Source organism: Brevibacterium ammoniilyticum, from assembly GCF_038429965.1.
In the GTDB taxonomy this organism is placed as follows: Bacteria; Actinomycetota; Actinomycetes; order Actinomycetales; family Brevibacteriaceae; genus Brevibacterium; species Brevibacterium ammoniilyticum.
Genome location: NZ_BAABNP010000008.1, coordinates 55,847 through 171,189, shown reverse-complemented (window position 1 = coordinate 171,189; position 115,343 = coordinate 55,847). Strand labels below are relative to the sequence as shown.

General features: G+C 68.6%; 94 protein-coding genes, 4 tRNA genes and 1 pseudogene (2 of these 99 running past the window's edge). 55 read left to right on the top strand and 44 right to left on the bottom strand.

Annotated elements, in window-relative coordinates:
• The 3 genes from AAHA49_RS11335 to AAHA49_RS11325 form a co-directional block, all read left to right on the top strand.
• Positions 1 to 1,243: the 3' portion of a hypothetical protein gene (locus tag AAHA49_RS11335; protein WP_342038352.1), read on the top strand. The gene continues 341 nt to the left of window position 1, outside the view; the window shows 1,243 of its 1,584 coding nt (coding positions 342-1,584); its start codon lies beyond the left edge, outside the window; its stop codon occupies positions 1,241 to 1,243.
• A 268-nt stretch (positions 1,244 to 1,511) separates the two neighbouring features.
• The gene (locus AAHA49_RS11330) at positions 1,512 to 2,699 is read left to right on the top strand and encodes an MFS transporter (protein WP_342038351.1); all 1,188 of its coding nucleotides are present in this window, start codon (positions 1,512 to 1,514) and stop codon (positions 2,697 to 2,699) included.
• A 20-nt stretch (positions 2,700 to 2,719) separates the two neighbouring features.
• Entirely contained in the window at positions 2,720 to 3,565 is an 846-nt protein-coding gene (locus AAHA49_RS11325) for a DNA-formamidopyrimidine glycosylase family protein (protein ID WP_342038350.1), read from the top strand.
• Here AAHA49_RS11325 and AAHA49_RS11320 read toward each other — a convergent pair.
• Both AAHA49_RS11320 and AAHA49_RS11315 read right to left on the bottom strand, forming a co-directional pair.
• The gene (locus AAHA49_RS11320) at positions 3,558 to 4,805 is read right to left on the bottom strand and encodes an MFS transporter (RefSeq protein WP_342038349.1); all 1,248 of its coding nucleotides are present in this window, start codon (positions 4,803 to 4,805) and stop codon (positions 3,558 to 3,560) included. The two genes, AAHA49_RS11325 and AAHA49_RS11320, sit on opposite strands and share 8 nt — an antisense overlap.
• Positions 4,806 to 4,914: 109 nt before the next feature.
• On the bottom strand, positions 4,915 to 6,846 hold the full coding sequence (locus AAHA49_RS11315) for a primary-amine oxidase (RefSeq protein WP_342038348.1): 1,932 nt from the start codon (positions 6,844 to 6,846) through the stop codon (positions 4,915 to 4,917).
• A 105-nt stretch (positions 6,847 to 6,951) separates the two neighbouring features.
• Between AAHA49_RS11315 and AAHA49_RS11310 the strand changes: the two genes are divergently transcribed.
• From AAHA49_RS11310 to AAHA49_RS11285, 6 genes are all read left to right on the top strand, one after another.
• Positions 6,952 to 7,557: a TetR/AcrR family transcriptional regulator gene (locus AAHA49_RS11310; protein ID WP_342038347.1), complete on the top strand. Its 606-nt coding sequence runs from the start codon at positions 6,952 to 6,954 to the stop codon at positions 7,555 to 7,557.
• A gap of 44 nt (positions 7,558 to 7,601) precedes the next feature.
• Positions 7,602 to 8,561: an AraC-like ligand-binding domain-containing protein gene (locus AAHA49_RS11305; protein WP_425286516.1), complete on the top strand. Its 960-nt coding sequence runs from the start codon at positions 7,602 to 7,604 to the stop codon at positions 8,559 to 8,561.
• 113 nt (positions 8,562 to 8,674) lie between these two features.
• On the top strand, positions 8,675 to 10,156 hold the full coding sequence (locus AAHA49_RS11300; RefSeq protein ID WP_342038345.1) for an APC family permease: 1,482 nt from the start codon (positions 8,675 to 8,677) through the stop codon (positions 10,154 to 10,156).
• Between the two features lie 109 nt (positions 10,157 to 10,265).
• Positions 10,266 to 11,720 carry an aldehyde dehydrogenase family protein gene (locus tag AAHA49_RS11295; RefSeq protein ID WP_342038344.1) on the top strand — a complete coding sequence of 485 codons (1,455 nt, stop codon included), beginning with the start codon at positions 10,266 to 10,268 and terminating at the stop codon, positions 11,718 to 11,720.
• Positions 11,721 to 11,811: 91 nt separating this feature from the next.
• The gene (locus AAHA49_RS11290; RefSeq protein WP_342038343.1) at positions 11,812 to 13,671 is read left to right on the top strand and encodes an ABC transporter transmembrane domain-containing protein; all 1,860 of its coding nucleotides are present in this window, start codon (positions 11,812 to 11,814) and stop codon (positions 13,669 to 13,671) included.
• Positions 13,668 to 15,560, top strand: coding sequence for an ABC transporter ATP-binding protein (locus AAHA49_RS11285; protein ID WP_342038342.1), 1,893 nt, complete (start codon positions 13,668 to 13,670; stop codon positions 15,558 to 15,560). The genes AAHA49_RS11290 and AAHA49_RS11285 overlap by 4 nt, the downstream gene beginning before the upstream one ends.
• A gap of 86 nt (positions 15,561 to 15,646) precedes the next feature.
• Here AAHA49_RS11285 and AAHA49_RS11280 read toward each other — a convergent pair whose 3' ends face one another.
• The 7 genes from AAHA49_RS11280 to AAHA49_RS11250 form a co-directional block, all read right to left on the bottom strand.
• Positions 15,647 to 17,896 carry an HNH endonuclease signature motif containing protein gene (locus AAHA49_RS11280; protein ID WP_342038341.1) on the bottom strand — a complete coding sequence of 750 codons (2,250 nt, stop codon included), beginning with the start codon at positions 17,894 to 17,896 and terminating at the stop codon, positions 15,647 to 15,649.
• A 330-nt stretch (positions 17,897 to 18,226) separates the two neighbouring features.
• Positions 18,227 to 18,772, bottom strand: a complete 546-nt coding sequence (locus AAHA49_RS11275) for a hypothetical protein (protein WP_342038340.1) — start codon at positions 18,770 to 18,772, stop codon at positions 18,227 to 18,229.
• Entirely contained in the window at positions 18,769 to 19,413 is a 645-nt protein-coding gene (locus tag AAHA49_RS11270) for a VanZ family protein (RefSeq protein WP_342038339.1), read from the bottom strand. The genes AAHA49_RS11275 and AAHA49_RS11270 overlap by 4 nt, the downstream gene beginning before the upstream one ends.
• A gap of 44 nt (positions 19,414 to 19,457) precedes the next feature.
• Complete coding sequence (locus tag AAHA49_RS11265) at positions 19,458 to 19,940, bottom strand: GNAT family N-acetyltransferase (RefSeq protein WP_342038338.1); 483 nt, start codon at positions 19,938 to 19,940, stop codon at positions 19,458 to 19,460.
• Between the two features lie 333 nt (positions 19,941 to 20,273).
• A tRNA-Phe gene (locus AAHA49_RS11260) sits at positions 20,274 to 20,349 on the bottom strand.
• 69 nt (positions 20,350 to 20,418) lie between these two features.
• Positions 20,419 to 20,492: transfer RNA gene (locus tag AAHA49_RS11255), tRNA-Asp, on the bottom strand.
• A 37-nt stretch (positions 20,493 to 20,529) separates the two neighbouring features.
• A tRNA-Glu gene (locus tag AAHA49_RS11250) sits at positions 20,530 to 20,602 on the bottom strand.
• Positions 20,603 to 20,825: 223 nt separating this feature from the next.
• Between AAHA49_RS11250 and AAHA49_RS11245 the strand changes: the two genes are divergently transcribed.
• Positions 20,826 to 21,173, top strand: coding sequence for a metallopeptidase family protein (locus AAHA49_RS11245; protein ID WP_339393154.1), 348 nt, complete (start codon positions 20,826 to 20,828; stop codon positions 21,171 to 21,173).
• 274 nt (positions 21,174 to 21,447) lie between these two features.
• Positions 21,448 to 21,948 carry a Cys-tRNA(Pro) deacylase gene (gene ybaK, locus AAHA49_RS11240; RefSeq protein ID WP_339393153.1) on the top strand — a complete coding sequence of 167 codons (501 nt, stop codon included), beginning with the start codon at positions 21,448 to 21,450 and terminating at the stop codon, positions 21,946 to 21,948.
• A gap of 69 nt (positions 21,949 to 22,017) precedes the next feature.
• Here ybaK and AAHA49_RS11235 read toward each other — a convergent pair whose 3' ends face one another.
• Positions 22,018 to 22,629: an IMPACT family protein gene (locus AAHA49_RS11235; protein ID WP_342038337.1), complete on the bottom strand. Its 612-nt coding sequence runs from the start codon at positions 22,627 to 22,629 to the stop codon at positions 22,018 to 22,020.
• A gap of 159 nt (positions 22,630 to 22,788) precedes the next feature.
• Between AAHA49_RS11235 and AAHA49_RS11230 the strand changes: the two genes are divergently transcribed.
• The gene (locus tag AAHA49_RS11230) at positions 22,789 to 24,150 is read left to right on the top strand and encodes an aspartate aminotransferase family protein (protein WP_342038336.1); all 1,362 of its coding nucleotides are present in this window, start codon (positions 22,789 to 22,791) and stop codon (positions 24,148 to 24,150) included.
• Positions 24,151 to 24,230: 80 nt separating this feature from the next.
• Here AAHA49_RS11230 and AAHA49_RS11225 read toward each other — a convergent pair whose 3' ends face one another.
• Both AAHA49_RS11225 and AAHA49_RS11220 read right to left on the bottom strand, forming a co-directional pair.
• A complete protein-coding gene (locus tag AAHA49_RS11225; protein WP_342038335.1) occupies positions 24,231 to 25,862 on the bottom strand; it encodes an amidohydrolase in 1,632 nt (543 codons plus the stop codon).
• A 42-nt stretch (positions 25,863 to 25,904) separates the two neighbouring features.
• On the bottom strand, positions 25,905 to 27,704 hold the full coding sequence (locus tag AAHA49_RS11220; RefSeq protein ID WP_342038334.1) for a thiamine pyrophosphate-dependent enzyme: 1,800 nt from the start codon (positions 27,702 to 27,704) through the stop codon (positions 25,905 to 25,907).
• 126 nt (positions 27,705 to 27,830) lie between these two features.
• Between AAHA49_RS11220 and AAHA49_RS11215 the strand changes: the two genes are divergently transcribed.
• The 4 genes from AAHA49_RS11215 to AAHA49_RS11200 are packed head-to-tail and all read left to right on the top strand — an operon-like array spanning position 27,831 to position 33,281.
• Positions 27,831 to 30,677, top strand: a complete 2,847-nt coding sequence (locus AAHA49_RS11215; RefSeq protein WP_342038333.1) for an aminotransferase class I/II-fold pyridoxal phosphate-dependent enzyme — start codon at positions 27,831 to 27,833, stop codon at positions 30,675 to 30,677.
• Positions 30,678 to 30,712: 35 nt separating this feature from the next.
• Entirely contained in the window at positions 30,713 to 31,072 is a 360-nt protein-coding gene (locus AAHA49_RS11210; protein WP_339393146.1) for a UBP-type zinc finger domain-containing protein, read from the top strand.
• Positions 31,073 to 31,119: 47 nt separating this feature from the next.
• Complete coding sequence (locus AAHA49_RS11205) at positions 31,120 to 31,368, top strand: DUF2630 family protein (RefSeq protein ID WP_342038332.1); 249 nt, start codon at positions 31,120 to 31,122, stop codon at positions 31,366 to 31,368.
• The gene (locus AAHA49_RS11200) at positions 31,365 to 33,281 is read left to right on the top strand and encodes a GMC family oxidoreductase (RefSeq protein WP_342038331.1); all 1,917 of its coding nucleotides are present in this window, start codon (positions 31,365 to 31,367) and stop codon (positions 33,279 to 33,281) included. Before AAHA49_RS11205 ends, AAHA49_RS11200 begins: the two co-directional genes overlap by 4 nt.
• 16 nt (positions 33,282 to 33,297) lie before the next feature.
• On the opposite strand, the gene AAHA49_RS11195 is transcribed toward AAHA49_RS11200, so the two are convergent.
• The 7 genes from AAHA49_RS11195 to AAHA49_RS11165 all read right to left on the bottom strand — a co-directional run bounded on the left by AAHA49_RS11195 (position 33,298) and on the right by AAHA49_RS11165 (position 40,178).
• Positions 33,298 to 33,819, bottom strand: coding sequence for a protein-tyrosine phosphatase family protein (locus AAHA49_RS11195; protein WP_342038330.1), 522 nt, complete (start codon positions 33,817 to 33,819; stop codon positions 33,298 to 33,300).
• A 20-nt stretch (positions 33,820 to 33,839) separates the two neighbouring features.
• The gene (locus AAHA49_RS11190) at positions 33,840 to 34,622 is read right to left on the bottom strand and encodes an amino acid ABC transporter ATP-binding protein (protein ID WP_339393142.1); all 783 of its coding nucleotides are present in this window, start codon (positions 34,620 to 34,622) and stop codon (positions 33,840 to 33,842) included.
• Between the two features lie 6 nt (positions 34,623 to 34,628).
• Positions 34,629 to 35,420, bottom strand: a complete 792-nt coding sequence (locus tag AAHA49_RS11185) for an amino acid ABC transporter permease (RefSeq protein WP_339393141.1) — start codon at positions 35,418 to 35,420, stop codon at positions 34,629 to 34,631.
• A gap of 131 nt (positions 35,421 to 35,551) precedes the next feature.
• Positions 35,552 to 36,385, bottom strand: coding sequence for an ABC transporter substrate-binding protein (locus AAHA49_RS11180; RefSeq protein ID WP_342038329.1), 834 nt, complete (start codon positions 36,383 to 36,385; stop codon positions 35,552 to 35,554).
• A gap of 255 nt (positions 36,386 to 36,640) precedes the next feature.
• On the bottom strand, positions 36,641 to 38,065 hold the full coding sequence (locus tag AAHA49_RS11175) for an MFS transporter (protein WP_342038328.1): 1,425 nt from the start codon (positions 38,063 to 38,065) through the stop codon (positions 36,641 to 36,643).
• 178 nt (positions 38,066 to 38,243) lie between these two features.
• A complete protein-coding gene (locus AAHA49_RS11170) occupies positions 38,244 to 38,933 on the bottom strand; it encodes a peptidylprolyl isomerase (RefSeq protein ID WP_342038327.1) in 690 nt (229 codons plus the stop codon).
• Positions 38,934 to 38,966: 33 nt separating this feature from the next.
• Positions 38,967 to 40,178, bottom strand: a complete 1,212-nt coding sequence (locus AAHA49_RS11165) for an MFS transporter (RefSeq protein ID WP_342038326.1) — start codon at positions 40,176 to 40,178, stop codon at positions 38,967 to 38,969.
• 218 nt (positions 40,179 to 40,396) lie between these two features.
• On the opposite strand from AAHA49_RS11165, the gene AAHA49_RS11160 reads away from it, so the two are divergent.
• Positions 40,397 to 41,839, top strand: coding sequence for an MFS transporter (locus AAHA49_RS11160; protein ID WP_342038325.1), 1,443 nt, complete (start codon positions 40,397 to 40,399; stop codon positions 41,837 to 41,839).
• Positions 41,840 to 41,857: 18 nt separating this feature from the next.
• Here AAHA49_RS11160 and pcaDC read toward each other — a convergent pair whose 3' ends face one another.
• The 6 genes from pcaDC to AAHA49_RS11125 form a co-directional block, all read right to left on the bottom strand.
• Positions 41,858 to 43,159 (bottom strand): bifunctional 3-oxoadipate enol-lactonase/4-carboxymuconolactone decarboxylase PcaDC, encoded by a 1,302-nt coding sequence (pcaDC, locus tag AAHA49_RS17850; protein WP_425286515.1) that lies wholly within the window; start codon positions 43,157 to 43,159, stop codon positions 41,858 to 41,860.
• A gap of 25 nt (positions 43,160 to 43,184) precedes the next feature.
• Positions 43,185 to 44,552, bottom strand: coding sequence for a lyase family protein (locus AAHA49_RS11145; RefSeq protein WP_342038324.1), 1,368 nt, complete (start codon positions 44,550 to 44,552; stop codon positions 43,185 to 43,187).
• Between the two features lie 45 nt (positions 44,553 to 44,597).
• Positions 44,598 to 45,173, bottom strand: a complete 576-nt coding sequence (gene pcaG, locus AAHA49_RS11140; protein WP_342038323.1) for a protocatechuate 3,4-dioxygenase subunit alpha — start codon at positions 45,171 to 45,173, stop codon at positions 44,598 to 44,600.
• Complete coding sequence (pcaH, locus tag AAHA49_RS11135) at positions 45,166 to 45,966, bottom strand: protocatechuate 3,4-dioxygenase subunit beta (RefSeq protein WP_342038322.1); 801 nt, start codon at positions 45,964 to 45,966, stop codon at positions 45,166 to 45,168. Before pcaH ends, pcaG begins: the two co-directional genes overlap by 8 nt.
• A 59-nt stretch (positions 45,967 to 46,025) precedes the next feature.
• Complete coding sequence (locus AAHA49_RS11130) at positions 46,026 to 47,210, bottom strand: 4-hydroxybenzoate 3-monooxygenase (RefSeq protein WP_342038321.1); 1,185 nt, start codon at positions 47,208 to 47,210, stop codon at positions 46,026 to 46,028.
• Positions 47,211 to 47,316: 106 nt separating this feature from the next.
• Positions 47,317 to 48,111, bottom strand: coding sequence for a class II glutamine amidotransferase (locus tag AAHA49_RS11125; RefSeq protein WP_342038320.1), 795 nt, complete (start codon positions 48,109 to 48,111; stop codon positions 47,317 to 47,319).
• Positions 48,112 to 48,146: 35 nt separating this feature from the next.
• Here AAHA49_RS11125 and AAHA49_RS11120 point away from each other — a divergent pair, with 35 nt between their 5' ends.
• A complete protein-coding gene (locus tag AAHA49_RS11120; RefSeq protein WP_342038319.1) occupies positions 48,147 to 48,680 on the top strand; it encodes an O-acetyl-ADP-ribose deacetylase in 534 nt (177 codons plus the stop codon).
• 37 nt (positions 48,681 to 48,717) lie between these two features.
• Positions 48,718 to 49,071, top strand: a complete 354-nt coding sequence (locus tag AAHA49_RS11115; RefSeq protein ID WP_342038318.1) for a VOC family protein — start codon at positions 48,718 to 48,720, stop codon at positions 49,069 to 49,071.
• Between the two features lie 147 nt (positions 49,072 to 49,218).
• Here AAHA49_RS11115 and AAHA49_RS11110 read toward each other — a convergent pair whose 3' ends face one another.
• A complete protein-coding gene (locus AAHA49_RS11110; RefSeq protein WP_342038317.1) occupies positions 49,219 to 49,869 on the bottom strand; it encodes a hypothetical protein in 651 nt (216 codons plus the stop codon).
• A gap of 14 nt (positions 49,870 to 49,883) precedes the next feature.
• Positions 49,884 to 51,074, bottom strand: a complete 1,191-nt coding sequence (locus AAHA49_RS11105; RefSeq protein ID WP_342038316.1) for an AAA family ATPase — start codon at positions 51,072 to 51,074, stop codon at positions 49,884 to 49,886.
• 232 nt (positions 51,075 to 51,306) lie between these two features.
• On the opposite strand from AAHA49_RS11105, the gene AAHA49_RS11100 reads away from it, so the two are divergent.
• The gene (locus AAHA49_RS11100) at positions 51,307 to 51,972 is read left to right on the top strand and encodes an SDR family oxidoreductase (RefSeq protein WP_342038315.1); all 666 of its coding nucleotides are present in this window, start codon (positions 51,307 to 51,309) and stop codon (positions 51,970 to 51,972) included.
• A gap of 30 nt (positions 51,973 to 52,002) precedes the next feature.
• On the opposite strand, the gene AAHA49_RS11095 is transcribed toward AAHA49_RS11100, so the two are convergent.
• Positions 52,003 to 52,731, bottom strand: coding sequence for a GTP pyrophosphokinase (locus tag AAHA49_RS11095; RefSeq protein WP_342038314.1), 729 nt, complete (start codon positions 52,729 to 52,731; stop codon positions 52,003 to 52,005).
• A 190-nt stretch (positions 52,732 to 52,921) separates the two neighbouring features.
• On the opposite strand from AAHA49_RS11095, the gene AAHA49_RS11090 reads away from it, so the two are divergent.
• The gene (locus tag AAHA49_RS11090) at positions 52,922 to 53,497 is read left to right on the top strand and encodes a dihydrofolate reductase family protein (protein WP_342038313.1); all 576 of its coding nucleotides are present in this window, start codon (positions 52,922 to 52,924) and stop codon (positions 53,495 to 53,497) included.
• 3 nt (positions 53,498 to 53,500) lie between these two features.
• Positions 53,501 to 53,764, top strand: a complete 264-nt coding sequence (locus AAHA49_RS11085; protein WP_339393127.1) for a DUF2277 domain-containing protein — start codon at positions 53,501 to 53,503, stop codon at positions 53,762 to 53,764.
• A gap of 1 nt (position 53,765) precedes the next feature.
• On the opposite strand, the gene AAHA49_RS11080 is transcribed toward AAHA49_RS11085, so the two are convergent.
• The 3 genes from AAHA49_RS11080 to AAHA49_RS11070 are packed head-to-tail and all read right to left on the bottom strand — an operon-like array spanning position 53,766 to position 55,249.
• A complete protein-coding gene (locus AAHA49_RS11080) occupies positions 53,766 to 54,188 on the bottom strand; it encodes a type II toxin-antitoxin system VapC family toxin (protein WP_339393126.1) in 423 nt (140 codons plus the stop codon).
• Positions 54,185 to 54,424 carry a type II toxin-antitoxin system prevent-host-death family antitoxin gene (locus AAHA49_RS11075; protein WP_339393125.1) on the bottom strand — a complete coding sequence of 80 codons (240 nt, stop codon included), beginning with the start codon at positions 54,422 to 54,424 and terminating at the stop codon, positions 54,185 to 54,187. Before AAHA49_RS11075 ends, AAHA49_RS11080 begins: the two co-directional genes overlap by 4 nt.
• A gap of 51 nt (positions 54,425 to 54,475) precedes the next feature.
• Positions 54,476 to 55,249: an IclR family transcriptional regulator gene (locus tag AAHA49_RS11070; RefSeq protein ID WP_339393124.1), complete on the bottom strand. Its 774-nt coding sequence runs from the start codon at positions 55,247 to 55,249 to the stop codon at positions 54,476 to 54,478.
• Positions 55,250 to 55,414: 165 nt separating this feature from the next.
• On the opposite strand from AAHA49_RS11070, the gene mdlC reads away from it, so the two are divergent.
• From mdlC to AAHA49_RS11050, 4 genes and pseudogenes are all read left to right on the top strand, one after another.
• Complete coding sequence (gene mdlC / locus AAHA49_RS11065; RefSeq protein ID WP_339393123.1) at positions 55,415 to 57,031, top strand: benzoylformate decarboxylase; 1,617 nt, start codon at positions 55,415 to 55,417, stop codon at positions 57,029 to 57,031.
• Positions 57,028 to 58,491 carry an aldehyde dehydrogenase family protein gene (locus tag AAHA49_RS11060; RefSeq protein ID WP_342038312.1) on the top strand — a complete coding sequence of 488 codons (1,464 nt, stop codon included), beginning with the start codon at positions 57,028 to 57,030 and terminating at the stop codon, positions 58,489 to 58,491. Before mdlC ends, AAHA49_RS11060 begins: the two co-directional genes overlap by 4 nt.
• 59 nt (positions 58,492 to 58,550) lie before the next feature.
• Positions 58,551 to 59,843: pseudogene (locus AAHA49_RS11055) on the top strand (MFS transporter).
• Positions 59,840 to 61,003 (top strand): PrpF domain-containing protein, encoded by a 1,164-nt coding sequence (locus AAHA49_RS11050; protein ID WP_342038311.1) that lies wholly within the window; start codon positions 59,840 to 59,842, stop codon positions 61,001 to 61,003. The pseudogene AAHA49_RS11055 and the gene AAHA49_RS11050 overlap by 4 nt, the downstream one beginning before the upstream one ends.
• Before the next feature lie 137 nt (positions 61,004 to 61,140).
• Here AAHA49_RS11050 and AAHA49_RS11045 read toward each other — a convergent pair whose 3' ends face one another.
• The 3 genes from AAHA49_RS11045 to AAHA49_RS11035 all read right to left on the bottom strand — a co-directional run bounded on the left by AAHA49_RS11045 (position 61,141) and on the right by AAHA49_RS11035 (position 68,435).
• Entirely contained in the window at positions 61,141 to 64,068 is a 2,928-nt protein-coding gene (locus tag AAHA49_RS11045) for an ExeM/NucH family extracellular endonuclease (RefSeq protein WP_342038310.1), read from the bottom strand.
• A gap of 158 nt (positions 64,069 to 64,226) precedes the next feature.
• Positions 64,227 to 64,907: an HAD family hydrolase gene (locus AAHA49_RS11040; protein WP_342038309.1), complete on the bottom strand. Its 681-nt coding sequence runs from the start codon at positions 64,905 to 64,907 to the stop codon at positions 64,227 to 64,229.
• 96 nt (positions 64,908 to 65,003) lie between these two features.
• Positions 65,004 to 68,435: a proline dehydrogenase family protein gene (locus tag AAHA49_RS11035; RefSeq protein ID WP_342038308.1), complete on the bottom strand. Its 3,432-nt coding sequence runs from the start codon at positions 68,433 to 68,435 to the stop codon at positions 65,004 to 65,006.
• Between the two features lie 187 nt (positions 68,436 to 68,622).
• On the opposite strand from AAHA49_RS11035, the gene AAHA49_RS11030 reads away from it, so the two are divergent.
• The gene (locus tag AAHA49_RS11030; RefSeq protein WP_339393115.1) at positions 68,623 to 70,203 is read left to right on the top strand and encodes a GntR family transcriptional regulator; all 1,581 of its coding nucleotides are present in this window, start codon (positions 68,623 to 68,625) and stop codon (positions 70,201 to 70,203) included.
• Positions 70,204 to 70,219: 16 nt separating this feature from the next.
• Here AAHA49_RS11030 and mgtE read toward each other — a convergent pair whose 3' ends face one another.
• Entirely contained in the window at positions 70,220 to 71,563 is a 1,344-nt protein-coding gene (gene mgtE, locus AAHA49_RS11025) for a magnesium transporter (RefSeq protein ID WP_339393114.1), read from the bottom strand.
• A 345-nt stretch (positions 71,564 to 71,908) separates the two neighbouring features.
• Here mgtE and udk point away from each other — a divergent pair, with 345 nt between their 5' ends.
• From udk to AAHA49_RS11010, 3 genes are all read left to right on the top strand, one after another.
• Positions 71,909 to 72,517, top strand: a complete 609-nt coding sequence (udk, locus tag AAHA49_RS11020; protein ID WP_339393113.1) for a uridine kinase — start codon at positions 71,909 to 71,911, stop codon at positions 72,515 to 72,517.
• A 93-nt stretch (positions 72,518 to 72,610) separates the two neighbouring features.
• Positions 72,611 to 74,383 carry an HNH endonuclease gene (locus AAHA49_RS11015; RefSeq protein ID WP_339393111.1) on the top strand — a complete coding sequence of 591 codons (1,773 nt, stop codon included), beginning with the start codon at positions 72,611 to 72,613 and terminating at the stop codon, positions 74,381 to 74,383.
• A gap of 109 nt (positions 74,384 to 74,492) precedes the next feature.
• A complete protein-coding gene (locus AAHA49_RS11010) occupies positions 74,493 to 75,047 on the top strand; it encodes a hypothetical protein (protein WP_339393110.1) in 555 nt (184 codons plus the stop codon).
• A 107-nt stretch (positions 75,048 to 75,154) separates the two neighbouring features.
• Here the strand turns inward: AAHA49_RS11010 and AAHA49_RS11005 are convergent, their stop codons facing one another.
• On the bottom strand, positions 75,155 to 75,625 hold the full coding sequence (locus tag AAHA49_RS11005) for an SRPBCC family protein (protein ID WP_339393109.1): 471 nt from the start codon (positions 75,623 to 75,625) through the stop codon (positions 75,155 to 75,157).
• A gap of 81 nt (positions 75,626 to 75,706) precedes the next feature.
• Positions 75,707 to 77,689 carry an FAD-binding monooxygenase gene (locus tag AAHA49_RS11000; protein WP_342038307.1) on the bottom strand — a complete coding sequence of 661 codons (1,983 nt, stop codon included), beginning with the start codon at positions 77,687 to 77,689 and terminating at the stop codon, positions 75,707 to 75,709.
• Positions 77,690 to 77,899: 210 nt separating this feature from the next.
• On the opposite strand from AAHA49_RS11000, the gene AAHA49_RS10995 reads away from it, so the two are divergent.
• The 6 genes from AAHA49_RS10995 to AAHA49_RS10970 are packed head-to-tail and all read left to right on the top strand — an operon-like array spanning position 77,900 to position 84,432.
• Positions 77,900 to 79,462 carry a fumarylacetoacetate hydrolase family protein gene (locus tag AAHA49_RS10995; RefSeq protein WP_342038306.1) on the top strand — a complete coding sequence of 521 codons (1,563 nt, stop codon included), beginning with the start codon at positions 77,900 to 77,902 and terminating at the stop codon, positions 79,460 to 79,462.
• Complete coding sequence (locus tag AAHA49_RS10990) at positions 79,459 to 80,187, top strand: GntR family transcriptional regulator (protein WP_339393106.1); 729 nt, start codon at positions 79,459 to 79,461, stop codon at positions 80,185 to 80,187. The genes AAHA49_RS10995 and AAHA49_RS10990 overlap by 4 nt, the downstream gene beginning before the upstream one ends.
• Positions 80,184 to 81,698 carry an aldehyde dehydrogenase gene (locus tag AAHA49_RS10985; RefSeq protein ID WP_339393105.1) on the top strand — a complete coding sequence of 505 codons (1,515 nt, stop codon included), beginning with the start codon at positions 80,184 to 80,186 and terminating at the stop codon, positions 81,696 to 81,698. The genes AAHA49_RS10990 and AAHA49_RS10985 overlap by 4 nt, the downstream gene beginning before the upstream one ends.
• Positions 81,699 to 81,709: 11 nt before the next feature.
• The gene (gene hpaD, locus AAHA49_RS10980; protein WP_339393104.1) at positions 81,710 to 82,822 is read left to right on the top strand and encodes a 3,4-dihydroxyphenylacetate 2,3-dioxygenase; all 1,113 of its coding nucleotides are present in this window, start codon (positions 81,710 to 81,712) and stop codon (positions 82,820 to 82,822) included.
• Positions 82,823 to 82,870: 48 nt separating this feature from the next.
• The gene (locus AAHA49_RS10975) at positions 82,871 to 83,656 is read left to right on the top strand and encodes a fumarylacetoacetate hydrolase family protein (protein ID WP_339393103.1); all 786 of its coding nucleotides are present in this window, start codon (positions 82,871 to 82,873) and stop codon (positions 83,654 to 83,656) included.
• Positions 83,641 to 84,432: an HpcH/HpaI aldolase family protein gene (locus AAHA49_RS10970; RefSeq protein ID WP_339393102.1), complete on the top strand. Its 792-nt coding sequence runs from the start codon at positions 83,641 to 83,643 to the stop codon at positions 84,430 to 84,432. Before AAHA49_RS10975 ends, AAHA49_RS10970 begins: the two co-directional genes overlap by 16 nt.
• An 11-nt stretch (positions 84,433 to 84,443) precedes the next feature.
• Here AAHA49_RS10970 and AAHA49_RS10965 read toward each other — a convergent pair whose 3' ends face one another.
• Positions 84,444 to 86,303: an LPXTG cell wall anchor domain-containing protein gene (locus AAHA49_RS10965; protein WP_339393101.1), complete on the bottom strand. Its 1,860-nt coding sequence runs from the start codon at positions 86,301 to 86,303 to the stop codon at positions 84,444 to 84,446.
• Positions 86,304 to 86,784: 481 nt separating this feature from the next.
• Here AAHA49_RS10965 and AAHA49_RS10960 point away from each other — a divergent pair, with 481 nt between their 5' ends.
• Positions 86,785 to 88,557, top strand: coding sequence for a PrsW family intramembrane metalloprotease (locus AAHA49_RS10960; RefSeq protein ID WP_342038305.1), 1,773 nt, complete (start codon positions 86,785 to 86,787; stop codon positions 88,555 to 88,557).
• A complete protein-coding gene (locus tag AAHA49_RS10955) occupies positions 88,554 to 89,744 on the top strand; it encodes a MarP family serine protease (RefSeq protein WP_342038304.1) in 1,191 nt (396 codons plus the stop codon). Before AAHA49_RS10960 ends, AAHA49_RS10955 begins: the two co-directional genes overlap by 4 nt.
• A gap of 42 nt (positions 89,745 to 89,786) precedes the next feature.
• On the opposite strand, the gene AAHA49_RS10950 is transcribed toward AAHA49_RS10955, so the two are convergent.
• The 3 genes from AAHA49_RS10950 to upp all read right to left on the bottom strand — a co-directional run bounded on the left by AAHA49_RS10950 (position 89,787) and on the right by upp (position 92,446).
• On the bottom strand, positions 89,787 to 90,728 hold the full coding sequence (locus AAHA49_RS10950; RefSeq protein ID WP_342038303.1) for an endonuclease/exonuclease/phosphatase family protein: 942 nt from the start codon (positions 90,726 to 90,728) through the stop codon (positions 89,787 to 89,789).
• A 59-nt stretch (positions 90,729 to 90,787) separates the two neighbouring features.
• A complete protein-coding gene (locus AAHA49_RS10945) occupies positions 90,788 to 91,558 on the bottom strand; it encodes a winged helix-turn-helix domain-containing protein (RefSeq protein ID WP_339393097.1) in 771 nt (256 codons plus the stop codon).
• A 249-nt stretch (positions 91,559 to 91,807) separates the two neighbouring features.
• Positions 91,808 to 92,446 (bottom strand): uracil phosphoribosyltransferase, encoded by a 639-nt coding sequence (upp, locus tag AAHA49_RS10940; RefSeq protein WP_342038302.1) that lies wholly within the window; start codon positions 92,444 to 92,446, stop codon positions 91,808 to 91,810.
• A gap of 82 nt (positions 92,447 to 92,528) precedes the next feature.
• Here upp and AAHA49_RS10935 point away from each other — a divergent pair, with 82 nt between their 5' ends.
• From AAHA49_RS10935 to AAHA49_RS10875, 13 genes are all read left to right on the top strand, one after another.
• Positions 92,529 to 93,086, top strand: a complete 558-nt coding sequence (locus tag AAHA49_RS10935; RefSeq protein WP_342038301.1) for a tRNA adenosine deaminase-associated protein — start codon at positions 92,529 to 92,531, stop codon at positions 93,084 to 93,086.
• A 59-nt stretch (positions 93,087 to 93,145) separates the two neighbouring features.
• A complete protein-coding gene (locus AAHA49_RS10930; protein WP_342038300.1) occupies positions 93,146 to 93,580 on the top strand; it encodes a nucleoside deaminase in 435 nt (144 codons plus the stop codon).
• 72 nt (positions 93,581 to 93,652) lie between these two features.
• Positions 93,653 to 93,743: transfer RNA gene (locus AAHA49_RS10925), tRNA-Ser, on the top strand.
• Between the two features lie 294 nt (positions 93,744 to 94,037).
• Positions 94,038 to 95,528 carry an NCS2 family permease gene (locus AAHA49_RS10920; protein ID WP_422614436.1) on the top strand — a complete coding sequence of 497 codons (1,491 nt, stop codon included), beginning with the start codon at positions 94,038 to 94,040 and terminating at the stop codon, positions 95,526 to 95,528.
• A gap of 206 nt (positions 95,529 to 95,734) precedes the next feature.
• A complete protein-coding gene (locus AAHA49_RS10915; RefSeq protein ID WP_342038299.1) occupies positions 95,735 to 97,207 on the top strand; it encodes a xanthine dehydrogenase small subunit in 1,473 nt (490 codons plus the stop codon).
• The gene (xdhB, locus tag AAHA49_RS10910) at positions 97,204 to 99,555 is read left to right on the top strand and encodes a xanthine dehydrogenase molybdopterin binding subunit (protein WP_342038298.1); all 2,352 of its coding nucleotides are present in this window, start codon (positions 97,204 to 97,206) and stop codon (positions 99,553 to 99,555) included. The genes AAHA49_RS10915 and xdhB overlap by 4 nt, the downstream gene beginning before the upstream one ends.
• Positions 99,552 to 100,346, top strand: coding sequence for a xanthine dehydrogenase accessory protein XdhC (xdhC, locus tag AAHA49_RS10905; RefSeq protein ID WP_342038297.1), 795 nt, complete (start codon positions 99,552 to 99,554; stop codon positions 100,344 to 100,346). The genes xdhB and xdhC overlap by 4 nt, the downstream gene beginning before the upstream one ends.
• 43 nt (positions 100,347 to 100,389) lie before the next feature.
• Positions 100,390 to 101,676 (top strand): guanine deaminase, encoded by a 1,287-nt coding sequence (gene guaD, locus AAHA49_RS10900; RefSeq protein ID WP_342038296.1) that lies wholly within the window; start codon positions 100,390 to 100,392, stop codon positions 101,674 to 101,676.
• Positions 101,677 to 101,863: 187 nt separating this feature from the next.
• A complete protein-coding gene (locus tag AAHA49_RS10895) occupies positions 101,864 to 102,676 on the top strand; it encodes a hydroxypyruvate isomerase family protein (protein ID WP_342038295.1) in 813 nt (270 codons plus the stop codon).
• Positions 102,677 to 102,735: 59 nt separating this feature from the next.
• Positions 102,736 to 103,671, top strand: a complete 936-nt coding sequence (locus AAHA49_RS10890) for a 2-hydroxy-3-oxopropionate reductase (RefSeq protein ID WP_342038294.1) — start codon at positions 102,736 to 102,738, stop codon at positions 103,669 to 103,671.
• Positions 103,671 to 105,476 (top strand): glyoxylate carboligase, encoded by a 1,806-nt coding sequence (gene gcl / locus AAHA49_RS10885; protein WP_342038293.1) that lies wholly within the window; start codon positions 103,671 to 103,673, stop codon positions 105,474 to 105,476. Before AAHA49_RS10890 ends, gcl begins: the two co-directional genes overlap by 1 nt.
• Before the next feature lie 54 nt (positions 105,477 to 105,530).
• Positions 105,531 to 106,922, top strand: coding sequence for an allantoinase AllB (allB, locus tag AAHA49_RS10880; protein ID WP_342038292.1), 1,392 nt, complete (start codon positions 105,531 to 105,533; stop codon positions 106,920 to 106,922).
• A gap of 166 nt (positions 106,923 to 107,088) precedes the next feature.
• Positions 107,089 to 108,102 (top strand): hypothetical protein, encoded by a 1,014-nt coding sequence (locus AAHA49_RS10875; protein WP_342038291.1) that lies wholly within the window; start codon positions 107,089 to 107,091, stop codon positions 108,100 to 108,102.
• Between the two features lie 71 nt (positions 108,103 to 108,173).
• Here the strand turns inward: AAHA49_RS10875 and bcp are convergent, their stop codons facing one another.
• Together bcp and AAHA49_RS10865 are read right to left on the bottom strand one after the other, a co-directional pair.
• Complete coding sequence (gene bcp / locus AAHA49_RS10870; protein WP_342038290.1) at positions 108,174 to 108,641, bottom strand: thioredoxin-dependent thiol peroxidase; 468 nt, start codon at positions 108,639 to 108,641, stop codon at positions 108,174 to 108,176.
• 38 nt (positions 108,642 to 108,679) lie between these two features.
• Positions 108,680 to 109,849, bottom strand: a complete 1,170-nt coding sequence (locus tag AAHA49_RS10865) for a glycerate kinase (RefSeq protein WP_342038289.1) — start codon at positions 109,847 to 109,849, stop codon at positions 108,680 to 108,682.
• A 212-nt stretch (positions 109,850 to 110,061) separates the two neighbouring features.
• Between AAHA49_RS10865 and uraD the strand changes: the two genes are divergently transcribed.
• From uraD to aceE, 4 genes are all read left to right on the top strand, one after another.
• Positions 110,062 to 110,556 carry a 2-oxo-4-hydroxy-4-carboxy-5-ureidoimidazoline decarboxylase gene (gene uraD, locus AAHA49_RS10860; protein WP_342038288.1) on the top strand — a complete coding sequence of 165 codons (495 nt, stop codon included), beginning with the start codon at positions 110,062 to 110,064 and terminating at the stop codon, positions 110,554 to 110,556.
• On the top strand, positions 110,553 to 110,876 hold the full coding sequence (uraH, locus tag AAHA49_RS10855) for a hydroxyisourate hydrolase (RefSeq protein ID WP_342038287.1): 324 nt from the start codon (positions 110,553 to 110,555) through the stop codon (positions 110,874 to 110,876). Before uraD ends, uraH begins: the two co-directional genes overlap by 4 nt.
• Before the next feature lie 175 nt (positions 110,877 to 111,051).
• Positions 111,052 to 111,936, top strand: coding sequence for a factor-independent urate hydroxylase (gene pucL, locus AAHA49_RS10850; RefSeq protein WP_342038286.1), 885 nt, complete (start codon positions 111,052 to 111,054; stop codon positions 111,934 to 111,936).
• Between the two features lie 96 nt (positions 111,937 to 112,032).
• The gene (gene aceE / locus AAHA49_RS10845; RefSeq protein WP_342038285.1) at positions 112,033 to 114,771 is read left to right on the top strand and encodes a pyruvate dehydrogenase (acetyl-transferring), homodimeric type; all 2,739 of its coding nucleotides are present in this window, start codon (positions 112,033 to 112,035) and stop codon (positions 114,769 to 114,771) included.
• 34 nt (positions 114,772 to 114,805) lie between these two features.
• On the opposite strand, the gene AAHA49_RS10840 is transcribed toward aceE, so the two are convergent.
• Positions 114,806 to 115,343, bottom strand: partial view of an IclR family transcriptional regulator gene (locus AAHA49_RS10840; RefSeq protein WP_339393077.1) — the 3' portion only. The gene runs 248 nt beyond the window's last position; the window shows 538 of its 786 coding nt (coding positions 249-786); the start codon falls outside the window, past its right edge — the gene reads right to left on this strand; the stop codon is at positions 114,806 to 114,808.

The window sequence follows — 115,343 nt, the reverse complement described above, 5'->3', positions numbered from 1 at the left end:
GCTCGAGACGACCGACGACTCCGATGACGAGAAGGGCGAGAAGAAGGAGAAGGGCGGCAACGGCATCTCCGCGACCCAGCTGCTCGCCGGCGCGGGTGCGGCGGCGACCTCCTCGGTCATCGGCGGACAGCTCGGCGTGGCCGGCACCGTCATCGGTGCGGGCATCGCGAGCATCGTCACCGCCATCGCCGTCAGCCTCTACAGCAAGAGCATCGAGAAGGGCAAGGAAGCGGTCAAGGAGGTCGGGGCGAAGCTCGCGCCTGCCGTGAAGAAGGGGGCAGGGCTCCCGCTCGCCGCCGGTGGTGCCGCGGCCGGTGCTGGTGCTGCCGCTGCGGCTGCTGGCGCTGCAACCGCGAACCCGGGCACCGCGAACCCCGCCGACCCCGATGCAACCGCCGTCTACGGCACGACTCCCGCCACTACTCCGAACCCTGTCGACCCTGACGCCACGGCCGTCTATGGCGCCACCCCGGCGACCACCCCGATCGATGCCGAGGGTGATCGCAGCGACACCGCGTTCGGCAACCTCGACGAAGCCGAAGCGCAGGCCGAAGCGGCCGCCGGCACGGAGGCCGAGGACGAACCGAAGTCGTGGTGGCAGAAGCTCAAGCGCAAGCGCGTCCTCTACCCGGTCGCGATCGGTGTGGCTGCCTTCGGCATCGGCCTCGGCGGTGTCGTCATCGCCGAGAACCTCACGGAAGCCGACATCTCTCCGGGCACCTCGGAGATCTCGAAGTCGGTCACCGGCGGAGGCGGCGGCGAAGAGTCCGGCACCTCCCAGGATGGTGGCAGCGACGGCGGTTCGGGGTCATCGAACTCCGGGTCGAACGGGCAGAACGCGAACCAGAACTCGGGCAGCGACAGCAGCTCCTCGACGACCGGTGAGAGCGACCAGTCCTCGACCTCCGATTCACAGGGTGACCAGACCGGAACCGATCAGGGCACGAACTCGAGCAGCGACACCAGCGGCACGAACTCGGACACCTCCGGCTCCAGCAGCTCCGGGTCGGATTCGTCGACCAGCTCGGACGGGTCGAGCAGCTCGGGCAGCGACTCCGGCACCTCCGGCTCCGGCAGCAGCAGCTCCGGTGGTTCCGGATCGGGATCAAGCGGCTCAGGCTCGAGCGGCAGCGGAAGCGGAAGCGGCTCGAGCGGCTCCGGGAGCTCCGGCGGCGGGTCGGGCTCCGGCTCCGGCGGATCCGGTTCCGGATCCGGCGGCAGCGCCGCAGCCGGCCAGGGCTGAGTTGCCCGGCCATGGCTGAGCCAGCGCACAGCTGAGCCGGCCCAGCGCCAATCGCACCTGCGCCGGGCGGTCATCGCGACCGCCCGGCGCATTGCCGTCCTCGGCCGGGATGGCTAGCCTGAGAGTGTGAGCACACCAGAAGCATCCAAGTTCGGGCTGTCGGCACGCCGATAGCCCGATAGTCCTCAGCGCGCATCACGCACCGCAGGCCCGGCGTCGGCAGTGCCCTTCGGAGAACCCACTCACTGCTCATCCGAAAGGTCGGCTCATGCCTGCTCTGCTCAACTTCCTTGCCCTTGCCGTCTTCGCGCAGGGCACATCCGAGTTCGTCCTCGCCGGGCTACTCGCCGACATCGCTGCGGACCTCGGCATCCCTCTCGCCGAGGCGGGGCTGCTCACCACTGCCTTTGCCGTTGGCATGGTCCTCGGCGCTCCGGTTATGGCGGTCTTCGCCCGCCGGCTCTCCGCCCGTACAGCGCTGACCTCGTTCCTCATCGTCTTCGTCGCCGCCCACATCGCCGGAGCGCTGACCGGCTCGTTCCCCGTGCTCCTCCTCACCCGTGTCATCGCAGTAGTCGCCAACGCCGGCTTCCTCGCAGTCGCACTCGCTCTCATCGTCCGCATCGTCGAGGCGCGCCGACGGGCCAGAGCCGTCGGTGTCATCGTCGCGGGGACGACGCTCGCGCTCAGCGCCGGAGTGCCTGCAGGGGCCGTGCTCGGTGCAGCCTTCGGTTGGCGGTCTGCGCTGTGGGCGATCGCTGTTCTCTGTGTGCCGGCCCTGTTGGCCGTTCTCACCGCGCCGTCGGGCACCGAGGGAGAACAGCGACCGACGCTGCTCACCGAACTCGCCGTCCTGCGCTCCCGCCCTGTCCTCGGCGTCATCGCGGTGACTGTCCTCGTCAACGCTGCGACGTTCGGTGCGTTCACGTATCTCGCTGTTGTCGCCGAGGCGGGACTCGGATTTCCGTCCCCCGCCGTACCCGTCCTGCTCTGCCTCTTCGGCATCGGCGCCTTCGCCGGTGTCACTCTTGCGGGCCGGTTCGCCGATGCGCACGGGGTGACGATCGTCAGCGTTCTCAGTCCGTGCCTCGTGCTCGTGTGGGCGGTTCTCGCGGTGGTGGTCGCGAGCGCCGGGACAGGTGCGCAAAGTGGGAGCGGCCACCTCGGCGAGGGGCTCCTCTGGGTGCTCACGCCGGTGGTCGGGGCACTTTCCTTCGCTCTCGGCAGCACGCTCGTCGCCCGGATCGTCGCCGAGGCCCGGCAGGCGCCGAACCTCGGCGGAGCGTTCGCGACGGCAGCCCTCAACCTCGGTGCCTCGATCGGGCCGGTCGCCGCGGGACTCGCGCTCACCCGCCTCGGCGAGGCCGGCCCCTTCACGGTTGCCGCGGTCGGTGTGGGGCTCGCCCTCGGAATCTGGCTCCTCATCCGTCGGGCAGGAATCCTTGCGCCCGACTGAGCAGGGGCCATACTGGGGGAATGCCGGAACTGCCCGAAGTCTCAGCGCTCGTCGAATTCCTCCGGCCCCGCGTGGTCGGCGACTTCATCGCGCACATCGACATCGCCGAGCTCGCGCTGCTGCACACGGCCGACCCGCCGCTCGACGCCGTCATCGGCCTCGAGATCACCGGCGTCACCCGGGCCGGCAAGGCGCTCATCCTCGAATTCGAGGGTCTCTTCCTCGTCTGCCGGTTCGCCCGGGCCGGGTGGCTGGTCTGGCATGACGTTGTGCCGACAGGGCCCGTGCGGATGGGCAAAGGGCCCCTGGGGATGCGGGTCGGCCTCGCCTCGGGTGCCGGGTTCGACCTCACCGAGGCGGGGACGAAGAAGAACGCGTCGGTCTCCCTCGTCCGCGACCTCGGTGAGGTCGAGGCGATCGCGAACGCCGGCCCCGACGCGCTTGATCTGTCGGCCGAGGAGTTCGCCGAGGTGCTCGCGGGCAGTCGTGCGCGCATCAAGACGGTGCTCGAGGACCAGTCGCTCATCGCGGGGATCGGCAATGCGTTCTCCGACGAGATCCTCCACACCGCGAAGGTCTCACCGTTCGCCACGGCCGAGAAGGTCGACGCCGCGGTCGTCCACGATGCGATGGTCTCGGTGCTCACCTCGGCTCGGGACGCCGTGGTCGGTCTGCCGCCGTCGAAGGTCAAGGCCGCGAAGAAGAAGCTCCTGCGGGTCCACGGGAGAACGGGGGAGACGTGTCCTGTGTGCGGGACGACGATCGCCGAGGTCTCCTTCGCCGACAAGTCCCTCCAGTACTGTCCCGGCTGTCAGACCGGCGGCAAACGGCTGAGCGACCGACGCATGGACCGTCTGCTCAAGTAGCGTGCGTCTGTGCGCGCCGCAGCAGCGGCCGCATCGCGAGCAGACCGAGCGCCGGACCCAGCAGCAGCAGCCACAGGGCGGGCTCGCCGACCACGGTGAGCACACCCTGGAGGAGGACGATGCTGATGACGCTCACGCCGAATCCGATCGAGTTCATCGCCGTCAGCCCGGTGCCCGTGAGGTCATCGGGGGCGAAGGTCGAGGCGAGTTCGGAGAACTGCGGGGAGTCCGCGACGACGAAGAGCCCCCACAGCAGCAGGACGACGACGGACAGTACGGGAATCCCCGGCAGCAGGGGATAGAGCAGGCACATGAGACCCGACCCGGCCAGGGCAGTCGCAGCCACTCGCGCACTTCCTGCCCTCCGGCTCACCACCCCGCCGAGAATGCAGCCGAGCGTACCGACGGCGATGATCGCGAAGCTCGTGGCAGCCACACCGGTGGCCTCGACCCGCGCCGAGAGCGCCGTGAGAGTGAGCGTCGGCACGACCGCCCAGAACGCGTAGAGCTCCCACATGTGACCGACATAGCCGAACACGGCGGCACGATACCCGCGGTCGGAGAAGAGCCGGCGCAGAGCCGAGTCCCGGCCCGGACCCGCACCCTCGCCCCGTGCCGACTGAGGGGATGACGGGGACTCGGGAACCGCCTCGGCGGGGCCGCTCTTCCCGCCGATCGAGGCGATGAGCACGGCCCCCACCACGGCGAGCCCGGACGAGCCCCACATGATCGCCTGCCACGGCAGGTCGGTGCCGAGTGCGGCCAGCAGTTGGGGTATCGCGGTGCCAAGCGCGAGCATGCCCACGAGCCAGCTCAGCGCCTGCGCCGACCGCGCTCGGGCCCGCTTGACGATCATCTTCATCCCCATCGGGTAGATGCCGGCCAAGCACACCCCGACGGCGAACCGGGCGATCCACACGAGGGCGAGATTCGGGGCGAGCAGCGTCCACCCCAGATTGAGACCCGCCCCGAGGAGGCTTGCGACGATGAAGATCCGCTCGGGTGCGAACCGGTCGGCGAGGCCGGTGAGGGCGCTGACGAGAGTGCCGACGATGAACCCGATCTGGGTCGCCGCGACAAGCCACCCGAACTGGGCGGGACCGGCGTCGAGCCAGGCCGAGAGTCCAGCGGCGGCTCCGCTGGGACTGAACCACAGGGCCGTCCCGAAGCACTGCGCGACGACGATCGCGACGACAGCGGACCGTGCGGTCATCCGGCGGCGTCCGGGCGGTGCGGGCAACGATTCTCCTCGGCGATGAGGCGGCAGGTCAGTTGCTGCTCATCCTAACGGGCAGGGGCCAACCGCACCTGTCGTAACCGGCGATGCCGGGGACGCACAGTCCCTGGTCTCACTCCCGGCAGCAGTGGCCTCCGGACTCCGGCGCGGGAACGTCGAGGACCGGGGAGCGGTCGAAGAACCCCTCGGGACGCAGCGAGAACCCGACGGTGTCGACGGGCATGATCGGCCAGTCCTCGATGCGCGGGAAGTGCGTGAGCCCGAAGGTGTGCCACACGACGATGTCCTCACCGTCGATGTTCCGATCCGCGGCCGTCCACGTCGGCAGACCCCCGTGACCGGCATGCTGATTGGGGAAGTCCCCGGTCGGGTACCGTTCGTCGACGGCGTACTGGCTCACCCACAAAGCCTTCGAGGCGAACGTCGCCCGCTTGTGCACCGAGGAGTCCTCCGCGGCGAGCAGAGTCGGCAGACCGGTCGGATGGAGTTTGTAGGCGACCGGTTCGCCGAGGCGGTTGATCGACTCCGGGTTCGAGACCACCCAGGTCCGGGCGACCGACTGATCGGCGTCGCGTTGGGCGGCCAGTTCTGTCGCGAGCACGGTGCGCTTGCGGGTGAACGCGTTGCCGCGCGGATTGGTCTCCGAGACCGGCAGGCGGACGACGTCCTCCTCCTCGACCCGGCAGCCGCCGTCGTCGAGGGCGAAGTCGAGCCGGGCCCCGAAGAGATGCTGGTGGAACGGGGCGCCGAGTCCCGGGGCGATCTCCGAGGCGAAGTCGCTCGAGCCCTCGGGTAGGGCGGAGGTGAAGACGACGCCGGTCGCCTTGGCCTCGAACTCGATCGTCCCGTCGAGGTAGAGGTACCAGTAGAACCCGTAGTCGTAGTTGCCGACGGTGGTGAAGAACGAGACGACGAAGCGCCGGTTGCGCCGAGTGTAGGCCACCCCCGACCACAGGTCGGAGTGCTTGGCGAGGATCGACGCATCCTCCTCGTGCATGCAGATGCCGTTGACGATCTGCCTCGGTTCGCCGAGGTTGTTCACCACCCACGGGGAGAGGTAGGTGATGTCGCCGAGGCAGTCGCAGCCGAGTTCGAGGGAGTTCGCCCACTGCCCGACGAGGTACTCACCGGTGTCGAAGTAGTTCTGCCACGAGCGCACGGGGGAGGGGTCGCCGTAGGGGACGACCATCTCCGCGATCGCCGCCCGGTGCAGGATCATCCGCCGTTCATCGCCGTCGTCGAAGGCGATGTTGTGGAGCACGAGTCCCTCGCGCATGTCGAAGCCGACGTCGAAGGACCACTTCTCCCATTCGATGTGGTTGCCGTCGGTGACCGTGAAGCTCGGCCCTTCCGGCTGGGTGATCTCGATCGGCTTCTGCGTCTGCCGGATCGGGCCCGTGAGCTCGGGGTCCGTGTAGTTGCCGTGTTCGGCGGGCACCGGCATGACGCCTAGGTCGAGCACCTGGTCGACGGTGCGATGGGTGACGTCGACGTAGGCGACGAGGCCGTCGATCGGGTGCGCCCACGCACTGTCGGTCTCGTGCTGCTGGTGGAAGGCGAGCCCGCGCAGGATCCGTCGGCCCCGCTCCTCCGGATACTCGAACACCCCCGCCGACAGCGGGGCGACGCGGACCTCGTTCAGCGGGATCCCGCGCCGGGCGATCGCCTCCTGCCAGGCAGGATCCTCGCTGAGCACCTGCTCGACGATCTCGAACTCCTCCTCCATGACGGGGAACTCACCGGCGAGGGAGGAATCCACCTCGGTGACGGATTCGACGGCGCCGTGGGTCGCGGAGACGACGATGTCGCGGGCCGTGCCGGCGATCTTGTCGATGACGAAGGTCCGGAATCTGCGGTCGATGTTGGTCGCCTCCCGGGACTCTCCGCGCACCGGATCGAGCAGGCCCATATAGGCCATCCGCGCCGAGGCGGGGAAGAGGCCGGCTGCACGCAGCACCTCGGTGACGGCGGTGATCTCTGCCTGACTCGGCAGGGAGAACGGGGTCGCGGCGACGTCGGTCGTCGTGGTGGTGTGGGCGGACATGAGGCACCTTTGCATCTGCGGGCGGCTGCACCCGGGGAGGTGTGAGCCGGATCACGCTATAATCTACATGCGTAGAGAATAAAGTCAAGGTCGCCAGGAGGATCCATGCCCAAGATCGTCGACTACGCCCAGCGGCGCCGCGACCTCGTCGAAGCGACGACGCGCATCATCGTCCGGCAGGGGCTCTCGGGGACGACGATGCGCGACATCGCCGCCGAGGCCGGCTTCGCCAACGGCGTCGTCAAGTCCTACTTCGGCTCGAAGGCCGACCTCCTCGCCGCGACCTACATCGACGTCTACGAGGCGACGAACGCCCGGGTGGCGCTGGCGACCGAGGGGCTCCGGGGTCTGACCGCCCTGCGCGCGTTCGCCGCCGAGGTCGTCCCGACGACCCCCGCACTCCACGATGAGGCCCGCGTCGTCCTCTCCTTCCTCGCTGAGGTGGCCCAGGACCCCGATCATGCCCGCGCGGTGAGTGCGACGATGGTGCGCTGGCGCGAGTGGATCCGCGGCTGGCTCGCCGAGGCTCGGGCGGAGGGGGAGTTGGACGCCGAGGTGGTCATCGAGTCCGAAGCCGACGTCCTCCTCACCTACCTCCTCGGCGCTCAGACGACGTCCATCCTCGGCGGGGAGGGCTTCGACTTCGCCGGGATGCGCACGCAGCTGACCTACCTCATCTCCCGGCTGGAGGCTAGAGTGAGCCGCAGATGAGCGCCGACACCGACGTCGGCGCGCCCAAGGCAGGTGACTCACCCATGCTCCACGAAGGCACGGCTCGGGACTTCGACGGCTGGCGCAGCCTCGTCTCGGACTCCTTCGTCCCGCTCGAGACCGAACCCCAGCGCCGAGGCGGCTTCACCGGGCGCATCAGCGCCCGCGACTACGACGCCGTCGTCATGTCCCACATCGCAGCCGAGCCCCATGCGGTGCTGCGCACCCCTGAGCTCATCGGCCGCGGCAGCGACGACTACTTCAAGGTCTCCCTCCAGCTCAGCGGGCACGGACTGCTCATCCAGGACGGGCGCGAGGTGGCGTTGGCGCCGGGGACGCTGGCGATCTACGACACCTCCCGGCCGTACACGCTCAGCTTCGACGCCGCCTTCTCCTCCTACGTCATGATGTTCCCGCAGTCGCGGGTCACCCTCCCCGCCGACGCCGTCGGGCAGCTCACGGCGACCGCGATCGGCACCGACCACAGCCTCGGCGAGGTCGTCACCGGGGTCATCGCCCAGGCCGGGACGATGCTGCCCGGCCTCACCCGATCGGTGGGAGTGCGGTTGGCCGGCAACGTCGTCGATCTGCTCACGACGGTCATGGTCGATGAGCTGAACACCACCGCCGAGGCGGTCGATGAGCGGGCGCGGCTGCGGGCTCAGGTCATCGCCCACATCGACGCCCACCTCGCCGACCCGCAGCTGAGGCCGCAGACGATCGCGGCCGCGCACTTCATGTCGGTGCGCGCCCTCCACCAGCTCTTCGAGGGTCACGAGTCGGTGGCCGGGGAGATCCGGCGGCGGCGCATCGAACGGTGCCGGAGCGATCTGGCCGATCCGCTGCAGGCGCATGTGCCCGTGGCGGCCATCGGGGCGAGGTGGGGCTTCGGGGATCCCGCGCACTTCTCCCGGGTCTTCCGCCGCGCCGTCGGGCAGCCGCCGGCCGTCTACCGGCGGACCGCGCTCAGCCGGACCGCACCCACTCGGCCGGCGGCGCACTGAGGCGTCGGCTGAGCGCTGCGCTCACGGTCAAGGGATCTGCTCCCAGAGCCAAGACGCGGGGAGCCGATCCGGGGCATGCTGGCAGGGACATCGTCGTCTGTTAGGTGGATCACATGAGCGCAGATATGGGGCAGCGTACGGACCCGGCCCCCGCCTCGGCGAGGCTCGAAGGCAGGCGCATCGGCACGCCCGCACTCGTCTTCATGATCATCGCCGCCTCGGCGCCGCTGACCGTCGTCGCCGGCGGGGTGCCGAGCAACTTCGCGGTCACGGGACTGCTGGGGATCCCGCTCTCGTTCGTCCTCCTCGGCGTGGTCCTCATCCTCTTCGCGATCGGGTACGCGGCGATGAGTCGGCACGTGCACAACGCGGGTGCGTTCTTCGCCTACATCGCCAAGGGGCTGGGGAAACCGGCCGGGGTCGGGGCGGCGCTGACCGCGCTCGTGGCCTACAACGCGATGCAGATCGGGATCGCCGGGATGTTCGGGTTCGTCCTCTCCTCGCTGCTCGACTCGCTCTTCGGGCTCACGGTTCCCTGGGGCGTGTGCGCGCTCATCGCGTGGGCTGTCGTCGGACTCATGGGTGTGGCCCGCGTCGACTTCTCCGCGAAGGTTCTCGGCATCATCGTCTCCGCCGAGTTCCTCATCGTCATCGTCTTCGACCTCATCGGTCTCATCCAGAGCCCCGAGGGCGTCACCGCCGACGGCCTGCTGCCCGATCAGCTCTTCGCTCCCGGGGTCGGGGCGGCGCTGGCGTTCTCGATCGCGGCGTTCATGGGCTTCGAATCGGGGGCGATCTACAACGAGGAGGTCAAGGATCCCAGGCGCACGGCCGGGCGGGCGACGATCATCGCGGTCAGCCTCATCGCCGGGTTCTATGCGCTCTCCGCGTGGGCGATGGTCGTCGCAGTCGGCCCGTCCCAGGTGATCGGGCAGTCGCAGGAGCTCGGTCCCGACCTCATGTTCGCCTTCCTCGCCGAGCATGCTCCGGTGTGGTTCGTCGACCTCGCGAACATCCTCTTCCTCACCTCCCTGCTCGCCGCCCTCGTCGCCTTCCACAACATCGTCGCCCGCTACTTCTTCGCCCTCGGTCGTGACCGGGTGCTCCCGGAGTTCCTCGCCCGCACGTCGCGGCGTTCGGGCGCACCGGTGGCGGGGTCCTTGGCCCAGTCGGGGCTTGCGCTCATCGTCATCATCGTCTTCGCGCTCGCCGGGGCCGGCAGCACGGACCCGCTCTTCCCCGTCGTCACCCTCTTCACGTGGCTGACGAACATGGGGGCGTTCGGGCTCGTCCTCCTCATGAGCCTGACCGCGCTCGCGGTCATCGGCTTCCTCCGGACCCGTCGGGACGAGTATTCGACGTGGACGCGGATCGTCGCGCCCGGCATCGCAGCGCTCGGGCTCATCGCGCTCTTCGTCGCGATCGTCATCAACTTCGACGTCCTCATCGGCGCCGCGGAGCCGACCGTGCTCTCGTGGCTGCTGCCCGCCCTCGTCCTCGTCCCCGGCCTCGTCGGGACGCTGTGGGCGCTCGGCCTGCGATCGCGTGACCCCGGGCTCTATGCAGGCATCGGCTCCGGTGGGAGTCTGGGGTGAGAAGGACTTACGCCGCTGAGGCACCACCCGCTCCCACCGCATCCCGCCAGCTCCTGCTTCTACCGCAAGCCGCCGCCCGTTACAACCCTTCACCACCTCAAGGAGAATCATGACCACCGACTCCACCGCCCAGGCCGAGAACACCGCCCCGGCCGCCGACCTCACCACCTTCGACGGACTGCTCGCGGCGATCACCGACCCGAACGGTCGCGAGATCCTCGATCCCGCAACCGGGGCTCTCGTCGGTTGCACCCGTGAGGGCAGCGTCGCCGACATCGATACCGCCGTCGCTGCCGCTGCCGCCGCCCAGCCCGCGTGGGCTTCACGTCCCGTCGCGGAGCGCAACGACCTTCTCAACAAGGCCGCCGACGCGATCGAGGCGTCTGCCGAGGCGCTGGCCGAGCTGCTGTCCCGGGAGCAGGGCAAACCGCTCAACGGCCCGAATGCCAGGTTCGAGGTCGGGGCGTGTGCGGCATGGCTGCGGGCGAATGCCGCGTTCGTCCTCGAACCCGAGATCCTCGTCGATGAGGACGGCACGCATGCGGAGCTCCACTATGCCCCGGTCGGCGTCGTCGGAGCGGTCGGGCCGTGGAACTGGCCGATGATGATCTCCGTGTGGCAGTTCGCTCCGGCGCTGAAGATGGGCAACACCGTCGTCCTCAAACCGTCGGAGTACACGCCGCTGTCGGTGCAGGCCCTCGTGGCTGTCGTCAACCAGGTGCTGCCTGCTGATGTGCTCACCGTGGTGCCCGGTGACGGGAAGGTGGGGGCGGCGCTGACCGATCATGACGGGGTCGACAAGATCATGTTCACCGGATCGACGAAGACGGGGCAGGCGATCATGCGATCGGCCGCGGACAGTCTGGCGAGGCTGACCCTCGAGCTCGGCGGCAACGATGCCGGCATCGTCCTCGCCGACGCGGACCCCAAGGCGATCGCCGCCGACCTGTTCTGGGGTGCCTTCATCAACACCGGGCAGACGTGTGCGGCGATGAAACGGCTCTACGTGCCCGAGTCCCTCTACGACCAGGTGTGCGAGGCGCTCGTCGAGGTCGCGGGGCAGATGCCGATGGGTGTGGGGCTCGAGGAGGAGAATGTCCTCGGGCCGCTGCAGAACAAGCAGCAGTACGACATCGTCGCGGGCCTCGTCCAGGCGGCGAAGGACGGCGGGGCGACGATCCTCCTCGGCGGGGATCCGCAGGGCGGGCAACCCGGGTACTTCTATCCGACGACGATCGTCGCCGACATCGACAACGACAATGCGCTCGTCGCCGAGGAGCAGTTCGGTCCGGTGCTCCCGATCGTCAGGTACACCGATCTCAACCAGGCGATCGTGTGGGCGAACGAGCTCGAGGTCGGCCTCGGCTCCTCGGTGTGGGGCAGCGACCTCGAGGAGTGCAGGAAGGTTGCGGCGCGTCTCGAAGCGGGGTCGACGTGGATCAACAAGCACGGAGCGATCGACCCGCGTGTGCCCTTCGGCGGGGTGAAGAAATCCGGCTACGGCCTCGAGTTCGGCCTCGAAGGCCTCAAGCAGGTGAGCGTCCCCCACGTCATCAGCTGGTAGGGGTTGCGGACGCGAGACGCTCGGCGGCGCATAGGAGGCAGGATGAACGGCCCGCCGAGGCGGTGTGTCAGAAGATGTTAGGGTAACCTATGTGCCGCTGACTCCCTCCTCCGGCGCGGCGCTGCTGCGTCGTGCGGTCCGCCGTCGTCTCCGCCTCCTCGTTCCCGGGGTCGTCGCGATGTCGCTGTGGCAGGTGTGCGAGGCGCTCGTGCCGGTGGCCATCGGCATCGTCGTCGATCTCGCGATCATTCCACTCTCGATCCCGATGCTCGCCGTCTCGATCGTGGGGCTGCTCCTCCTCTTCGCCGTCCTCAGCTACGGGTACCGCTTCGGTGCGCGGTGGTGCAATGCCGCACGCGAACATGAGGCGCACGCGCTGCGGGTCGAGATCACGCACGCGGCCCTCACCTCGGCGAACCTGCCCGCCGACCGAGCCTCCGGCGAAGTCCTCTCGATCGCCTCTGCCGACGCCGACACCGCAGCGCAGTCGTTCTCGCAGCTCGGGCGCGGCATCGCCGCCGTCCTCGGGATGATCACGGCAGCCGTCTTCCTGCTCATCGCCGACCCGGTCACGGGCCTCGTCGTCCTCGTCGCCGTCCCGATCGGCCTGGTCGTCGTCTCCCTGCCCGGCCGGTCCGTCTCGGCGAAGGCGAGCGCCCAGCTCGAGGCTGTTGCGCAGGCCGGACGCTCGGCTGCCGACCTCATGAGCGGGCTGCGCGTCATCAAAGCCCTCGGCGGTGAGTCATGGGCCGCCGCTCGCTACCGTGCCACCTCCGATGCCGCCGCCGAGGCGGGGGTGGCCACCGGTGAGCGCACCGGCCGACTCGCCGGCCTCGGCGCCCTCGTCATGTCCGTCGTCCTCGCGGTCGTGCTCGTCGTCGCCGGCCTCCGGCTCATCGACGGCCAGCTCAGCGTCGGAGCGCTCATCGGCATCCTGGGAATGACGGCGTTCCTCACCGAACCGATGCGCGCGCTCGCCGACATCGTCGGCCTCTTCGCCCAGTCCCACGGTGCCGCCGTCCGGATCTCCCGCCTCCTCACCGACATCGAGCACACCGACCGGAACGGCACCCAACCGAATGTCGCCGGAGCCGCCCGCGTCGACCGCGACCCCGCCGCCGTCACCTCCGCCGCGGCCGCCGGCCCCGCACCGGTCGAAGATCCGGCCCATCCCACCGACCCACAGAGAGGCGCAGCCTCACAGAGTCCCGGAGACCCCCAGCGTCCCGCGGAACCCGAGGTCTACCTCGGCGAGGCCGGTCTGACGGTGCGGAACTGGACGGTGGGGGAGCAACGGGCATGTTCGTTCGATGCGCCACTCGGGTCGCTCACCTGCCTCGTTGTCGAGGACCACGCGCGAGCGTCCGCGCTCGTCGCCGCGCTGGCGAACCACGCGCGGGAGCACCGCCGCGAGCACATCGTCGTCGTCCCGCACGCGGTCGACCTGTTCGAGGGGACGATCCGCTCGAACATCACTATGGTGCCCGGTGAGGCCGCCACACCCGGTGAGGTCACGACGCCCGGTGAAGCCGCGACGCCCGGTGGGACCGTCGACGCCGCGGTGCTTACCGCCTCGGGCACGGATGAGCTCCTCGACCTCGTCGACGGTGGGCTCGACCACAGGATCCGCGAACTCGGCGGCAATCTCTCCGGCGGTCAGCGTCAGCGCATCGCCCTGGCTCGCGCGCTCCACGCGGGCCCGCGCCTCCTCGTCCTCGACGAACCGACGACAGCCGTCGATGCCGTCACCGAGGCGCGCATCAGTGCGGGTCTCACCCGTCTGCGCAGCTCGGCGACGACGGCGACCGTGCTGCTCACGAGCTCCCCGGCGTTCCTCGCCGCCGCCGACACCGTCGTCTTCGTCCCGGCCCGTGGCGAGGTCCGCACCGGCACACATGCCGAGCTGCTCAACGACTCAGACGACACCTACCGCAAGGCGGTGACCCGATGAGCGCCCCGACGACCTTGCCGATCGCGTCCCGGCGGCAGGCGTTCTCCCGCCTGGTTCCACTGCTGCGCGCCCGCAGCGGGTGGATCGTCCTCCTCGTCATCGCCGGGACCGCGAACGCCGCGGCGGGTCTCGTCGGTCCGTGGGCGATCGGTCGCCTCGTCGACGAGCTGCCGCGCGGTGCCGGGGCCGAGGTGGTGTGGCAGTGTGCGATCGCCGTCGCGATCGCCGGTGTGGTCATGGCCGTGGGCACATGGATCGGTGCGTGGGCGCTCGCCCGGATCGCGATGCCCGCAGTCGCGCAGCTGCGCACCGAGGTCGTCGAGTCGGCGCTCTCGCTCGAAGCGCAGAAAGTCGAGCGGACGGGGACCGGTGACCTCGTCTCCCGGGTCGCCGACGATTCACGCATGATCAGCGAGGCGGCCGCACAAGTGCTGCCGATCATCGTCGAGTCGCTCCTCGTCGTCATCGTGTCAGCCGTCGGCATGGCCGCCATCGATTGGCGCCTCGGGATCGTCGGGCTCATCGCGCTGCCGATGTACTGGCTCACGCTGCGCTGGTATCTGCCGAGGTCGGAGCCGATCTACCGGGAGCAGCGGGCCGCGTTCGGTCGGCGTGCCGGGCGCCTCCTCGGCGGGTTGACCGGAGCGAGCACGCTGCGTGCCTACCGCGCCGAGGCAGGGGAGCTGCGCCGCATCGACGCGGCCTCCGGTGAAGCGCGGGACCTGTCGATCGGGGTGTTCCGGTTCCTCACCCGCGCCTTCAGCCGCAACAACCGCGCCGAGGCGGTCGTCCTCTCCCTCATCCTCATCGCCGGGTTCGCGCTCGTGTGGTTCGGGGAGTCGACCGCGGGCGCCGTGACGACGGCGGCGCTCGTCTTCCATCGTCTGTTCAATCCGATCGGTGCGCTCGTCGGCCTCTTCGATCAGGTGCAGTCGGCGGGCGCATCCCTGACCCGAATGGTCGGGGTCATCGAGGAGGCCGAGCAAGCGCCGAGGCGGGTCGCCGTCATTCCGCTCGAGGACCGGAGTGGGTCCGGTCGGAGAGGTCCGGCGCTCGTCCTCGACGATGTCTGGTTCTCCTATGACGACGGGCCGGTCCCGAGCCGCCCGGTGCTCTCGGGAGTGAGCCTGCACGTGGCCCCCGGTGAGGTCGTTGCCGTCGTGGGCACCACCGGGGCGGGGAAGTCCACCCTCGCGCGGATCATCGCGGGGCTCTCCTCGCCCACCCAGGGTCGTGCCGTACTCGTTCCTCCTGGGGCGGGCCCAGACTCCGACGCGCCATCGGGAATTGGCGCTGTGGCCGGCATCGGCACGGCACCAGGCATTTGCGCGGCGGCCGACGCCGACGACACTGCGGCCGGTCTCCCGCTGACGTCGCTGGCCGAGCCGGTGCTGCGTGAGCATATCGCGATGGTTGCCCAGGAGGTCCACACCTTCGCCGGGTCGGTGCGTGAGAATGTCGCACTGCCGGTGCCGGACGCAGATGATGCCGCGATCACCGCGGCACTGCGGACGGTCGGGGCGGAGTGGGCGTTCGACCTGCCTGACGGTCTGGCGACTGAGATCGGTGATGGGGGAACCCGGCTCAGCCCGGTCCAGGAGCAGTCGCTGGCACTGGCGAGGCTGGTGCTCGCCGACCCTGACTTCGCGATCCTCGACGAGGCGACCGCCGAGGCAGGTTCCGCCGGTGCTCATGTCCTCGAACGGTCTGCCCGAGCGGCACTGCGGGGTCGGGGTGCTCTCGTTGTCGCTCACCGTCTGAGCCAGGCCGAATCTGCCGATCGGGTTCTCGTCATGGAACACGGCCGCATCGTCGAAGAGGGCACGCACGCCGATCTGGTCGCGTTGGGTGGTCGGTACGCCCGTCTGTGGGAGGCGTGGTCGGGTTAGGCCGCTCGTGCAGATCGTTTGAATGTATGTGCGGATCGCTTGGACCCGTACGGATCGCATGAACCCACTCGGATCGCAAAGGGGAGTCAGAACGGCGGAGGTCCGCCGGGATCCCAGACCCAGCGCTTCTTTCGCGGTTCCTTGAAGATGATGCTTCCCTCCGCGTGGACCCACCCGGCAGCTCCGTCTCCGGCCGCGGGGCCCGGGCATTCATCGGCAAATCGTGCGTCGCCGGGTGTCGGTGGCGGTTCCTGCTCATCATCGCAGTCGATCGCGCCCGTCTCGATGGCCTGCATGAGTCGGGCCTGCTCGACGTCGACAGGGTTGTCCCCTGGAGAGAGGATCGCCTCCACTCCATGGGCGAACCGGTATTCGAGCACACCGGGACAGTCCATCCGCACCGCGTAACTGCAGTCCGTCTTCGCTTGGTGGTGGAGCTTGCACAGCGGGTGGAGGTTGCCGAAGACGGTCAGTCCGCCCGAGGCGGGATCGTCGTGGTCGAACGGGATGATGTGGTCGACTTCCGACGTCTCTGCTCGCCGTCGGCATCCGGGCACACTGCACCATTGCCATTGGGCGACGAGCGTCTGCCTCACCTGAGCGGGAATGTAGTAGGACATCGCCTTCGCGTCGATCGGGGTGCCGGTCGCGGGATCGGTGAGGATGCGGGTCCACGTCGAGCACTGGCCGGCGATCGCCCGAGCCACGTTCGCGGGGACAGGTGAGCCGTCGGAGAACGTGCCGGGCAGGTCGGCGTCTCCGATCAGGGAGATTGCCGGCACCGTGGTGATCAGCTTCGCCTGGCCGCCGAGCCAGAACGGCGTCGTCGGCATCGTCAGGCCCAAATAGTACGCGTATCGACCCTGTTCGTCTGGGTCGGAATCCTCGATCCGGGTCAGTTCCGCGTGCCTCGTGTCCGGCGAGCGAACGGAACCTTCCGGTCCATCGTCATCCGTCGAACGAGCATCGCCGACCGTCCGGTTCTCCGTGTCGTGACCAGTGCAGTCGACTGCGGGCGCGCTGCCGACGGGAACTGCATCATCGATAGGAATGACATTGCCGAACGAATCGGTGGCTGCTGCCTGGGCAGGAGCAGCTGTCCGTGCTCCGTTGAGATTGCCGACCGCCGGAGCGGCGGGTTCACCCTCATCGACGCGAACGCCTCCGGGTGCAGCAGGGTCGATTCCGGCGGATCCGACGGCCGCGTGGATCGCCTCGGCGAGGTCATGGACGGTTCGGGCATTCTCCAGGTCGAGGGGAATGTCTCGGGTCGAGTTCTGCCCGGTGTCGGTGTCGTGGGCGCGGATGTGGATGCGAGCCTGCGGGATGGTGCGGGTGAGGATGTCGAACATCAGGGCATCGATGCTGCGGTCGTCGTCGATGATCGCCCCTGCGGGCATCTGGTCGGCGAAGGCTGCGGTGCTGCCGTTGCGGATGGCTCTCGCGAAGGCCTCGATGCGCAGGTAGCATGCCTGCAGCTCTGCCGACGGTCCGGTCAGCGTCAGACACGCAGTGCCGTCGGGGTAGGTGTTGATGCCGACTCGACGGCGTTCGTGGGCCTGCTGGGTGCGCTCATCCTCGGGTTGGACGATCGAGACCTTGAGAGACAGGGACTTCCTGAAGGTCTCGACCGTGATGTCGGCTCGCCGTTCCTCGAGGTAGCAGTCGATGACGGGCAGGCGCTGGAGCTGGAGGTCCTGGCACATGCGGGTCGCGGCGATCGCATGCTCGATGGTGAACTCACCGGCGAGGCAGCGAGCGTAGAACTTCGGCAGCCCGTGGACGAGGGTCATCGCCGCGGTGACGTGAGCGTAGGTGGCGGGGATCGTCGAACCCCGGATCGCTGAGAGCTCGGCGATGTCCTCGGCGTGGGAGAGGGAATGGACCCATCCGTAGATGGTCTGGGTCTCCCGGAACTTCGGGAAACCGGGGAGTGGCGCCGCGGCAAAGGGATCAGACGCCGAGGCGGGGGCGGCTTCACAGTCCCCGGCAGTGGTCGCAGGGGCCGGGTCGGGGTCGACCTCGGAGACCCAGTCGGCGTCGGAGCCGTGGGCCCGGGCGTGACGGCGGGCGGTCTCGGTCAGCGAGGCGTGTCGGTAGGGGGATTCCGGGGAGGAATTGAGGAGATCGAGGTGAGCGATGACGTCGGTGAGGAAGAGGGAAGCGGTCGTCTCCCACGCGGCGAGCTGCGCGCGATCGCAGGCGCTGTAGACGGAGAGCGCATCAGCATAGGGGGAGTCAGGGTCGATGCGGAGGCGGCGAGTCCTCGACCGGTCGGGAGGCTCGTCATCGGCGGCACCAACACGAGGCCTCCTGGGGTTCGAGGGGTCCTTCATCGCCGGTCACCTGCCTTTCCACGCCTGTGTGGATCGTTGGTTCCAGTGTAGATCGCCTCAGAAATCGTGTCAATATATTTTTCGAAATAGATCCGAACTAATATTCATTTGAATTCAGAATGCTCAGCGAAAAACTCACGCCGACTCCCGGGTGTTCGGACTTTGATAGGTGGGTGGAAGTGGGGATCTCGATCGGGGGTTGCGATCGGGCGCGCCGGACCTTCGGGCGCGCCGGAGCCGACCGGCACGGGCGCACGAGAACGCCCTCCCACCTCGGTGAGCGAGAGGGGAGGGCGTTGGGGCTGGGGCCGGGACCGGGACCGGGTGCGGTCAGTCCTCGCGGTAGGCGTTGTCGATGGTCTCGGGCATGCCGTCGATGACGTCGACCTCTTCGATGCCGTCGTCGGAGAGGGCGTCGACGTCGAGGTCGTCGCCGCTGAGTTCGGCGACCTCGGAGTCGTCGTCGCCGTAGGAGACCATGTCGTCGCCGTCGCGGTTGCCCTGTTCGGCGGCGGTGATCGGGTCGGTGTCGAGGTCGCCGTCGAGTGCGGGAGCATCCTGTTCGTCATCCCAGCCGGCGTCTTCGATGAGCGCATCGTCGGCGCCTTCGACGCCGGTGCCCTCGGGACCTTCCGCGCCGGGTTCGACGTAGGGCTCGTCGTCGGAGTCCTCGTCCTCGATCTCGTCGAAGTCGTCCGTCTCAGCCTCCGCCTCGGCGGCGTCGGCGGTGCTCTCGAGTCCGTCGAGTTCGACTCCGGTGGGCTCGGCGTCGTCCTCTTCGATCTCCTCTTCGTCGAACTCGTCGTCCTGAGTGAGGAAGGCGTTCTCTTCGCTCTCGTCTTCCCAGGTGTTCTCGCCGGTCGGGGTCTCACTCATGGTCGCTCCTTGGATCGAGTCGGTTGCCTCCTTATTCTTACACCCTTCCCGCCCGGTTGGGGCAGGACGCCGAGGTGGCGGGGACGGGGCGAGGCCGCAACTGCCAAGCGCGGCCGCTCTCCGCGGTTGAAGCGAGCGAGCAGTGCGCGCACTGCCAGACCGAGAACTAGTCCGAGTCCGATGCCGCACCAGCCGATGACGACGGTCGCTGAGTTGAACTGCGATCGCCCGAGAGCCACGACTGCGTACTGCCCGAGTTCGACCGCGACGGAGACGCCGAGAGCAGTCGCCGTCGCCCATGAAATCGTCCTCAACCGGGAGAACAATCCGCTGGCAATGCCGATCGGTGCGAACATGAGCAGATTCATCGACTGCCAGTTCACCGAGGTGATCGCGCCGGGACTTGGAAGTCCCCATGTCCACACCCGGGTCGTGGGCAGGAGGGCATCGGCGGAGAAGGCCGAACTCGCCGGTGTCAGCGTCAGCGAGAGGATGAGGGCGAGGCAGACCAGCCAGAAGAGCACCGTCGACCGACGTTCGTCGATCCTGCGCGCGATCGGCCGCGACAACGCGACCGCGATGACGATCCCGCACGCGAACGCCGGAGGAGCGACGGGGAAGGCCTGCAGATACCTGGTCACTCATCGCCTTTCACGCGTAACAGTGTACGCAGACCGAAGGCCCCTCACTTCAGGCGCATGAGTCCCGCGTTCGTCGGGGCGAAACCGCACGCGTCGAAGTAGAAGCTGCGCAGGTGATCGTCGAAGTCGACGTGCAGCCATTCGCACCCGGCCGCCGTGGCGTTCTCGCGGGCGACGGCGATGAGGCGCCTGCCGATGCCGCGGCGCCGGACCCGTTCGGCCACCGCGGTGTCCTCGATGAACGCGTGGACACCGCCGTCCCAGATGACATTGACGAAGCCGACGAGCTCGTCCTCATCGCGGGCGGTCACCCACCCGAGGCTGAGCGTCGTCAGCGGGGTGAGCCAGTCGTCGTCGAGAACCCGGTGCTCGAATGCCTCGGCGTGGAGGACGTTGATCTCATCATCGGTCACCCGGCCGCGCCACTCGACGGCGACGGAATTGTCAGTCGCGGTGCCATCAATTGGAGCGGCGTTGTCGGAGGCGGGAGTGGGGTCGCCGGGAGCGAGATGCGCGTCGTTGCTCATGGGTGCATGCTAACCCCACCGGATTCGGGCACAGGTGAGTTTCGAGAGCTCAGTTCGCGAACTGAGCTGTAGAAACCAGAGTGAGCTCAACCTCGGAGAGCAGCCGACTGGGCGCCGCAGTGAGCGGCCGGGCCTGCCGTGAACGGCCGGGCAGGGCCTCGCGGACGACCGGCACACGTGAGTGCGGAGAGCCCAGTTCGCGAACTGAGCTGTAGAAACCAGAGTGAGCTCAACCTCGGAGGGTGGCCGGCCGTGCTTTTGCGGAGAGCGTCAGTGCCCCCGCCCCCACCCTGCAAACGCGAAGAACCCCGCGGAATCCGCGGGGTTCTTCTCTGGTGGCTCCGACCGGCGTCGATCCGGTGACCTTTCGATTTTCAGTCGAACGCTCTACCAACTGAGCTACAGAGCCGAGTCGCCGACATACGAAAAGTATGCCGAGAGAGACAAAGGCTCTTCCGAAGAAGAGCCTTATGCTCCGCGACCCTGACGGGACTCGAACCCGCGACCTCCGCCGTGACAGGGCGGCGCGCTAACCAACTGCGCCACAGGGCCTTGCTGTTGTGGTGACAGACCTTTCGATCCTACACCGTACCCCCAACGGGATTCGAACCCGTGTCGCCGCCGTGAAAGGGCGGTGTCCTAGGCCTCTAGACGATGGGGGCCTAGTTTGCTCTCGGATTCCCCGTGGGCAACGACGTTAAGCTTATCCCAACCTTTTCGAAGAATGCAAAGCGGGAACCGGTGTCCTCCGTCACAGCGTCCCGGACTCTGATCCGGACCCCGATCCCGGGTCCGATCCACCCCCTCGCCGAGGTGGCCCACCCCTCCCAGCGACCGCCTCGGCGAGCGTGGGGAGCGAGGGCGGGGAATGGTTAGGATCGGGGCATGGAACATCTGAGCGACGAGGAGTTCGAGGAGATCCTCGACGAGGCCATCGACGATCTGCCCGCCGGGGTGACCGACGAGCTCGACAACGTCGCCCTCTTCATCCAGGACGTCCCCGAGGACGGGAGCACGACGCTGCTCGGCCTCTACGACGGCACCCCGATCGGCGAACGCGGGCAGATGGGCCTCGAGATGCCTGACACGATCTTCCTCTACCGCGCCAACCTCATCGCCTACGCCGAGGACCGCGACCACCTCCGCGAAGAGATCGTCGTGACGATCGTCCACGAGATCGCCCACTTCTACGGCATCGACGACGACCGTCTCCACGAAATCGGTTGGGGCTGATCCCCGCCGGACCGGCACGCCGCCGCCGAGAAGACAAGGCTCCTGGCCCTATCCTCCCCGCGTGAACAGGAGGGAAACGGGCTACCGGGGAGTTCGCACAGGCCTTCGTGATTGGCGCTGGGCTTGACGTTTCGCCTATTGTGGGCGGGTACGGAAACAGCAATCGAAACAACATTCCGTCCGTATCGACGCGGGACGTTCGGGGCCGATCAGCCTCGACAGATGCACTCTGGACGTCCCGCCCGATCCACGGGCAGGAGGCACGATCCCCCCTATGACAGTTGCATCCAAACCGGCAAGCGCGGCAACCCCAGCCGTTCGAGTCCTCAATCTCGCAGGAATCGACTACAGCCTGCACAGCTTCGAGCACGACCCCGCCACCCGACGCTACGGCTCGGAGGCCGCCGACAAGCTCGGCGTCGGATCCGACCAGGTGTTCAAGACCCTGATGATCCAGGTCGACGGGGCCCCCGTCACCGCTCTCGTCCCCGTCTCCGGACAGCTCGACCTCAAGGCCTTGGCCTCGGCGCGGGGTGCGAAGAAGGCCCAGCTCGCCGGCGTCGCCGAGACCGAGCGCCGCACCGGTTACCCGGTCGGCGGCGTCTCCCCGTTCGGGCAGCGCCACGCCGTGCCCGTCGTCATCGACCGCACCGCGCTCGAGCACGCCTCCGTCTTCGTCTCCGCCGGCCGCCGCGGCCTCGAGATCGAGATCCGCCCCGAGGACCTCGTCATGCTCACCAACGCGCAGGTCGCGAAGATCGCCGCCCTTGACTGACGGATCCTCCCAGCCCGACCCAGACCGGCCCCGCTCAGGCCCAGCCCGCTCGGTCTCGGCCGCGCACCCTCAGGCCCATTCGACGTCGCCGACGTTCGGATGGGCCTGACCTGCAGTGAGGTCGGCGAACATCGTCAGGGCCGGGTCCACCTCGGCGACGGGAGCGAGGACGGTCAGGACCACCTCGGCGCCGTACTCGGCCCGCACCGACCAGCCCCGCATCTCAGCCGCCCGCTCGAGCGCGTTCGCCTGGGCGTAGTCGACCTCGGCCCGGATCGGCACGAGCTCCCGTTTCGTCACGACGGGGGCAAGATCCACTGCCGCCGAGGCGGCCTGACCGTACGCGCGCACGAGCCCGCCCGCCCCGAGCAGGGTTCCCCCGAAATACCTGGTGACGACCGCAACGACATAGGTGAGGCCGTGACCTGCGAGGACGTCGAGGATCGGAGCGCCCGCCGTGCCCGCCGGCTCGCCGTCGTCGCTGAAGCGCTGGGTGCGGGAATCGGGATCGAGGATGAACGCCGTGCAGTGGTGCCTGGCCTTCGGGTGGATCGACCGCTGCCCGGCGATGACCTCGCGGGCCTCCGCCTCATCGGCCACCGGGGCGACGAGGCCTAAGAAACGTGACCGTTTGATCTCGATCTCGGCCTCGGAGGTGCGGGTGATCGTGCGGTAGGGCATGGGCCTCACTCTAGCGAAGCCGTTCCCGTGCGCTGTGTCCTGCGAACTTCCTCGCGCTGCGCCCTGCGACCTGCCCCGCGGTGTGCTCTACGATGAGTCCAAGCGGCACCGTGACGGTGCGCTCAAGCCCGGATTCGACCACGGCGAAAGGCCAGCGATATGGAGCAGTTCAGCGAAGCGGAGATCGCGGAGATCAAGGACGAATCCGCCCGTGCCTACGACCTCGACCGGGCCCACGTCTTCCATTCGTGGTCGGCGCAGCGCACGCTCAACCCGATGACCGTCTCCCGCGCCGCAGGCTCTTACATCTTCGACGGTGAGGGCCGGCCGCTGCTCGACTTCTCCTCCCAGCTGGTGAATACCAACATCGGCCACCAGCACCCCAAGGTCGTCGCCGCGATCAAGGAGCAGGCCGACCTGCTCTGCACGATCAGCCCCGCCCACGTCAACGCCGCCCGGTCGGAGGCCGCCCGCCTCATCACCGAACGCACCCCGTCAGGCCTCGACCACGTCTTCTTCACCAACGGCGGCGCCGACGCCAATGAGCACGCGATCCGCATGGCCCGCCTGACCACAGGCAAGCACAAGGTTCTCTCCCGCTACCGTTCGTACCACGGAGGCACCCAGACGGCCATCAACGTCACCGGGGATCCGCGCCGGTGGAGGAACGACCTCGGCGACTCCGGTGTCGTCCACTTCTTCGGCCCCTTCCTCTACCGCTCCGAATTCGCCGCCACCACCGAGGCGGAGGAGACGGAGCGAGCCCTGCGCCACCTCGAGCGGACCATCGAACTCGAAGGCCCGTCGACGATCGCCGCGATCGTCCTCGAATCGATCCCCGGTACCGCCGGCATCATGATCCCGAGCTCGGAGTACATGCAGGGCGTGCGGACCCTGGCCGACGAGCACGGCATCGTCCTCATCGCCGATGAGGTCATGGCCGGCTTCGGCCGGACCGGGAAGTGGTTCGCCTTCGAGCACTTCGACATCGTCCCCGACATCATCACCTTCGCCAAGGGCGTCAACTCCGGGTATGTGCCGCTCGGCGGAGTGATCATGAACGACGACATCTATGACGCCTTCGCCGAGGTGGCCTACCCCGGAGGGCTGACCTACTCCGGGCACCCGCTCGCGTGCGCCGCCGCTGTCGCGACGATCGATGCGATGGAGAACGAAGGCATGGTCGACCATGCCGCGCGCATCGGCGAGGAGATCATCGGCCCCCGCCTGCGACAGATCGCCGAGGCGTCGAAGCACGTCGGCGAGGTCCGTGGAACCGGAGCGTTCTGGGCGATCGAACTCGTCTGGGACAAGGAGACGAAGGAGCCGCTCGCCACGTACGGCGGCGGCTCACCCGAGGTCGCCTCCGTGCTCGCAGCACTCAAGGAACGCGGCCTCGTCATCTTCAACAACTACCACCGCATCCACGTCGTCCCGCCGATCAACATCAGCGAGGACGACCTCGAGGCGGGCCTCGGGATCCTCGAGGAGGTTCTCACCGGCCTCGACTTCGACCGCTGAATGCGCTCATCTCAGCAACCCTCCGGGCGCTCAGCCACCCTGCGCCGGGTTGCCCAGCGCCCGGAGGGTTGCTGAGGCGGCTACCTGGCGTCGTGGGTGAACTCGCCGCCGAGGACGGTGGCGCGCACGGGGATGTCGGCGATCTCCGCAGGGGTCACCTCGGCGGGATGGGCGTCCAAGGCGACGAAGTCCGCGAGCTTCCCGCGAGCCAGCGTCCCCTTCGCAGCCCCCTGCCCCGAGGCGATCGCGGCGACCGAGGTGTAGGCGGCGACCGCCTCGGCGGGGGTGAGCCTCTCCGCAGCCGAGCCCATGACATCGCCCTCACGGGTGGCACGGGTGACGAACGCGCCGATGCCCCGCAGGGCAGTGCCGTCGGCGCACGGACGATCCGAACTGCCCGGCAACAGGACGCCTGAGTCGAGGAACGACTTCGCGCGGTAGAGCAGACGGCGGCGCTGCGGCCCGACGGAGCGGTTCATGCCGTCGCCGATCGCCGCAGCGAACGCGGCCTGCGGGGTCACGGCGATTCCGTGCTCGGCCAGGGTCGCCAGATGCTCGTCGTGGACCATCCCGGCGTGCTCGATCCGGTTGGGTACGGCCCGCCTGCCGTAGCGGTTCTGCGCCTCGACGATGGTCGCGATCGCCGCATCGACGGCGGCATCCCCGATCGCGTGGACGGCCAGTGACCACCCGGAGGCGTAGGTGTCGAGGATCTGGCGCCGCAGCGCCTCGGCGTCGGCCTGGAGGTAGCCGGGATGGTCGCGGCCCTCGTAGTTCTCCCGCAGCGCCGCGGTCTCCCCGGACAGCGCCCCGTCCATGAAGAACTTCACGGGGCCGATGCTGATCATGTCGTCGCCGAGGCCGGTGCGCAGTCCCGCGTCGAGGCCGATGCCGAACCCGTCGGCAGGGTGCGCGGCGATCGGATGGAGACCGTCGGCCTGCGGCATGAGCTGGGCCCGGGCGCGCAGCCTTCCCTCCTCGCGGGCGCGCAGGTATGCGGAGATCTCGATGGGGGAGTGGCCGATCCAGCCGTAGGCGATCCCGCACTCCCCGAACGAGGTGATGCCCTCTCTCGCGTACTGCGCGGTCGCGAGGTCGAGGGCGTCGACGATCGTCTCGAGCGAGTACGGGCGGATGAGGTCCTGGACGAGGCCCTGCGCGGTCTCCTCGACGAGTCCCGTCGGGTGTCCTGCGGCGTCGCGGACGACCTTCCCGCCGATGGGGTCGGTGAAGTCGGGCTCGAGGATCCCGGCCAGGCGCATCGCCGCGGTGTTGACGATCGCGGCATGCCCCGAGGTCTGGCGCATGAACAGGGGCCGGTCCCCGGTGATCTCATCGAGACGGGCCAGGTCCGGGTACTGCCCGTCGTAGTCGCGGTGCGCGTATCCGGTCGCATTGATCCATTCGCCCGCAGGCGTCGTCGCGGCCGCCGTCTTAAGCGCCGCGTAGACGTCGGGCAGTCCGCCGGGCATCGCGGTGACGTCGACGGAGGCGAGCGTGAGCCCGAACCATGTCGTATGGCAGTGGACGTCGTTGAAGCCGGGCAGCACGGTCGCCCCGCCGAGCGATTCGACCCGGTCGGCGTCGATGCCGTCGAGCTCCTCGTCGACGCCGACGATCCGGCCGGAGGAGACGCCGATCTTCGAGACCCTGGGCCGGGTCGGGTCAAGGGTGTGCGCGTCGAGATCGGTGAAGATCGCGTCGATTCTCATGGGGCCGCCTTCATCGGAGACTGGTTCCCCTCGAGTGTGCCATCACAGCCTGGCCCCGCGGATCGCGGGGTCGGTGAGGCAGTGGACGAGTGCCGGGCCCCGGTGGTTCAGGGCCGCGGCGAACGCCTCCCGGAAGTCCTCGGTGCGTTCGACCCGGATGCCGAGACCCCCGAACGCCGTGGCCATGGCCGCGAAGTTCGGGTTCTCCAGCGTCGTGCCCGTCGCCCGCCCCGGGTAGTCCCGGTCCTGGTGGCCGCGGATCGTCCCGTAGACGGAGTTGTCGTTGACGACGATCGTGAGATCGACCCCGTACTGGGCCGCGGTCGCGAGCTCCTGGCCGTTCATGAGGAAGTCCCCGTCGCCGGAGATGCAGAACACCGTCCGGTCCGGGGCGACGAGCCCGGCGGCGACCGCGGCCGGCAGGCCGAAGCCCATCGACCCGTTCCGCGGCCCCAGCGCCGAGGGGAATCCGTGCGTGGGCAGGAATCGGGTGGCCCAGCCGGAGAAGTTCCCCGCCCCGTACGTGATGATCGCATCCGCCGGCAGCAGCTCCCTGACATGGGAGAACGCCTCGTCCATGTCGACGTAGGTGCGGTCGTCGTTCCCCGCCGAGGCGGCTGTGGCCACCTCGTCTGCGCCTCCCGCGTCCCCCGCCGAGGCGGCTCCCGCCGAGATCGCCCCCACCGGGACCGCGACCGGCTTCGGCTCCCGCCAGGCCACGAGCTCGGTACGGGCTTCCCGGACCCAGGTCGGCAGGGTCGGGTCGTCACCGCTGTCGGCGCCGTCGCTCGCCCCCTCGCCCGAGGCCTCGGCGACGCTGCCGTCGGCGGAGACCGTGTACGCGGGAGTCCCGTCCGCGGCGAAGAGGCGGCCGGCGAACCTGTTCACCGAGGTGACGATGTGCTCGTCGAGGCGACCGAAGTGGCCGTGCGCATCCGGGTCGGGGCCGATGACGATCGTCCGCTGCTCCGTGCCGATCGTGAACCCGTCGGTGGCGACATCCGTGCGCACGCAGCCGAGGAAGATGTGGAGGTCCGCCTCGTCGAACACCCGCTTCGCCACGGGAGCCGCCCCGTAGCCGAGGATGCCGAGGAAGTTCGGGGCGTCATGGTCGATGCCGTCATAGGCGCGGAACGTGCCGATGACACCGAGGCCGCGATCGTGCGACCACCGGGCGATGCGCTCCGAGGTCGCAGGCGACCAGTCCTCTCCGCCGATGATGAGCACGGGCCGTTCGGCCTGGTCGATGCGGGCGCGCAGCTCGGTGAGGTCGCCGTCGTCGGGGGCCGGCGCACCGACCGTGCGCGGCGCCAGCACCGGGGCGCTCGTGCGCTTGGTGAGCACCTCCTCGGGCAGACCGACGATGACGGGACCCGGCCGGCCGGATACGGCGGTGTGGAGGGCGTCGACGACCACCTCGGCGGCCTTGTCCGGATCATCGAGGACGAGGACCGACTTCGCGGTCGAGGAGAACCACGCGGACAGGTCGAACTCCTGGAACGCCTCACGACCGCGCGCCGCGGTGGGGATGAGCCCGACGAACACGACGAACGGGGTCGCATCCTGGTACGCGGTGTGGACGGCGGCCATGACGTTCGCCGCCCCCGGACCCCGGGTGACCATGGCGATGCCGGGGATGCCGGTCATCCGGCCCTCGGCCACGGCCATGTAGCCGGCCCCGCCCTCCTGGCGGCACACGATCGTCTCGATCGGCGAATCGTGGAGGCCGTCGAGGACGTCGAGGTAGGACTCTCCGGGGACGAGGTACGCGCGCCTCACCCCGTGGGCCTCGAGCTCGCTGACGATGAGGTGGCCGGCGGTGAGCGACTCGGTGAAGACCATGGACCATGCTTATCACTGTTTCGTCTCAAGTGCGCACCGCGGTGTCCATCCGGTCGAGGCAAGGCCGTATGATCGTCAGCACAACGGATTCCGCACCAGCGCACCATCACGCCAGGAGGCTCGAGCATGACCGGCATCGATTCCGACGATTTCCCGGGAGGCGCCCCCTTCACCTCCGGCCTGTCCTCGGACCGAGGCGGCAAACCCGTCTCGACGAAGCAGGGATTCCTCGCCCGCCCCGAGAAGGCGCGGCTCGAACGCGACCCGGGGATGCCGGCGAGCACGTGGCGGCTGCGTTCGGATGCGTGGGAGTACCTCAAGTACGCGATCAAACGCCTCGTCATGAGCGGCGGGGACTTCTCGATGATCGCCGCCGACGGCGAGGTGTGGCGGTCCCTGCGATCTCTGAAGACGATCGAGCTCTACTGGGGCGGCTTCGGCCAGCGCTACGTCGTGGAGATCGCCGAACTCCTCTCCGACGGCGAGTTCGACAAGGCCCACGACATGATCACCAAGGCGGTCAACCGTCTGCGCGGCACGACGGTGCCCGACACGATCGATGAGGAGCTCACCGAGGAGGAGCGTGCCGAACAGCGCGACCGGCAGGATCCGCGCCCCCGGTTCGAAGTCCTCATCGTCGACGAGACGACCGAGGGCGGCCGCGACGAACTCCACTCCGACCTGCTGCGGCTGCGCAGCCCCGGCGACCAGTTCATCTACGACTACGTCATCGTCCCCACCGCCGACGACGCCGTGGTCGCGGCCCTGACGAACCCGAACCTGCTCGCCTGCGTCATCCGCCCCGGCTTCACCGACCGGACCCGGGAGGTGCTCAGCCGCGACCTCCGCAACGCCGTCGCGCTCGCCCACGAGGGCACGACGTCCTCGCCGACAGGGCCGATGAGCCCGCTCAACTCCGTGCGCCGAGTGCTCCGGCTCGCCGACACCCTGGCGGGACTGCGCCCCGAACTCGACCTCTACCTCATGGCCGGCGCCCACATCGAGAGCCTCGCGGGGGCGCTCACCCACCGATTCCGCAGGGTGTTCCGCCGGGAGGACCAGTTCGAACTCCACCTCTCCCTGCTCCGACGCGTCCAGCACCTCTGGGACACCCCGTTCTTCGCCGCCATCCAGGAGCACGCCCGCCGCCCCGCCGGCGTCTTCCACGCCCTGCCCGTCTCCCGCGGCGGCTCCGTCGTCGGATCGAAGTGGATCAGCGACTTCGTCGACTTCTACGGCCTCAACCTCCTGCTCGCCGAGACGAGCGCGACCTCGGGTGAGCTCGACTCGCTGCTCGCCCCCGTGCGCACCCTGAAGAAGGCGCAGTCGCTGGCCGCCCGCGCCTTCGGGGCGAAGCGGACGTACTTCGTCACCAACGGCACGTCGACGGCGAACAAGATCGTCCACCAGGCCATCGTCGCCCCCGGCGAGGTCGTCATGGTCGACCGCAACTGCCACAAGTCCCACCACCACGCTCTCATGCTCACCGGTGCCCGCACCGCCTACCTCGAGGCGTACCCGCTCAACGACTTCGCGTTCTACGGCGCGGTTCCCCTCAGCCGGATCAAGAAGCTCCTCCTCGACTACCGGGCGGCCGGCCGCCTCGACGAGGTGCGGATGATCACCCTGACGAACTGCACGTTCGACGGCATCGTCTACGACCCCGAACGCGTCATGGCCGAATGCCTCGCGATCAAACCCGACCTCGTCTTCCTCTGGGACGAAGCGTGGTTCGCCTTCGCCCGCTTCCACCCCGTCACCCGCAAGCGCACCGCGATGGTCGCGGCCGAACGCCTCGATGAGACGCTGCGGACGAACTCCCACGACGCCGCCTACCGGGAGCAGCGCAAGCGCCTGTTCGACCCGGTCACCGGCGAACCGGCACCGGACGAGGTGTGGCTGAACGAGACCCTGCTCGCGCCCCCGGACGCGACGATCCGGGTGTACGCGACCCAGTCGACGCACAAGACGCTCACGGCGCTGCGGCAGGGTTCGATGATCCACGTCTACGACCAGGAGTTCGGCTCCGGCGCCGAGGAGGCCTTCCACGAGGCCTACATGACGCACACCTCGACCTCGCCGAACTACCAGATCCTCGCCTCCCTCGACCTCGGCCGTCGGCAGGTCGAGATGGAGGGCTTCGCGCTCGTCCAGAAGCAGCTCGACCTCGCCGTCAGCCTCGCCTCGGCCGTCGCCCGGCATCCGCTGCTGAAGAAGACGTTCCGGGTGCTCACGGCCAAGGACCTCATCCCCGCCGAATACCGGGAGACCACCCGGTCGATGCCGCTGCGCGACGGCCTGGCGACGTTCTGGAACGCGTGGACGAAGGACGAGTTCGTCGTCGATCCCAGCCGCATCACCGTCGAGATCACCGGCACCGGCGTCGACGGGGACACGTTCAAACACGAGTACCTCATGGACCGCTACGGCATCCAGGTGAACAAGACGAGCCGCAACACCGTGCTCTTCATGACCAACATCGGCACCTCCCGGTCCGCCGTCGCCTACCTCATCGAGGTCCTCGTCAAGCTCGCCGAGAAGTTCACCGACCCGTACAAGTCCAACCGATCGGACGCCTCGGGGGAGGTCGCCGACGTCATGCCGTCCCTGCCGGACTTCTCCGCCTTCGCCCCCGAATACGCCGCCGAGGTGCCGGCCGAGGATCCCGCAGCGCAGCTTCCCGACGGCGACCTCCGCTCCGCCTACTACGCGGGGCTGCGGCAGTCCTCCGTCGAATACGTCCTCCCGCATGAGCTGCGCCGCCGCGTCGAAGCCGGGGAGGCCCCGGTCTCGGCTGGGTTCGTCACCCCGTACCCGCCGGGATTCCCGGTGCTCGTTCCAGGGCAGGTCATCACCGCCGAGGTGCTCGACTTCATGTCCGCGCTCGACACCCGGGAGATCCACGGCTACGACGCCCGCCTGGGCTACCGCGTGATCCTGCCGGAGGTCGCCGGGGAGGCCGAGACCGAGTAGCGTCGCGCCAGTGTGACCTGTGCCATACTCGGGGCATGGAGATTCAACTGCAACCCGGTGACATCGATCCCTCAGTCCCGCCCTCGGGTCCGGGATGCGTCGAATGCGAGGAGACCGGCGGGTGGTGGGTTCATCTGCGCCGGTGCGCGGCCTGCGGGCACATCGGCTGCTGTGACACCTCGCCCTCGCAGCACGCGTCCAAGCACGTCAAGGAGACCGGCCACCCCGTGACCCGCAGCTACGAGCCCGGGGAGGACTGGTTCTACGACTTCCGCACCGAGCAGTTCTTCGACGGTCCCGAACTCGCCCCGCCGCTCGCGCACCCCGAATCCCAGTCCGTGCCCGGACCCGCCGACCGTGTGCCCGCGGACTGGATGGACAAGATCCACCGCTGAGCATCCCCGCTCCGACCCCTCACTCCGACCCCTCGAGAGGACATCCCGTGACCACCGACAAGTCGATCCATGAGCAGATCAACGAAGCCGTCGAGGAGGAGCGCGAACTGCGCCGCCGCCTCGGGAACGGCGAGATCACCGAAGAGCAGGAACACCGGCGCATCGCGCAGCTCGAGGGCGAACTCGACCAGCTCTGGGACCTGCTGCGCCAGCGGCAGGGCGAGCGTGACGCCGGTCGTGACCCGAACCTCGCCAAGGAGCGCCCGGTGAGCGAGGTCGAGGGCTACCTCCAGTGACTTCCGGTCCCGCCTCAGGCGGACCCGCCGACGGTGACGCCGTCTTCGACTTCGTCGTCGTCGGCTCGGGCGCCGGCGGGGGTCCGCTCGCGGCCAATCTCGCCGAGGTGGGCTTCAGCGTCGCCGTGATCGAAGCCGGCGGCGACCATGAATGCGGGTACTACGACATCCCCGTCATGCAGGCCTACGCCAGCGAGGACGTCGACATGGTGTGGAACTTCTTCGTCTCCCACTACGACGATCCCGACCGGGCAGCCAAGGACTCGAAATGGGTCGAGAAGGAGGGCGGCGTCCTCTATCCCCGCGGTTCGACTCTGGGCGGCAGCACCGCCGTGAGCGCGCTCGTCCACATCGCCCCGCACTCGCGTGACTGGGAGGCGCTCGAGGCGCTCACCGGTGACCCGGATTGGGGACCTGCGCATATGCGCACGATCTTCGAACGCATCGAGGACTGGCAGGGCGTCGACGCGAAGCCGCTGCCCGGTGACACCGAGGCCGACCGGGATGCGAAGGCGTCCCACGGTCGCTCGGGCTGGCTGCGGACGACACGGGCGAATCCCGCGATCGCCGGGCGCGAACCCCGATTCCTCGACATCATCAACGCCACCGAGGCGACGAGCCGGGACCTCTTCGACATCCCCGAGGACGTCTCCCTGCCGCGCGACATCAACGCCGCCGACACCTCGGCGAGCTATCAGGGCATGTCGTTCGTCCCCGTCGCCGCCGGCGGGGGACAGCGCAACGGCAGTCGGGAGCGCCTCCTCGCCGCGCGCGCCGCCCACCCGGACCGGCTGACGATCATCGGCGATGCCCTGGCCACACGGGTCATCTTCGAGGGCACCCGGGCCGTCGGCGTCGAGTGCCTCTCCGGTGCCGGACTCTACGCGGCGACCCCGGAGCAGCGTCGGTCGGAGGATCCCTCGCCGAGGCGGTTCTCCGTTCGCGCCCGCCATGAGGTCATCGTCTCCGGTGGGGCCTTCAACACCCCGCAGCTGCTCAAGCTCTCGGGGATCGGGCCGAAGGAGGAGCTCGAAGAGTTCGGGATCGATGTGCTCGTCGACGCTCCGGGCGTCGGGGAGAACCTCCACGATCGCTACGAGGTCTCCGTCGTCGGGGAGCTCGACGGCGACTTCCCGATCTTCGACGACTCGACGCTCGACCTCCCAGCCCCGGGCGAGCCCGACGATCATCTGCTGCGGGAGTGGAAGGCCGATCGCGGCGGGCCCTATTCGACGAACGGGTCGCTCGCGGCGATGCTCGCGCGCACGAGCGCGGCCGAGGGTGAGGACACCGACGTCATCCTCTTCTCGCTCGCCGCGGACTTCCACGGGTACTACCCTCACTATTCGTATGATGCGAAGCCGCACCATGACCGGATGAGCATGCTCGTGCTCAAGGGCTGGACGCGGGATCGGGCAGGCAGTGTGCGGCTGCGGTCGGCGGATCCGCGCGATGTGCCAGACATCCGGATGCGGTACTTCGACGAAGGCTCGCCCGGGTGGGAGACCGATCTCGAGGGTGTCGTCGACGGCGTCGAGATGGCTCGCACGATCATGGGCGCGATCGAGAATACGAAGGTCGTCCGGGAGCTCGTGCCCGGAGCCGAGGTCTCCAGCCGTGAAGAGCTGCGCGATCACGTCCTCCGCGAGGCGTGGGGTCATCATGCGTGCGGGACTGCGAAGATCGGCGCGGACGACGATCCGATGGCGGTCCTCGACGGCGATCTGCGGGTGCGCGGGGTTGAGGGTCTGCGCGTCGTCGATGCCAGCGTGTTCCCCGACATCCCCGGGTACTTCATCGCCAGCGCCGTCTACATGGTCAGCGAGAAGGCCTCCGATCAGATCATCGCCGAGTATCGCGGTGTCGGGGGTGCCACTAGCGCCGGCGCCGAAGCCACCGAGACGGCCACTTAGCGTTGCAGTCTCGGCGCTAAGTGGCGGTCTCGGCGGTGAAGTGCTCGACGAAGCGACGCTGCCACGGGGTCTCGACGGCGCGAGGGTGGTAGTGCTCGCGGACGAACGCGACTGCCTCGGCGGGAGGGACTCCATCGAGGATCGCCAGGCACGCGAGCGCGGTCCCGGTGCGACCCCTGCCGCCCGCGCAGGTGACACCGACGCGTTCAGACGCTGCCCGCGCCCACGCCTCGGCGAAGGCGGCCGCGGCATCGGCAGGGTCGGACGGCAACCGGAAGTCCGGCCATTTCACCCAGCGCGACTCGATGGCGGTCCCATTCCCAGTCTCACCGGCGTGCGCGGTCTGGGCCTCGAACTGCCGGAGCGTGCCGAGGAGGATGAGCTCGAAGTCCGCTCGAGCGTCTGATGGTGTGGACTGCGACGGGGATTCGGGCCGGGAGCGGGAAGGCTGCTGCGACGCCGACAGCGCTCGTCCGCGCACCAATCTGCCTGACGGCAGAGCGAGCACCCCAGGCTCACGCGTCGTCCACGTCGACATGGTCCTCCTCGCCCCCTGCGTCACTCCATCTGGCCGGGGTGGAGGACGCGGGAGAGGAAGTGCTTCGTCCGCTCGTGCTGTGGGTTGCCGATGACGTCCTTCGCCGGACCCTCCTCGACGACGACGCCGCCGTCCATGAAGACCACGCGGTCGGCGACCTGCCGGGCGAACTCCATCTCATGGGTGACGACGACCATCGTCATCCCCGCCTCGGCGAGGCGGCGCATGACCTGGAGGACGTCGCCGACGGTCTCCGGGTCGAGCGCGGAGGTCGGCTCGTCGAAGAGCATGAGGTTGGGATCCATCGCGAGCGCCCGGGCGATCGCGACCCGCTGCTGCTGACCGCCGGAGAGCTGGTCGGGGTAGCGGTCGGCGAGGTCGGCCAGTCCCACCTTCGTCAGCCGGTCGACGGCGATCGTCTCCGCTTCGGCCTTGCCGCGGTGGAGGACCCGCCGTTGGGAGATCGTGCAGTTCTCCAGCACGGTCAGATGCGGGAAGAGGTTGAACGCCTGGAAGACCATGCCCACGTGCCGGCGCAGGCTGTTGAGCTCGACATCGGGGTCGGTGGCGTCGAAGCCGGCGACGGTGATCGTCCCGGCGTTGGGCTGCTCGAGGAGGTTGACGCAGCGCAGCAGCGTCGACTTGCCCGAGCCCGAGGGCCCGATGAGGCACACCACCTGGCCCGGTTCGACGTCGAGGTCGATGCCCTTGAGCACCTCGACGTCGCCGTAGGACTTGTGGAGGCCGGAGATCGTGCACCCCTCGGCGTGGATGTTCTCTGTCGGTTTCGATGCGATCGACATATCTGCCTACTTCTTGATCTTGGCGGTGCGCGATTCGAAGCGCCGGGCGAGGATGCCCAAGGGGACGGTGATGACGAGATAGCAGACGCCGGCCACGACGAGCGGCGTCAGACCCGCTTCGGGATTCGAGATCGCCTCCCGGCCGAACTTCGTCAGCTCGTACTGGGAGGCCGTGAGCCCGAGGATGTAGATGAGCGAGGAGTCCTTCGTCATGAGGATGATCTCGTTCGTCAGCGGCGGCAGGATGATCCGGAACGCCTGCGGGATGACGATCGTGACCATCGCCCTGGTGTGGGACATGCCCAGAGACCTCGCCGCTTCGTACTGTCCCTTCGGGACCGCCTGCAGACCTGCTCGGATCGTCTCGGCGATGTAGGCCGACTCGACGATGCCGAGCGCGAGCATGACGGTCACGTACGTGTCCATCCGCACACCGAAGGCATAGGGCACGGCGTAGCCGAAGGCGAGGAAGACGAGCAGGGCGGGCACCCCGCGGAAGAGCTCAATGTAGGCCGTCGCGATCCACCGGTACGGTGCGACCGAGGAGATCTTCATGAGCGCGAGCAGGATGCCCAGGGACAGCGCGAGCACGAAGCCGAGCGCCGTGTAGATGATCGTGTTGAACAGGGCCGTGGTGATGATCGCGGGGAACTGCTCCGCGATCACCTTGGGGTTGAAGAACTTGAGATAGATCGTCTGCCAGTCGGCGAGGAAGATCGCCAGCAGGGCCGCGATGATGAGGATCGCGTATTGGATGCCGCGCGAAGTCCGTTCGCGCTGGCGCACGCTGAGAGCCAAGGTGTGCCTCCGGGGTCAGGGGCCCGATGAGCAGTCACGCAGCATCGGGCAGGTGATGCCGTTCAGTGAGTTTCGGGGTGACCGACCGGGGCCCGGTCGGCGCAGTGCCGACCGGGCCCCGGTCATGTCGTTCAGCCGTTGTCGGCGCCGCGATCCGCTTCGGGGATCCGAGCGGCATCGGCGACATCGCCGAACCACTTGTCGACCGACTTGTCGTACGAACCGTCCTTGTACAGGCGGTCCATGGTCTTGGCGAAGGCATCGAGCATCGGCTTGTTGCCCTTCTTCACTCCGGCCCCGAGCACCTCACCCGTGTCGTACTCCTCGACGAAGGTGAGCTTGTCGTCGGACGCCACAGCCGTCGAGATGATCGAGATGTTGCCGATCACCGAATCGACCTGGCCGGTCTGGATCGCCTGCGTCATCAGTCCCGAGTCCTCGAACTGGACGGGGATGGCGCCGTTGTCCTGCGCGTACTTCTCACCCGTCGTCGCCTGCTGGACGCCGACCTTCTTGCCCTTGACGTCGGCGATGCCCTTGATCCCGGAGTCCTTCGTGGCCATGAGCCCGAGGTTGTCCTTGAGGTAGGGGGCGGAGAAGTCCATCTTCGTCTTCCGGTCATCGGTGATCGACATGCCCGACAGCGCGATGTCGCACTGTGCGGTGTCGAGGGCGGACCCGGACTGGATGGCTTCGAAGGCGGTGGTGATGACATTGAGTTCGACGCCGAGGTCGTCGGCCGTGGCCTGCGCGAGATCCATATCGAAGCCGACGTTCTTCCCGTTCTCGACGAACTCGAACGGCTCGTAGGGGATGTCCGAACAGACGGTGAGCTTCCCGTCGCTGACCAGGGGCACGCCGCCGGCCGCGGTCGACGAGGATCCTGAGCCTCCTCCTCCGCCGCACGCGGACAGGGCGAACAGGGCGCCAACAGCCAGGGCGGAGAGAGTCGAGCGTCGTTTCATGGATCCTCCCAGATCGGTCGTGACGGCACGGTCACGGGGGTTCGCGCTGCCCGGTTTCACATTCCGGATAGCGTCTGAGCAGTATAGTACCGTGTCCTGTGTCACAATTATGTTTCGATCGGCCCCGCCGAGGCGGTCGTTGCCGAATCGTTTCCCGGCCCTGATCCGCGGGTGGAACAGCGAAGCGCCAAGGCGGACTGTCGCAGTCCGCCTCGGCGCTTCGAGGTGGGTGGGGGAGTGCATCCCCAGGTCACATCAGCTCAGCTCGGCCTCCATGTCGAGGTCCGCGGTCTCCTTCGCGAGGAAGAGGGCTGCGAAGGTGAGGATCGCGGCGGCGACGATGTAGAGACCGCACCAGAAGATCGTTCCGCCTTCGGCCTGCCAGAGGGCGACCATCGCGAACGGAGCCGGACCCGCACCGATGACACTGGCCATGTTGTAGCTCACCGCTGATCCCGTATAGCGGACATTGGCGGGGAAGAGCTCCGGCAGGTACGCGGCCATCGGACCGAAGGTCAGACCCATGAGCGTGAAGCCGATGATGAGGGCGGCGACGACGCCGACGGTGCCGGCGTTGAACAGCGCGTTGACTGCGAAACCGTAGACGGCGATGAGCGCCGTCACGCCCATGAGCATCTTGCGCCGGCCCAGCTTCTCCGCGAGCGGACCCGAAACGACGGTGAAGATGCCGAAGAAGACGACGCCGATGATGAGGTAGGTGAGGAACTCGTTCTTCGCATACCCCAGCCCCGCGACGAAGCCCGCGGGATCGAAGGGCTTGCCGGCCGCCTCGGCGGCAGCTGCTGCCTCTTCCGTCGTCGCAGGCGAGGTGCCGTACGTGAGGGTGAAGGCCGTCATGAAGTAGAAGATGACGTAGGTGGCGAGCATGATGAACGTGCCGAGCACGAGCGGACGCCAGCTGTTCGTGAAGACCCTGCCGATCGGGGCCCGGGAGATCTGCTGGCGCTGCTCGACGAGCTGGAACGCCGGGGTCTCCATGAGCGAGAGGCGGACGTAGAGGCCGACGGCGACGAGGAGGGCGGAGAGGAGGAACGGGATCCTCCAGCCCCACGCGAGGAAGGCCTCGGGCGAGGTCCACGAGTTGAGGCCGACGAAGAGGAGGTTCGCGAGGATGAAGCCGACGGGCGCGCCGAGCTGCGGGAACGTGCCCCAGATCGCGCGCTTGCCCTTCGGGGCGTTCTCCGTGGCCAGCAGTGCCGCCCCCGACCATTCGCCGCCGAGGCCCACGCCCTGGGCGAAGCGGAGGAGGACGAGGAAGAGGGGTGCGAGCACGACCCAGCCCGGCGTCGAGGCGGTGGGCAGGAGGCCGATGAGGAAGGTGCCGATGCCCATGATGAGCAGGGAGGCGATGAGGGTCTTCTTCCGCCCCACCCGATCGCCGAAGTGGCCGAAGATGATCGAGCCGACGGGGCGGGCGACGAAGGCGACGCCGAAGATCGCGAACGAGCTGAGCAGCTGCGTCGTCGAGGTCTGGTTGGGGAAGAACAGGGCGGGGAAGACGAGCGAGGAGGCGGTCGCGTAGGCGTAGAAGTCGAAGAACTCGATCGTCGTGCCGACCATCGACGCGGACAGGACCTTGCCGCGGGTGTTGTTCTTCCGGGTTGCCGCGATCGCATCGGACTCGGCTGTGTGGCTGCCGGGCTGTGTTTCGGTGGACATGTTCTCTTGTGCTCCGCTGAGTGGTGAGACGAAGGCACGGGCGGGGTTGCTCGTGTCGGACGGACCGACAGTACGCCTGTCTCAGGAAGTGCACATGTGAGGTCTCAGTGTGTGAGATTGCTTCGATGTCCGAGTATTCCGTCCCCCGCCGAGGCGGGTCAGCGGGGAGTCTGCACGTTCAGGAGAGCGTCACCCCCGTGATCTCCACCGGATCCTTCGGCGCGCCGTCGCCGGCCCCGGTGTCCGTGCCCTTCGCCGCGATGTCGGCGACGAGCTGAGTGCTCTTCTCGTCGAGCTGGCCGAACACGGTGTAGTCGGGAGGGAGGCTGCTGTCGTCGTAGACGAGGAAGAACTGGGAGCCGTTCGTGTCCGGTCCCGCATTGGCCATGGCCACTGTGCCCGCCGGGTAGGTCTCGGAGCCGTCGACCTCATCGGCGAAGGAGTACCCCGGTCCGCCCGAACCTGTCCCGGTGGGGTCGCCGCACTGGAGGACGAAGATGCCCTCGGTGGTCAGGCGGTGGCAGGTGGTCCCGTCGTAGAAGCCCTGGGCAGCCAGCGAGGCGAAGCTGCCCACCGTGCACGGGCTCGAGTCGGCGTCGAGGCTGAGGTTGAGATTCCCCTGACCGGTGGCGATGACCGCTGACACGGTGCCGGAGACCGTAGGCTCGGCCGGGGGAGGCGTGACCTCTGCCGTCGCCGCGGCATCGGCGGGGTACGCGCAGGTCGTGGGCCCGGCCGCGGCGGTCGCGGGGGACTCCGAGGAGTCGTCGGACCCCGTCCCACAACCGGAGAGGACGGCGAGCAGCAGGGCGACGACGGCGCCGAAGAGTGCGGGGCGCGGCCGCGACAACGGCATTGAGGAGACCATGCCCTCATCGTATGCGACGCCGGGTGCTCGCACTCAGACGTCGAGGGTGGTGCGGCGGGAGGGTCGGGCGGGACCGCCTCGGCGCAGGGCGATCGCGATGCCGAGGACGACGAGTCCGGCCAGGCACAGGCCCACCCCCACCCAGGCCGGCGCCCGGTAGCCGAGGCCGGCAGTGATGACGATGCCGCCCAGCCACGCGCCGAGGGCGTTGGCTAAGTTGAATGCCGCGTGATTCATCGCCGCGGCGAGGCTCGGGGCATCCGTCGAGTCGCGCAGCAGGCGCATCTGCAGGGCCGTGGTGATCATGGAGCCTGAGATGCCGATGAAGAAGAGGGCGAGGATCGCGACCCAGGCGATCTGCGTGAACGCGCCGAAGATCGAGAGCACGAGCGCGGAGAGCACCATGCCGCCGACCCCGGAGCGTTCGATCGACTTGTCGACGAGGGGACCGGCGATGAGGGAGCCTGCGGTCATGCCGAGGCCGTAGACGGCGAGCACCCACGGGATCGCGGTGCCGGGCACGTGGGCGACCTCGGTCATCGTCGGGGTGATGTAGGTGTAGACGGCGAACATGCCGCCGAAGCCGACGGAACCGGCGAGCAGGGTGAGGAGGATCTGCGGCCTGGCCAGTGCCTTCATCTCCCCACGCGCCGAGGGTGTCTGACCGAGGCTGACCCGGGGCACGGCGATCGCGACCATGATGACCGTGAGGATGCCGAGGGCGGCGACGAGCGCGTAGGCGCTGCGCCAGCCGAAGGCGTTGCCCAGGGCTGCGGCGACGGGCACGCCGACGATGTTGGCGATCGTGAGTCCCAGCATGACCCGGGCCATCGCCCGTCCGCGCCGGCCCACGGGCACGAGCGAGGCGGCGACGATCGCCCCGATGCCGAGGTAGGCCCCGTGCGGCAGACCGCTGACGAAGCGGGCGAGATTGAACGACCACGCATTCGGGGCGAGCATCGAGGCGATGTTGCCGAGCGCGAAGAGGCCCATGAGGCACAGCAAGAGCGTCTTGCGGTCCATATGGGCTGCGATCGTCGTGATGAGCGGAGCGCCGACGACGACCCCGAGCGCATAGAGGGAGACCGCGTGCCCGGCCTGGGGGACGGTGATGTCCAGCTCCGAGGCGATGTGGGGCAGCAGACCCATCGTCGCGAACTCGGTGACGCCGATGCCGAAGGCGCCGATCGCGAGCGCGAACACGGCGAACTTGTAGGTGCTGCGGGGCACGGGAGCATCGCTCATGGCTGTCCTCTGGGATGGGGTGCGGATGATCACGGGCGGCTGGAGCGCTCGCCGCAACCGGACCAGCCTAGTGGCCGCAGGCGGGTGCGTGAAGACCGCACGTCACAATGTGACCGGTCGAACAGCGGCCTGGCAGCGGCCGGGCGGGGTTGCCGTGTCAGTGGTCGGGTCTACGCTGAGAATGGTCGCAGCGACATCGCCGTTACGAGGAGGTGGGCATGAGCGCAGCCGCCGTGGATCCGCACGCAGCCGACCCGGAACCGCCGCCGGGCGGGCAGCGGACGTTCCTCCACGTGCTCGTCAACACGGCGATCGCGAACGTCACGACGAGCTTCCTGTGGTTCGCGCTGACCTTCTGGGTCTACCTCGAGACGCGGTCGGTGCTCGCCACCGGCGTCATCGGCGGGGCGTACATGCTCCTCGTCGCGGTGTTCTCGATGTTCTTCGGCACCGTCGTCGACCGGTTCCGCAAGCAGCGGGTCATGGTCACGGCGACCGCGGGCACGTTCGTCCTCTTCGCGCTCACCGGTCTCATCTACCTCTCCGTGCCCAATGCGGTCCTCCTCGACGTCACAGGCCCGTGGTTCTGGGTCTTCAGCCTTGTCATGCTCGCCGGTGCCGTCGTCGAGCAGCTGCGCGGCATCGCCCTGTCGACGACCGTGTCCCTGCTCGTGCCCGGCCCGAAGCGGGCGAACGCGAACGGCCTCGTCGGCACCGTCCAGGGTCTCGGCTTCCTCGTCACGAGCGTGTTCAGCGGTCTGGCGATCGGCTATCTCGGCATGGGCTGGTCGATCACCATCGCCGTGGTCTTCGTCGGCCTCTCCCTGGCCCACCTGCTCACCCTGCGCATCCCCGAACCGGTCATCGTCCACACCGAAGGTCAGCCCGGCTGGGTCGACATCCGCGGCGGATTCGCTGCGGTCATGGCCGCCCCCGGGCTCTTCGCCCTCGTGCTCTTCACGACGCTGAACAACCTCGTCGGCGGTGTCTACATGGCGCTCACCGACCCCTACGGCATCGAGGTCTTCGGCACCGCCCAGGCATGGGGGATCGCGCTCGCGGTCGTCTCGACGGGGTTCATGATCGGCGGTGGCATGGTCGCGAAGTTCGGTCTCGGGCGCAACCCGATCCGCACGATGCTCCTGCTGTGCTGCCTCATCGGCGTGCTCGGCGCGACCTTCGCCCTGCGTGAGTCATGGCTGCTCTACGGGCTGGGCCTGTGGGCGTTCTTCATGGTCATGCCCGCCGTCGAAGCCGCCGAGCAGACCGTCATCCAACGCGTCGTGCCCTTCCGGCAGCAGGGCCGCGTGTTCGGCTTCGCGATGACGTTCGAAGCCGCATCGGCCCCGATCACCGCGTTCCTCATCGCCCCGATCGCCGAGTTCTGGATCATCCCCTACATGGACTCCTCCGCAGGCCAGGACCGGTGGGGCTGGCTGCTGGGCACCGGGGACGTGCGCGGCATCGGGCTCGTCTTCGTATGGACGGGCGTCGTCTCGATCCTCCTCGCCCTCGGTGCCTTCGCCACCCGTGCCTACCGGATGCTCTCGACCCAGTACCTCGAGGCCGCGAAGAACGACGAGGAGGCGGCGAAGGACGAGGGCGGCCCGTCCGCGGACAGCACCACCGACGGCACTGCCACCGACGACCGCGCCCTCTGAGTCCGAATCACGGAGCGTTCAGTCGAGCCCCTCGGCGTCGACTTCGGCCAGGGCCTCGGCGGCGATCGCGAAGGCGGTGTTCGCGCTCGGCACCGAGCAGTAGATCGCCGACTGGAGGAGGACCTCTTTGATCTCGTCGCGGCTGAGCCCGTTGCGCAGGGCGGCTTTGACGTGCATCTTCAGCTCCGCCTCATGACCGCCGGCGATCATCGCGGTGAGGGTGATCGCCGAGCGCATCCGCCTGTCCAATCCCGGCCGCGTCCAGATCTCGCCCCACGCGAAACGGGTGATGAGGTCCTGGAAGTCGGCGGTGAAGTCGGTGACGGCGGCGTTCGCCCGGTCCACATGGGCATCGGAGAGCACCTCGCGGCGCACCCGCATGCCGGCCGCCCACACCTCGTCCCGGTCGGCGTCGCGGGGCCCCGACGCCGTGGGCAGCTGTGCCGAACCGGCCGCGGTATCCGCCTCTGCAGACCCGCGGCCGGCGAGGAAGTCCGAGAGCAGACCCGCAGTGACCTCGGGTGCTTCGATGGGCACGAGGTGGGCGGCTCCTTCGAGGACCTCGAGCCGGGCTGCGCGGACTCCGGAGGCGATCTCGGCGAGCTTCGTCGGCGGGGTCGGCTTGTCCTCGGCCCCGGCGACGGCGAGTACGGGCAGGACGATCTCGTCGAGGCGCTCGCGGATGTCGTAGTCGGCCAGGGTGTAGCACAGCGCGGCGTAGGAGAACCGGTCGGCGTCCTGGAGGGAGTGGAGCAGTGCGGCCGAGGCCTCGGGTTCGCGCTCCATGAAGCCGGGGGCGAACCATCGTTCGGCCGAGCCGATGACCTGGGTGGGGGTGCCCGAAATCGCGACGGTCTCCGCGCGCTCCTCCCACCCTTCCGGTTCGCCGATCTTCGCCCCTGTGCAGAACACGGCGATGCGCTCGAGCCGGGCAGGATGGTCGAGGGCGAGCTGCAGGGCGAGTGCCCCGCCGATCGAGTCCCCGGCCACGGAGATCTCGGCCCCCTCCTCGGCGACATCGGGCAGGACCCGGTCGACGGTGGCGAGCACCGCCTCGGCGAGCTCGGCCATCGTCACTCGCGGCACGTCCGAGCGTGCCGTCCCCGCGGGGACGTCGAGGGCGGGGGACCGGCCGTGGCCGGGCAGATCGATGCCGATGACAGCAGTGTCGGGGGAGAGCCGGCCGAACTGCTCGGCCGCCGTCTGCCACAGTGCGCTCACCGAGGTGCCGAGGGACGGGAGGACGATGAGGACCGCCGGGGCGGGCGTCGTCGGGGCGGGCGTCGTCGGGGCGGTGAGGACTGAGGCGGTGAGGTCCACGGTGGTCGCTTTCGTCAGAGGGTCGTCACAGGGCAGGGTCGGTGGGTCGGTCGGCGATCGCTGAGATGATCGTCTGCCGGATGTCCTCGGCCTCGCCGAGGCAGTCCTCCGGGGCGAAGAATCCCTCGAGGTCGGCCCGCGGCGGAGTCGGGCCCGGGGTGTCCGCGAGCGCTGCCGCGAGCCGGGCGCTCGGATCGCCGCCGGGGACGATGATCTCCTGGATCTGAGTCTTCGTCAGACGGTCGCCGAAGGCCGTCGTCAGGCGTTCTCCATAGATGCCGGGGCTTGCGGCGTCGAGGTTGCGGCGCATCGCCTCCGGCTCGACGCTGAGGCCTGCGACCATGTCCTCGAGCAGGGAGAGGGAGGACAGGGCGAGGACCATGAGCTCGGCCAGGGGCGCCCATTCGGCGTGCCATGCTCCGTCCGAGCGCTCCTCGACCGCTTCCGCGGCGGCGGTCGTCACCGTCGCCAGCGCCCCGGGTGCGCGCATGCCGTTGCGGTGGAGGAGGACCGCCGAGGTGGGGTTCGCCTTCTGCGGCATCGCCGAGGAGGCACCGGTCGCGCTCAGGCGCAGCTCCCCGATCTCGGGGCGGGTGCCGATGAGGACGGTGCGGGCGATCGTGGAGCCCAGTGCGACGCACGCGGCGAGGTGCCCGGCCCAGGTGAGCACCCGGATCCGGTCGGTGTGCCAGGGGGCAGGCACCGGGGCGAGGGCCGCGTCGGGCCCGCCGACGGCGACGGCGAATTCGCGCAGCAGCGTCATCGTCGCCTCACCCGCGAACTCCCTGATCGCGGCCCTGGTGCCGGCGGCCCCGCCTACCTGGAGGGTCGCAGGCTGCGGGGTGCCGCGGCGGATCTCCTCGGCTTCGGCCGCCCACGTCGCCGCGCGCAGACCGAAGGTCGTCGGCAGAGCCGGCTGGGTGAGCGTGCGGGCCAGGCAGAGGGTGTGCGCATGGTTCTCGGAGAGTGTCACGAGCGTGGCGGTGATGGCCTCGAGGTCGGCGTCGATCCGGGCGAACGCCCGGCCGATGAGGATGCCGAGCGCGGAGTCCATGACGTCCTGACTCGTCAGTCCCCGATGGACGATCCGCGCCGCTGCCGGGGCGAGCCGGTACCGCACGGCGGTGACGAACGGGATGACCGGGTTGCCCCCGGATTCGGCATCCTCGGCGAGGGTTACAAGCGCCGCGGAATCCCCGGTCAGCTCCCGCACGGTCGCCTCGATGCCGGTGACCGCCTCGGCGCGCACCTCGGCGGAGATCAGTCCGGTGGCCGCCTGCGCCTGCACCCAGGCGGATTCGACCTCGCCGATCGCGGCGATGAGCGAGGCATCGTCGACCCCCTCGGCCCGCAGGTCGCCGGGGGCGAAGAGCAGACGGGTGTGCTCGCTCATGCAGACTCCTCACTGGTCTCGATCGCTGCGGTCACGGCGGGCGACTCAGTCGCTGTGGCCGGGTAACCGGAGGAACGGGGTCTCGTCCTCACCCTGCAACCGTATGTCGAACCGGAGGGATCCGTCAGCTTCGCGCACGGCGATGAGACGGGCCGCCTCGGCGGGATCGAGGGAGGACAGGAGCGGATCGTTCGCGTGCGCCTCGGTGTCCTCGGGCAGGTAGACGCGGGTGAAGAGCCGGTTGAGCAGGCCGCGGGCGAAGACGACGACGCTGATGAACGCCGCCCGCCCCTCCTCGGTGGGTCCGGGTTCGACGGTCGAGAAGCTGAACCGGCCCTCCGGGTCGCAGGCCGCGCGACCGAAGCCGGTGAAGGTGAAGCCGTCCCGCAGCAGCGACCCGGTCGCGCGGGAGACCGTGCCGGTCTCGTCGGGCTGCCAGATCTCGAGGATCGCATCGGGCACGGGTTCCCCGGCGCCGTCGTAGACGACTCCGGTCAGCTGCACGGCCCGCTCCGATCCCGGGGGAACGAGTTCGCGGTCCTTGGCATAGGGCAGGGCGTAGCCGTAGAAGGGGCCGACGGTCTGGCCGGGGGTCGCGGTGAGGGGGGTCTGCTCAGGCATGGTCTTCCTCTTCCATCCAGGTGCGGTCGGTGCCGGTGAGCACGATGTCCCACGAGTAGCCCATGAGGAATTCGTGTTCGGTGAGGTCGTGGTCGTAGGTGGCGACGAGGCGGTCGCGGGCCTTCTCATCCGTGATCGACTGGTAGATCGGGTCGAGGGCGAAGAGCGGGTCGCCGGGGAAGTACATCTGGGTGACCATGCGCTGGGTGAATGCGGAGCCGAAGAGGGAGAAGTGGATGTGTGCGGGTCGCCACGCGTTGTGGTGGTTCTTCCACGGGTAGGGGCCGGGTTTGATCGTGGTGAACGAATACGAGCCGTCGGGTCCGGTCAGGGTGCGGCCGACGCCGGTGAAGTTCGGGTCGATGGGGGCCGGATGCTGGTCGCGTTTGTGGATGTAGCGGCCGGCGGAGTTCGCCTGCCAGATCTCGACGAGCTGCCCGGCGACGGGCCGGCCGTCGCCGTCGAGGACGCGTCCGGTGACGCGGATGCGCTCGCCGATGGGCTCCCCGCCGTGCTGGATCGTCAGGTCGGATTCGAGGGTGCCGATGTCGCGGTGGCCGAAGGCCGGCGAGTGGAGTTCGATCGTCTCCGGGTCGGCGTGCCGCAGGTCCTTCGTCGGGTGCCGCAGCAGCGAGGAGCGGTAGGGCAGGTAGTCGAGGCGCGGCTGCGTCTCGACGGGAGCCCCGGCGGCGACCGCGTCGCGGTATTCGGTGGCGATCGCGTCGATCTCGGCGCTCAGCGTCGCCTGCGACTCGGCGGCGTCGTCGGGGCCGGGGAGCTTCGTGGCGCTCATGGTCGGGCCTTCCTTCTGTGGGAGTGTCTCGGTGGGGTCGGAGTGGGGGATGGGGTGGCTCAGCCCTGCGGCCAGCCCGTATAGCATTCGGCGAGGTAGCGGCGCCCGTGCTCGGAGTCGAGGATCGAGCGCAGTTCGCCGAGGCTGCGCTTCGTCTCGAAGGGATCCGCGGTCTCGTCGGTGTGGAGCATGCGGGTCATCTGGTACGAGAAGTTCTGGGCCTTCCACACTCGGGCGACTGCGGTCTGCGAGTACCCGGCGAGCGCCTCGGCGTCGGCGTCGCGGAGGGCCGCGATGAGGGCGGGGGCGAGGACGGAGACGTCGGCGAAGGCGAGGTTGAGTCCCTTCGCCCCGGTCGGGGGCACGGTGTGGGCGGAGTCGCCGGCGAGGAAGAGGGAGCCGTGCTGCATCGGCTCGGTCACGGCCGAGCGGAACGGCAGGACCGTCCTGTCGATGATCGGCCCGGTCTTGAGTTCGAAGCCGTCGGGGCCTGCGACCCGGGCCTGGAGTTCGGACCAGATGCGGTCATCGGACCAGTCGGCCGCGTCGGTGCCGGGAGGGGTCTGGAAGTACATGCGCTGGACGCTCTCGCTGCGTTGGGAGATGAGCGCGAAGCCGCGCGGGGAGCGGGAGTAGACGAGCACCTCGTGGCTGGGAGGGGCTTCGCAGAGGATGCCGAACCACGCGAACGGGTATTCGTGGAAGTACCGCTGTCTGGTCGAGTCGGGGATCGAGGCGCGGCTGGGCCCGCGGGAGCCGTCGGTGCCGACGACGTAGCGGGCGGTGATGGTCAGCGGTTCGCCGTCCTCGGTGACCGCGTGGACCGAAGGGGACTCCGAGTCGATGTCGAACAGTCGCGTGTCGGTGACGGAGTGGAACGTCGGGCGGCCGGTGCGGGCGCGGGCGGCGGCGAGGTCGATGAAGATCTCGTTCTGCGGGTAGAGCCACACGGATTCGCCGACGAGGTCGGGGAAGTGCAGTGGGTGGCTGATGCCGTCTACGCGGAGGTCGATGCCGTCGTGGCGGTGGCCTGCCGTGTGGACGCGGGAGTCGATGCCCGGCGTCTCGAGCATGCGGACCGAGGCGGCTTCGAGGATGCCGGCCCGGTGGGTCGTGGCGATGTCGTCGTGGCTGCGGTTGTCGATGACGACGGAGTCGATGCCCGCGACGTGCAGGAGATGGGCGAGCATGAGGCCCGCGGGTCCTGCGCCGACGATCGCGACGTCGGTCTGGAGCTGTGGCACCTTGGCCTCCTTGCCTGACTGGGTTCACCCCAGTGTGCTCTGCGCCACGTGAGCACCGCGAGGACTTTTCCATTGAATGGTATTACTTCGCCGAGGCGGCCCGCCGTCACAGCCGCACGATCGTCTCCGCTCCCGTGCCCAGTCGCAGCCGCATCGCCGTGTTCTGCTCGATGCGGCTCCACCCTGCATGGGACAGGCCCGAGGAGGTGACGATCGTCGCCCCGTTGTCGAACCGCTGCCAGCTCATCCGGTAGTAGTGGTCGCGGTGGTCGTAGGGCAGCAGGCCGCCCGTGCCGGAGAGGTCGAAGCTCTGATACGGCACCGGGGTGCCGGCGGTCGCATGGACGACGACGAGTTCGCCGGCGGTGAGCAGGAGGAGGTTGATCCCCGGGTGGTCGAAGTCGGTGCGCAGCATCCGCACTGTCTCGACGACCGCCTCGAGCAGGGTGGAGCCGGTGCGGACGCGGCGGAGGACGAGGGCGAAGACGAGGGCCGAGTCGGTGGTCCCGCCGATCCGGGCGATCTCGTCATCGGTGACGAGGGCACGCAGCTCTTCGACGGGGTGGACGGAGCCGTTGTGGGCGAACGCGATGCCGTCTGCGAGGAACGGGTGGGTGTTCTCGACGAGGTCGGCCATCCCGGTCGTCGCCATCCGGAGGTGGAAGATCCGGCCGACGTCGGCTTCGTCGTCGAGGGCCGCGGTGAGCCGGGGATCGTCGGTGCCTTCGGTGGGCGTGCGGAACCGGGCGATCGCCTCGGCGGCGGTGGGATCGATCCAGGCCGTGCCCCAGCCGTCGTCGTGGAGGCGGCCGAGGTCCTGCCACTGGCGGCACTGAGCTGCGCCGATGAGGTCCGCCGCGCTCACCGGGGTCGGTGAGAGGAATCCGAGGAGTCTGCACATCGTCTGCCATCCTGACCGGGGCATAGACTCGCCCCATGAGGATCACGGTACTCGAAGGGGACATCACCACGGTCCAGGTCGACGCGATCGTCAATGCCGCGAACTCGGGCCTCCTCGGCGGGGGCGGCGTCGACGGGGCGATCCATCGGGCTGCAGGGCCGAGCCTGCTCGAGGAGGCCCGCGAGATCCGGCGGACGAGTCATCCGCGCGGACTGCCGCCCGGGCAGGCGGTGGCGACGGGGGCAGGTGAGCTGCCGGCGCGGTGGGTCATCCACACGGTCGGACCGAACCGGAACGCCGGGGAGGCTGATCCGGAGATTCTCGAGTCGTGCTTCGAGTCGAGTCTCAATCTCGCCGAGGAGCTCGGAGCGTCGTCAGTGGCGTTCCCGGCGATCGGCGGGGGTGTCTACGGGTGGTCGCCCCGGGATGTCGCCGAGGCGGCCCACGCCGTCATCGTCGACGGTCGGGAGCGCGGGCGCTGGGAGTCGATCGACGAGGTCCAGTTCGTCCTGTTCAACGACACGATGACGAGCGTGTTCTGCCAGGTCTTCGACCACGACCAGTGGTGAGCGCGATCGCGATGGCGGTCGTAGGGAGGGTGGGGTCATGAAGGTCCACAGCATCATCGCCGATCTGCACGTGCCCGACATCGAGGGCTCGCGGAAGTTCTACGCGGACTACCTCGGCCTGGGCGTCGAGGAGTTCAACTTGGGCTGGGTGGCCCGGTTCACCTCGGCGGAGACGGGCGCGCACCTGCAGGTCGTGACAACGGACGCGACCGCCCCGGTCGACGCGGTCATCTCCGTCAAGGTCGACGATGTCGACGCCGCCTACGCCGAGGCGATCGAGCGCGGGTTCGAGATCGTCCATCCGCTCACCGACGAGGAGTGGGGCGTGCGCCGCTTCTTCGTCCGCGCCCCCGACGGCAACGTCCTCAACATCGTCGCCCATAGGGAGTAGGGGGGTTTAAGTGAATTGCAATGCAATTGCCGTAGGCTCTGAAGTTTGAAGGATAGAATATTCCGAAAATACAAAGGAGTGAGCAAAGCAACCCCGGCAAATGCTGAATTACAATCGGAGCGAGAATCCATTGTATGTGTTCCGATATTACAATTGCTTAGCTAAGTCGAGGAATCTGTCCCATGACGGGGCACGATTCTCCGGAATAATTCCTTTCGATATGGCATCTGCCATTCGCTGCGCGACCGCAAGAGAATCCGCTTCGGAATAGGCGTGCTTGGGTGCGGCTACTCGTGTGCGTCTTTGGAGATCTTCCTTTGGGTTGAAGATGCTCTCGACATTGATATTGGTTGGCATTTTTACTTCGCGCCAGGCGATTGGCTTTACGCCCCTTAGGCAATCTGGAAAAAGATACCACCACGCCTCAGTTTCTTGAACTGGAACCACGGGATACGCAGGCGGAGTGACGTTCTTGGTGAGTGCTGACCTCAGGATTTCCGCGCAGGAATCGTCCGGACCGTCGGCATCCTGATGAACTATCACTCCGACAATGTCAGCTACGGCGGCGCGGGCCTCGATGGTTTGAGATATTCTTGCCATCCAGTCTTTGATTTTGGGTAAATTCGCATCCTTGGTTAAAGATCCAGGGTCGCGTTGCACACGAATCAGAACGCGGTCATTTAAGCTGGGATTTATTGCCTCTATGAGACACTTAAGCGAGTCAGAGTCATGTTTGTTCTCTCCGAAAATAAGTATCTCTTGCGGTAATTTTCTGGAGTTCCTTCCCTGCTGTTTCAATTTCTTGCTTATCATTATTTCGGCACGCCGTTCAATGCGCCAGAAAACCAGAGTTCGCCAGCTTTTAGATCTGTTTTATCGAGGAGAATCTTGAGTCTATCCCGGTCGTAGGCCGGGATGATGGAAGCGCCAGTTTCAGGGTCGCGATCGCAAATTATGATCTCGCCTGGATGTAACTGGTTGACAAGGGTAGGAGAATGTGAGCCTGCAATAATTTGTGTTCGTTCTGATGCTTCCCTCATTCGTTCAACAAGCACATCAAGTGCATAAGGATGTAGTCCATGATCAACTTCTTCGATGATAGTTAACCTTGGTGGGAGCGGGTCGTGCAGTGCTGTGAGCAACGCGAGCAGACGAACTGTCCCGAAAGACGCATCGGAAAGGTCGATTGGACTCATAACGCCCTTTTCTCGGAGCTGAACCACGATCGACGTGGCAGCACCACCTATGACACCGAACTCGAGAGCCTCGAAACCGGGGAGGCACTGCGCTAGGTCACGTTGCAGGGCATCAAATCCGTCAGGATGATCCTCATGGAGGGCGCGCAGTGCGCTAGCGAGGTTACTCGCATCGTCGTGAAGTGCGGCATTAGACATTCTCGCGGGTCGGCGCGCTGCCTCCACGATTGGATCAAGATATCGAACTGTTGACAGGAAGTCGAAGAAGTCGCGCGGTCCTGACCCAAGACGCTCCTCGTTTAGTCGCGCCATGGTTCCAAGCGCAGAGACGTCGTCGGAGGCCAAGCTAAGAAACTGATCCAGAGTACCGGCTCGTTGCGGGCCCTCCCCGATCGAAACTTCTGATCCCTTCGCTTGAATTTTCTGCCTTCGACCTTGGCCGGAAACTCTCTTGTATAAGAGGACCTCGGTGCGATCGATGTCGCCGGGCTTTGTCTCTTCCAACTCAAGCGTGTATCGATCGCTTGCTTTCGCTGAAGCGTGATCGCTCACAACAGCTTCAATAGTGAGGGATACTTTGCGCGATCGGCCGTCTTGTCGCAATATGTGCTGAAATCCGCCCCGGAGTGCGATTGCTTGCCCTGTGTCAAACCTGGCAGTGTCCCGTACAAATGAAAGCACCTGCAGCAAGTTAGATTTTCCGGAGCCATTAGGTCCCACAAAGACTGAAAAAGGACCAAAGACGACATCGACCTTGTTCAGAGACCTGAAACCGCTTGCAGTGACACGTTTGAGTGCGTTGACCATGCACATAGAGTATCGGTCGGAGGCGCCAGGTGCTACAGAACTGGCCTAGCCGCGGCAGATGCCTTCGTTCGGTCTCGCGATAGGAATGCGATTTGATCGCCCTGCGCTGTGCACTCAACGTTGCGTGGCGATGCGGGACGCATCACTGGTGCTCAATGCGGTCAAGGTGTTGTCTCGTAGGCTCAGTCGCTAGAACGAGTGGGATCCGCCAAGGAGCATATAGGCTCGAGGCATGCCGCTTGCCCTCATTACCGGTGCCGCCCGGGACAACAGCATCGCCGCGGGCATCGTTCCCAGGCTGCGCGCCGACGGCTGGACCACGGTCACGAGCGACCTCGAGAACGCCGACTACCCGTGCGACCTGTCGAGGAGAACCGGACCTGAGGAGCTCATCGGCGCCGTGACCGCCGACCACGGGACGATCGACGCGCTCATCCTCTCCCACGCCCTCGACGTCGAATCGGGAATCCTCGACACGACGGCGGAGAGCTTCGATGCCCACATCGCCGTCAATGCGCGGGCGAGTCTGCTGCTCATCGCCGCATTCGCCCGCCAGGCCTCCGCCGACGGTGGGGCGATCGTCGCATTCACCAGCGACCACACCACGGGCAACCTGCCCTATAGTGCCTCGAAGGGCGCGCTTGATCGCATCGTCATCTCCGCCGCACGGGAGCTCGGACCGAAGGGAATCTCCGCGAACGTCGTCAACCCCGGACCCGTCGACACCGGATGGATGGACGACGAGCTGAGGTCGACGCTCACTTCGCATCAGCCGCTCGGGCGACTCGGCACCCCGACCGACATCGCCGAGGTCGTCGCCTTCCTCATCTCCCCGGCGGGCCGGTGGATCTCCGGTCAGCTGCTCGGTGCCGACGGTGGATTCTCGGCGCGGTACTGATCACCGCGCCACCGCCTCGGCGACACTCGCCTACGCGTCGTCGCGGGTGAGCTTGAGCAGGAGACGCAGCAGCTCTCCGTCGGAGTCGTCCTGCTCGTCGGGGTCGTCGGCGTCATGGACCTCGGCGTGGAGCTGCTCCATCTTCCGGTCGAGATCACCGGCGGCAGCGGCGGCACGCGTGAGCTCCTCGACGAGCCTCTCGGGCACATCGCCGGAGAACTTGTAGTGGATCTTGTGCTCGAGACTCGCCCAGAAGTCCATCGCGATCGTGCGCACCTGCACCTCGCAGATGATCGGCACCGGCCCGCCGGTGAGGAACACGGGGATCTCGAGGATCGCGTGCAGGCTCTTGTACCCGTTCGGCTTGGGGTGGGCGATGTAGTCCTTGATCTCGATGATCCGTACATCATTCTGCGAGGTCAGCGTCTCGAGCACCCGGTACGTGTCGGCGATGAAGCTGCACGTGATGCGGATGCCGGCGATGTCGGTGATGTTCGCTGTGATCGCGTCGATCTCGAGCGGCAGACCCCGCCGAGTGATCTTCTCGATGAGGCTGCGCGGGGTCTTCACCCGCGAACTGATGTGCTCGATCGGGTTGTACCGATGGAGATGGAGGAACTCCTCGCGGAGGATCGAGACCTTCGTGAGCATCTCGTCGATCGCGAACTGATGGTGCATGAGCATCCGCGAGAACTCCGTGCGCAGACGCTGGACCCTCTCCGCCTGGCCGGGGGTGAACGGGTCTGCGGGGACGGGCATCGATGCTCCTGGTTCGATGTGCGGGGACGATGCCAGTCTACGACCGTGTCGCCGATTCCGCCCGAGCCGGCAGGGGTTCCCGCAGCGCCGCGGATGTGATTGACTGGACACGGTGGAGCAGTTGCATATTGCAATCACCACGTGCCAGATCACGCGCGCTCACTCACGCACGCTCACTCAAGGAGGAGCGATGGGAAAAGTTGCATGGGGCTTCTCGTGCTCGCTCGACGGCTTCATCGCAGGACCGGGCCACGACATGTCCTGGCTGTCCGCGGCCGAACCGCTCACCGACGGCACCACCGAGGCGATGGCCGCCGCCGTCGCCGTCATCATCTCCGGCCGCCGCGGCTACGATGCGGCGAAGGCGCAGGCCGACATCCGCGATGAGATGACTTCCGAGGCATACGGCGGAGCGTGGTCGGGCACCGAATTCGTCCTCACCCACCGGCCCGAGGAACTGGAGGACGACAGTTCCGTCATCGCTCTCAACTGCTCCATCGCCGAGGCGGTCGACCGTGCCCAGGCCATCGCCGGTGACCGCGACATCCAGATCATCAGCGCCGACATCGCCCGGCAGGCGCTCGAGGCCGACCTAATCGACGAACTCCAGTACTTCTCCGTGCCCGTCTTCCTCGGCGACGGGGTGCGGATCTTCGACGTCCCCGGCGGTCGACGCCTCGACTGGGAGCTCGTGACGATCGACGAGGCCAATCCGCGCAGCTTCGCCCGGACCTACCGCCCGAAGGGGCGTGCGGCGTACCGTTGAGGCATGTGCCGGAACATCCGAACCCTCCACAACTTCGAACCCGCCGCCACCTCGGACGAGGTCCACGCCGCAGCCCTGCAGTACGTGCGCAAGATCGCAGGCACGACGAAGCCCTCCCAGGCCAACGCCGAAGCGTTCGACGCCGCCGTCGAGGAGATCGCCCACATCACGCAGCACCTCCTCGACGCTCTCGTGACGACCGCGCCGCCGAAGAACCGCGAGGTCGAGGCCGAGAAGCGCCGCGCGAGGTACGCCGCCCGCGCGTGAGTCAGCCGATCGCCCAGGGGTCGATGATCGAAACCCCGGTGGGTTCGAAATCGGCCGTGTTCCTCGTGACGACGGTCAGGTCGTGGACTAGCGCCGTCGCCGCGATGAGCGCATCGCGCTCAGGGCGAGGATCGGGCACATGCAGGCGGGCTGCCTGACGGGCTGTGGGGACGTCGACAGCGAGGATCCGTGAGGCGAACGACTTGAGAACGATGTCGTCGAGCCACGTCTGGAGGCGGCCGGCCTGGGCTGCGTCCCGTCGACCGATCCTGCTGATTCCCACTTCGATCTCCAGGATCGTGATGACGGAGAGGAACAGGTCGGACGGCGCTCGAGCGGCCACCCACGCGCGCACATTGCCGTCGGCCCTGCGCTGCGGTTTGCGCAGCTCACTGACGACGTTCGTATCCAGCAGGTAGCTCACAGCGGGGGCACCTTGGCGTGGAAGTCGATCTGCTCGAATTCGACATCGTCATCGTCGTCCATGCTCAGGCGGTCGACGAACTCCGATCCGCTCTCGCCGAGGCGGCGGTACTCCTCGATCGAGAGCAGGACGAATGCAGGTTCGCCGCGATCGGTGATCACCACCGGGCCCTCCGCCGCCGCGCGCTTCGCGGCACTGGCATCGCGGTTGAATTCGCGTGCGGACATCGTCGTCATCGTCGCCACCTCCATAAAGTAGGTACGTTGCTACTTTAGCAGGTGCGGTCTCTACTCGCTCGCCCGTGCTCCCTGCGCGATGAGGTCCTGAGTGATGCCCGCCGAGGCGGTCCGCAGGGCCTGCATGATCGCGGGCATCCCGACGTTGCGCTCGGAGTCGACGACGACGCCGAGGCCGGCGATCGTCAGCCCGCTGCCGTCGAAGACGGGCACCGCGATGCCCGTCGTCCCCTCGTCGATGTGCCCGACGAGTTCGGCCCGATGATAGGTCCGGATCGTCTGCAGCATCCGGCGCAGGATCGTCGGATCCGTCGTCGTGTGCTCGGTGAACGCGGCCAGCGGACCGCGCAGGTAGGCCTCCCGCACATGCCGCGGCGCATGCGCGAGGAGGACGAGCCCGCACGACGAGGCGTGGGCGGGCAGGCGCCCGGCCGTCCGCGAACGGTGGACGACCGCGCTCGGCTTCGACATCCGCTCGACGAAGAGGACCTCGCGTTCGCGGAGGATGCCCAGCTGCGTGTTCTCCCCGACGAAGTCGTGCAGCGAGGTCATGTGCGGCCGGGCCAAGGACGCGAGCTCGACGGCGTCGGAGGCCCGGTTCGACAGCTCCCACATCCCCACCCCGATGCGGATCCGCCCGCACGGGTCGCGCTGCAGGAGGTCGTGGCGCATCATGTCGTTGATGAGGCGATACGCCGTCGACTTCGGCAGCTGCGCCCGCGCCGAGAGCTCCTCGGTGCTCAGACTCGGATGGTCCGGGTCGAAGGAGCTGAGGACGCGGACGAGCCGGTCGATCATCGAGTCGCCCGAAGGTGAGTTCGCCATGTCAGTCATGGTAACCGCGCGATGAAGGGTTTCCCAATGAATGAAAAGAATCTTCCGCACGGTGGTCTGCGTCACTAGGGTGGCGAGCAGTGCGGTGCACACCGTGTGCGCCCAGCGTCTGATCCGCCTCAGAACACCGCCCCGTCTCAAAGGAGAGCAGCGTCGATGACGACGGTCTCGGTCCGACACGCAGTCCACGAGCTCATGGCCTTCCACGGCATGACGACGATCTTCGGCAACCCGGGATCGAACGAGCTTCCCTTCCTCAAGGACCTGCCCGCCCGCTACATCCTCGGGCTGCAGGAGGGAACCGTCGTCGCGATGGCCGACGGGTACGCGCAGGTCACCGACCGGCCCACGCTCATCAATCTCCACGCGGCCTCGGGCACCGGCAACGGCCTCGGCGCCCTGACGAACGCGACGGTCTCCCGTTCGAAGCTCGTCCTCACCGCCGGCCAGCAGGTCCGAGACATGGTCGGCCCCGAGGTCATGCTCGCCAACGTCGACGCCACCGTGCTCGCGAAGCCGCTCGTCCACCAGTCACTCGAACCGCTCTCGGCCGCTGACGTCCCCCGGGCCTTCTCCCAGTCGGTGCTCGCCGCCGACCGCGGCCCCGTCTATCTCTCCGTGCCCTACGACGACTGGGACGCCGAGGTGCCGGCCGCAGTCATCGCCGAACTCTCCCGGACCGTGCGACCGGCGACCGTCGTCGACCCGGACGTCATCGCCGACCTCCGCGCCAGGCTTGTCGCCGCCGAACGCCCGGTGCTCGTCCTCGGCCCCGACGTCGACACCGATGCCGGGTGGGAGGCCTCCATCGCCCTCGCCGAGGCGCTCGAGATCCCCGTCTGGGCCGCCCCGTCCCTGCCCCGACTGCCCTTCCCGAACCGCCATCCGCTCTTCCGCAGCGTCCTGCCGGCCGCGATCGCCGGGATCGGCGAGATCCTCGGTGCCCACGACCTCGCCCTCGTCATCGGCGCCCCCGTCTTCCGCTACCACCAGTGGCAGCCGGGCCAGTACCTGCCCGAGACCACCGCGCTCGTCCAGATCGGCGACGACCCGTCCGCCGCCGACCGCGCGCCCTTCGGCGATGCCCTCCTGGCCGACCCCGTCGAGGTCCTGAGCGCCCTCGCCGAGGCGGTCGCCCCCGGCCCCGCTGGAACGTGGAGTGCCGAGATCGACCCGGCGGCCACCTCGGCGAAGGACGGAGTCCTCCACCCCGAGGAGGTCTTCGCGACCCTGCGGGAGCAGATGCCGGGCGACACCCGCTTCGTCGTCGAATCGACGTCGACGAACGCCGCGTTCTGGGCGCAGATGGACCTGCGCCGATCCGGGTCGTACTTCTTCCCCGCCTCCGGCGGACTCGGGTGGGGACTGCCGGCGTCGATGGGCGTGGCGCTCGCCGACCCCGACCGACCTGTCGTCACGATCATCGGCGACGGTTCGGCACACTATTCGATCGCGGCCCTGCGCACCGCCGTCGAGGAGGACATCCCCGTCGTCATCGTCCTCCTGCGCAACGGCACGTACGGGGCGCTCGACTGGTTCGCACGACTGCTCGGGGTCGACAAGGCGCCGGGCCTCGACCTCGGCGAGGTCGACTTCGTCTCGATCGCCCGCGGTTACGGCATGACCGCCGAACACGCAGACGATATCGCTGAGCTGGGACGACTCCTCGATCGGGCGCGAGCCGGCGGGGGACCCATGCTCATCGAAGTGACCACTGAACCGACGAACCCCGACGGCGGCGCGAGCCCCGAGCGCACAAGGAGCACGACATGAGCACCGACGAAATTCTCGGCACCGACTGGCACGGAAAGATCTTCACGGGACAGTGGATCAACGGATCCGGTCCCGCCCAGCCCGTCGTCGAAGCCGCCACCGGGAACACCCTCGGGGAGATCGGCGCGGCGACCGTCGACGACGCCTCTGCCGCGGCCGCCCGCGCCGCCACCGCGCAGAAGGCGTGGGCGAAGACCACGCCAGCCGAGCGTGCCGTGATCCTCCGCCGCGCCGGTGACCTTTGGACCGAGCACACCGCGGAGATCGCCTCGTGGATCGTCCGCGAAGCCGGGTCGATCCCAGCGAAGGCCGATCTCGAACTCGGCTACGCCGCGCAGAGCTGCTACGAGGCCGCGGCCCTGCCGAGCCACCCGATGGGTCAGGTGCTGCCCTCGAACGAACCGCACTGGTCCTTCTCCCGCCGCGTGCCCGCCGGAGTCGTCACCGTCATCGCGCCCTTCAACTTCCCGCTGGTCCTCGCCATCCGCTCCGTGGCGCCGGCCCTGGCACTCGGCAATGCCGTCCTCCTCAAACCGGATCCGCGCACCGCGGTCTCCGGAGGCGTGGCCCTGGCGAAGATCTTCGCCGAGGCGGGGCTGCCCGCCGGGGTCCTCCAGGTCCTGCCCGGCGGCGGGGACGTCGGAGCCGCCCTCGTCGAGGCACCCGAGGTCTCGGTCATCTCCTTCACCGGTTCGACCGCGGCCGGACGGAAGGTCGGCGAGAGCGCCGGGCGCCTCCTCAAGCGCTGCCACCTCGAGCTCGGCGGGAACAATGCGCTCATCGTCCTGCCCGGAGCCGATGTGGCGGCGTCCGCCTCGGCGGGAGCCTTCGGATCATGGATGCACCAGGGGCAGATCTGCATGACCACGGGTCGTCACCTCGTCCATGAGAGCATCTACGACGACTACGTCGACGCCCTGACTGCGAAGGCCCAGGCTCTGCCGGTCGGCAATCCGGCGACCGAGGAGGTGGCGCTGGGCCCGATCATCGACGACAGGCAGCGCACGCATGTGCGGGAGATCATCGGCAAAGCCGAAGCCGATGGCGCGCGACTGGCCGCCGGGGGAGCGGGCGAGGGGGCCTTCGTCCCGCCGACCGTGCTCGCCGACCTCACCCCGACGAACCCGGCCTGGACGCAGGAGATCTTCGGACCCGTCGCCCCCGTGGCCCGGTTCTCCACGCTCGAGGAAGCCGCCGAACTCGTCAACGCGAGCGAATACGGACTCTCCCTGGGCATCCTCGGCGATCTCGGCATGGCACTCGACCTCGTCGACCTCATCGACACCGGGAAGATCCACATGAACGAGCAGACCGTCGCCGATGAGGGCACGGTGCCCTTCGGCGGCACGAAGGACTCCGGCAACGGCTCCCGCGTGGGCGGGGCCGAGGCGAACATCGAATCGTTCACCGAAGTCCAATGGATCACGATGCGTTCGCAGATCGCACCGTACCCGTTCTGACACACCACTCGTCACGCACCATTCGTCACACATCACTTGTCACACGACCGGAGACACGCATGTCCGCACCCGCTGCCCATTCCGCCCTCGAACCTGCCGCCGACACCCGTTGGCCCGCCGTGCTCTGCTGGCTCGCCGTCGCCCTCGAGGGCTTCGACCTCGTCGTCCTCGGGGCGGTGATCCCGCAGCTGCTCGCCACTCAGGCCCTCGGGTTCACCCCGGAGGCGGCGACGCTCGTGGCGACGATGAGCCTCGTCGGCGTCGGCCTCGGCGCGGCGATGGTCGGACCGATCGTCGACCGGGTCGGTCGCCGGTGGACGATCATCGCGTGCGTGACGATCTTCAGCATCTTCACCCTGCTGGTCGCCTTCGCCCCGAACGTCGCGCTGTTCACGGTCTTCCGGTTCATCGCCGGGCTCGCGCTCGGCGCCGTGATGCCCAGCTGCCTGGCCTACATCAGTGAGCACAACCGGTCGGGCAAGACCGGCAAGGCGACGACGCTGACGATGACCGGGTATCACGCGGGTGCTGTGGCTATCTCCCTGCTCGCGGTCTTCTACTCCGAGAACTGGCATCTGCTCTTCGCCGCCGGCGGCATCGCCGGCCTGCTCATGGTTCCGCTCCTGTGGTAGAGGCTGCCCGAGTCCGATGAGTTCCTCACCGCCCGGGCCGCGGCGACCGCAGCCGATGGACGGGGTGGAGCAGAGTCCGGGACGCAGTCTGCCGCTGAGGCGGCCCCGAAGACCGGCATGCGCGGACTCTTCGCCGGCCGGTTCGCACTCGTGACGATCGGGGTGTGGCTGGCGAGCTTCATGGGCCTTCTCCTCGTCTACGGCCTCAACACGTGGCTGCCGAAGATCATGGCCGACGCCGGCTACGAGGTCTCGGACTCCCTCGTCATGCTCTTCGTCCTCAACCTCGGCGCCGTCGTCGGCCTTGTCATCGCCGGGTGGCTGGCCGACCGGCACGGCACGAAGCCGATCGTGCTCATGTGGTTCGTCCTCGCCGCCGTCTTCCTCGCGGTGCTCTCGATTCCGATGGCGAGCCAGGTCGTGCTCAACCTCGTCGTCTTCATCACCGGCGTCTTCGTCTTCTCCGCCCAGGTCCTCGTCTACGCGTTCGTCTCCGCGATCTACCCCGCGACCGCCCGCGGCACGGCACTGGGCATGGCTTCGGCCGTCGGGCGCATCGGCGCGATCGTCGGACCCTTCATCACCGGCACGCTCGTGGCCGCCGGCATCGCCTACCCGTGGGGCTTCTACCTCTTCGCGTTCGTCGCCGTCCTCGGCTTCGCCGCGATGGCGATCGTGCCGAAGGCGGTGTCGCAGCCCTCGGCTACCCTGGCACCATGACGCGATGGATCGACGCCGCGTTCGTCCGCGGCGGCACGAGCAAAGGGCTGTTCTTCCGGGCCGAGGATCTTCCGCCCGTGAGTAAGGACTCTGCCGGCGGCGGACCTGACCGCTCCGCATGGGACGCGATCTTCACCTCGGCGATGGGATCCCCGGATGCCTTCGGCCGGCAGCTCGACGGCATGGGCGGGGGCATCTCCTCCCTGTCGAAGGTCATGGTCGTCTCCCGATCCGACCGCGCCAGCGTCGACCTCGACTACACCTTCGGTCAGGTGGAGATCGCCGAGGCGGTCGTCGACTACTCCGGCAACTGCGGCAACCTCTCGGCCGGGGTCGTCCCGTTCGCGCTGCTGACCGGACTCATCGCAGCCGGCGACGGGTGGCATGTCTTCCGCCTGTTCAACACGAACACCGGCAAACTCGTCGACGTCGGGCTCACCGTTAAGGACGGCCAGGCCGCTGTCGACGGTGAGTTCGTCGTCCCCGGGGTCAGCGGTTCAGGCGCCCCGATCGAACTCATCTACCCCGATCCGGCCGGCAGCCGCACCGGCGCGCTCCTGCCGACGGGGAAGGCATCCGAGTCCATCGATGCCGATGGGCGCATGTTCGACGTCTCCCTCGTCGACGCCACTCTGCCGCTCGTCATCGTCCCCGGTTCCGCTGTGGGACTCAACGGGGTCGAGCTGCCCGAGACGATCGACGCCGACCGACCGGCGATGCGGGTCATCGCGGACCTGCGCCGCAACGCCGCCGTGCGGATGGGACTGTGCGCAACCCCGGAGGAAGCTCCGCAGGTCGTGCCCAAGGTTGCTGTGCTCGCCTTCCCCCAGGAGACGACCCTGCTCGACGGCTCGGTGCTTCCCGCCGACGATGCCGATGTCGTCGTCCGCATGATCTCGATGGGGCAGGCCCATAAGGCCGTGCCCGGCACCGGGGCGATGTGCCTGGCCGCGGCCGCGCTCATCCCCGACACGATCATCCAGGGGATCATCGCCCGCTCCCCGCAGCCGTCGTCACCTCCCGAAGTGCGTCTGGCCACGCCCTCGGGCGTCGTCACCGCCGCCGCTGTCCGCGATGAGAGTGCGAATACGATCACTGCGACCTCGCTCTTCCGCACCGCCCGGGTGCTCATGCGCGGTCAGGTCGCCGTTCCTGACTGACCTGGACTGGCCCGGGCCTACGCCGGGCCGTCCTCGCCTCGAAACACGCACGCGCCTCGAGACACGAACGAGCCCCGGACCAGGTGGTCCGGGGCTCGTGTGCTCAGTGCGGTGACCGGGTCAGCGGGGTGTCACGGTCAATGCTTCGCACCCTCCTGTCGACGCCTGCGGGCGATCGCCACCGAAGCGGCTCCCACGAGGAGGAGACCCGCCGCGATCGAGACGGGCAGAGCCAGCTCGGATCCCGTCCGCGGCAGGTTCCCGCTGCCGCCGGCTTCGCTCGCCGAGGTGGCGTCAGCGTTGTCCCGCGCGCCATCCGAGCCTGCCGACGCCTTCTGGTCGGCGCCGTCAGCGTCGGCTGAAGCGCCGTCTCCGCCGTCAGCAGCAGCACCGCTTCCGGCATCGGCCGAAGCGCCGCTTCCACCGTCGGCTCCAGCCCCGCCGTCCGCCGACGAGCCGTTGCCGCCGTCCGCGCTCGCCCCGGCGTCCGCCGTTGCTCCAGCGCCGCCATCAGCCGTAGCCCCGGCTCCGCCATCCGCCCCAGCTCCGCCGTCGGCATCGTCGCCGCCGCCGTCGTTCTCCTCGTCGAAGAGTCCCACGAGCACCGGATCGTGGTCCGAGGCCCGGAACTGGTCGGGGGAGTAGAGGTCGGAGACGTTGTAGTTGAAGCGGCTGTACTCGAAGGCGAGCGGTTCGACTGAGTTGATGCTCCAGATGTCAGCACCGGTGACCGCGTCGTAGGCAGTCGTCGGCAGTTCGGCCTGCGCCTTCTGCTGACCGGCCTTCTGCTGACCGGCACTCTGCCCACCCGAGGCGTCGAGGGCGAGCACATGGTCGAGGCTGCCGGTCCGACCCTTGAACACGTACGTCGACTTGTCCGTCTTCTCAGACCCGAGGTCCCTGTACCCGGCCTCGTAGAGGACCTGCATCGGATCCTCCTGCGTGTACGAGTTGAAATCGCCGAGGAGGTAGACGTAGTTCGAGCCCGCGGCCTTCTGCTGTTCACCGGCGAAGGCGACGAGGGACTTCGCCTGCTTGATGCGGTCGGCGTTCGAGAAGCCCTGACCGTCGCCGGTGTCCTCGTTGCCCGGCCCCTGGCCAGAACCCTTCGACTTGAAGTGGTTCGACACGGTGACGAAGGTCTTCTCCGTCTCCGCCGCCCCGGCAGCGTCCTTCGGCGCGTAGGCCTGTGCGAGCGGTTCACGGGCGTTGGAGAAGGCGTCCTCATCGTCGAGGATGACGGACTCACCCTGCGGGACCACCTCGGCGGTCTGATAGATCTGCGCGGTGCGGATGACGTCCTCATCGGCCGGAACCTTCGCAGGCGAGGGGACGAACGCCCACTTCTGCGACCCGGCCGCCTCGTTGAGGCGGGTCACGAGGGTCTTCAGCGCGGAATCGCGGTCCTTGCCGAACTTCGCGGAGTTCTCGATCTCCATGAGCGAGACCACCGAGGCGTCGAGTTCGTTGATCGCGGTGACGATCTTCGTCTCCTGCCGCTTGAGGCTCTCAGCGTTCGCGGCGCCACGGGCATCGCAGCCGCCGCGGACGGTGATCGGGTTGCCCTCACGGTCGGAGTAGAACGTGCAGCCGGGCACCTGGTCGCCGGTCGTCGTGAAGTAGTTGAGGACGTTGAACGCGGCGATGCTCACCTGACCGCCGACCTCCGCGGGCGTGGCCTGACGGGTGTCGGAGAACGTCGCCGGCTGAACCGCCTCAGCGTTGTCCCCGGTCAGACGCGTCGTCGGCTGGAACCGCCACTTCTTGAAATCGAAGCCGAGGACGACCGGGGAGGTGAACGTCGCCGCCGCACCGACCCGCACGGGCGCATCAGTGCTCAGGTACGGCAGGGGCACGTCGGTGTCGTCCTTGAGGTAGTCGACGGTCGCACCGTCGTCGAGGACGACCTCACGGGCGAGGTTCTCCTTCTCGATCGCCTTGGCCTCGTCACTGCCGGGGCGGGCGACATCGGTGGGCTGACGCAGCACTCCCTTGCCGGTGGCGAGGACGACCTCGCCGAAGGTGTTCGTGGAGTAGTTGTCGGCGACGGTGAGATCGCCGGTGGGCTGGAGGAGCATGCCCTCGAGCGCCTCACGGGCGGCAGCGTCGGTGGGGAACTCGTCCTCGACCGGCTTGACCGCCTCGGCGGGTTCGTCGAGCACCGTCGCCCGCGACTCGGCGACGCTCATCTGGGTCTGACCGTAGCGTTCGGAGACGGTGCCGGTGACCTCGAGGTAGTCGCCGATGCTGATGTCCTTCACGGTGTCGGGGGAGTAGACGAACACGCCGTCCGAGGCGCCCGGAGTCGCATCCTCGGCACCGCCGGTGCCCGCGGTCTGGATGTAGTATCCGCCGAGACCGCCGGTCGGGTACGCGGCGGTGACGACCCCGCGGGTCTTCACCGTCTGCCCCTGCAGCGGGCTCTCCTCACCCGTGCCCTGGATGTCGGCGATGGGTGTGACGTCCTCAGGGTCGGGGGTGCTGCCGCCGTCGTCGCCGGGCAGGGCGTTCGGGGTCGGTGCCGCCGCGGTCCACGTGTCGCCGACGAGCTGGATCGACTGGCCACCGGATGCGACCGCACCGGTCGGCGCGGCTTCCTGGTCGACGACCGGATTCGGGGTGTATTTCCCAGCCTTCCCGGTCACGCCCTTGCCGTCGGGCACACCGCCGATCTGATCGAAGGAGATGAGCGTCCCCGTCTCGTCGATCGCGAAGGCCGATGATCCATAGTCGCCGTCGGCGGCCGAGCCGGACTTCACGGAGTTCGTGATCGGGACCTCGATCGCCACAGCGCCCGAGTCGCCGACGGTCGTGCCGTCGGGGACGACCGTCGCGTTCTCCGCGGCCTGCACGCTGCCGCCGCGGGTGACCGAACCGATGGTCCAGCCCGAGAGGTCGGTGCCGGGGTCCGCGGCGATCTCGATGAAGTCGGTCTCGAGGGTGTAGCCGATCTCGCTGATGTGCGGGGTCGTCGCGGCGATCGCAGGCCCGGACGGGAGAGCGATTCCGATGCCGGCGACGAGTCCGAGCGCGGCCGCCGAGGCGAGCGTGGTCGAGGCTTTCATGAAGGCCTTTCGTGGTCGAGGACGCAGAGCAGCGTCGAGGACGAAGCCCTTGCACACTATCCGGCTCCATGGAGGCGGCGACGGCGACCATGTGAACGCGATGTGAACACTCGGGCAGTCCACTGAACGCTGGAAGTGTGACCGAGCCTACACGGCGGTCAGGACACGGAGGCCTCGACGGCAAGTGACCGGGAGTCCGGATCGAAGGTCACCTGACCCATGTCCGTCAGCCGCACCTCGGCGAGGAGCTGGATCTGCGGGTCGGCATTGATGCCGACGACGGTGCACCCGGCGGCAGCGGCGGCGCGCGAACCGACGGGGGAGTCCTCGAAGGCCACCGCCGCGTCGGCGTCGAGTCCCAACTTCTCGGCTGCACGCAGATAGACATCCGGGGCAGGCTTTCCCGCCTCGACGTCGTCGATCGTGACGATCGCGTCGAAGAACCCGAGCAGTCCTGCCCGGTCGAGGAGTCCGCGGACGTCCTCGCCGCGCCCATTGCTCGCCACCGCGATCGGCACCGTCCCCGACAGCGCCCGCACGAGTTCGGGTGCCCCCGGCATCGGCGCCGCCACCTCGGCGAGGGCGGCCGTGTAGTCACGATCGACCTCGGCCGCGGTGGGCGCAGCACCGTGGCCGGACGCGGCCGCGCTCACGCGCTGGAGCTGCTGCGCCGCCTCGGCGCCGGTCAGACCCCGGAACGACTCGGCAGGCACACCCTGGGCACCGAGGCGATCGAGGTAGTCGGCCATGAGGTCGATCCACGGCTGCTCGGAGTCGACGAGGATGCCGTCGCAGTCGAAGATCGCACCGGTGAGCGGAATGGTCTGGCGTCTGGTCACAGCGACACTCTAGCGGCAACGCGAAGGGCGCTCAGCCACCTGGCGAAAGGTGGCTGAGCGCCCTACGGGTTGCTCGAAGGGATCAGGCCGAAGCGATCAGGCCTTGAGCTCGGCGGCGAGCTCGTGGAAGTCACGGCTCGGGTTGCCGAAGCGGTGCAGCGTCATCGACACCGCCTGCTCCTGCACGTAGTACCGCATCTCCACGCGACCCGAGGAGGTCACGGGCTCGTCGATGACGGCGACCTCGGGACGCTTCGCCGCGGCGGCGAGCAGCTCCGGCTCGAAGTCGCCGAGCACGCGGATGCGGGCGCCGACGGTGTCGTCGTACCGGCCTTCGGAGACCATCGAGGCGAAGACCTCGGCCGACTCCGTGCGGGCGGGAACTCCCGCCTCGGTGACGGCGATCTTGACGTCCGCCGGCACATCCTCGGCGACGCTCAGCTGCACCGTCGACCCCACGGTCGTCGCCGCATTGAGCGAACGCTGGAGGTCGAAGGCGGTGGCCGCCGAGGTGACGCGCAGGGTCACGGGGCGGGCGCGGTAGCGGAAGATGTTCGCCTCCGACCGCAGTCCCGTGTGGTCCTTGGCCACACCGAACTCGGCGTCGAACCAGCGCTTGTCATCGGCCTGGGCGCGCTCGAGGCTCTGCCCGTCGCCGACCGAGCCGGGCAGGGTCGCCGGATCGTCGGTGTAGTGGCCGAAGAGCATGAGGTAGTTCGGACCGCCGGCCTTCGAACCCAGGCCCACCGAGGACTGCTTCCAGCCGCCGAAGGACTGGCGCTGGACGATCGCACCGGTGATGCCGCGGTTGACGTAGGCGTTGCCGACCTCGACGCGGTCGAGCCACTCGCGGACCTCTTCGGGGTCGAGGGAGTGGATGCCGCCGGTGAGACCGAAGTCCACGGCGTTCTGGAGCTCGATGGCCTCATCGAGGTCACGAGCGTGCATGAGGCCGAGGACGGGGCCGAACACCTCGGTGAGGTGGAAGAACGATCCCGGCTTGACGCCGTCCTTGATGCCCGGGCTCCACAGGCGACCCGTGTCGTCGAGCTGCTTGGGCTCGAGCAGCCAGGTCTCACCCGGCTCGAGGGTCGTCAGGGCGCGGCGCAGCTTGTCCGAGGGATCCTCGGTCAGCGGGCCCATCGTCGCCGAGAGGTTGGCCGGCCAGTCGACGACCATCGACGAGGCGGCGTCGATGAGCTGCTTGCGGTAGCGCTCGGAGTCATACGTCGAGCCGACCATGATGCCGAGCGACGCGGCCGAGCACTTCTGGCCCGCGTGACCGAACGCCGAGTAGACGAGGTCGGCCACGGCGAGGTCGCGGTCGGCGGCGGGGGTGACGACGAGGGCGTTCTTGCCCGAGGTCTCCGCGTTGACGTGGAGTTCGGGGCGGAACGACTTGAACAGCGCCGCGGTCTCCGAGGCACCCGTGAGGATGACGCGGTCGACATCCGGGTGGGAGACGAGGTGCTGACCGAGCTCACGCTCGATCGGCGCGCACAGCTGGAGGACGTCACGCGGGACGCCGGCCTCCCACAGGCAGTCGACGATGAGCGCCGAGCAGTACGGCGTCGGCTTCGAGGGCTTGTGGATGACCGCGGATCCGGCGGCCAGAGCCGCGACGGTGCCGCCGGTCGGGATCGCGATGGGGAAGTTCCACGGCGGGGTGACGACGACCATCTCGTCGGGGTGGAACTGCGCGCCTTCGAGCTTCTCGAGCTCGAGCGCGTGCAGTGCGTAGTAGCGGATGAAGTCGATGGCCTCGGAGATCTCCGGATCCGACTGCGAAGGCATCTTGCCGACCTCGGCGGCCTCGACGGCGATGAACTCGCCGCGACGGGCCGCGAAGATCTCCGCTGCCCGGTGGAGGATCTCACCGCGGGCGGCGGCCCCCATCTCGCGCCAGGCCTGAGCGGCAGTGCGACCGCGGGCGATCATCGCATCGAGATCGTCCGTCGTTGCCACCGAGGGGGCTGCGGGACGGTTCTCGAGGTAGCCGGGAGCGGTCGCCTCGGCGATGATCTCCCGGACCCACTTCTGGTTCGCCGGCAACGAGGGGTCGGTGTCGGGCTCGTTGGCGAAGACGACCTGCGCGGGACCGGCCACGTGCGCGGCCGAACGGTCCTGCGTGCGGTTGGGCGCCGGAGCGGCCTCACCGTCGGCGGCGAGCTCGGCCTCGAGCTGGGCGACCGAGGCGCGGAAGCGGTCGGCCTCACGGTCGAAGATCTCGTTGCCGTTGGCGAGTTCGAAGATGCCGGACATGAAGTTCTCCGTCGCGGAGTTCTCCTCGAGGCGGCGCACGAGGTAGGAGATCGCGACGTCGAACTCCTTCGGGTGCACGGCCGGGACGTAGAGGAGGAGGTCGCCGACGTCCCCGGTCACTGCGGCGGCCTGCTCGGTCGCCATGCCCTGGAGCATCTCGAACTCGACGCGGTCGGTGACTTCGCGGACCACGGAGAGGTGGTGGGCGAAGGCGATGTCGAAGAGGTTGTGACCGGCCACGCCGATGCGCAGGCCCGCCATCCGCTCGGGGGTGAAGAGCCAGTGGAGGACGCGCTTGTAGTTCGCATCCGTCGACTGCTTCGAGTCGCACGTCGTCGTCGGCCAGCCGGCCACCTCGGCGTGGACGGTCTCCATCGCGAGGTTCGCGCCCTTGACGAGGCGGACCTTGATCCCGGCGCCGCCGGCGGCCACCCGGGCCGAGGCGAACTCGCTCAGCCGCTGGATCGCGCCGAGGGCATCGGGCTGGTAGGCCTGGATGACGATGCCGGCCTCGAGGTCCTTGAACTCGGGCTCGGAGAGCAGGCGGGTGAACACGGCGATCGTCAGCTCGAGATCGCGGTACTCCTCCATGTCGAGGTTGACGAACTTCGCGCCCGTCGGTGCCTTCGCGGCCTGCGCGTAGAGGGGACGGAGACGGTCGACGACGTAGTCGACGGTCTCGTCGAAGGCCCACATCGACAGCTGCGAGGCGACCGAGGAGACCTTGACGGAGACGTAGTCGACGTCGTCGCGGGCGAGGAGACGGTGGGTCTCGTCGAGGTGGTGGTCGGCTTCGCCGTCACCGAGGACGGCCTCGCCGAGGAGGTTGATGTTGAGACGGTGGCCCTCGCCGGTGAGCTTGGCGACGGTCGAGCCGAACTGCTTGTCGCGGGCGTCGACGACCATGTGGCCGACCATCTGGCGCAGGCGGGTGCGGGCAGCGGGGACGACGACCTTCGGCATGACCTTCGCGAGTGCCGCGCCGGCCTTGATCTGCGCGCGGTCGAGGGCCGACATCGTCGCGGGCGCGAGCTTGCCGACCTCGGCCAGGGCGTCGGCGGCGGCGTTCGCGTCATCGGTGCGCACGACCCGGTCGACGAAGCCGACGGTGAAGTCGAGGCCGTTGGGGTCGGAGAGGACCGCCGAGAGGCGCTCGGCGGCAGGGTTCTTCGCCGCCGACTTGTTCGTCGCGACTCGCAGCCATTTGCGGACCGTGTCGACCGATTGCGTCGTCAGCTGGTCCAGATCGGTGTCAGTGTGCAGCAACTGCTTTCCGTCCTTACTTCTCTTCTCGTGTGGTTCGGCTCCCGGGGTCCCTCGTGGTCGCCGTCGACCGCCTGACCCTGCCGTTGTCACCTCAGTATGCGCCGGGCCGAATCCGGGGTGAATGGCTGACGACAGCACCGGGAATCTTTTGAGTCAGAATTCGTGACGACGGGCGTAGGATGAGGGGATGTTCACCCCTGAGTTCCGTCGCAGCGCCGTCCTCCGGGCGGCTGCGACGTCGATCGCCGAGGCGGCCGCCGAGGCGGGGGTGTCCGAGTCGAGTCTGCGTCGCTGGGTCCGTCGCGCCGACCTCGCCGACCGGCCCCGCAGCGGCCGTCCGCAGATCCAGTCCACCGCCACCCAGGTCGTCGAAGCGCTCGTGGGGACGGCGGGGGCGAGGATCTCCGGGAAGGACTATTCGACGCGTGCGCTCTCCGAGGCCACGGGCCTGAGTCAGAGCATCGTGTCCCGGGCGATGCGCGAGATGACGGTGTCCCTGAGCGAACTCCATGCGATCCGCGAGGCCGGCGCCGGCGGCGACGAGGTCGTCGTCGCCGCCAGCGGCTTCCCGCTCATCGTCGTCGGCTTCCGCCTCGGTGCCGGTCCGACCGAGCCGTCGCCGGTGCCGGCCCGCCGCATCCAGCGCCGCATCGCAGGTGTCGTCGCGGGGCTGCGTTCGGCCGGTGTCACCCGGTGGCCGCAGCGCTTCGGCAGCGAGCACCGGCAGACCGACGAGGCGGCGATGACGGTGCTGCGCTCCGGGGTGACAGGCATCGACCCGGCGCGTCTGCGCCTCGTCGTCTACGACCCGCACGGCGAGGCCGCCGAACTCGTCGCCGACCCCGACTCGGGTCTGCCCGGCTTCGACGTCCTCTCCCTCCACCACGGTCCCGAGGACTTCATCGCGGCCCTGAAGACGGCGCTCGCGCACTGTCAGGACATCCCCGGCTCGCTGCTCGACCTCGTCGCCGGTCGCGTCCGGCACGGACTCGAAGGCGTGAAATGGCAGGCGGGACGCCAGAGCGAGGTCCCGAAAACTTCCACGAGTTCTGACTCAATGGAGATCTCGTCGTGGCTGCCGAGCGCGACCCGATCGATCACCGAACACCTCGCGATCGCCCTGCGCGAGGAGATCATCGACTCCGGCTACGAACCCGGCGACCGGATCAACCCGCGCCTGCTCTCCCGCCGCATGGAGGTCCCGCGGTCCTCCGTCGATGCGGCCCTGCGGCGGATGGTCGACGACGGGCTGCTCGAGGGCTCGCGCGGCGGGGCGAGGATCCCGCTCATCACGACCCTCGACGTCCTCGACCTCTACGCCGCCCGCATGGCCGTGGGCGAGGTCCTGCTGCGGTCGCTGGCGCTGCGTCCGCAGCGGTTCTTCGTCCCCGTCCAGCTCGCCCTGCGGCAGGTCGAGGCCTCGGCTGCGACCCGCAGCGGCATCGACGTCGAGGACGCCGACCTCCACTTCCAGCAGGAGATCGCCCGCGCCTCGGGTCTGCGGCAGAGCGCGCGCGCCTTCGAGTCGCTGACCCTGCGTCTGCGGCTGTTCATCTCGATCCTCCAACTCGACTACTCACCGGCATCCGACCGCATCCTCGGCGACGACCGGGCGATGCTCGCGGCCTTGAGCAGGGGCGATGCGGAGACCGCGATCGATGTGTGGCGCGGCAAGGTCGACAACGCCGTGCGGCACATGTCGGGACTCCTCGGCCGCCGCCGCTTCGATCAGGACCTGTGGAATCAGCTCACCCGGACCCTGAGGTGAGGGCTTGGTCGGTGGGTCAGAGCCCCATGATCGTGATCGCGATCGTGAAGTAGACGATGAGTCCGCTCGCATCGCAGAACGTCGAGATGAACGGGGTCGACACGACCGCCGGGTCGACCCGGCACGCCTTGGCCACGAGCGGGATCGACCCGCCGACGAAGGCCGCGACCGGACAGTTGAGGACGAGCGTGAGCGCGATGACCGAGCCGATCTCGATGCCGTAGAGCGGGGTGGCGATCGCGAACGCCGGGATCGCCAGCAGGAGGCCGAGGGTGAGCCCGGTCGTGAGCTCCTTGCCGGCGACGCGGAAGAAGTCGCGCAGTCCGACCTCGCCCATCGCCAGCGCCCGGGTCACCGTCGTCGCCGCCTGCGAACCCGTGTTCCCGCCGATGCCGGTGAGCAGGGGGATGAAGAGGGCGAGGGCGACGACCTCGGTGAGCGTCGATTCGAAGATCTCGAGGACATGGACGGTGAGGACCGCGGAGACCGCGAGGACGAGCAGCCAGACGACGCGGGTGCGCGCGAGACGGTGGAACGGGGTGGGCAGGTAGCGGCGGTAGAGCGGCTGGGTGCCGCCGGAGAGCGCGAAGTCGGCTTCGTCGGCTTCGGCGATGATGCGCGCGGCATCGTCGATCGGGACGATCCCGACCAGGCGGTCCTCGCTGTCGCACACAGGCAGGACGGTGATTCCGCTGGTCAGAGCCGCCCTGGCCGCGGTCTCCTGGTCATCGCCGGTGTGCGTGACCGCCTCGACCGGGTCCATCACGGACGCGATCGGAGTCCCCGGCGCACAGCGGAGCAGCTCGAGCGGATCGAGGGTGCCCAGCAGCGTCCGATCGGGGGCGAGGACGGGGACGAGCCGGACGTCGGCGAGGTCGACGTCGGTGTCGCGGATGCGGTTGGCCACCTCGGCGGCGGTGTCGTCGATCCACGCGAGCACGGCGGTGGGGGACATGCGTCGGGCGATCGAGTTCCGGTCGTAGCCGGCGACGGCCATGACGGCGTCGAGATCGGCGGGGGTGACGGCGGTGAGCAGCTTCGTCGCGACCCCGGCGGGCAGCTCGTCAACGAGGCGGCTCTGATCCTCGGGGTCGAGGTCGGCGAAGATCGCGGTGAGCTCCTCGGTGCCGAGCGCCGCGATGAGGTCGGAGCGGGTGCCGCGGTCGAGGCGGTCGAAGACGTCGACGGACTCGGCCTTGGGCAGGAGTCGGAAGACGACGGCCGCCTCGGTGGCGGGGAGTTCGGCGATGAGGTCGATCGTGGCGATCTCACTGTGGTCGCGGACGGCGGCGGACAGGCGTGCGAGGTCGCGGTCGGCGGTCAGGGTGCGGATGGTGGCAGCGTCGAGCACTGAGGTCATGATGATTCTCCAGGCAGTCGTCGGGAGGACGCCTGGGCAGGCGGAAGCCGGGCAGCGGATCAGGGCTGGCGGGCTGGCAGCGCAGGCGTCAGTGGATGAGGGAGGCAGTGCACAATCGAGAGTCGGAATCCATCGACGACCACCTCCTTCGACGAGCTGCGGGCCTGCGGGCACACGCGGTTGCGGGCATCGCACATGACGGAATGCGATGCGGTTTCCTCCACCCTATCCGAGGTCGGCGGTCAAGGGGAATCGGGTAGATTTGGGGAGATCCTCTGCGGGGGATCTCATCGTTGGGCGCGGCTGCGGGTCGCCCTCGGAGCCGAGCGAACGGAAAGTGCGGACGTGGAGATACTGAGCGTGGGTGTGGCCGGCGGGACCGGCAGCGGGAAGACGACGCTGACTCAGGCGCTGCTGGCCAAGTGCGCGGGCATGTCCTCGGTGCTCTTCCACGACAACTACTACAAGCGCCAGGACGAGCTGACCTATGCCGAGCGCGAGAAGGTCAACTACGACGACCTCGACGCCTTCGACAACGACCTCTTCGTCGAACACCTCATTGCCCTGCGTGCGGGCTACTCGGTCGAGAGCCCGATCTACGACTTCGCCGACCACAACCGCGCGGCGGAGACGACCGTCGTCGAACCGGCCCCGGTGATCATCGTCGAGGGCATCCTCATCTTCGCCGAACCTCGGATCTGCGAGCTCCTCGACATCAAGCTCTTCGTCGACACCGACGCCGATGTGCGCCTGCTGCGGCGGATCAAACGCGATGTCGTCGATCGGGGGAGGACGCTCGAATCCGTCGAGGAGCAGTACCTCGGCACGGTCAAGCCGATGCACGAGCTCTACGTCGAGCCCTCGAAGCGCAACGCCGACCTCATCATCCCCGAGGGCGGCCACAACATCGTCGCGATGGACATGATCATGCGGAGGATCCAGGCCGGGGCGTAGAGGTTGGGTGCTCCGGCTTCCCGGTGCTCCGGCAGGGGCGAGTCCCATGTCAGTGCCGACTCTCATGTCAGTGTCGACGTCTAGGGTGGGTTCATGGACGTCGACCCCGTCCGGGAGCCGATGGAGGCTTCCGAATACCTCGCCGAGGTGGCCCGGCTGAGTGCGTACCTGCGCGGTGCCGCTGCGGCGGGCACCGAGGCTGAGGCACTTGCGCGGATCACCGCGCTCGAGGAGCTGAGCGGAACCCTGTCCGCCGCCCAGTCCGCCGAGGCGGTCGCCTTCGCCGATCTCCGCCGTGACCGCGACCGGCTCAACGGTCTGCCCGTCCAGGAGTGGGGTGTGCGGGCCGGCGATGAGGTGGGGTTGGCAAAGAGGGTCTCCCCGGGCTCGGGGCGGAAGTTCATCTCCGCGGCGCGTGCGATCGTGACCGAGATGCCGGAGACCTACACGGCACTGAGCTCCGGTGAGATCTCGATCGAGAAGGCGCGGATCATGGTCGATGAGACGGCGTCGCTCGCCCCGGCCGATCGCAGCCGGGTCGATGCGAGGATGCGGGGCAGCCTCGGCCAGTCGGGTCCGCGCAGCCTGCGCACCGAGGTGCGGGCGATGGCTATGCAGGTCGACGGCGCGGACGCCGAGCGGAAGGCGCGGGAGGCCGCGGCCCACCGCAGGGTCACACTGACCACCCTCGAGGACGGCATGGGGCGGGTGAGCGCGATCCTCCCGCTGCCCGAGGCCGTCGCCGTGTGGACCGGGCTCAAAGAGGCCGCGGACTCGGCCATCGCCGCTGGTGATGCCGGTGGCAGGCGGCAGCCGCAGGTCATGACCGACACGTTCGTCGAACGGCTCACCGGGCAGGGGTCTGCCCAGGCGGTGCCGAGCCAGGTCCACCTCGTCATCGAAGCCGAATCGCTCTTCGCCGACGGCATGGTTCCTGCATGGATGCCCGGTTTCGGGCCGCTGCCGGCGGCGACCGCACGCAGCTTCCTCGCCGCGAACGAGGCGGAGGTCTTCATCCGCCGCATGTTCACCACGGTTACGGAAGGGCAGCTCGTCGGGACGGAGGCGCGGGGGCGTGCCTTCACCGGGCGGCTGCGGGAGATGGTGATCTTCCGTGACGACCGGTGCCGGACGCCGTGGTGCGATGCGCCGATCAAGCACGCCGACCATGCCAAGCCGTTCGCTGAGGGCGGTGCCACTTCATGGGAGAACGGGTCGGGGCTGTGCGCCTCGTGCAACTATGCGAAGGAGCATCCCGGGTGGTCGCATGAGGCGAGTGCCGCGGGCCTGACCGTGACGACCCCGTCGGGCCGGAAGTATTCGTCGACGACTCCGCCGTTCGTCAAGCGGATGAAGTACCCGCGCCGCCCCGTCGGGTCCGGCGATGTCGTGGGTGGCGGCGCGGTGGGCGGCAGCGCGGTGGGCGGCAGCGCGGGTGGTGCGGCCGATCCGCCGCCGTCGGATTGGCGCAGGCAGCTCGCGAGCCTGCTCGAGGTCAGCACCACCCCGCCGCGGGGCAGTCCTGCGCCCGCACGCGATTCAGAGCCCGCCCGCGACTCAGCGTTCGGCAGTGAGGAGCCCTCGAGCGACTCGGTGCCCGGCAGTAAGGAGCCACAGGCGAGTGATTCGGAGACGGTGTCGCCACCGGCAGTCCCGCGGGCTGAACAGCACGTTGGCCTCGACGCCGAGACCGTGACCATCCCACCGGACCTCCGGGTGGTCGTTGCGGCTCCTGAGAGTCCAGGGCGCCGAGGCGGAGTCGCACCCGTGTCGACACGTGGCCCGCTCGAATCGCTGCGCAGGCTCCGAACGGAATCAGCGGCAGAGCAGGTCCTACTCGCAGGCCTCCTCGAGGGTGCCGGCTGACCCGGTGGCAGAAGTGCGCCGACCTGGTGGCAGAAGCCCGCAAACCCGGTGGCAGATCTGCAACATGACTGCCACCGGCGAGATCGGGGCGAATCGAAGAATGGTGGCCATGAACACCGTGGACCGCCCCGACTCGATCGGCACTCAGCTGCTGCCGAAGGGCAGGCGTGCGCGGTGGATCGCCCGGTGGCTTCCGTTCGTCACCCTGGGCGCGTGGGTGGCGATGATCTGGGTGCCGGTGCTCGACAGCGGCAACGATGACGGACCCCGACTGCTCATCACCTCACTCGGCGAGTATCCCATCAACCCTGAGAACTTCGACATCGCGTTCGCCCTGCCGTGGGCGGCGATCCTGCTGTGTGCCGTCACGGCATGGTTGTCACGTTCGCTCACGCTGTGGTCGCCGGCCGCGGTCATCCTCGGCCTCGTCCTCCTCGTCGCCCTCGTGGCGATGGTCATGGACCCGCCGTTCTTCATGTGGGACGGTCAGGACGAACAGGGGCGCTGGGTCGGCGGCATGGAGGTCGGCTATCCGGCGCCCGGCGCGGTGCTCTGGGCGCTCGGCAGCGCGGCGCTCATCGCCGGAGGGATCTTCGGGCTCGTCGGCAGTCGGCACTGCCGGCATCGTCGGCACGCCGAGAAGTTCTACGGCTCCCGGTTCTGACGCGCGGGCTCCCGGCGACCTGGGAACGCGGGCGTCGGCGACTCGAGAAGCCGCGCTCGGCGGCTCAAGTCGGTCAGCGACCCAAGACCGTCAGCGACTCAGGATCGTCAGCGGCTCGAGACTGCGGCGGCGAGGCGATTGAGCGATTCGTCGAGCTGCTCCTCGCTGACGACCGGGAAGAGCGGCAGCAGCTTCGGGTCGTCGACCTTCGACCAGTCGTAGGTGAGCGTCACCTCGGTGGAATCGGGGCCGACGGCATTGAGCTCGTAGAGCCATTCCCAACCGCCCGGCTCCTTGGGGTTGTCTGCCTGGGCAGGCTGCCAGCCGACCATCTTGTTCGCATCGTAGGCGGTGACGTGGTTGTGCATCTGGTAGTCCCCGCCCATGGGCTCGGAGAACATATTCATGACGAACACGTCGCCGACACCCATGATGCGCTGGGACTTCTCCGCGGCCCGCACCATGTCGGAACCGTCGAACTGCTCGTGGTTCTCCGGCAGGGTGAGGACGTCGAAGATCTCCTGCGTGGAGTGGTCGATGACCCGGGTGACTGTGATGCTCTTCTCATTCGTAGCCATGGCCTCAGCCTGCCACAGACAAGGCGGCTTTCCGAGACCCGCCGCCCAAGTCGTCAGTCACTTCCCAGGCGCGACGAGCCCTCATGTCTCCGGCAGGAAGACTCCGGCGAAGAACTCCCCGATCTCCTCGCGCGCATCGAGCGGGAAGACCCCGGCGACGTACTGATCGGGGCGGACGATGACCACGGCACCGTCGCGGCTGATCCCGCGGGTGTCGAAGATGTCCTCATCCGGCAGGGCCGCGTAGATCTTCTCGACGTACTCGAGGCCGAACGTTCCCACGTGGGGGCGGAATGCGGTCGGCGCATCGGTGAAGTCGAAATCGGTGTGCGGCTGCTGATAGATGACGCTGAGCTCGACGAGCGCATCGATGTCCTCACCCCGGCGCCGGTAGGCGACCAACGGCGAAGCAGGGTCGGACTCCAGCCATTCGCCCAGTGCCGGAACACCTGAGAGCGCGTTCGTCGACGCGAGGTCTGCGTTCGTCGACGCACGATCATCGCCGCCGGCGACCGCCCCCGCGGCAGGGACCGTCGGGGCCGGGGTCGCGGCATCGGCGAAGACGTAGATCCGCCACCGACCGTCGGCCTTCGCCTCGTGCCCGAGGTGCAGCGGATACGCATCGCAGACCCGATTGACCCGCGCGGACTTGAAGCGCTTGCCCACGGGGAATCCGGTCGCCAGCTCCTGGTTCTCCGTCGTCGAGGTGATCATCGACTCCGTGTACTCGGTCATGAACCCGGCCGGGAACTCGGCGGTCTTGACGTAGAAGTCCTCGAGGTAGGCCTTGTCGGGCAGCTGGTCCTGCGGTGTGGCCATGAGCGTCGACCATTCTTTGTCGAAGTCGATGAGGTTCTTCGCCGTGACCTGTCGTTCGGCCGAATACGTCCGCAGCAGCTCCGTCGACGAACGCCCGGAGACGACCTGCCCGAGCTTCCACGCAAGGTTGAACCCGTCCTGCATCGAGACGTTCATCCCCTGACCGGCCTTCGCCGAATGCGTGTGGCAGGCATCGCCGGTGATGAACACGCGCGGGCACGGCGAGTCCGGCACCGACTCATCCGTGTCGTCGAAGGCATCCGTGAGCCGGTGCCCGACCTCGTAGACGCTGTGCCAGGCGACGTTCTTCACATCGAGCGAGTAGGGGGCGATGATCGCGTTCGCCTTCGCGATGATCTCCTCGATGCTCGTCTGCCGCACCTTCCTCGCATCGTCGACCGGAACCTCGCCGAGGTCGACGTACATCCGGAAGAGATGTCCGCCCTCGCGGGGGATGTGGAGGATGTTTCCGTGCTTCGACGAGATCGCGCACTTCGTTCTGATGTCGGGGAAGTCGGTGTTCGCGAGCACGTCCATGACGCCCCACGCGTGGTTGGCCTGGTCACCGGACATCGTCCGTCCGATCGCCGAGCGCACGCCCGAACGTGCGCCGTCGCTGCCGATGACATAGCCTGCGCGGATCGTGCGCTGCTGGCCGGAGCGCTCGCCCGCGGTGTAGCGGACCGTGACCGTCACCGGATGCTGGGGGTCGGCTGCGGTCTGCGGATCCTCGATCGCGAGATCGACGAACTCGATGCCGTAATCGGGCACGATCCGCCCAGGCGACTGCCGGGCGAACTGCGCGAAGTAGTCGAGCACCCGCGCCTGGTTGACGATGAGATGCGGGAACTCGCTGATTCCCGTCTCATCGTCCTTCGGCCTGCCCGTGCGGATGATGTGCTCGGGATTCTCCGGATCCGGATTCCAGAAGCACATCTCCGTGATGTGGTAGCCCTCGCGCATGATCTCCTCGGCGAATCCGAACGCCTGGAACGTCTCGACCGAGCGCGCCTGGATGCCGTCAGCCTGACCGATGACGAGGCGGCCGTCGCGCTTCTCGATGATGCGCGTGTTGACGTCGGGGTACTGAGCCAGCTGCGCGGCTGCGACCATGCCGGCCGGACCGCTGCCGACGATGAGGACGTCGACGACATCGGGCAGTGCCTCGTCTCGGTCGATTCCGTACCCTGCGGCGTCTTCGATCCGCGGATCCGCGGACACGTAGCCGTCCTGGTGGAAGTGCATCTCAGCCTCCGGTCTCTCACACGCCGTTGTGCGCCGCGGCCACCACGTGACTCTGTGATCCGGCGCTCATCCTGTGATCCAGATCGTATCAGTTCATATACGATCGAGCGCAAGCACCCCCGAGTGGTGGGCGATGGCCCCCTGCATCTTGTCGGTCGGCGCTGTATCGTATACGATCCAAGAAGTTCACGACGAAGGAGTGAGGGCTCGATGACGACCGCAGATTCGACGACGACAGGTGCCGCGACCTCAGCCGACAGGGTGGCAACCCCCGCCGACCGCGTCACGGCAGCGCCGACCCGCCCGGGCAAGGTCATCGCCGTCCACGTGGCCTACGAGTCCCGCGCCGCTCAGCGCGGCAGCAGCCCCGCAGCACCCTCCTACTTCCTCAAGGCGACGAGTTCGATCGCCGCCTCCGGTGCGACGATCGAGCGCCCCGCCGGCACCGAGCTCCTCGCCTTCGAAGGCGAGATCGCCGTCGTCATCGGCACCCCCGCCCGCCGGGTCACCGCTGAGACCGCGTGGGATCACGTCGCCGGCGTCACCGCGGCGAACGACTTCGGCCTCTACGACCTCAAATCCCCCGACAAGGGCTCGAACGTCCGCTCGAAGAGCCGTGACGGCTACACCCCGCTGGGTCCCGGCCTCATCTCCGCCGCCGAGGCGGACCCCCGGTCCCTGCGCATCCGCACCTGGGTCAACGGCTCCCTCGTCCAAGACGACGGCACCGGTGACGACCAGCTGATCTTCCCGCTCGCCCAGATCATCGCCGACCTCAGCCAGCACTTCACGCTCGAGCCCGGCGACGTCATCCTCACCGGCACCCCCGCCGGGTCGAGCGTCGTCGTCCCCGGCGACGTCGTCGAGGTCGAGGTGAGCACCACCTCGGCGAGCACGGGGGAGGAGCTGAGCTCCGGTCGCCTGCGCACCGAGGTCGTCGAGGGTCCCGGTGACTTCGACGCCGAACTCGGCAGCGTTCCCGCCGTGACCGAGGCCCTCACCGTCGACGCCTGGGGTACCCGCGAGGCAGCGGGACTGCCCGCCGAGAGCGGCACAGCCCTTCCCACGGAGAACAGCACCGCTCTCCCCGCCGACCTGCGCGCGAAGCTCGAGCAGGCCCCGACCGCAGGGCTCTCCGCCCAGCTGCGGGCCCGCGGTCTCAACAACGTCGTCATCGAAGGCGTCCGCCCTCTGCGGGCCGGCTACCGCCTCGTCGGGGTCGCCAAGACCCTGCGCTTCGTCCCGAACCGCGAAGACCTCTTCGCCTCCCACGGCGGCGGCTACAACGCACAGAAGCGCGCCTTCGACAGCCTCCGCTCCGGCGAGGTCATCGTCATCGAGGCGCGCGGCGAATCGGGGTCGGGCACCCTCGGCGACATCCTCGCCCTGCGTGCGAAGGCCCTCGGCGCGGCCGGAGTCGTCACCGACGGGGGAGTCCGCGACTCCACCGAGGTGGCCGGCATCCTCCCCGTGTTCGCGACCGCTGCGAATCCTGCGGTCCTCGGCCGCAAGCACGTGCCGTGGGAGTCCGACGTCGCCGTGGCCTGCGGAAACGCGACCGTGCTGCCCGGTGATGTGATCGTCGGCGACGACGACGGTGTCATCGTCATCCCTCGGGACCTCGCCGAGGAGGTCGTCGACGCAGCTCTGGCCAAGGAGGTCGAGGACGGCTGGGTCGCCGCGCAGGTCGCCGCGGGCCACCCGATCGAGGAGCTCTTCCCGCCCAAGGGCGAGTGGAAGGCGAAGTTCGAGGAATGGAAGTCCTCGCGATGACAGCAGAGACCACCAGCAGCGCAGAGACCACGCGCCCGCTGAGCAAGGCGGAGCACGCTTACCGGTGGATCCGCGAACGCATCGCCGACCACACCTTCGTCGCCGGTGACAAGCTCGTGCTCTCCCAGATCGCCGTCGACCTCGACACCTCGGTCGTTCCCGTCCGGGAGGCGATCCGCCGCCTCGAAGCCGATGGTCTCGTCACCTTCGAACGCAACGTCGGGGCGCGCGTCGCGATGGTCGACTATCGCTCGTACGTCCAGTCGATGGAGGCCGTCGCCGTCCTCGAAGGCGCCGCCACCGCGCAGGCGCTCACCCACATCACCGCCGCCGACCTCGCCGAGGCCGAAGCCCTCAACGAGGACATGCGCGCCCTGCTCGAGAACTTCGACCCGCTCGCCTTCACCCGTCTCAACCACGCCTTCCACGCGGCGCTCTTCGCCCGCTGCCCCAACGACCGGCTGCGCACCCTCGTCGCCATCGAATGGGACCGGCTGGCCCACCTGCGGGACTCGACGTTCTCCTTCGTCCCCGACCGGGCGCAGGAATCCGTCGACGAGCACTCCCGGATCATCGCACTCATCCGGGCGGCCGCCTCGGCGGATGAGGTCGAACGCGTCGTCCGCGCCCACCGCACCGCCACACTCCACAGCTACCAGGAAGCCACCCAGGCACCCGCCACCGGCAACCCCGCCACCGAAGCACCAGAGAGGGACCAGTCATGACCGAGCCCACTGCAGCGATCACCCCGCCGGCGAACCTGCCGGAGAAGATCCGCCACTACATCGGCGGCGAGTTCGTCGACTCCCTCGACGGCGACGAGTTCGACGTCATCAACCCGGTGACGAACGAGCCCTACATCAGGGCCGCCTCGGGGAAGAAGGCCGACATCGACCGCGCCGTGGCCGCCGCGAAGACCGCGTTCGAGGACGGACCGTGGCCGACGATGCTCCCGCGGGAACGCGCGCGGGTGCTCAACAGGATCGCCGACATCGTCGAAAGCCGCGAGGACGAACTCGCTGAGATGGAGTCCTTCGACTCGGGGCTGCCGATCACCCAGGCCAAGGGTCAGGCGCGTCGGGCGGCGGAGAACTTCCGCTTCTTCGCCGACCTCATCGTCGCCCAGGTCGACGACGCGTACAAGGTGCCCGGCCGTCAGGCCAACTACGTCAACCGCAAGCCCAAGGGCGTCGCCGGTCTCATCACCCCGTGGAACACCCCGTTCATGCTCGAATCGTGGAAGCTCGCTCCGGCGATCGCGACAGGCAACACGGTCGTGCTCAAGCCCGCCGAGTTCACCCCGCTCTCGGCGTCCCTGTGGCCGGGCATCTTCGAGGAGGCGGGCCTGCCCACGGGCGTGTTCAACATGGTCAACGGCTTCGGCGAGGAGGGCTTCGCCGGCGATTCCCTCGTCAAGCACCCCGACGTCCCGCTCATCTCCTTCACCGGTGAGTCCTCGACCGGGCAGACGATCTTCGCCAACGCCGCCCCCTGGCTCAAGGGCCTGTCCATGGAGCTCGGCGGCAAGTCCCCGGCCGTCGTCTTCGCCGACGCCGACCTCGACGCCGCGATCAACGCGACGATCTTCGGCGTCTTCTCCCTCAACGGGGAACGCTGCACGGCCGGTTCGCGCATCCTCGTCGAGGAGTCGATCTACGACGAGTTCGTCGAGCGCTACGCCGCGCAGGCGAAGCGCGTCAAGGTCGGTCTGCCTTCGGATCCCGACACCGAGGTGGCAGCGCTCGTCCACCCCGAGCACTACGAGAAGGTCATGTCGTACGTCGAGATCGGCAAGGGCGAGGCCCGCCTCGTCGCCGGCGGCGGCCGTCCCGAGGGCTTCGAGACCGGGAACTTCGTCGAACCCACCGTCTTCGCCGACGTCATGCCCGATGCGAGGATCTTCCAGGAGGAGATCTTCGGCCCCGTCGTCGCGATCACCCCGTTCTCCACCGACGAGGAGGCGCTCGCTCTGGCGAATGACACGAAGTACGGTCTCGCCGCGTACATCTGGACCTCCGATCTCAAGCGGGCGCACAACTTCTCGCAGGCCGTCGAATCCGGCATGGTGTGGCTGAACTCGAACAACGTCCGCGACCTGCGCACCCCCTTCGGCGGCGTCAAGGCCTCGGGCCTCGGCCACGAGGGCGGGTACCGGTCGATCGACTTCTACACCGACCAGCAGGCCGTGCACATCAACCTCGGCGAGGTCCACAACCCCGTCTTCGGGAAGCAGTGAGAGGAACCGACATGACCCAGACCATCCCCACCCCCTCCGTCCCTGCCCCCGACGTCGTGCGCTGTGCGTACATGGAGATCGTCGTCACCGACCTGAAACGGTCCCGCGACTTCTACGTCGACGTCCTCGACCTGCAGGTCACGTGGGAGGACGAGACCACCGTCTACCTGCGGTCGATGGAGGAGTTCATCCACCACAACCTCGTCCTCCGGCAGGGCCCGGAGGCGGCCGTGGCCGCGTTCTCGTTCCGGGTGCGCAGCCCGGAGGAGGTCGATGCCGCCGAGGCGTTCTACCGTGAGCTCGGATGTCCCACCCAGCGGCGGGCCGAGGGCTTCGTCCGCGGGATCGGGGACTCCGTGCGCGTGCAGGATCCGCTCGGCTTCCCTTACGAGTTCTTCTACGATGTCGAGCACGTCGAGCGTCTCGCGTGGCGCTACGACCTCTACTCGCCGGGAGCGCTCGTGCGCCTCGACCACTTCAACCAGGTCACCCCCGATGTGCCGAAGGCCGTCGGCTACATGGAGGACCTGGGCTTCCGGGTCACCGAGGACATCCAGGACGGCGACGGCACGGTCTACGCGGCATGGATGCGGCGCAAACCCACCGTCCACGACACCGCGATGACCGGTGGTGACGGTCCCCGCATGCACCACGTCGCGTTCGCCACGCACGAGAAGCACAACATCCTCGCGATCTGCGACAAGCTGGGTGCCCTGCGGATGTCCGATGCGATCGAACGCGGGCCGGGCAGGCACGGGGTCTCGAACGCCTTCTACCTCTACCTCCGCGACCCCGATGGACACCGCATCGAGATCTACACGCAGGACTACTACACCGGCGACCCCGACAATCCGCGGGTGACCTGGGACGTCCACGACAATCAGCGCCGCGACTGGTGGGGCAACCCGGTCGTGCCCTCGTGGTACACCGACGCCTCGACGGTCCTCGACCTCGAGGGCAAGCCGGTGCCGCTGACCGCGCGCACCGATGACTCGGAGATGGAGGTGACGATCGGCGCCGATGGCTTCTCGTACACGCGCCGGGAGGACGCCGAGAACGACTTCGCGAAGCATTCGGGGTCGGACGACGGCGAGAGCGAATTCAAGCTCGGCCACCAGCTCTGAGACACCCTGAGCTCTGAGACAGCTTGAGTTCCGAGAAGGAGGACGACCATGCTCGATGAGACCGTCATCGCCGGCATCGCCGATGATCTCGCCGAGGCCGAACGCGCCGGTGCGAGGATCGGCCTGCTCACGGCTGCACACCCCGAGATGACCGTCGAGGACTCGTATGCGGTGCAGGCCGAATGGCGCCGCCGCGGGGAGGCCGCGGGACGGCGCGTGGTCGGGCACAAGATCGGGCTGACCTCGAAGCCGATGCAGCAGGCCACCGGCATCACCGAACCCGACTACGGGACGATCTTCGCCGACCAGGTCTATGAGACCGGGTCCGTCATCGACCATGGGCAGTACTCGGGGGTGCGCGTCGAGGTCGAACTCGCCTTCGTCCTCGGTCAGGACCTGACCGGCCCGGGGGTGGGTCTCACCGATGTCCTCAGGGCCACCGAGTACGTAGTCCCGGCGCTCGAGATCCTCTCTTCGCGCATCGAGATGGAGGGGCGGACCATCGTCGACACGATCGCTGACAACGCCGCCCTCGGGGCGATGGTCCTCGGCGGTCGTCCCGTGCCCGTCGACGCACTCGACCTTCGGTGGGTCTCGGCCCTGCTCTACCGCAACGAGACGATCGAGGACTCCGGGGTCGCCGCCGCTGTCCTCGACCACCCGGCCCGCGGCATCGCATGGCTGGCGAACAAGCTTGCCGACCACGGAGTGATCCTCCGCGCGGGGGAGACCGTGCTCGCCGGGTCGTTCACCCGCCCGATGTGGGTTCATCCCGGTGACACCGTCCACGCCGACTTCCGGGATCTGGGGGTCATCACATGTCGTTTCGCCTAGACCTGCCGCCGACCCTCGCCGACCGTCTCGCCGGCCTGACCCCGGGCGGGCACCTGGCCGGCATGTGGGTGACCTCGGGTTCGCCCGTGGCCGCGGAGATCGCCGCGTCGTCGGGACTCGACTGGGTGCTCCTCGACGCTGAACATTCGCCGATCGGGCTGGAGACGACGACCCCACTGCTCCAGGCGATGAACGGCTGCCCGGCGACCCCCGTCGTCCGCGTGCCCGTCCTCGATCGGGTCCTCATCAAGCAGTTCCTCGACCTCGGCGCGCAGAACCTGCTTGTGCCGATGGTCGACACCCGCGCCGACGCCGAGGAGGCCGCCCGGTCCGTGCGCTACCCGCCGCACGGGGTGCGCGGGGTGGGTGCGGCGCTCGCCCGCGCCTCCCGCTGGACGATGGTGCCCGACTACCTGGCCAGCGCCGATGAGCTCGTGTCCCTGACCGTGCAGATCGAGTCGGCGACCGCGGTGGACAACGCCGAGGCGATCGCCTCCGTCGAGGGCATCGACGCGGTCTTCGTCGGTCCCTCCGACCTCGCGGCGTCGATGGGTCTGCTCGGTCAGCAGACCCATCCCGAGGTCACCGCCGCGGTGCTGCGCACCTTCGAGGCCGTCCGTTCCGCCGGCAAACCCGTCGGCGTCAACGCCTTCGATCCCGTCCAGGCACGTGCCTACCTCGAGGCCGGGGCCTCGTTCGTCCTCGTCGGTGCCGACGTCGGCCTGCTCGCCCACGGTGCCCGGGCCTGGGCGAAGGAGTGGGCGAGCGGGGACTGACACCGGCGCTCTCACTCCTCGCGCTTCTGTCGACCGGTGACGATGAGGGTGGCCGCTCCGACGCCGATGAGGACGATGCCGATTCCGATGAGCATCGCGTTGCCCTCGGCTCCCGTGCGCGGCAGCTCATCGGCTGGCGCCTTGGGCTTCTCCGCCACGGGTTCGACCGGCGGGGCAGTGCTCGGTGCGGGCGTCTTCGTCGATGGCGGCGGGCTCGGCTGTTCGGGCGGGGGTGGGGTCGTCGGAGGGGCCGGCGGCGCGCTCGGCTTCTCCTCAGGCGGACGTTCGACCGTCTCCGAGGGGATGCCCCAGTCGCTCGTCCAGCCTCGGTGGACCTCATCCTCGGCGATCGACGTCACGAACGTCACCCAGCCCACCGGCATCTCGATCGGCTCCGTGCTCACACTTGCCGTGCCCTCCTGATCGGCGACGACGGTGAAGTCCTGGACGTCGATCTCCGTGCCCGAGGCCTCGGGCGACTGCTTCGGCTGCGCGTCGGTGCGGTAGGCGGTCACGGTGAGCTTCGCCTCGGCGCCGGGACGCAGCCCGGACACCGCGATCTCGTCGGTGACCTGGGCGCCGGCGATCTCGGCCTGCGTGCTCGCCGTCGGCGTCCACGGGACGAACCCGGTCTCCTTCGGCTGTCCGTGGACGCCCGTCCATTCCTTCGTCGTCTCGTCACCGGCGATGGTCTCGGTGAAGTACACCCACCCGCGGAAGTCCGCAGGGATCCGGATCCCCGCCGAGGTGTGCGTCCCGTTCCCGATGTCTCTCGAGGTCACGGTGCCGATCGACTCGGCATCGTCGTTCTTCTTCCCGACCGTCGGTTTCGTCCTCGTCGCCCACAGCTCGTGGACGACGGTGACGGTGTCATCACCGATGAGCCCGGCGACCGTGAAGATGTCGGTGACCTCGTCGCCCGGCTGCGGCGTCTGCTCGGAGATCTCCGTGGTCACACGCGGTTGGGAGGTGAGGTCAACCTCGGCGGAATCGGTGACCGTCGTGGGCTCATCGGGCGTGATGACCCGCTGCACTCGGGTCCCCGAAGTCGGTGCGAAGAGCTTGACCGTGGTCGGGGCGAGACTCGCCTCGGCACTCACCGCCACGGTGCCCGGCTGTGAGGCGGTGAGCTTCGCAGTGGCCGGTTTCTCTCCGCTCGTCACACTTGTCGGCCCGTCGGCCCCGGTGATCGTCAGGGTGATCGGGACGTCGGGCACCTCCGTGTCCGAGGCCGAGGTGAGCGAGACGGTGAGGGTGACCGTGTTCGTCGTCGGCAGGCTGAGCTCCTTGCCGTCGTCGGGCTTCGCGTCGTACGGCTCGAGCTTCGGCATGTCGAGGACCGGTTCGAGGTCGACGGACAGCGTATAGGGGCCGGCGAACCGCTTCGCTTCGGCGGTGATCTGCGCATACTTCTTCGCGGCACCGGCGAACTTCTTCCCCAGCTCGTCCGGCTCCTGCGGGGGAACCGTGTGGTCGTGGTCGATCCGCTTGTCCGCGCGGGCGATCGCGCTGAGCGCCGCCTGGACATCGGCGGAGTCCGAATCGGAGTACTTGCTCAGCGCCCACGCCGTCTGCGGGGCCGTCACCGTCTGCGCCTTCGCATCGGTGAAGTTCTCCGGCAGCGGGGACTGCTTGCCCGCGTCGATGCAGTACGCGTAGGTGTCCGGGAACGTGCGGTAGGCGCCGTACCAGGTCCTGCCCTCGGGCGCCTCATACCAGAGGCCGGGCCCGTAGAGCTGCGACTTCGCCGACAGGGGTACCTCGCCGAGGCCGGCCTTCGCCGCCGCGGGAGACGATCCCAGGGCGGTGAGAAGGGCCAGGACGAGGAGGGTGAGGACGAACGGGTGCGTGTGTGGTCTGTGTGTGCTCATGCGTCGATTGCACGCCGAGTGTGCTGCGGATGACCAGAGGCGGATTCGGGCCTGTGGAAACCGTCTGAGCGTCCACAGGAATATGAGCACGAGTGAGGGCCGCGAGGTACCGGGGTGTGGAGGACAGTGGGTGCGGGCTGACGTGGGGGAGCGGTTCGGGCTGCTCGGTCGGGCGCGGTGGTCGACCGGATCCAGGGGATGAGAGGGAGTCGCCGTCCACAGGGAAATAAGCACGAGTCGACGTCAGCGCGAGGTGGCGGGAAGGTGGGAGAGTCCGAGGACGGGAGGCGAAGTGGGCTCAGAACGTTGGTGCGTTGTCGCCCGGGCATGACAAGCGTTGTCGCCGAAACTCAGGTGCGTTGTTGCCGAACAGACACGCAGCGCTCGGCCCTGTGTCAGTGTTCGACCGTAGACTGGACGAGCAGAAGCAGAGAACGCCCTGAACAGCGGCGTGGGAGTGCCCCACGGAGAAGGACGAGATATGTCGGAACAGTCGGGCCCAGGACAGGGCCAGGGCCCGAATCGGCCCGGTGATCGGCCCGGTGCCCCGAACCATCCCGTCCCTCCGCCGCACGTTCCGGGTCCGCAGGGTGGTCAGCGCTCCGGACCGCCCCCGATGCAGGGTCAGCCCCCGATGCAGGGCCAGCCGATGCAGCACCCGGGACCGGTGTCGGGCCTGCAGGGCCAGCCGATGGTGCAGGGCCGGAATCCGCAGCAGTTCGCGGGCCCGCCGCAGGGTCAGCCGCCGATGCAGGGCCAGCCCGCGATGCAGCAGGGCCCGCAGCAGTTCGCCGGGCCACCCGGCAGCATGAGGCCCCCGCGCGTCGATCCGCGCCGCAGCAACGACCGCTTCCGACCGCGACCGCGACAGACTCAGCGCACCGAACACTCCGGCCAGGCTCACCCCGGCCAGCACCAAGGCCAACCACCCCATAACCAGCCCCACCCCTACCGTGCCCAGCCGCACCCGCGCCTCATGCAGCAGCGGGTCTACGAACAGCCGCGCTTCGCCCCGACCGTGACCCAGGAGATGCGGGTGCGCGCGCAGATGCAGGCACCCCAGCAACGCGTCGCCGAGACCGCATGGACCGGGGCCGTGCGGCGTGCGGAACCACCACCCGAACCCGGATCGACGGGCAACGTCGTCCGCCTCGTCCTCGCCATCCTCGCCGTCTGCGTGCTCGTCTTCGGTCTCCTCGTCATGGCGATCTTCGGCGGCTACAACTTCGGCACCCGCCTCTTCGGCCTCATCGGCCTCTCCGCGATCCCGCTCATCGGGATCATCGCCTACGTCCTCTGGCTCGACAAGTGGAGACCGCAGCCGAAGCTCATCCTGGGCCTCTGCCTCCTCTGGGGTGCGGTCGCCTCGGTGGGACTCACCCTCTTCGTGTCATTCATCAGCGAGGTCGCGCTCTCCCTCGTCGGCGTCGGCGGCGTGCCCGACGTCTTCGCCACCGTCGTCCAGGCCCCCATCGTCGAGGAGACGGTGAAGACCTCCCTCCTCGTCGTCATCGTCCTTCTCGCCCGCCGTCACTTCGACGGCCCCCTCGACGGCCTCGTCTACGGCGCCCTCATCGGCGCGGGCTTCGCGTTCACGGAGAACGTCCTCTACCTCGGCGCGGCCTGGGAGGAGAGCACCTCAGGCCTGTGGGTGACCTTCGTGCTCCGCTGCCTGTGCTCGCCCCTGCTCCACACCGCGTTCTCCACCTGGGCGGGAGTGACGATCGGCTTCGCCGCCCGCAAATGGCCATGGTGGGCCGTGGTCCTCATGTGGCTGCCCGGACTTCTCATCGGCATGTGCCTCCACGCGATCTGGAACGGGTCGATGACCGGACTCCAGCTCATCAGCCCAGTCGCCCAGATCGTCGGCCTCATCGTCTTAAGCTTCATCCTCACCACCTGCTGGGTCGTCGTCGGACTCATCCTGCGCCGCAGCGAACGCCTCCACACGCTCAACATGCTCGGCGACTATGCGAACTCCGGATGGCTCTCCCACGCCGAGGTCGACATGCTCGGCACCTGGAAGGGGCGTCGCCGCGGCAAGCGCTGGGCGAAGTCGTTCCCCGGCGGCAAGGAGGAGATGCGCACGATGATCCGGCTGGCCGGTCAGCTCACGACCACCCGGATGCGCCTGCTCGCCGGCCTCGGCGGGCCGAAGGAGAAGACCATCGAGAGCTTCGAGCTGGGCGAGTTCTCCGACGCCCGCGACCGACTGCTGGCAGCCGCCAAGGGCGGGGCGAGGCCGGCCTCGTGATCGTCGTCGACATCATCATCGTCCTCCTCGGCATCGGTGCGCTCTTCCTCGGATTCCGGCAGGGCTTCATCGTGGGACTGTGCACGGTCGTCGGCTTCGTCGTCGGCTGGATCGCCGGACGCCTGCTCTCCCCGCTCGTCGAGAACCTCTCCGCAGGCACCTCGGCGATGCAGAACCCCGGCGTCATCGCCCTCCTCGCCGCGATGCCCCTGGTCCTCAGCGTCCTCTTCGCCTTCGCCGGCAACGCGATCGGCACGTGGATCCGCAAAGCTATGGACTCCGAGCTCGGCCAGGGCATCGACTCGATCGGCGGGACCGTGACCGCGGGCATCGTCTACGTCCTCGTCGTCTGGCTCGCCGCCGGATTCGTCCGCGCCACCCCGCTCGTCGAACCCAACCGGTGGGTCGCCGAATCCGCCGTCATCGCCGCGATCGACCGGACCATCCCGTACTCCTCGCAGGTGGCGCTGGGCGACCTCGCCTCGACCCTGCGCGCCACTGGCTTCCCGCAGGTGTTCTCCGGCCAGACCGAGCAGATCCGCGGAGTCGGCGAACCCGATACGGGAATGGTCGACGTCGGCCGGCAGGTCGAGGAGTCCGTCGTCAAGATCACGACGACGACCACGACGTGCTCGGCCGGGTCCGAAGGCACGGGGTTCGTCTACGACAACGGCCTCGTGGCGACCAACGCCCACGTCGTCGCCGGCTCCACGGGACTGGCCGTGCAGGTCGGGGGCACAGGTCGTCCCTATTCCGCCGAGGTGGTCGAATTCGATCCCGAAGCCGACGTCGCCGTGCTCCGGGTTCCCGACCTCGACGCTCCCGCCCTCGAGTTCGGCTCACCGGCCGGCCCCGGCGACGACTCCGTCGTCGTCGGCTACCCCGGCAACGGCCCGTACACGATCTCCCCGTCACGGGTGCGCGAGAAGATCAACGCCCGCGGACTCGACATCTACGACGAGGACAGCGTCGTGCGCGAGGTGTACTCGGTGCGCGGCATCGTCCGCGAAGGCAACTCGGGCGGGCCGCTGCTCGACGCGGACGGCAACGTCATCGGCATGGTCTTCGCCCGTTCGGCCACCGACGAGGAGACCGGCTACGCACTCACCCGCGCCGAGATCCGCGACGAACTCCAGTCGGGCGCGAACAGCACCACCCCGCAGCCGACCGGGCAGTGCACGAAATAAGACGAGTGCACGAAATAGGGCAGTGCCCGACGCAGACCGCCCTCAGGCGAGGTCGAGTCCGGCGAGGACCGCGCGGTGGTCGCTCGTGCCCTGGTCGAGGACGCGGTCGGAGGTCACGTCGAAGCCGCGGTAGAGGATGTGGTCGAGACGCGTCACCGGGAAGACCGCCGGCCACGTGAACCCGAAGCCGCCGCCCGCCTCGACGCGGGAGTCCTCGAGCGGAGGAACGAGTTCGGAGAAGTTCCGGTCCGTCGTCGCCGTGTTGAAGTCACCGGCGACGATGATCTGCGCGGATTCGTCGGCGGCGACGACCGTGGAGAGTCGGCGCAGCGCGGCATTGCGCATCGCCTCCTTGCCGGGACGCACCGAGGGCATGTGCACGGCGTAGAAGCGGACCTTGCCGTGATCCGTCGTCACCGTCGTCGCGAACGCCCGCTGCCAGGGCAGACCGAGGTCGACCTCCTCGGGCGCCGACATCGGCCACTTCGACCACACCCCGACGGTGCCCACCACGCGCGAGTACTCGAACGATGAGTCCAGCTGCTTGCGGATGATCCTGCCCGAGAGCGATTCGAGCTCCTGGATCGTGAGGATGTCGGGTTCGGCGTCGATGAGGCTCTGCGCGGTCGCCGTCGGCTGCGGCAGCCTGGCCCCGACGTTCTGCGTACCCACGGTGAGATCGGGAGTCCCGGCCTCCTCGGCGGGCAGCAGCGCCCCACCGAACATCGTCAGCCACACGATCGAGGGCAGGAGCACGCCGAGGGCGGAGAGGATCGAGAAGCGGAAGAGCGCCATGAGGAGGATGAGTCCGACGAACACCCCGGTCCACGGCAGCACACTCTCGACGAGCAGGGCGATGCCGCCCCGGGCGGGCAGCAGGTCGTGGAGCAGGAGGAACGCAGCATAGAGGATGCCGAAGACGAGTGCGGTGACTCCCTTCGCGGACCTCCGCGCGGGCTTGGTTCGGGGGTATGCCTGATTCATCGATTAGACAGCCTAACCGTGAAGTCTGGCCCCCTCCTGGGTGAGCAGTGCGATCCGCGTCACCGGTGCGCGGTCGCCGACCACACGGTGACGTCAGGGTGCGTGTCGTACCGGTAGCCCGATCCCCGCATCGTGCGGATGACCGAGGAATGCTCGCCGAGGCGGCGGCGCAGCCGGCGGATGTGGACGTCGACGGTGCGTTCGTCCGGTTCGTCCGCGCCCGACCACACGGCGGCGATGAGCGCTTCGCGCGGCAGCGTCTCATCGGCGTGGGAGACGAGGGTGGCGAGCAGGTCGAACTCCTTCGTCGTGACGTCGACGAGTTCGCCCTCGATGCGCACCTCCCGGCGGGGGATGTCGATGCGCAGGCGCTCGGCGGCCTTCTCCGGGAAGCTCTCGGACTCCCGCAGGGCCGGCGGGTGGATGCGGTTGGGAATGCGGGAGCGGACCGGTCCATGCGTGCCGGCCGGGGTGCCGCTGGCGGCAGGGGAGCCGGTGGCGACGGCGCGCACCGCGTCGATGTCGCTGCCGCGACCCTCGGGGGCCAGGGCGATGACGGCCTGCGTCTCCGCCTGCGAGGCGAGCTCCTTCGCATATGCCTGGAGCTCCCCGGCGATCGCGGAGAGGTTCGTGCCGTCGGCGGCGGCCTTCGACTCGTCGAGGCCGATGTAGACGATGATGCCGCGGGCGGCCTTCGGCGACGGCACGACCCCGGAGGGACCGTACGTGTGGGGCGGGTTCTGCGGGTCGACGGCGCTCAACCTGGCTCCTGCCCGCCGGACGGCGACTGCGCTGCGGGGGTGGACGTAGTTCGGTTCTGGGTTCGGCATACCTGTCCTCTGAATGGTGAGGTGGGATCCGCTGCGTTGAAGACGTGCACTCGTTCGCGGTCGGACAGCGGAAGGACGATCACCGACGACGAACGCAGGGCATGCACATGGCTGCCGCACACATTCGAGGCTGATACGTCGCAGAGGTCATGGCTTCATTATTCGTCACACTCATCAGAGCGTGCAAAGGATTCGCCGCTTTTGAGACGACTGTGACGGAATATGACGAACCGGGTCGAGTCGACGACCCTAGTCGACGATGCCGTACATCCGGTCGCCGGCGTCGCCGAGTCCGGGAACGATGTATCCCTGCTCGTTGAGGCGCTCGTCGAGGGCGGCGGTGTAGATCTCGACGTTCGCGGACTTCCCGTAATCCTGCTCGATGCGCTCGACGCCCTCGGGGGCGGAGACGAGGCACACCGCGGTGACGTCGCGGGCGCCGCGGGCCAGGAGGAAGTCGATGGCCATGGCCAGGGTGCCGCCGGTCGCGAGCATGGGATCGACGACGAAGATCTGCCGACCGCTCAGGTCATCGGGCAGACGGTCGGCGTACGCGGTGGGCTCGAACGTCGTCTCGTCGCGGACCATGCCGAGGAAACCCACCTCGGCGGTGGGCAGGATGCGCAGCATCCCGTCGAGCATGCCGAGGCCGGCACGGAGGATCGGGACGACGACGGGGCGCGGTTCGGCCAGGCGTGAGCCGGTGAACGTCGCGACCGGGGTCCTGCCCTCACGGTCTTCGACGGCGACCGAGCGCGTCGCCTCGTAGGCGAGCAGCATGACGAGCTCCTCGGTGAGCTGCCGGAACCGCGCGGAATCGGTCGACTCGTCGCGGAGGACGCTGAGCTTGTGGGCGATGAGCGGGTGATCGGCTACGTGAAGGCGCATACAGGAAATGGTACGTCGAAACACCTGCGCGGAATGCGCGGATCCTGTGGTGAAAGGACTGCGAAGAGTCCACAATGGAGACATGTCCTACTTCAGTGAGATCCTCGCCGACACCGGCGACGGCTTCCGAGCCCTCGACGTCGACGTCCGTGACGCCACGGACCTCGACAGCCTCGTCGACATGATGCGCACCACCGGCTCCGACGACGGCGAAGCGGTCGCGGTCATCGAACACGAGGACGAATGGTTCGGCCTCGTGCGCCTGTGCGAGGACAACGAGGTCAAGGTCTTCCTCTCCGACCTTCGCGCCGTCGAACTCAGCCCGTTCGCCGTGATCTTCACCGACTACCTCGACTCCCGCCCCGACGCCTACGAAGCCGAGCCGGAGGATGAGTTCGGCCTCGACGAGGAGGCCTCCGCCTCCGATGAGGACGAGGACGAGGAGGATGAGGAGGTCGAGATGCTCGACTTCGACGGCGACGCCGAATGGGGCGGGGACGCCGACATCTACGCCGACCGCGGACTGCCCGCGGCCGACCTCATCGAACAGGTCGAGAAGTACCGGTCCGACCCGGCCCGAGTCGTCGCCCACGTCGGCGAGACCGTGGGCTTCGCCGACCAGCTCGAGGCCGCACGCTGAACCCGGATCAGCCGCCGACCGAACTCGGGTTCGGCGGGCATGCCGAGTTCTCCGCGTGGATGGCCCTCGCCCTCGCCGAGGCGGCCGAAGCCTCCCGCCATGACGACGTTCCCGTCGGGGCGCTCGTCCTCGATGGGAACGGACGGATCATCGGGACCGGGCACAACCGGCGCGAGATCGATGCGGACCCGCTCGGACACGCCGAGCTCATCGCCCTGCGGTCCGCCGCCGAGTTCACGGGGCGGTGGCGCCTCGACGGCTGCACCCTCGTCGTCACCTTGGAACCCTGCGTGATGTGCGCCGGCGCGATCGTCGGCTCCCGGATCGCCCGCCTCGTCTACGGCGCCTTCGACGACAAGGCCGGCGCCGTCGGCTCCGTCTGGGACATTCCCCGCGACCGTGCTTCCCTCCACCACCCCGAGGTCTACGCGGGTGTGCAGGCGAGTGCGTGTGCGGCCCTGCTGAGTGACTTCTTCGCCGCGAAGCGGGCATGAGCCGGCGGGCGTGACCGCTCTCACGAGTTGAGGATTTGGCCTGCTCACCGCACCGACTGTATTGTTGTCGGCGGTGGCGTGTCCGAGCGGCCGAAGGTGCAACACTCGAAATGTTGTGTACGGTAACCCCGTACCGTGGGTTCAAATCCCACCGCCACCGCCAAAGGAAACCCCTGGTCAGCCAGGGGTTTTCTGCTGTCCGAGGCACGATCGGGACTGCGCCGGTCGTACACTGGTGGCAGTGGGGCCGGGATCCGCCCGGGCCTCCTGTGACGATTGACACACATGCACGTGTGCGGCCAGACTGTCCAGATGAAACAGAAATAGTTTTCCGCATCATGGAAGTGCCGGAAGCGGCCTTCCAGCGGGTCCTGTCTCGTTTCAATGCGCACGTTCAAGGCGCAGGGCCACGACGACGATGTCGCGGCCGACCAAATCGAACAGTTTGAGGTGGTCCATGACAATGGCAGACAAACACGTATCGGATGACGAGCGGGGGTCGGAGACCAGCGTCCCCGACCGCAGCAGTCCGAGTGCACTGGACAGATTCTTCGAGATAACCAAGCGCGGCTCCTCGGTGCGACAGGAGATCCGCGGCGGCATCGTCGCCTTCGTGGCGATGGCCTACATCGTCGTGCTCAACCCGCTCATCCTCGGCGGCTCCGCCGACGTCACCGGCGGCACGCTCGACTTCGCCCAGCTCACGGCCGTGACCGGGCTCGTCGCGGGTCTCATCACGATCCTCTTCGGCGTCGTCGCGAGGCTCCCGTTCGCCCTCGCCGCAGGCCTGGGCATGAACAGCTTCCTCGCCGTCTCCGTCGTCCAGGAGGTCACGTGGGCCGAGGCGATGGGGCTGGTCATCATCAACGGCATCATCATCGTCCTCCTCGGCGCCACCGGCATCCGCACGGCGATCTTCAACGCCGTGCCGCACGCGCTCAAGATCGCGATCACCGTGGGCATCGGACTCTTCATCGCCTTCATCGGCTTCGTCAACTCCGGCTTCGTCACCCGCACCCCGGCCGGGCCCCCGGTCCAGTTGGGTCAGGACGGGTCGATCACCTCGCTGCCGACGCTCGTCTTCATCGGCGCGCTCATCCTCATCGGGGTGCTCGTCGCCCGCAAGGTCCCCGGCGGCATCCTCATCGGGATGATCGTCGCGACGATCGCGGCGATCATCATCCAGGCGTTCGCGAAGCTCGGCACCGTCGGCGACCCGGTCAACCCCGACCCCCAGGGCTGGAACCTCAGCGCACCGCAGCTGCCCAGCCAGGTCGTCGCCCTGCCGGACTTCTCGCTCATCGGCGCCTTCGACCTCTTCGGGTCCTTCGAACGCATCGGCGTGCTCGCGGCGACGATGCTCGTCTTCACCCTCGTGTTCACGAACTTCTTCGACGCGATGGGCACGATGACGGGTCTGGCCCGCAGCGCGGGCCTGCAGACCGATGACGGGATGTTCCCCCGCATCCGCGGCGCCTTCATCGTCGAAGGTCTCGGCGCGGTCGCCGGCGGCGGTGCCTCGGCCTCGTCGAACACCGTCTTCGTCGACTCGGCGGCAGGCATCGCCGAAGGCGCGAGAACGGGTCTGGCTGCGTGCGTGACCGGTGTGCTCTTCCTGCTCTCGATGTTCTTCGCCCCGCTCATCGGCGTCATCCCGATGGAGGCCGGTGCGGCCGCCCTCGTCGTCGTCGGCGCGATGATGGTCACCCAGATCCGCGAGATCGACTTGAGCGACTTCCGCACCTCGCTGCCGGTCTTCCTCACCATGGTGACGATGCCGCTGACCTACTCCATCGCCAACGGCATCGGCGTCGGCTTCATCTCATGGGCCGTCATTCACGCCTTCAGCCGCCGCGGACAGCACGTCCACTGGCTGCTCTGGGTCGTCTCCGTCGGATTCGTCCTCTACTTCGTTCGCGGTCCCATTTCGGCTATGTTGGGAGGATGAGCATTGTGACGGAGCAGACAGTCTGGACGAAGGGGCAGATCGCCCACGGCGACTGACGCACGCCGGTCCGTCGGTGCACCCTGCCCCGACGCCCTCACCGCTCTCCGCTGCTGTTCGCATGGATAACCAGAAGTCCGGGAGAGCGAAGGCAACTGTTCCAACCATGCACTGTGCGCCTCAGCGACGAGGCGCAGGAGGTGAGTGCGATGTCCGCGTCAACCACGGAACGCTCCCGCTGTCGGATCTCGGTCAACGGCACCGAGAAGGACTTCGACGGCCCCACACACGAAAATGCCCTCGACTTCCTCCGCGGTCAGGGGCTCACAGCAGCCAAGGAAGGCTGCGCGGAAGGCGAATGCGGAGCCTGTGCGATCCTGCTCGCCCGCCCCGACGGTGAAGGAATCCGCTGGACCTCGGTCAATGCGTGCCTGCTGCCTGCGGCCGCCCTCGACGGCCAGGAGATCATCACCGCCGAAGGCCTCGCCGAGGCGGAGACCTACCATCCCGTCCAAGAGGAGATGGCCGTGCGCGGGGGCTCCCAGTGCGGATACTGCACCCCCGGCTTCATCTGCTCGATGGCCGCCGAATACTACCGGCCCGAGCGTCCCACGGACTCCGACCCCCACCACGGTCCCAACGGCTTCGACATCCACGCCCTGTCCGGCAACCTCTGCCGCTGCACCGGCTACCGCCCCATCAAGGACGCCGCGTACGCGCTCGGGAACCCCACCGAGGCCGATGCGCTCGCCGCGCGCCGCACCGACCCGGCCCCCGCCTCGGCGCGGACCGACCTCCACCGCCCCGACACCCCCACCGGGGAGCTCGGACGCTTCCGCCGCCCGGGCGACCTCGCCGAGGCGCTCGACATCCTCGCCGCCGAACCCGAGGTGCTCCTCGTCGCCGGGGCCACCGACTGGGGTGTGGAGGTCAACATCAAGGGCGCGCGGGCCAAGTCGCTGCTCGCGATCGACCGCCTCCCCGAACTCCGCGGGATCCGCTTCACGGAGACCCACGTCGAGATCGGCGCCGCGCACACGCTCAGCGAGATCGAACGGGAGCTCAACGGCTCCGTGCCGCTGCTGGGCAAACTGTTGCCCCAGTTCGCCTCCCGGCTCATCCGCAATGGGGCGACGATCGGAGGCAACCTCGGCACCGGTTCGCCCATCGGCGACACCCCGCCGGCGCTGCTCGCCCTCGAAGCCGACCTCGTCCTCGCCTCCGCCGAAGGTGAGCGCACCGTGGCACTGGCCGACTACTTCACCGGCTACCGGCAGACCGTGCGCGCCCCCGGCGAACTCATCAGATCGGTGAGGATCCCGCTGCCGCTGGCCCCGCTCACCTCGTTCCAGAAGATCGCCAAACGCCGCTTCGACGACATCTCCTCGGTCGCGATCGGCTACGCCGTCGACGTCGTCGACGGAACCGTGGCCAAGGCCCGGATCGGCCTCGGCGGGGTCGCCGCGACCCCGCTGCGGGCACGCGCGACGGAGGCCGCGATCGAAGGCCGGCCGTGGAGTCTTGAGACCGTCCACGCTGCCGCAGACGTCCTCGCCTCCGAGGGCACCCCGATGGACGATCACCGGGCCAGCTCCCGGTACCGCACCGCGATGCTGCGGTCGTCACTCGAACGCTTCTTCGCCGAGCAGCTCGGCACCATGGATCAGGAGGCAGGACGATGAGCCATCTCTCCCAGCGCCCCGCCGACCCCGTCGTCGGCGAATCCCACCACCATGAGAGCGCCTTCGGCCACGTCACCGGGGCCGCCCTCTACACCGACGACCTCATCGGACGCCTCACCGGCGTCCTCCACGCCTACCCCGTCCGGTCTGAGCACGCGCACGCCCGACTCGAGAGCCTCGACACCGCCCCCGCCTACGAGATCCCCGGAGTCGTCCGGGTGATCACGGCCGCCGATGTCCCCGGCGTCAACGACCAGGGCGTCAAACACGACGAGCCGATGCTGCCGACAGAGGAGATCATGTTCTTCGGCCAGCCGGTCGCGTGGGTGCTCGGCGAGGACCTCGAAGCGGCCAAGGCCGGAGCCGCCGCCGTCACGGTCGAGGCCAGCCCGCTGCCCTCGCTCGTCACCGTCACCGATGCGATCGCCGCCGGCAGCTACCACGGCGTCCAACCCGTCATCGACAAAGGCGACGTCGAGGGGGCGTTCGCCGACGCCACGCACGTCTTCACCGGAGAGTTCGAGTTCGCCGGGCAGGAGCACTTCTACCTCGAGACGCAGGCCTCGCTGGCCCACGTCGACGAGAACGGGCAGGTCTTCGTCCAATGCTCGACCCAGCACCCCACGGAGACTCAGGACATCGTCTCCCATGTGCTCGGGATCCCCGCCAACGAGGTGACCGTCCAGTGCCTGCGCATGGGCGGAGGCTTCGGCGGCAAGGAGATGCAGCCCCACGGCTACGCGGCACTGGCCGCCCTCGGCGCGAAGCTCACCGGCCGGCCCGTGCGCCTGCGGCTCGACCGGACGCTCGACATCACGATGACCGGCAAACGCCACGGCTTCCACTCGACGTGGCGCATCGGCTTCGACTCCGAGGGCCGCATCCTCGCCCTCGACGCGACGCTCACCGCCGACGGCGGATGGAGCCTCGACCTCTCCGAACCCGTGCTCACCCGCGCGATGTGCCACATCGACAACGCGTACTGGGTGCCCAACATCCGCGTCCACGGGCGGGTCGCGAAATGCCACAAGACCTCGCAGACGGCCTTCCGCGGCTTCGGCGGACCCCAGGGGATGCTCGTCATGGAGGACATCCTCGGTCGGGTCGCCCCGCAGCTCGGCATCGACGCCGCCGAGCTGCGCCGCCGCAACTTCTACCAGGCCGGCCAGGACACCCCCTACTACCAGCCGGTGCGCCACCCCGATCGGATCGCGGCCGCCTGGGATCAGGTCATCACGTCCGCCGAGGTGGAGGCCCGGTCGGCGGAGATCGCTGCGTTCAACGCCACCCACTCCGACGTCAAACGGGGTCTGGCGATCACGCCCGTGAAGTTCGGCATCTCCTTCAACCTCACCGCCTTCAACCAGGGTGGGGCGCTCGTGCTGGTGTACAAGGACGGTTCGGTCCTCATCACCCACGGTGGGACGGAGATGGGGCAGGGCCTGCACATGAAGATGCTCCAGGTCGCCGCCACCTCCCTGGGCGTGCCGCTGTCGACGGTGCGGCTCGCGCCCACGCGCACGGACAAGGTCCCCAACACCTCGGCGACGGCGGCGAGCTCCGGCTCCGACCTCAACGGCGGGGCCGTCAAGGACGCGTGCGAGCAGATCCTCGGCCGCCTCAAGCAGGTCGCCGCGGGACTCCTCGGAGCGCCCGCGCACGAGGTCGAGATCAGCCGCGGCATCGTCAGCGCGCTCTCGACGTCGAAGACGATCACGTGGGAGGAGCTGATCAACACCGCGTACTTCCAGCGGATCCAGCTCTCGGCTTCCGGTTTCTACCGCACCGAAGGCCTCCACTGGGATCTCTCGACGATGCGCGGCGAACCCTTCAAGTACTTCGCGTACGGGGTCGCGGCGAGCGAGGTCGAGGTCAGCCGCTTCGACGGCTCGTACGTCCTCCGGCGGGTCGACATCGTCCACGACGTCGGCGACTCGCTCTCCCCGCTCATCGACCTGGGCCAGATCGAAGGCGGCTTCGTCCAGGGCACCGGCTGGCTCACCCTCGAGGACCTGCGCTGGGATGAGAGCGACAAGCCGAGTCGGGGCAGGTTGGCCACGCAGGCGGCGAGCACGTACAAGATCCCGAGCTTCTCCGAGGTGCCCGAGGTCTTCAACGTCTCCCTGCTCGAGAAGGCCCACGAGGAGGGCGCCGTCTACGGGTCGAAGGCCGTGGGCGAACCCCCGCTCATGCTCGCCTTCTCCGTCCGCGAGGCCCTGCGGGAGGCGGTCGCCGCCTTCGGCCGACCGGGCACCTCGGTCGAACTCGCGTCCCCGGCCACCCCGGAAGCGGTGTTCTGGGCGCTCGAGGCGGTGCGCGAGTCCGCGCCCGCCGCCGTCGTGTCATGACCTGGATGGACACCGCGGCGAGGCTGCGCGAGCAGCGGGTGCCGGCCGTGCTCGTCACCCTCGTTTCCGTGCGCGGACATGCGCCCAGGGAGGCGGGGGCGAAGATGATCGTCACCGATGAGAAGGACTTCGGCACGATCGGCGGCGGCAATCTCGAGATGACCGCGGTCACTCGGGCCCGGGAGATGCTCGAGGAGGCTGCGGGCTCGCATGCCGAACCGGAGATGCTCACCCTGCGGCTCAACGACAAGGCGCCGGCGAAGCATGGGCGCCAATGCTGCGGGGGAGAGGTCACCGTCCTCCTCGAACCGCTGCCCGTGGCCGCCTCGGTGGCGATCTTCGGCATCGGCAACATCGGACTCGAACTCACCCGCATCCTCGCCCGCCTCGACCTCGACCTCGACGTCAGCGACTCCCGGCCCGAACAGCTGGCCGAGATCGACCGGCTCGAGCCGCCGGTGGCGAACGTCCGCCGTCACTTCGCCGTCATCGGCGAAGAGGTGCTCACGACCCTGCCCGCCGGGGCGCACGTGTACATCATGACCCACGACCATGCCGAGGACCTCCACCTCTGCGACGCCGCCCTGCGCCGCGGGGACCTCGGCACGATCGGGCTCATCGGCTCGTCTGCGAAATGGCAGCGCTTCCGCAAGGCCCTCATCGCCGAAGGCCACACGCCTGAGGCCGTCGACACGATCACCTGCCCCATCGGGCTGCCCGAACTGCCGGGCAAGCATCCCGCGACGATCGCCGTGAGCGTCGCCGCGGACCTCCTCGGCCGACTGGCCTGAGCCCCGAACTCTTCCATCCCGCCTCCAGAGAGGAACCCCCATCATGCAGATCTATCGCGCCCGCGTCTTCGACACGCCCACCGACCCCTTCGCCGGAGGTGGACTGCGCTCGGGCTCCGATGTCGCCATCGTCGTCGACTCCGGGCGGATCGTCGCCCGCACGGACTTCGCCACCGCCCGTGAGCGCCACCCCTACGCCGAGGTCGTCGACCTCCGGGCCGGGGTCCTGCTGCCCGGGTTCGTCGACACCCACGTCCACTTCCCGCAGGTCCGCGCGATCGGCCACCTCGGACGCCCGCTGCTCGACTGGCTCGACGAATGCGCCCTGCCCGAGGAGGCGAAGCTGCGCGACGACGCCTACGCCGCGGGGGTGGCGACGGACTTCCTCACGGGCCTGACCTCGGCGGGGACCACCTCGGCGATGGTCTTCGGTTCGCACTTCGCGACCGCGGTCGATATCCTCTTCGGGGCCGCCGCCGAGGTGGGGCTGCGGATGACGACGGGACTGGTCACGAGCGACCGGAACCTGCCCGAAGTCCTGCTCACCGACGTCGACCGGTCCGTGGCCGAGAGCCAGCAGCTCATCGACGACTGGCACGGTCGGGGGCGGCTGCGCTTCGCGGTGACCCCGCGGTTCTCGTTCTCCGCCGGTCCTGAGCTGCTCGCCGCCGGCGGCGCGCTTGTCGCGGACAACCCGGGGATCTGGGTGACCTCCCACCTCAACGAGAACCGCGACGAGATCGCCGGGGTCGCCGAGATCCACCCCGAGGCGCTCGACTACCTCGACACGTACGACCGGGCGGGACTGCTCGGGGAGCGGACGATCCTCGCCCACAACGTCCACCCCCGCGACCGGGAGCTTGCGCGCATGGCCGAGGCGGGGGCGGCCGCAGCCCACTGCCCGACCTCGAACTCGGCGCTCGCGAGCGGCTTCTTCCCGCTGGGCCGCCACCTCGATGCCGGGGTCCGGGTGGCGCTGGGCTCCGACGTCGGCGCCGGCAACGGGTTCTGCCTGCTCAAGGAGGGGGTGCAGGCGTACTTCATGCAGCAGCTCGACCCCGCAGGCGGCGTGCCCCTGACCTCGACGCACCTCCTCCACCTCGCCACCGCCTCAGGCGCGGCGGCCCTCGGCCTCGACGCCGAGGTGGGGGATCTGTCCGTGGGCAAGCGCTTCGACGCCGTCTACGTCGACCCGGTCGCCGGCCAGCCCCTGGCCGTCGGCCTCGACTACGCGGAATCCGATGAGGATGCGCTCGCGAAGATCTTCGCCCTCGGCACGCCCGCCGACCTCACCCGGGTGTGGATCGACGGCGAACCCGTCAAGGGCTGAGGCCCCTCACTCCAGCGACCCTCCGGTCGCTCAGCCACCCCTCGCCGGGTGCTGAGCGCCCGGAGGGTTGCTCGCGTTGAGGGGTTGACTCCCTGCGCCGCCGATGCGTATGCTGTTTTCATCCAACGGAAATGAACTTCCACGATACGGAAGTTTTGGAGAATCGCAGAGTCGCGAAGGAGATCCGATGTCGACATTCGAATTCACTCAGGCAGGCAGCTACATCCTCAACTGCTCCACCCTGCTCACCGAACTGCCCGTCCTCGACCGCGCCCAGGCCGCGAAGGACGCAGGCTTCGACCGGGTCGAGTTCTGGTGGCCCTTCGACGGCGACCCGACGCCGCAGGCTGCCGAGGTCGACGCGTTCATCGCCTCCCTCGAGTCCGCAGGCGTCGAGCTCGCGGGCCTGAACTTCTGGGCGGGCAACATGGCCGCAGGCGATCGCGGCATGGTCTCGATCCCCGGCTCGCAGGCCGACTTCGCGAAGAACGCGGAGATCGTCGCCGACATCGGCCGCCGCACCGGCTGCCGGGCCTTCAACGCCCTCTACGGTCTGCGGGTTGAGGACTCGACGCCGGAGGAGCAGGACGCCGTAGCGCTGGAGAACCTCGCCGTCGCCGCCCGTGCGGTGGCCGGCATCGGCGGCACCGTCCTCGTCGAACCCGTCTCCGGAGCCGAGGCCTACCCGCTCAAGACCGCCGCCGACGCTGCCGCGGTCGTCGACCAGGTGAGGGCCGGCGGTGAGGGCAACATCGCCGTCCTCGCCGACTTCTTCCACATGGCCGTCAACGGCGATGATGTCGCCGCCGCCATCGAATCCGGGGCAGCGGGCTTCGGGCACATCCAGATCGCCGACGCCGCCGGCCGCGGAGCACCGGGAACCGGGCAGCTGCCGCTGCGCGAATGGATCGAACGCTCGTATGCGCTCGGCTACTCCGGTCAGATCGCCCTCGAGTACAAGCAGGACCGCGAGACCGCGTTCGCGTGGCTCGGACGCTGAGCAGACACCCGGTCCTCACCGACCCCCAGACAACCCCGCCCCAGAGACAAGGACACATCATGAGCAGGACAATCGCCTTCATCGGACTCGGAATCATGGGACTGCCCATGGCCAAGAACCTCGTCGACGCAGGTTTCACCGTCCGCGGCTTCAACCGCACCCCCGCCAAGGCCGAGGAGCTCGCCGCAGCCGGCGGGCAGGCAGCCAGGACGATCGCCGAGGCGGTCGACGGCGCGGACGTCATCGTCACCATGGTCCCCGACTCACCCGACGTCGAAGCCGTCCTCACCGGGGACGACGGCATCCTCTCAGCAGCCCAGCCGGGTGCGACGTGGATCGACTTCTCGACGATCCGCCCCGATGTCGCCAAGGAGCTCGCCGCCCGGGCCCGCGAGGCCGGGATCAGGCCCCTCGACGCTCCTGTCTCCGGTGGGGAGCCCGGGGCGATCAACGGGGTGCTCTCGATCATGGTCGGCGGAGACGAGGCCGACTTCGAGTCCGCCTCCGACGTCTTCGCCGCCGTCGGCAAGACGATCGTCCATGTCGGCCCCTCGGGTGCCGGGCAGACCGTCAAGGCCGCGAACCAGCTCATCGTCGCCGGCAACATCGGCCTCCTCGCCGAGGCGGTGGTCTTCCTCGAGGCCTACGGCGTCGACACGACCTCGGCCCTCGAAGTCCTCGGCGGCGGACTCGCCGGGTCCAAGGTGCTCGAGCAGAAGGGTCAGAAGATGCTCGACCGCGAGTTCACGCCCGGCTTCCGGCTCGCCCTCCACCACAAGGACATGGGCATCGTCACCGCCGCGGCCCGCGAGGCCGGGATCGCGATCCCCCTCGGCGCTGCCGTAGCCCAGCTCGTCGCCGCGACCGTGGCGCAGGGCAACGGCGGACTCGACCATTCGGGCCTGCTCACCGTCGTCGAACAGCTCTCCGGCACGACCGCCTCGGCGGGCGAGGACTCCGCCGAGGACGACACCGCACAGGAAGGGGCGGCGTGATGACGAGAATGCGCGCAGTCGACGCCATCGTCCTCATCCTCGAGAAGGAGGGCGCGACCGAGACCTTCGGCCTGCCGGGGGCCGCGATCAACCCGCTGTACTCGGCGATGCGGGCCCACGGCGGGATCCGCCACACCCTGGCCCGGCATGTCGAGGGCGCCTCGCACATGGCCGACGGGTACACTCGGGCGGCCGCGGGCAACATCGGGGTGTGCCTGGGCACCTCGGGGCCGGCCGGCACCGATATGATCACCGGACTCTACGCGGCCGCCGCGGATTCGCAGCCGATCCTCTGCATCACCGGGCAGGCGCCGGTCGCCGTGCTCGACAAGGAGGACTTCCAGGCCGTCGACATCGCCTCGATCGCCGCGCCCGTGACGAAGATGGCCAAGACCGTCCTCGAAGCCGGGCAGGTGCCGGGAGTGTTCCAGAAGGCGTTCGGGCTCATGCGCTCGGCGCGCCCGGGGCCCGTGCTCATCGACCTGCCTATCGACGTCCAGCAGACGGAGATCGACTTCGACATCGACACCTACGAACCGCTGCCGGTCGAGAAGCCCGCCGCCACCTCGGCGCAGGCGGAGAGGATCCTCGACCTCATCGCCGCCGCGAAGCACCCGCTCATCATCGCCGGCGGGGGGATCATCAACGCCGATGCGAGTCAGCGTCTCGTCGAGTTCGCCGAGCTCACCTCGATCCCCGTCTCGCCGACGCTCATGGGCTGGGGGACGATCCCCGATGACCACCCGCTGGCCGCGGGCATGGTCGGGATCCAGACGCACGTGCGCTACGGCAACGCGACGTTCCTCGACTCCGACCTTGTCATCGGCATCGGCAACCGCTGGGCCAACCGCCACACCGGCGACCTTTCCGTGTACCGGAAGGGCCGGTCCTTCGTCCACATCGACATCGAACCCACCCAGATCGGGCGGGTCTTCGCCCCCGACTACGGGGTCGTCTCCGATGCCGGGGCCGCCCTCGACGCACTGCTCGCCGCTGCCCGGGGGCGGGTCGCGGGGCCGAGCGAGCGGGCGCTGCCGGACTTCACCGAGTGGGCCGCCCAGTGCACCGCGCGGAAGTCGACCGAGCACCGGAAGACGAATTACACGGAGAAGCCGATCAAACCCCAGCGCGTCTACCAGGAGATGAACGCGGCCTTCGGCGAGGACGTCACGTACGTGTCGACGATCGGGCTGAGCCAGATCGCCGGTGCCCAGATGCTCCACGTCTACCGGCCCCGGCATTGGATCAACGCCGGGCAGGCGGGTCCGCTCGGGTGGACGGGACCGGCAGCGCTCGGCGTGGCCACGGGCAAGCCGGGGAGCACGGTCGTCGCCCTCTCGGGCGACTACGACTTCCAGTTCATGATCGAGGAGCTCGCCGTCGGCGCGCAGCATCGGATCCCCTACGTCCACGTCGTCGTCAACAACTCCTACCTCGGGCTCATCCGGCAGTCCCAGCGCGGCTTCGAGATGGACTATCAGGTCTCGCTCGCCTTCGACAACATCAACTCCTCGGGCGAATCCGCCGGCTACGGCGTCGACCATGTCGCCGTCGCCCAGGGTCTCGGGTGCAAGGCGCTGCGGGTCGAGGACCCCGAACTCATCGGGGAGGGACTGCGCGTGGCGAAGGAGCTCATGGACGAACACCAGGTGCCCGTCGTCGTCGAGATCATCCTCGAACGCGTCACGAACATCTCGATGGGCCTCGCGCTCGATGCGATCAACGAGTTCGACGTCCTCGCGCAGACGCCGGCCGATGCGCCGACCGCGCTCACACCCCTGAGCGAGCTGGCTGCGACGAAGTGAGGGACCGATGACGGTATACCATGTTCGCAGGACCGGGAATTCGAGGAGGAACCCATGAGCGTCGATTCGACCCAGACGTCGCCCCGGACGCAGGCACTGGCTGAGGCCGGCCGCAGCGTCGATCTCATCATCCGCGCGAAGCGCGCACTCCTGCCCGGCGGCATCGCCGCCGCCGAGGTGGCCGTGGCGGACGGTCGGATCGTCGAGATCGCGACGGGGGAGGACCGGCTGAGCACCGCCTCGGCGCAGGTCATCGACGTCGACGACACGCAGGTGCTCCTGCCGGGCCTCGTCGACACCCACGTCCACGTCAACGACCCCGGGCGCAGCGAATGGGAGGGGTTCGCCTCGGCGACGAAGGCGGCCGCGGCCGGCGGGGTGACGACGATCCTCGACATGCCGCTCAACTCCCTGCCGCCCACCGTCGACGTGCCGGCGCTTGAGGTCAAGCGGGCCGTGGCCGGTCCCAAGGCGTTCGTCGACGTCGGCTTCTGGGGCGGGGCGATCCCCGGCAACATGGGCGAGCTGCGGCCCCTGCACGAAGCGGGGGTCTACGGGTTCAAGTGCTTCCTCGAGGACTCCGGGGTCGACGAGTTCCCGCCGCTCACCCCGGTCGAGATGGGGGCCGACCTCGCCGAGATCGCCGACTTCGACGGCCTCCTCATCGTCCACGCCGAGGATCACGCGGTCATGGCCGAGGCGCCGAGCGCCTCGGGCCGGAAGTTCTCCGACTTCCTCGCCTCACGACCGCGCGAGGCCGAGAACGTCGCGATCGGCCACGTCATCGACGCGGCCCGGGCGACCGGGGGCCGCGCGCACATCCTCCACCTGTCCTCGGCCGATGCGCTGCCGCAGATCGCTGCGGCCAAGGCCGAAGGGGTGCGCCTGACCGTCGAGACGTGCCCGCACTACCTCGTCTTCACCGCCGAGGAGATCCCGGACGGGGCGACGACGCACAAGTGCTGCCCGCCGATCCGGGAGGAGTCGAACCGGGAGGCCCTGTGGCAGGGGCTCATCGACGGCACGATCGACTGCATCGTCTCCGACCATTCGCCGTCGACGGCCGAGCTCAAACTCCTCGATTCCGGGGACTTCGGCGCGGCCTGGGGCGGGATCTCCTCGCTCCAGCTGGGGCTGTCCCTCGTGTGGACGGAGGCGCAGCGGCGGGGCATCGATCTCGCCGAGGTGGTCCGCTGGATGTCCGCGGCCCCCGCGGCGATCGCCCGCGTCGAAGGCAAGGGGGCGATCGCGGTCGGCAATGCCGCGGACTTCGCGCTCTTCGCTCCCGACGAGGAGTGGACGGTGAGCGCGACCGAGCTCCACCACCGCAACCAGATCACCGCCTACGACCAGCGCACCGTGAGCGGCAGGGTCACGCAGACCCTCCTGGCCGGTGCCCCCGTCGACTTCGACACCCCGCACGGCCGCCTCCTCAGCGCCCCCTGACCCTCCCAAACTTCACCCGACGTCCCAAATTCGACCTGGCGCCGCATGACATTTGCGACGTCGGGTCGAGTTTGTGGAGCCCGTGCGCGGGCTGCGGCGGTTCGGTTATCCACAGATTGCGCTTATGTATAGCGTTTGATCGTATTTGATGACAATATATGCATCTATGTACGTAGTGATGACGACTGCCAGGTTCATCCGGGAAGGGTTCACGAAGCGTGAACTCGAGCAGGCACTTGATTGCTGCCTGGAGCGAATCGCTCGTGGGCGATACGTTGCTCGACGTGTCTGCGACAATCCGGACCACTCGGCTGTCTGGGCGGCGATCGATGAAGCCTATGCTGACGAGTACGAGCATTTCGGCGATCGTCGCGATGCGGAGGAGCGGCTCAGAGTGATCATCCATGCTCGTGCCGAGAAGACCGCTGGGCATGCAGACGGCGGTCGTGCTGCGTCCGGGAGGGAGATCTTCTCCCATCTCTCGGCGGCCCTCATCCATGGTCTGCCGGTCGTCTGCCTCCCCGACCCCAGGGCCGAGGTGTATCGGGGCGAGATTCCGCGAAAGTACCGGCACCTCCATGTTCGGGTGGATCGTGTTCCCGAGGGTCACACGACGAGTGTCGGCATCTACCGGGTCACGTCGGTCGAATGGACGCTTGTCGATGTCGCGCTGACGTATGACCTTGCCACTGCGGTGGCGATGATCGATCATGCGATCCGCGAGGGGATGACAGTCGCATCGCGGATCGCGAGAGTGCTTGACGGTCGCCCTGAGGCTCGCGCACAGCGCCGGGCTCGTGCAGCACTTGACCTCGCGGACGGCAGACGGGAATCGCCGGCAGAGTCGGTTGCAGCCGTGCGCTTCTACGAGTTCGGAATCGTCGGCATGGAACCGCAGGTGGAGATGTTCGGCAATGCCGGAGTCTGTTTCGCGCGAGTCGACTTCTGCCATCGGGCGTCGCGAACGATCGTCGAGGTCGACGGACTGGCGAAGTACACCGAGTATGCGTCGGATGCGAAGGAAGCCCTCGCCGACGAGAAGCGGCGCGACGACCGACTCGCGGCGATGGGGTATCGAGTCTTCCGCGTGACGTGGAAGCAGCTTTTCCTCGCCAGCACGTTCGAGGAGATCGGGCGGATCGTGCGAGAGCGCTCGCTCGCGATGGAACGCAATCACTGACTTCACCCGACGTCCCAAATTCGACGCGGCGCCGCATGACATTTGGGACGTCGGGTGAAGTTTGGGAGGGGTCAGACGTCGAGGGTCTCGCGGAGGCGGCGGACGTGGCCGTCGGGGGAGACGTTGTACTCGGCGAGGCTGAGATCACCCGATTCGTCGACGATGAACGTCGAGCGCAGCGTGCCCTCGAAGGTCCGGTCGCCGACGGTCTTCTCCCCATACGAGCCGTACGCCTTCGCGACGGCGGCATCCGGGTCGGAGAGCAGCGGGAAGTTCAGCGACTCGTCCGCGGCGAAGGCCTTGAGCGCCTCGGGGCCGTCGGGGGAGACCCCGAGCACCGCGAAGCCCGCCGACTGCAGGGAGGCGAGGTTGTCGCGGAAGTCGCACGCCTCGGTCGTGCAGCCCGGCGTCGCCGCCTTCGGGTAGAAGTAGAGGATGAACCGCCGGCCCGCGAGTCCCTCCTTCGAGTAGGTCTGCCCGTTCGCGTCCTGGAGGGAGAAGTCCGGTGCCTGCTGCCCGACCGTCAGTGTGTTCGCCATGATCAGTGCCCTTTCTGGTGGTGTCCCGCGTGTGCGGGTCAGTGTCCCGCCGAGGCGGGCTGGTGTCCTGCTGCCGCGAGCGCACATGCGTGCGCGGCGGTCGCTTCGATGAGCTCCTCGGCGCGCTCGGAGAGCTCCGCGAGGTCGGCCGGGCCCGGGGCGATCGACAGGGCCGCCGTGATCCCGGCCTCCCGGCATTCGGCGGGAGTGAGCCCGACGCGTCCGGCGACGACGACGATGCTCGCCGAGGCGGGGGCGTGGTCGCGGACGGCCGCGACGACCTTGCCCCCGAGCGACTGCGAGTCGAACGACCCCTCGCCCGTGAGCACGAGATCGGCCCCGGAGAGCGCCTCGGCGAGACCGACGGCCTCGGCGACCATGCGGGAACCCGGGACGACCTCGGCGTCGAGGAGGGCGGTGAGTGCGAGCGGGATCCCGCCGGCGGCCCCGAACCCGGGGGTGTCGGCGAGCCGCGCCGCATCACCGGATCCGGCGAGCACCTCGGCGAGGTGGTTAAGTCCGGAATCGAGGCGCGCAACGGCCTCGGGATCGGCGCCCTTCTGCGGACCGAAGACGGCGGCGGCCCCGCGGGGCCCGGTGAGCGGATTGTCGACGTCGACGGCGATGCGCCAGCGCACGTCCTTCGCCCGCGGGTCGAGTCCGGTGTCGTCGATCGCGACCAGTGCGCTCAGTCCGCCCCCGCCGGGGGCGATCGGATCGCCCGCGGAGTCGCGGAAGACCGCGCCGAGCGCCCTGGCGATTCCGGTGCCCCCGTCGGTGCTCGCCGAGCCGCCGATGCACAGGAGGATCTCCTCGACCCCGTCGTCGAGGGCGCGGGCGGCGATGAGTCCGACCCCGTAGGTGTCGGCGCGTTCGGGCTGGAGGGCGACGTCGGAGACCTGGGGCAGCCCGTTGGCCTGCGCGGCCTCGATGACCGCGGTCGTCCCGTCGGCCGAGAGGCCGTAGCGGGCGGTCGCCTCCCGCCCGAGCGCATCGACGACGGTGACGGTGCGTTCAGGTGTGCCCCATACGGCGAGCAGCGCCTCGAGCGTGCCCTCGCCGCCGTCGGCGAACGGCAGCTGCGTGATCGTCGCCGTCGGGAAGACCTGCGCCGCCCCGCGGGCGAGGGCCGCGGCGGCCGCGGGCGCGCCGGCGGAGCCTTTGAAGGAATCGGGGGCGCAGACGATCACCGGGGCTTCTTCGCTCATGACCTCATTCAACCGCACGGACTCCTCCGGCACCAGCGGCGTCCACGATTCGGAAAATTTCTTCCGAAATAGACATTCTGGAGCCCGGAACGATTTGACAGCGCGCAGAGGCCCACGTCACACTCGTTGCAACGAATGGAAGACCATTTCCGAAGAGCGAAACGTCGCCCGACGCGCGGACGCCCCGCCTTTGGGCGACATTGGAGGTCGATGTGGACCTGATCGAATTCGATCGGCTGCCGGAGCGCGAGGCCCGCGAGGTCGTGCGACCCTGCCTCGACGTCGAGCGCTGGATCGATGCCGTGACCGCGGGCCGGCCGTACGGAACGGTCGAATCCGCGCTCGAGTCCGCCCGCACCGCCGCCTCCCCGCTCACGCCCGAGGAGATCGGGCAGGCGCTGACCCACCATCCCCGGATCGGGGAGAAGGCGAGCGGCGACTCCGCCGAGGCGGCCCACTCCTCCCGCGAACAGGCCGGCCTCGGCACCCTCGACGGCTCCGTCGAAGAGCGCCTGCGCGCCGGCAACGCCGCCTACGAGGAGCGCTTCGACCGGGTCTTCCTCATCCGCGCCGCCGGCCGCAGCCCCGAGGAGATCCTGACCGAACTCGACCGCCGCATGACCAACTCCGATGACGATGAGCTCGCCGAGGTGGGCCGCCAGCTCATCGAGATCGCCGTCCTCCGCCTCGAAGGGATCCTCGCATGAGCTTCATCACCGCCCACGCCCTCGACTCGACCGCGGGCACCCCCGCCGCGGACCTCGCCGTGACCCTCTTCGACGGGGAGGAGGAGATCGTGAGCGCCCGCACCGATGCGGGCGGCCGGGTCTCCGAGTTCGGTCCCGACCGGCTCGAGCCCGGCACCTACCGGATCGTCTTCGGCACCGGCGAGTACTTCGAGGCCCGCAGCCAGGACCACTTCCACCCGCAGGTGACGATCGACTTCACCGTCAGGGAGGGCGAGGCCCACTACCACATCCCGCTGCTGCTCAGCCCGTTCGCGTACAGCACGTACCGGGGGAGCTGAGGCACCGCAGCGCTGCGCGAACCGCGCCGCACATCCGCAGACACCAGGGGAAGCAGGCCCCCTGCAGGATCTCCATCCTCAACAAACCGCCGAAGCTCGCCGGAGTCCACCGGCAGCCTCGTCAGACATCCGGGCCGATAGCGACCACCGCGACGGCACAACGAGGAGTACGGCAATGAGCACAGTGAAACTGACGACGAACCAGTACGGCAAGGCGGAGAACCGCCTCATGCGGGTCTACCGCGACACCGACCGGCATGAGATCCGCGACCTCAACGTCACCTCGCAGCTGTGGGGCGACTTCGAGACCGCGCACACCGAAGGCGACAACGAGCACGTCGTCGCCACCGACACCCAGAAGAACACGGTCTACGCGAAGGCCAAGGAGCTCGGCGTGAGCTCGCCCGAGCAGTTCCTCCTCGGGCTCGCCGACCACTTCACCTCGAGCTTCGACTGGGTGAGCGGGGGCCGCTGGGAGGCCGAGGAGTTCGGCTGGGCGCGCATCAACGACCACGACCATTCGTTCTACCGGGCCGCGCCCGAGGTGCGCACCGCCGTGCTCACCCGCGACGGGGACACGGACACGCTGATCTCGGGCTTCCGCGACCTCACGGTGCTCAAGACCACGGCGTCGGGCTTCGTCGGCTACCCGCGGGACAAGTACACGACTCTGCCGGAGACCGAGGATCGGATCCTGGCGACCGACATCGCCACCCGCTGGGTCTACAACACCACCGACGTCGACTTCGAGGCGACGTATGAGAAGGTCAAGGCGATCATCCTCGACGCGTTCACCGACCACTACTCGAAAGCCCTCCAGCAGACCCTGTACAAGATGGGGGAGAAGGTCATCGAGCAGGTCGATGAGATCGACGAGATCCGCTTCTCGTGCCCGAACAAGCACCACTTCCTCTACGACATCGAACGCTTCGGGCTGGAGAACCCCAACGAGGTGTTCATCGTCGCCGACCGTCCCTACGGACTCATCGAAGCGACGTTCACCCGCGACGGCGTCGAGGAGTCGAAGGACGCCTGGACGCACATCAAGGGCTTCTGCTGACCTCAGCTGCGGACTCGGGCCCGCGGGAACCTCTCCCGCGGGCCCGAGTCGTATGACCCTGCCCGATTCTCAGAACCGACAGAGAGGCGAACCCCGATGACCGCACTGTCCAACCGCCCCGAAAGCACCGCGACCCCCGCCGACGACGAGGTCGACGAATGGCTCGAATCCTGGGAGGGGCTCGTGACCACGCAGGGCACCCAGCGCGCCGGCGAGATCATGGACGCCCTGCGCCGGCGGGCCGCGACGAACTCCGTAGCCCAGCCGAAGGTGACGACGACGGACTACGTCAACACGATCCCGGCCGACCAGGAACCGGCCTATCCCGGTGACGAGCGCCTCGAGCGCCGCTACCGGAAATGGCTGCGGTGGAACGCCGCGATGCTCGTCCACCGGGCGCAGCGACCCGAGATCTCCGTCGGCGGACACATCTCCACCTACGCGGGTGCCGCGACGCTCTACGAGATCGGGTTCAACAACTTCTTCCGCGGCCAGGACCACCCCGGCGGCGGCGACCAGGTCTTCTTCCAGGGCCATGCCTCACCCGGCATGTACTCCCGCGCCTTCCTCGAGGGCAGGCTGACGGAGACCCAGCTCGACGGCTTCCGCCAGGAGGTCTCGCGCGCGCCGAACGGACTGAGCTCCTACCCGCACCCCCGCCTCATGCCCGACTTCTGGCAGTTCCCCACGGTGTCGATGGGACTCGGGCCGATCAACGCGATCTACCAGGCGCAGATGAACCGCTACCTCCACCATCGGGGGATCGCCGACACCTCCCAGCAGCGGGTGTGGGCGTTCCTCGGCGACGGCGAGATGGATGAACCCGAATCGCGCGGGGCCCTGCAGCTCGCGGCGAACGAGGGCCTGGACAACCTCACCTTCGTCGTCAACTGCAACCTGCAGCGCCTCGACGGGCCCGTGCGCGGCAACGGCAAGATCGTCCAGGAGCTCGAAGCGGTCTTCACCGGCGCCGGCTGGAACGTCATCAAGGTCCTCTGGGGTCGCGAATGGGATTCCCTGCTCTCTGCCGACCGCACGGGCGATCTCGTGCGGATCATGAACGAGACCCTCGACGGGGACTTCCAGACGTTCAAGGCCGAATCCGGGGGCTTCATCCGCGACAACTTCTTCGGCCGCTCCCCGGTGACGAAGAGCCTCGTCGAGCACCTGAGCGACGACGACATCTGGAACCTCAAACGCGGCGGCCACGACTACCAGAAGGTCTTCGCCGCCTACGATCGTGCGGTCAGCGAGACGGACCGGCCGACGGTCGTCCTCGTCCAGACCGTCAAGGGCTACGGCCTGGGCACGAGCTTCGAGTCGCGCAACGCGACCCACCAGATGAAGAAGTTCTCTGCCGCTGACATCAAGGCCTTCCGCGACCGGATGGATATCCCCATCACCGACAAGGTCATCGACGATGATCCCTACGCCGTGCCCTACTACCATCCGGGGCCGGGCGACGAGGCGATCGAGTACATGGTCGACAGGCGGCGCCGCCTCGGCGGGTTCGTCCCCGAACGCAGGCGCGACCGCAGCGCGATCACCCTGCCGGCAGCAAGCGACAAGGCGTTCGCGCAGTCGAAGAAGGGCTCGGGCCAGCAGCAGGCGGCGACGACGATGGCATTCGTCCGCCTGCTCAAGGACCTCATGCGGGAGAAGGGGCTGGGGGAGCGGATCGTGCCGATCATCCCCGATGAGGCCCGCACCTTCGGCATCGACGCGTTCTTCCCGACCGCGAAGATCTACAACCCCAACGGGCAGAACTACCTCGCCGTCGACCGGGAGCTCTTCCTCTCCTACAAGGAGGCGAGCTCCGGCCAGCTCCTCCACGTCGGCATCAACGAGGCGGGGGCGGCGGCCGGGTTCACGGCGGCCGGCACCGCGTACTCGACGCACGGGCAGCCGATGATCCCCATCTACGTCTTCTACTCGATGTTCGGCTTCCAGCGCACCGGCGACGCCTTCTGGGCGGCGGCCGACCAGATGACCCGCGGCTTCATCATCGGCGCGACCGCGGGCCGGACGACGCTGACCGGGGAGGGCCTCCAGCACGCGGACGGGCACTCGCCCACGCTTGCGGCGACGAACCCGGCCGTGCGGATCTACGATCCGGCCTTCGGCTACGAGATCGCCCACATCATGGCAGACGGTCTCCACCGGATGTACGGCGAGCACGACCTCGGCGAGGACGCGCGCAACGTCATGTACTACCTCACCGTCTACAACGAGCCCATGGTCCAGCCCGCCGAACCCGAAGGGGTCGACGTCGACGGGATCCTTCGGGGCATCCATCGGATCGCCGAGGCGGGGGCGGGGGAGCGACCCGTCGTCCAGCTGCTCGCGTCCGGGGTCGCCGTGCCCTGGGCGCTCGAGGCCCGCGGGCTGCTCGCCCAGGACTGGGACGTCGACGCGGCCGTGTGGTCGGGGACCTCGTGGGCGCAGCTGCGCCGCGACGGACTCGAGTGCGAGGCCGCGCGCCTGAGAGATGTCGAGGCCGAGCCGCGCGTGCCCTTTGTCCGCTCCCGCCTCGGCGGTCAGCCGGGACCGATCGTGGCCACGAGCGACTTCGACTCGACGCAACCCGACCTCATCCGCCCCTTCCTCACCCAGGACTTCGCGACGCTCGGCGCCGACGGGTTCGGCTTCTCCGACACCCGGGCCGCAGCCCGGAGGCAATTCCGCATCGACGCGCATTCGATGGTCGTCCGCGCCCTGCAGATGCTCGCCGACCGCGGAGAGGTGCCCGCTTCCGCGCCCGCCGAGGCGGCCCGGAAGTACCGTCTTCACGACGTCACCGCGGGGACCTCCGGCACGGCCGGCGGGGACGCGTAGCAGCGCCGTCGCAGGACAGCGCCGCCGCGGGGCCCTATGCCCCTCGGCGCATATCGGCCGAGATCTGCTCGGCGGCCGAGCGCAGCAGCGGGATCGCGCGCTGTGCGAAGTCCTCGTCGACGCGGCTGATCGGCCCGGAGACGGAGATCGCCAGCGGTGAGGGTGCGTCGGGCACGGACATCGCGAAGCAGCGCACTCCGAGCTCCTGCTCCTGTTCGTCGATCGAATACCCGCGCTCGCGGATGCGGTCGAGTTCGGCCTCGAGGTCCTCGATCGTTGCGATGCTGTGCTCGGTGGGGGTGGGCATGCCGGCGGTGGAGACGATGTGGCGGACCTGTTCGGGATCGAGTTCGGCGAGGATCGCCTTGCCCACCCCGGTGTCGTGCATATGGGTGCGGCGTCCCACCTCGGTGAACATCCGCATCTGCCGCTCGGAGGCGACCTGGTCGACGTAGACGACCATGTCCCCGTCGAGGGTCGCGACGTTCGCGGACTCGCCGAGCTCCTCGACGAGCGTGCGCAGGTAGGGGCGGGCGATCGCACCGAGCTGGGCGCCGGCGAGATTGCCCAGC

Bases quoted from the DNA above. Each gene is read 5' to 3' on its own strand.
- AAHA49_RS11180 (WP_342038329.1), bottom strand. From the start codon at position 36,385: ATGAAACGACGCTCGACTCTCTCCGCCCTGGCTGTTGGCGCCCTGTTC.
- AAHA49_RS11120 (WP_342038319.1), top strand. From the start codon at position 48,147: ATGAGGATCACGGTACTCGAAGGGGACATCACCACGGTCCAGGTCGAC.
- AAHA49_RS11070 (WP_339393124.1), bottom strand. From the start codon at position 55,249: ATGGCGAACTCACCTTCGGGCGACTCGATGATCGACCGGCTCGTCCGC.
- AAHA49_RS10865 (WP_342038289.1), bottom strand. From the start codon at position 109,849: ATGAGCGAAGAAGCCCCGGTGATCGTCTGCGCCCCCGATTCCTTCAAA.
- AAHA49_RS10960 (WP_342038305.1), top strand. From the start codon at position 86,785: ATGTCGGAACAGTCGGGCCCAGGACAGGGCCAGGGCCCGAATCGGCCC.
- AAHA49_RS10935 (WP_342038301.1), top strand. From the start codon at position 92,529: ATGTCCTACTTCAGTGAGATCCTCGCCGACACCGGCGACGGCTTCCGA.
- AAHA49_RS11230 (WP_342038336.1), top strand. From the start codon at position 22,789: ATGGAGCAGTTCAGCGAAGCGGAGATCGCGGAGATCAAGGACGAATCC.
- AAHA49_RS10950 (WP_342038303.1), bottom strand. From the start codon at position 90,728: ATGAATCAGGCATACCCCCGAACCAAGCCCGCGCGGAGGTCCGCGAAG.
- AAHA49_RS10890 (WP_342038294.1), top strand. From the start codon at position 102,736: ATGAGCAGGACAATCGCCTTCATCGGACTCGGAATCATGGGACTGCCC.
- AAHA49_RS11030 (WP_339393115.1), top strand. From the start codon at position 68,623: ATGTTCACCCCTGAGTTCCGTCGCAGCGCCGTCCTCCGGGCGGCTGCG.
- AAHA49_RS10945 (WP_339393097.1), bottom strand. From the start codon at position 91,558: ATGCCGAACCCAGAACCGAACTACGTCCACCCCCGCAGCGCAGTCGCC.
- AAHA49_RS11235 (WP_342038337.1), bottom strand. From the start codon at position 22,629: ATGCCCTACCGCACGATCACCCGCACCTCCGAGGCCGAGATCGAGATC.
- allB (WP_342038292.1), top strand. From the start codon at position 105,531: ATGAGCGTCGATTCGACCCAGACGTCGCCCCGGACGCAGGCACTGGCT.
- AAHA49_RS11000 (WP_342038307.1), bottom strand. From the start codon at position 77,689: ATGCACTTCCACCAGGACGGCTACGTGTCCGCGGATCCGCGGATCGAA.
- AAHA49_RS10975 (WP_339393103.1), top strand. From the start codon at position 82,871: ATGCTCGATGAGACCGTCATCGCCGGCATCGCCGATGATCTCGCCGAG.
- AAHA49_RS11145 (WP_342038324.1), bottom strand. From the start codon at position 44,552: ATGAGCGAGCACACCCGTCTGCTCTTCGCCCCCGGCGACCTGCGGGCC.
- AAHA49_RS11100 (WP_342038315.1), top strand. From the start codon at position 51,307: ATGCCGCTTGCCCTCATTACCGGTGCCGCCCGGGACAACAGCATCGCC.
- AAHA49_RS11010 (WP_339393110.1), top strand. From the start codon at position 74,493: ATGAACACCGTGGACCGCCCCGACTCGATCGGCACTCAGCTGCTGCCG.
- AAHA49_RS11195 (WP_342038330.1), bottom strand. From the start codon at position 33,819: ATGTCGACGTGGACGACGCGTGAGCCTGGGGTGCTCGCTCTGCCGTCA.
- pcaG (WP_342038323.1), bottom strand. From the start codon at position 45,173: ATGCCTGAGCAGACCCCCCTCACCGCGACCCCCGGCCAGACCGTCGGC.
- AAHA49_RS11225 (WP_342038335.1), bottom strand. From the start codon at position 25,862: ATGAGAATCGACGCGATCTTCACCGATCTCGACGCGCACACCCTTGAC.
- AAHA49_RS11095 (WP_342038314.1), bottom strand. From the start codon at position 52,731: ATGCCCGTCCCCGCAGACCCGTTCACCCCCGGCCAGGCGGAGAGGGTC.
- AAHA49_RS11085 (WP_339393127.1), top strand. From the start codon at position 53,501: ATGTGCCGGAACATCCGAACCCTCCACAACTTCGAACCCGCCGCCACC.
- AAHA49_RS10915 (WP_342038299.1), top strand. From the start codon at position 95,735: ATGTCCGCGTCAACCACGGAACGCTCCCGCTGTCGGATCTCGGTCAAC.
- AAHA49_RS11050 (WP_342038311.1), top strand. From the start codon at position 59,840: ATGACGCGATGGATCGACGCCGCGTTCGTCCGCGGCGGCACGAGCAAA.
- AAHA49_RS11295 (WP_342038344.1), top strand. From the start codon at position 10,266: ATGACCACCGACTCCACCGCCCAGGCCGAGAACACCGCCCCGGCCGCC.
- AAHA49_RS11330 (WP_342038351.1), top strand. From the start codon at position 1,512: ATGCCTGCTCTGCTCAACTTCCTTGCCCTTGCCGTCTTCGCGCAGGGC.
- AAHA49_RS11285 (WP_342038342.1), top strand. From the start codon at position 13,668: ATGAGCGCCCCGACGACCTTGCCGATCGCGTCCCGGCGGCAGGCGTTC.
- AAHA49_RS11210 (WP_339393146.1), top strand. From the start codon at position 30,713: ATGGAGATTCAACTGCAACCCGGTGACATCGATCCCTCAGTCCCGCCC.
- AAHA49_RS11305 (WP_425286516.1), top strand. From the start codon at position 7,602: ATGCTCCACGAAGGCACGGCTCGGGACTTCGACGGCTGGCGCAGCCTC.
- AAHA49_RS11220 (WP_342038334.1), bottom strand. From the start codon at position 27,704: ATGGTCTTCACCGAGTCGCTCACCGCCGGCCACCTCATCGTCAGCGAG.
- ybaK (WP_339393153.1), top strand. From the start codon at position 21,448: ATGACAGTTGCATCCAAACCGGCAAGCGCGGCAACCCCAGCCGTTCGA.
- AAHA49_RS11105 (WP_342038316.1), bottom strand. From the start codon at position 51,074: ATGGTCAACGCACTCAAACGTGTCACTGCAAGCGGTTTCAGGTCTCTG.
- xdhB (WP_342038298.1), top strand. From the start codon at position 97,204: ATGAGCCATCTCTCCCAGCGCCCCGCCGACCCCGTCGTCGGCGAATCC.
- AAHA49_RS11160 (WP_342038325.1), top strand. From the start codon at position 40,397: ATGAGCGCAGCCGCCGTGGATCCGCACGCAGCCGACCCGGAACCGCCG.
- AAHA49_RS11265 (WP_342038338.1), bottom strand. From the start codon at position 19,940: ATGAGCAACGACGCGCATCTCGCTCCCGGCGACCCCACTCCCGCCTCC.
- AAHA49_RS11170 (WP_342038327.1), bottom strand. From the start codon at position 38,933: ATGGTCTCCTCAATGCCGTTGTCGCGGCCGCGCCCCGCACTCTTCGGC.
- hpaD (WP_339393104.1), top strand. From the start codon at position 81,710: ATGACCCAGACCATCCCCACCCCCTCCGTCCCTGCCCCCGACGTCGTG.
- uraH (WP_342038287.1), top strand. From the start codon at position 110,553: ATGAGCTTCATCACCGCCCACGCCCTCGACTCGACCGCGGGCACCCCC.
- AAHA49_RS11045 (WP_342038310.1), bottom strand. From the start codon at position 64,068: ATGAAAGCCTCGACCACGCTCGCCTCGGCGGCCGCGCTCGGACTCGTC.
- pcaH (WP_342038322.1), bottom strand. From the start codon at position 45,966: ATGAGCGCCACGAAGCTCCCCGGCCCCGACGACGCCGCCGAGTCGCAG.
- AAHA49_RS11115 (WP_342038318.1), top strand. From the start codon at position 48,718: ATGAAGGTCCACAGCATCATCGCCGATCTGCACGTGCCCGACATCGAG.
- guaD (WP_342038296.1), top strand. From the start codon at position 100,390: ATGCAGATCTATCGCGCCCGCGTCTTCGACACGCCCACCGACCCCTTC.
- AAHA49_RS11280 (WP_342038341.1), bottom strand. From the start codon at position 17,896: ATGAAGGACCCCTCGAACCCCAGGAGGCCTCGTGTTGGTGCCGCCGAT.
- AAHA49_RS11300 (WP_342038345.1), top strand. From the start codon at position 8,675: ATGAGCGCAGATATGGGGCAGCGTACGGACCCGGCCCCCGCCTCGGCG.
- AAHA49_RS11310 (WP_342038347.1), top strand. From the start codon at position 6,952: ATGCCCAAGATCGTCGACTACGCCCAGCGGCGCCGCGACCTCGTCGAA.
- pucL (WP_342038286.1), top strand. From the start codon at position 111,052: ATGAGCACAGTGAAACTGACGACGAACCAGTACGGCAAGGCGGAGAAC.
- mgtE (WP_339393114.1), bottom strand. From the start codon at position 71,563: ATGACCTCAGTGCTCGACGCTGCCACCATCCGCACCCTGACCGCCGAC.
- AAHA49_RS11190 (WP_339393142.1), bottom strand. From the start codon at position 34,622: ATGTCGATCGCATCGAAACCGACAGAGAACATCCACGCCGAGGGGTGC.
- AAHA49_RS11125 (WP_342038320.1), bottom strand. From the start codon at position 48,111: ATGTGCAGACTCCTCGGATTCCTCTCACCGACCCCGGTGAGCGCGGCG.
- aceE (WP_342038285.1), top strand. From the start codon at position 112,033: ATGACCGCACTGTCCAACCGCCCCGAAAGCACCGCGACCCCCGCCGAC.
- AAHA49_RS11165 (WP_342038326.1), bottom strand. From the start codon at position 40,178: ATGAGCGATGCTCCCGTGCCCCGCAGCACCTACAAGTTCGCCGTGTTC.
- upp (WP_342038302.1), bottom strand. From the start codon at position 92,446: ATGCGCCTTCACGTAGCCGATCACCCGCTCATCGCCCACAAGCTCAGC.
- AAHA49_RS10995 (WP_342038306.1), top strand. From the start codon at position 77,900: ATGACGACCGCAGATTCGACGACGACAGGTGCCGCGACCTCAGCCGAC.
- AAHA49_RS10930 (WP_342038300.1), top strand. From the start codon at position 93,146: ATGGCCCTCGCCCTCGCCGAGGCGGCCGAAGCCTCCCGCCATGACGAC.
- AAHA49_RS11175 (WP_342038328.1), bottom strand. From the start codon at position 38,065: ATGTCCACCGAAACACAGCCCGGCAGCCACACAGCCGAGTCCGATGCG.
- AAHA49_RS10965 (WP_339393101.1), bottom strand. From the start codon at position 86,303: ATGAGCACACACAGACCACACACGCACCCGTTCGTCCTCACCCTCCTC.
- mdlC (WP_339393123.1), top strand. From the start codon at position 55,415: ATGACGACGGTCTCGGTCCGACACGCAGTCCACGAGCTCATGGCCTTC.
- AAHA49_RS10985 (WP_339393105.1), top strand. From the start codon at position 80,184: ATGACCGAGCCCACTGCAGCGATCACCCCGCCGGCGAACCTGCCGGAG.
- AAHA49_RS11090 (WP_342038313.1), top strand. From the start codon at position 52,922: ATGGGAAAAGTTGCATGGGGCTTCTCGTGCTCGCTCGACGGCTTCATC.
- gcl (WP_342038293.1), top strand. From the start codon at position 103,671: ATGACGAGAATGCGCGCAGTCGACGCCATCGTCCTCATCCTCGAGAAG.
- AAHA49_RS11005 (WP_339393109.1), bottom strand. From the start codon at position 75,625: ATGGCTACGAATGAGAAGAGCATCACAGTCACCCGGGTCATCGACCAC.
- bcp (WP_342038290.1), bottom strand. From the start codon at position 108,641: ATGGCGAACACACTGACGGTCGGGCAGCAGGCACCGGACTTCTCCCTC.
- AAHA49_RS10875 (WP_342038291.1), top strand. From the start codon at position 107,089: ATGTACGTAGTGATGACGACTGCCAGGTTCATCCGGGAAGGGTTCACG.
- AAHA49_RS11245 (WP_339393154.1), top strand. From the start codon at position 20,826: ATGGAACATCTGAGCGACGAGGAGTTCGAGGAGATCCTCGACGAGGCC.
- AAHA49_RS11315 (WP_342038348.1), bottom strand. From the start codon at position 6,846: ATGTCCGCCCACACCACCACGACGACCGACGTCGCCGCGACCCCGTTC.
- AAHA49_RS10920 (WP_422614436.1), top strand. From the start codon at position 94,038: ATGACAATGGCAGACAAACACGTATCGGATGACGAGCGGGGGTCGGAG.
- AAHA49_RS11060 (WP_342038312.1), top strand. From the start codon at position 57,028: ATGAGCACCGACGAAATTCTCGGCACCGACTGGCACGGAAAGATCTTC.
- AAHA49_RS11325 (WP_342038350.1), top strand. From the start codon at position 2,720: ATGCCGGAACTGCCCGAAGTCTCAGCGCTCGTCGAATTCCTCCGGCCC.
- AAHA49_RS11015 (WP_339393111.1), top strand. From the start codon at position 72,611: ATGGACGTCGACCCCGTCCGGGAGCCGATGGAGGCTTCCGAATACCTC.
- AAHA49_RS10990 (WP_339393106.1), top strand. From the start codon at position 79,459: ATGACAGCAGAGACCACCAGCAGCGCAGAGACCACGCGCCCGCTGAGC.
- AAHA49_RS11275 (WP_342038340.1), bottom strand. From the start codon at position 18,772: ATGAGTGAGACCCCGACCGGCGAGAACACCTGGGAAGACGAGAGCGAA.
- AAHA49_RS10895 (WP_342038295.1), top strand. From the start codon at position 101,864: ATGTCGACATTCGAATTCACTCAGGCAGGCAGCTACATCCTCAACTGC.
- AAHA49_RS11075 (WP_339393125.1), bottom strand. From the start codon at position 54,424: ATGACGACGATGTCCGCACGCGAATTCAACCGCGATGCCAGTGCCGCG.
- AAHA49_RS11215 (WP_342038333.1), top strand. From the start codon at position 27,831: ATGACCGGCATCGATTCCGACGATTTCCCGGGAGGCGCCCCCTTCACC.
- AAHA49_RS10970 (WP_339393102.1), top strand. From the start codon at position 83,641: ATGTCGTTTCGCCTAGACCTGCCGCCGACCCTCGCCGACCGTCTCGCC.
- xdhC (WP_342038297.1), top strand. From the start codon at position 99,552: ATGACCTGGATGGACACCGCGGCGAGGCTGCGCGAGCAGCGGGTGCCG.